The following is a 115,343-nucleotide window of genomic DNA, read 5'->3' on the forward strand; positions in this document are numbered from 1 at the left end:
ACCGTCACGGTTGCTCACACCCTGGATGAACTTAGAACTTTCGTCTGTGCCGACACTTGGTGTGGTGTCAATTTCAGATGAACGCAGGTATACCACTTCCGCCACGCTGTCGACCAAAATACCAATCACCTGGCGCTCTGATTCAATCACAATGATACGGGTGTTATCTGTCGTCTCACCTTGCATCAAACCAAATCGGGAGCGAGTATCGATAACGGTGACAACATTACCACGCAGGTTGATGATACCCAGCACGTAATCCGGCGCACCGGGAAACCGGCGCAATTTCGGTATAGCGCAGGACTTCACGCACCTGCATTACGTTGATGCCATAGGTTTCTTCTTCTAGCTGGAACGTCACCCACTGCAGCACTTCGTCGTTAGAGTGTTCTTTTCGCACTTCAACTTCGTTAGTTTGAGACATACCTTTTCCTCTTATAGTCGTTCCCGACAAATATGTATTATTTATCCAGTGCTTTTACATCAAGACCAGCGTTTAGCATAGCGATCAATGCTTCAACATGGATCAAGGCGCACATTTTTTCTTTAACCATTCCGGCAAGCCAGGGGCGTTTACCCACCTGTTCCCGCCAGCGAACTTTGTCACTGTTAAGCAATTCCGTGCCTAATAGTTTAGTACATGCTAATCCCCAGTGGCTCTCACCAAGCATCACAATGTACTGATAATGTTCTTTATGACTGTCATCTCGCAGTTTTTCTGCCATGACCCACTTGGCCGTATCAACCACATCCAGCTGAGTATCACGGTTAGTCTGTAATCCCAGATACCAGACCGGTCGTCCGATCAAGTGGTTCAGACTGCCTTTCTGATGAATGCCGCCCAGTTCATCGAGCGGAACCGCAAAGGTCACACCATTGACATCAAAATAGAGCACCTGAAAATTTTCATTACGTACCGGGCTGTCCCAGTGCCCAAGACGTCCGCCACCCGCTTGAGTTACGGGCTCTGGCGTCGCATCTGCTATCACTTCAGCCTGTGGCTGTGCAACTTCTTCGATGGGCTCAGTAACACTGATTTCCGGCTCTGCTAAATCTTGTACATCTTGCAAAACAAGGCTATCTGGCTGCTCAGCTTCGCTGTGAAGTTCCGGTTCAGGATCCCATTCCTGAATCTCGTCTACATCAGACGGTGTTGCCACCACCTCATGCACAGCGATATCAAGCGTGTTCTGTTCCATGACCTGTTCGAGGTCGAGTTCAGCGACCGGATTGCTGTTTTCCAGCTGACTGAGCAAACGCTGAACATCATCCAGGTTGGGTAACTCGATTTCGTCCAGCTCTTGCTCAAAAAAATTCTGCTGCGCCACCGCCGCCATCTGCGGTGCAGGTTTTAACTCTGGTGCTCGCTCTGGCTCTGGCTCTGGCTCTGGCTCTGGCTCTGGCAATAACTCTTCATCACCCAGCTCCTCATCAAGCAAAGCGTTGAAATAATCATCTAAAGCCTGTTCACTCGACAGCAAAGGATTACTCATCGATGGCGAGCCTCTCTAAGAACAACAGTAACTGCTTATAGGCAAATACTCCGCGACTGCCTTCGGCAAAGTGCGAAGCGGGCAAACGTTTCAGGCTGGCATCACGAAACTTGGTATCAATCGGTACTGCTGACGTCCAGACCTGATCCGGGTAGTCTTTTTTCAACTGGTTAAGGGTCTGTAATGATGCCCGGGTGCGCTTGTCATACATGGTCGGAACTATGGTGACTTTAAACGAACGACTGCGCGACTTTTGCATGATCGCCAGTGTGCGCACCATCCGCTCCAGCCCTTTCATCGCCAGAAACTCGGTCTGCACCGGGATCAGAATACGATCGCTGGCTGCCAAAGCGTTAACCATCATGACCCCCAGAATAGGAGGACAGTCAATCAGCACATAATCGTAGCGCTGACGAAGAGCCAGTAGCGCCCGTTTCAGAATCAAGCCCATGCCGCTGCGGTTGCCCATGACCCGGTCCAATGTAGCCAGAGACATATGAGCCGGAATAATATCTATCCCTTCCACATCGGTTTTCAGGATCAGTGGTTCGACGCTCTGTTCGGTATACTCACGCAACTGAAACAGGTCAAACAGGCTGGCTGGCACACCATCGGAATCATAACCAAGATACGTGGTCAGGGACGCGTGCGGATCGGTATCCACCAGTAACACGCGCTTGCCCTGTTTACTTAACAAACCCGCCAGAGTAATGGTCGTGGTGGTTTTCCCTACCCCGCCTTTTTGGTTTGCTACACTCCAAACGATCATGGGCAATCCTCAGGCCAGACCAACTTCGACCAGCATTCGCTCAGCGATACGGTCTAACGGTAAATCTTCGGATGAAATACCGGCTTTAGCGACCGCTTGCGGCATACCGTAGACAACACAGCTGTCTTCGTCCTGGGCCCAGATGGTCGCGCCTGCGTTTTTAAGCATGCGAGCGCCTTCACGGCCATCGGCACCCATACCGGTCAACACCATCGACAACACTTTGTCGCTGAAAACTTTCGATGCCGAGCCAAAGGTAACGTCAACACAAGGCTTGTAATTCATCCGGTCACCGCCATCAAGAATACGCAGTTTGGCCGCACCGGGACGTCCTTCCACCATCATCTGTTTACCGCCCGGCGCGAGATAAGCCACTCCAGGACGCAGTACATCGCCGTCTTCCGCTTCTTTTACCTGAATTTTACACAGAGAATTGAGGCGGCTGGCAAAAGCAGCGGTGAAGGTTGCCGGCATATGCTGAATCAAAACTATCGGGTGCGGATAATTGGCAGGCAATTTGGTCAAAATCTTCTGCAGTGCAACCGGACCACCGGTTGAGGTACCAATCGCGGTCAGCTGATATTTTTTACCCGTTGCCTTAAAGCGTGCCGATACAGACACAGGGCGACTGTGACTCAGGCTGCCTGTCGACAGGCTGCTGCGCTGCAGTGGCGATGCCGTCGGACTGGTCGTCGGCGTCACCGGCTCAGTTTCGGGCAACCACCGGACGGCGCATAAATGCCTTTTTGCTCGCAATCTGCAGTACCCGTTGCTGCAATAATGTCACCGCTTCATCACGGTTACGGGCTATGTCCTCAAACTTTTTCGGTAAGAAATCCAGCGCGCCGGAATCCAGCGCATCCAGGGTCGCCTTAGCGCCATCATGCGTCAGCGATGAAAACATCAGAATCGGGGTCGGTGTACTGGCCATGATCTCACGCACAGCCGTGATGCCATCCATCACCGGCATCTCGACATCCATGGTGATTACATCCGGTTTAAGGCGCTGGGTTTTCTCCACCGCCTCACGCCCGTTTGTCGCTACATCAATCACTTCCAAGCGCGGCTCAGAGTTGATGATTTCACTGACACGACGTCTGAAAAAACTCGAATCATCAACAACTAATACTCTAATCGCCATAGTTATCCTTATTGTTGAAGGTCAATCAGATTCGTGATGCAGCCGCGTACTGCTTCAACAAATCCGGCACATCAAGAATCAGTGCGATATGGCCATCACTGGTGATCGTCGCGCCAGCCATGCCCGGTGTGCCCTGCAGCAGTTTATCCAGTGGCTTAATCACCACCTCTTCCTGGCCAATCAGAGTATCAACCACAAAACCGACACGCTGATTGCCTAACTGGACAATCACCACATGGCCATGACCTTTGCGGGCTTCGACTCTGCCGGCTTGCGGAGCCAACCAGTTTTGCAGGTAAAACAGCGGGATAGACTTATCACGGACGATAATGGTCAATTGACCATCAACCACGTTAGTACGACTTAAATCGAGGTGGAAAATTTCACTGACGCTTGCCAGTGGTAATGCAAACGGATAACCGGCCACACCCACCATCAGGGTTGGCAGAATAGCCAACGTCAGAGGCACTTTAATGGTGATCTTGGTCCCTTTACCCATTTCCGAATCGATATCAATCATACCGTTCAGGGTATTGATAGCGGTTTTCACCACGTCCATCCCGACACCACGTCCCGAAATATCGGAAATCTTCTCTTTACTGGAAAAGCCAGGCATGAAAATCAGGTTAAAACACTCTTTACTGGTGAGACGCGAAGCGGCATCCTCATCCATCATGCCGCGTTTAACGGCAATACTACGCAGTTTATTAGGGTCCATACCGCCACCGTCGTCGACGATAGCCAGTTCAATATGGTCGCCTTCCTGCGATGCAGACAGAATCACTTTACCGGTGCGCGGCTTACCCGCTTTTACCCGGTCTTCAGGCATTTCAATCCCGTGGTCAACTGAGTTACGCACCAAGTGGATCAGCGGATCCGCCAATGCCTCAACCAGGTTTTTATCCAGATCGGTCTCTTCACCACGCATTTCCAGCACGATGTCTTTTTTCAGGCTGCGAGCCAAATCACGTACCACGCGCGGGAAACGACCGAACACTTTCTTGATCGGCTGCATGCGCGTTTTCATCACCGCACCCTGCAGATCGGCGGTCACCACATCCAGGTTAGAAACGGCTTTCGACAAATCTTCATCATTACTGTTCAGGCCCAGGCTAAGCAGACGGTTACGAACAAGAACCAGTTCGCCGACCATGTTCATGATGGTATCCAGTGTCGAAGTATCAACACGAACGGTGGCTTCTGCCTGCGTTTTCTTAGCAGCGCCACCCGCAGCCACTTCACGTTTCTCTCCAGGTTCTTCAATGACTTTAGGCGCTGGCGCGGCGGCAGCCGGCGCCGCCTTAGGGGTTTGAGCTTGCGAAGCTTTTGCAGCTAGTGCAGCGGCTGGCTTAGCCGTTGGCGCTTTCGCTGCCGGCTGCAGGTTTTCACTCGCCGGGCGCGTCGCCATGTCGAGCTCTTCGATAGACGGGCCTTTACCTGCTCCATGCAGTTCATCAAGCAGCTTTTCGAACTCTTCGTCCGTCATCAGGTCGCTGTCAGAAGATGAAGCCGAAGAGGCCGGCGCTTTCGCCACAGGCGCAGCCGGTGCAGCAGACTGACTCTCTTTGCCAGGCGCGCCACCTTTACCATGCAGTTCATCGAGAAGACGTTCGAACTCGTCATCTGTGATATCACCGTCCGCTTGGCTGTTGGTCGCCGCTGCCGTCGGGGCAGGATTTGCGGCGGCAGGCGCAGCCGCTTTAGCGCCGGGAGCAGCACCTTTACCGTGCAGCTCATCCAGCAATTTTTCAAATTCGTCCTGAGTAATTTCATCGATCGAATCAGCCGCTACCGCACTGCTGGCAGCAGGCTCGGCCGCAACATCGTCAATAACAGGCTCATCTTCTGCAACCGGCTCTTCTTCAACACTGACTTCTGCCACTTCAGCTTGCGCTGCAATGTCTTCGTCCTGCGATTCCGGTTTGCATAAATGATGGAGCTCTTCCAGCAGCTCAGGGTCAGCAGCTACCAGTGGTTCACGATCCTGTACCGCTCGAAACTGTTCATTTACGGTATCCAGTGCACGAAGCATAGTATCCATCAGGCCGGAGGTCACAGAGCGCTGTCCGTTACGTAAAATATCGAACACGTTTTCTGCGCCGTGGCAGGTCTCAACTAGTTCAGTCAGCGCTAAGAAACCCGCACCACCTTTGACGGTATGAAAACCGCGGAAAATTGCGTTTAAAAGATCGCGGTCTTCCGGATTATTCTCAAGTTCAACTAACTGTTCGGACAGCAAATCGAGAATTTCGCCTGCCTCAACCAGAAAGTCCTGAAGAATATCTTCGTCTAAATCGTAGCTCATACGTTACCCCTAAAATCCAAGACTCGATAGCAGGTCATCTACTTCGTCTTGAGATGAAACCGCGTCACTGCGTTCATGAGGGTTCATAATCGGCCCCTCAGGCTCAGTTAATGCTTTCTTACTTTTCTCTTGTTGTTCTATTTGTTCACTGCCGAACACAGTCAGAATCTCAACCAGACGCTGCTCTACCTCATTGACGAGAGTAATCACACGGCGAATGATCTGCCCGGTCAGATCCTGGAAATCCTGAGCCATAAGTATTTCAGTAAGTTGCCCGCGCAACTCGCTGCTGTCACCTTCTACCTGGGACAGCAAACCGTCAATTCGATGACACAGCGCTTTGAACTCACTCAGCTCGATTTTACCGTGCATCAGTTCGTTCCATCGCGGACGAACCTGAAGCAGGCTTTCATGCAGGCTGTCTGCAATCGGCATACAGCGATCCACGGCATCCATGGTTTTGTTGGCGGCCACTTCGGTTTTTTCGATCACGTAATGCAGGCGATCGCGTGCATCAGGAATCTCATCATGGGCAATTTCACTCATCCGTTCATCGACGTGAAACTGCTTGAGAGAATCGTGAAGATCACGTGTTAAGGCGCCAATCTCCTTGAACATTGGGTTGCTTTCTGACTCATAAATACGCTTAAGCAGAAGGTTAGCCTGATCTTGCTGACCTTCTTCAAGTAAATGAACGAGTTCTCTGGCTTGTTCTAATGAAATCATTGTGTCGTTAGCCTTCCACGCGTTGAATAGAGCAAACTTTTGTCTATGCGACAGTTTTTATAGACGCTCGAAGATTTTTTCTAATTTTTCTTTCAAAGTTGCAGCGGTGAAAGGCTTCACGATGTAGCCGTTAACGCCTGCCTGAGCCGCTTCGATGATCTGCTCACGTTTCGCTTCAGCAGTGATCATCAGAACAGGAAGATGCTTCAGTTCGGCATCGGCACGAATGTTTCTGAGCAGGTCGATACCTTGCATACCCGGCATGTTCCAGTCAGTTACCACGAAATCAAAATCACCTTTTTTAAGCATAGGCAATGCCGTCAGTCCGTCATCCGCTTCCTGAGTATTGTTGAAACCCAGGTCACGAAGCAGGTTCTTTACGATACGGCGCATTGTTGAAAAGTCATCAACAATAAGGATTTTCATGTTTTTATTCAAAATTGCCTCCACTGAGTTCGAAATCAGTGATAGTTAGTCGTTCTGTGTCCATGAACTCAATTTGGTTCGCAGACGTTGCATTGATTGGCTTAGTATCTGACTTACTCGGGACTCACTCACCCCCAGTACCTCACCAATTTCTTTCAAGTTTAGCTCTTCATCATAATAGAGCGAAAGTACTAAAGCTTCACGCTCGGGCAGCGATTTTATCGATGCGATCAGGGCTTCCCGGAATGCATCATCAGCCACTCCTTTGAACGGAGTATTGTCTTCTGCATCATCGACCGGTGAGATGGCGTCATCAGTCACACCCAAGTCTTCAATTCCGACGATTCTGGAACAGTTTATATCGGTTAGCGCACTATGGTATTGATCTAAAGACATTCCCATGTATTTAGCAACTTCTGAATCTGTTGGGTCGCGATTGAGCTCCCCTTCCAACACCGCAATCGCCTGGCTGATTTCCCGATTGTGTTTATGTACTGAGCGTGGCACCCAGTCCCCACGCCGGATATCGTCGAGCATCGCACCCCGAATCCGTATCCCGGCATAGGTTTCAAAACTTGCACCCTTGCTTCCGTCGTAGTTTCTTTTGCGCTTCAAGCAGGCCGACCATGCCGGCCTGGATTAAATCTTCAATAAGTACACTGGGAGGCAGGCGCCCGATTAAGTGATGAGCTATACGCTTAACCAGTACGGAATACTTTTCCAGAAACAGAGTCTGGCTGTTCACGGCTCCGAACTGATTATAAGTAAGCGCTTTATTCACCAAATGATTCCCCTACAATTTCGGTCCGGTTGAGCAATCTTTCCACAAAGAATTCCAGATGCCCGCTTGGCGTTTTCGGAATCGGCCATGTTAACGCCTTATTGGCCAAAGAGCTAATCGCCAATGCGGCAGGTGAACGCGGAAACGCATCCACTACGATTTTCTGCCGTTTCACCGCCTGACGGACATTATCGTCCAGAGGAATACAGGCGACGAGTTCCATACTGACATTTAAGAAACGCTCTGTGACCAAAGTCAACTTGGCGAACAATTCCCTGCCTTCACGATAGCTTCTAACCATGTTGGCGACAATCTTAAATCGCTGAACCTGGTGTTCACGACTCAAAAGTTTGATCAGTGCATAAGCATCGGTGATAGAAGTCGGTTCGTCGCATACCACAACAACCACATCTTGCGCCGCACGGGAAAAGCTCACCACCATGTCAGAAATACCGGCTGCGGTATCCACCAGCAGGATGTCCATTTCATCTTCCAGCGAGCCGAATGCGCGAATCAGGCCTACGTGCTGAGCATGCGAGAGCTCCGTCATTGACTGTGTGCCCGATGTAGCCGGAATGATCTTGATGCCATGCGGACCTTCCACGATCGCATCTTTCAGCTCACATTCACCCGCCAGTACATGACCGAGGTTTCGTTTCGGACGAATCCCCAGCATGACATCAATATTCGCCAGTCCCAGGTCAGCATCCAGCACCATGACTTTTTTACCCTGACGCGCCATACAAATGGCCATGCCCAGAGTCACGTTTGATTTGCCCACACCACCTTTGCCGCCAGTCACCGCAATGACTTTGGTTACGGAAGGTTGGGTTAAGCGACGTAAGCCGCTTGCTTGGTCATATATCATTTTGTTTGTCATATCTGTCTGCCGCCTAGAATCTCTCTGCATCACTGTTCCAGTAGTGAGGTTCATTCTCTGTCGACTTTTCTAGTAACTCATTCGCCTTCGCCACCATGTATTTTGGCTGGGCAATCACTATGTCTTCGGGTACACGCTGACCATTGGCGATATAAGCCACTGGCAGCGAATTCTGAACAACAACACTGACAAATTCACCTAAGCTCAAACATTCATCAAGCTTAGTCATAATGCACCCCGAAAGAGGAATTCTTCTAAAGTGCTCAATGGTTTCCTGCAACACTTTGCGTTGTGCAGTTGCGGGTAATACCAGGTAACTGTGGATGACTTCGCCACTCTCCTGCATCAGGGTGTCGAGTTGCTCCGACAAACGTACATCACGCTGTCCCATACCCGCGGTATCAACCAGAATCAGACGACGATTACGCAGTTGGTATATTACATCGGCTAACTCTTTGGAATCTTTAGCGACTCTTACCGGACAACCCATAATTCGTCCGTAAATAGACAATTGTTCGTGGGCACCGATACGGTAAGTGTCAGTGGTGACCAGGGCGACATTGTCGGAGCCGAACTCCATCGCAGCCCGGGCCGCCAGCTTTGCGACAGTGGTGGTTTTACCGACCCCGGTCGGTCCGAGCAGGGCAACCACACCACCGCGTTTCAGAATATCTTGCTTAACCACCGGCACCTGATCCGACACCAGACCCAGCAGCGCTTTCCACGCCTTCTGAGGCTGGGTTTCTTCCGGAATGTAGCACGCCAGTTGATCCGCCAAATCCAGTGACACGCCCATCCGTTCCAGACGCTTTATCAGCATGGCGCGCAGCGGTTCACGTCGCTCCACTTCCTGCCACATCAGACCTGAAACCTGATGCTCAAGCAGACGACGGATCGAGTTCATCTCTTCACGCATGCCTTCCAGCTCCTCGGCGCTCAGTGAGCTCTCTTTCTGGCGCTCCCGTTCATAACGGGAAGGATCGAGGCGCGGACGGGAAGCTGGCTCAGCACGCTCTTCCCCCAGTAGTCTGGCAAGCGGTGAGTCGCTTTTGATCTGAGCACTGCCTTCGGAGCCTCGTGAGCCAGACTGACGCTTAAGTAACGCTGACAGCGAATCTTCGTTTTCAGCACGATACGCGGGTTTCTTCATCCTGAACCTCGCCGCCCTGGCTGTACTGTCTGAGCATATTGGCAAAGCGCTTGGTCATTGAGCTGTCTGTGCCCGGGCCTTTTTTCAGGCTGACACGGTCTTCTTCCAGCTCACGGCGTGATGTTGCCTGTTGCAGCTTAGGCGAGGCCTGAGTGCCGATATGTCTTGGCTGAGAGCCGTACGATTTGGCCGCCGCTGGAGCTGCAGCAGACGCTGTTTCCCCATCTACAGCCGCGACGATTTCGACGCCTCCTGCGACTTTTTTGTTCGACATGATCACTGCGTCTGCGCCAAGTTCTTCTTTCACTTGCAGCAGAGCAGTCCTCATGTCTTTGGCAAAAAATCGTTTAATTTTCAAAGCGGCTATCCATTATCAATGTGGTACGTCTGCAACCTGTAAGCAAACATCCGCTCCGGATGGAGGGAATGACTGAACTTAGTTACCGACCGCCTGCACAATTCGAATTTGTTTCTCGTCAGGAATTTCCTGATACGACAGCACTCTCAGGTTCGGAATCGTATTCTTCACAAACTTGGCCAGCGTAGAACGCAGCACACCTGAGGTCAGCAGTACCGCCGGCTCTCCTTTAAGCTCTTGCTCCTGAGTCGCCTGACTCAGAGACATCTGCAGGCGTTCTGCCAGACCCGGTTCAATACCGGCGGACTCACCACCTGCAGCCTGCATAGTTTGATGCAATATTTGTTCCAGCTCAGGTATAAGAGTGATAACGGGCAACTCTGGTTCTATACCATTGATTTCCTGAACGATTAGTCGTTTCAGAGCGATGCGGACAGCCGCGGTCAGGATGTCGGGTTCTTGACTCTTACTGGAGTATTCGGACAGCGTCTGGACTATGGTGCGGATATCACGAATCGGAATCGCTTCATGCAGCAGATTCTGCAACACCTTGACCACAACACCGAGACTGATTTGATCCGGGACAAAACCTTCCACCAGACGCGGTGCGGTGCGACCCAGCATTTCCAGCAGGTTCTGCACTTCTTCATGTCCGATAAGCTGCGCGGCGTTATTGGTCAGTAGCTGGCTGAGATGAGTGGCCAGCACGGTAGAGGAATCGACAACAGTGTAACCCAAAGCCTGAGCATGCTCGCGCTGATCTTCGCGGATCCATACCGCTTCCAGGCCAAAGGCCGGGTCGTAAGTCTGTTCACCGTCAATCATGCCATACACCTGGCCTGGGTTGATGGCCAGCTCCTGATCCGGACGAATTTCCGCCTCACCAACTGCAACGCCCATCAGAGTAATACGGTAGCTGTTTGGCGTCAGTTCGAGGTTATCGCGGATATGCACCGGCGGAATCAGGAAGCCAAAGTCCTGCGACAGTTTCTTGCGTACCCCTTTCACCCGCTCCAGCAACTCTCCGCCCTGATCACGGTCAACCAGCGGAATCAGACGGTAGCCGACTTCAAGGCCGATAATATCAACTGGCTGAACATCATCCCAGGAGAGCTCTTTCGGCGGCGCCACTTCACCTTCAATTTTGGCCGGTAACTTGGCTTCATCCGATGCTTGTTTCTGCTTACGCTGGATAAGATAAGCACCACCACCAGCCAGACTTGCCAGCAACAGAAAAGCGAAATGAGGCATGCCGGGCACAATCCCCATCACGCCCAGTATCGCAGCGGTGATCATCAGAGCTTTCGGGTTATCGAACAGCTGGAATACCACCTGTTGTCCCATGTCCTCATCGGTATTTTGACGCGTTACCATGATCGCGGCACCGATCGACAGCAGCAGCGACGGGATCTGTGCGACCAGACCGTCACCAATCGTCAGCAGGGTATAAATCTGAATCGCATCACCAAAACCAAGGTCATACTGAATCATACCAATCGACAGACCACCGATGATGTTTATGAACAGAATCAGGATACCGGCGATAGCGTCACCTTTCACGAACTTGGACGCACCATCCATTGAGCCATAAAAGTCCGCTTCTTTGGTCACTTCAAAACGGCGCACACGTGCCTGTTCCTGATCAATCAGGCCGGCGTTCAGGTCCGCGTCAATCGCCATCTGCTTACCTGGCAATGCATCCAGGGTAAAGCGGGCACTGACTTCCGAAATACGGCCAGCACCTTTGGTCACCACCATAAAGTTGATGATCATCAGAATCAGGAACACCACCAGACCTACAGCATAGTTACCGCCAATCACGACGTTACCGAACGCCTCAATCACGTTACCGGCCGCATCACCCCCTTCATGACCATACAGCAACACCACCCGGGTCGATGCCACGTTCAGAGCGAGACGCAACAGCGTCGCGATCAGAAGTACAGTCGGAAAGGCGGCGAAATCGAGCGGTCTGCGGGTATATACGGTGACCAGCAGCACCACCATCGACAAGGCAATGTTGAAGGTAAAAAACAAGTCGAGCAGAAACGCCGGTATCGGTAATACCACCATCGCCAGTGTAGCCAGCACCATGACAGGCGCGCCAATCGCCGGCATGCTGCGTTGGGGGATATTGGGTAATTTGTCCGCAAATGGCAGAGTAAACTTCATAGGCCTGTAAGCATTTAGTAATTGAGTCAATCGGCGCGGCTGCGCGTCGCCAAAATGGCGCTGATTTGGCTGGAGGATGCAAGTTTTAGTCCAGCCATTACTGTCAAAAACTTGGCAACGAGTCGGGGGAGGGTGAGATTCGGGGTCGGTGACGGGATCTTGTCAGTCAGCTCAGCGGCATAATGAGGGCGGCTTGCGAAACGTTGGCAAAAACAAACATCAAAAAGAGATGAAAAAAGCCGCTTGCTGCAGCTTTTTTCAGTGGGCATACCTAGCAGTATCGCCGTCGATGTTGCTTCTAAGCGGCTGGCACTTTCTTAGCGCTTGAAACCAAATTAAGGATGTACGTTCCACACCACTTTACCCTGACGGGTGTGCGGATCAAAATCGATACACATCATTCCCGACGTCGGGAACATTGGCGGCACCATATCAGCGACAAATTCTGCTGCCAGATAACCGACCAAAGGCAGGTGGGAAACCAACAGCAGGCTCTCTATCGACTCGACATCAACCAGAGCGGAAATATACTCAAATACATCGCTGGCCTGACCGTAGGGAGTAATATCGTCACAAATCTCAATTTGTCGTGCAGCAAAGTAACGCGAGACTTCCTGCCAGGTTTGCTGAGCACGTAAATAAGGGCTGACCAGCACCTTATCCAGGTGACCCATTTGCTGTTGCTCGAGACAGACCCGCGCAACCGCGACAGACTCACTGCGACCTCGGTCCGTCAGGGCTCGCTCTGCATCACTGGCTGCGTAATGATGAGCTTCGCCGTGACGCATGATAAAAATCTTCATTGTGTATAACCTAATTTGCTCAAAGACACACGGCAGTCATTGCTGCTCGCCGCCGATTATAACAGCACGCTGTGTAAAGACTTAGACCGCGGTAACAGTCTATTAAAAACGCTGTATTGGGACTACAATGACATTCTGCTAAAAAAAAACACTGGCTTGCATTTGCGCCGCCGTGTTTCAACGCCATAATTACACAAAGTCCCAGCGGAGAATATCTGTGCACATAAGCCCAAATGATTCAAATAGCTACCGACACCTGACTCTTTCCAACGCGTTGCGTGTGCTGTTGATCCACGATGGAAGTGCCCAGAAGTCCGCTGCCGCATTAGCCGTTAAAGTCGGCCACTTTGACGACCCGGCCGATCGCCAGGGTCTGGCTCATTATTTAGAGCACATGCTGTTTTTGGGCACGCGAAAATACCCTAAAGTGGGCGAGTTTCAAAGTGTTATTAGCCAGCACGGCGGCAGCAATAACGCCTGGACCGGAACAGAACATACGTGTTTCTTCTTTGATATTGCACCCAATGTATTTGAAAAAGCGCTGGATCGTTTCAGTCAGTTTTTCACCGCGCCTCTGTTTAACGCTGAAGCACTCGACAAAGAGCGCCACGCGGTTGACTCAGAATATAAACTCAAACTGAGCGATGATTCCCGGCGCTTATACCAGGTGCAGAAAGAAACTATCAATCAGGCTCATCCGTTTGCCAAATTTTCAGTAGGTAACCTGGATACACTCGGTGACCGTGCAGGCAGCTCCATCCGTGATGAGATCATTGCCTTTCATCAGCAACACTATTCGGCCGATTTAATGACTCTGGTGGTGATTGGGCCGCATACGCTTGACGAGCAGGAAGAGTGGGTCCGCGACAAGTTCAGCGCTATTGTGAATAACAATCTGGCTCACAAGCAGGTCGATGCACCTTTCGTTACCCGCGAGCAAACCGGTCTGCTGATTCAGGTCGAGCCGATGAAGGAAATCCGCAAGTTACTGCTCAGTTTCCCGATGCCAAGTACCGATGCGTATTATCAGCGCAAACCACTATCCTACTTCGCCCATCTGATTGGCTATGAAGGTGAAGGCAGTTTATTGCTGGCTTTGAAAGACAAAGGCTGGGTCACCTCACTCTCTGCAGGCGGCGGCGCCAGCGGCAGTAATTATCGTGAATTTTCCGTTAGTTGCACCCTTACGCCACTTGGCCTTGACCATGTCGACGATATCATCCGGGCACTGTTCACCACGATAGCCCAGATCCGGGACCACGGGCTGGATGAGTGGCGTTATATGGAAAAGCGTGCCGTACTGGAATCGGCATTCCGTTTTCAGGAAAACTCGCGTCCGCTCGATATTGCCAGCCACCTGGTCATCAACATGCAGCACTACCAGGCAGAAGACACCATCTATGGCGACTATATGATGCAGGCGTACGATGAAGCACTGTTGCAGCAACTGTTGCAGTACCTTGTGCCAGACAATTTACGCGCCACCCTGATTGCTCAGGACGGGAAATTCGATAAGCAGGCCGAATGGTATTTTACCCCGTACAGTGTCCGCCCGTTCAGTGATGTTGAACTGAGCAGTTTTGCCAGCCCGGCTACTGAATTTGCGCTGCGCCTGCCGGGCAAAAATCCGTTTATATGTGAACAGTTGGATCCCAAACCGCTGCTTGGCGACCGCCACCTGCCCCATATCCTGCAGGACTTACCCGGTTTTCGTCTCTGGCACCTGCAGGATCCTGAGTTCCGCGTTCCTAAAGGGGTGATTTATATTGCCATCGACAGCCCCCACTCCGTGGCGACCACGCGCAATATCGTTATTACACGCCTGTGTGTGGAGATGTTCCTCGATACGCTGGCCAAAGAGACCTATCAGGCGGAAATTGCAGGTATGGGCTACAACATGTATGCCCATCAGGGCGGCGTAACTCTGACCTTGTCCGGCTTCAGCCAGAAACAACCTGAGCTGATGAAAATGATCCTCGACAAATTTGCCCGGCGCGAATTCAGCCAGCCCCGTTTTGCGACCGTCAAACAGCAGTTATTGCGTAACTGGCGTAACGCCGCGCATGACCGTCCGCTGTCGCAACTGTTCAATGCCATGACCGGTCTGCTGCAACCCAACAATCCGCCTTATCAGCAGTTGGTCGAGGCTCTGGAAACCATTGAAGTGGGTGAACTGGCTAAGTTTGTCGAAAACATCCTGGCCGAACTGCACATTGAGATGTTTGTTTACGGCGACTGGCAGGAACAAGATGCCCACAGCATGGCCGAAGTGCTGAAAAATGCGCTGCGGATGCAGAATCAAAGCTACGAAGAATCGCTGCGGCCTCTGGTGATGCTGGGCCGTAACGGAACCTTCCAGCGAGAAGTGATTTGTGATCAGGACGATTCCGCTGTGGCGGTTTATTATCAGTCCCGTGATACCGAGCCACGCAGTATTGCCCTCTATTCACTGGCCAATCATCTGATGTCGGCGACTTTCTTCCACGAAATTCGCACCAAACAGCAACTGGGTTACATGGTCGGCACCGGCAACATGCCACTTAACCGCCATCCGGGGATGGTGTTGTATGTCCAGTCCCCCAACGCCGCTCCGGCCGATTTGATCAGCTCAGTGGATGAATTTCTCAACGCGTTTCTATTTGGTACTGCTTGAACTAAGCGATTACCAGTGGCACAGCAGTAAACGCGGATTATGGAATCAAATCGCCACTCCAGATCAAACACTGCGCACCCGCGCGCAGCGTTTATGGGTAGCGATAGGCAACAAAGACTGGACCTTTAATCAGCGTGAACAGGTACTGGAGGAGCTCAAAAAACTGACGCGCTCAGACATGATCCGCTTTGTGGTCAATGAGCTCAAACCGCGTACCGCTAACCGGCTTATCATGCATACCCAGGGTAATGCTCACCATGACGCAGAACCCCTGAAGCAAGGTAAAGAAATAGGCTCGTTTGAAGAGTTCCAGCTGCGGCCTAAAGCGTACGATCTCGGTTAAATCAGCATACACTGCGTGGATTCGGCGTCTGTTCGGATTCGACAATCGTTTTCAGGGTGTGGGGGTGCAGTTTGATACACACTCCCTGCCACTTAAACGCCACGGTCGGATTATTGAGCCTTTCCCCTTCGCCTTTTGGGCTGGAGAGTTTAATTTTTACCCCTTGCTCCGCTAGTCCATCCCAACCCGCGGCCAGTGCCGGAAACTGTTGCTGGACATCCGCCAAAAACGCCTCGGCGCAGACCGCCTGTGACGGCACAACAAACTCCACATGTTCCCAGCTTTGCTCTGGATAGACTTTGCCTGGCGCCGGATACGGCAATTCCAGACACTCAATATGCCATGGGCCAGCGGCCAGCGGCTGGTCAAATTCCAGCACAATAATCGCCCGGCCGTTGATCTCGGCCGAGGAGATTTGCCGTCCGCTTTTAAGCCACTCTTGGTGAGCGGCTTGCGCTAACTGCGAATCATTAATTCGCAGTGCAATATGATCCAGAGTATGACCAGATAAATCCATATGCAAAAGAGCAGATAACTGCTGAATTTTCTGGATAAAATCGTCAAGTTTGTCTTTCATTTGAACAGGATGAAGGCCTGATTCCATTAGTGCTTGAAGCATTTTTACTTTCCCAAACCATCTTTTATCGGCGATGGTACCAAGATTACGCTGAAAAGTAGAAAATTTCGTAATTTTGTCCCTATAAGCCCGGTAATAAAATTGCTATGATGTGCGCCAATTTATGAACAAGATCAAGATATGCATTCACTTCTGCCGAGTGAGCTGATGCATACCGAAACAATTCCCAGAATTGAAGGACACGCAAGTGAATATCCAAGCACTGATTAATGACAAAGTATCTCAGGCTCTTGAAGCCGCTGGCGCACCTGCAGGCAGCCCTGCAGCAGTTCGCCAATCCGCAAAACCACAGTTTGGTGATTACCAGGCCAACGGCGTTATGGGCGTGGCGAAGAAATTGGGTACAAATCCGCGCGAATTCGCGCAGAAAGTCTTGGATGTTCTGGAACTGGATGGCATCGCCAGCAAAACTGAAATTGCCGGTCCTGGCTTTATCAACATCTTCCTGAGCGAAGAGTTCCTGGCAAAACAAGCTGATGCCGCTCTGGCAGATGAGCGTCTGGGTGTCGCGATCGAAGAGCAACAAACCATTGTTGCCGACTACTCAGCACCAAACGTGGCAAAAGAAATGCACGTCGGCCACCTGCGTTCAACCATCATCGGTGATGCGGTAGTTCGTACGCTGGAATTCCTCGGCCATAAAGTGATTCGTGCTAACCACATTGGTGACTGGGGTACTCAGTTCGGTATGCTGATTGCTAACCTGGAGCGCGTACAACAAGAGTCTGGTGAAGTGTCAATGGAACTGGCAGACCTGGAAAGCTTCTACCGTGAATCGAAAAAGCTGTACGACGAAGATGCAGAATTTGCTGAGCGTGCACGTAACTACGTAGTGAAACTGCAAGGTGGCGATCAGTTCTGTCTTGATATGTGGAAAAAACTGGTCGATGTCACCATGATCCAGAACCAGCGTAACTACGACCGCCTTAACGTGTCTTTGACGCGTGATGATGTCATGGGTGAAAGCATGTATAACGACATGCTGCCAACCATAGTGGCTGATCTGAAACAGAAAGGTCTGGCGCAGGAAGATGACGGTGCCCAAGTCGTTTACCTGGACGAATACAAAAACAAAGAAGGCGAGCCGATGGGTGTTATCATCCAGAAGCGTGACGGTGGTTACTTGTACACCACAACGGACATCGCGTGTGCGAAGTACCGTTACGAAACCCTGGGTGCCAACCGCGTCCTGTACTTCATCGACTCGCGTCAGCATCAGCACCTGATGCAAGCGTGGACCATCGTGCGCAAAGCAGGCTATGTACCGGAAGATGTGAGTCTGGAGCACCATGCGTTCGGTATGATGCTGGGTAAAGACGGCCGTCCGTTTAAAACCCGTGCCGGCGGTACTGTGCGTCTGGCTGATCTGCTGGATGAAGCAGAAGAGCGCGCTAAAGCACTGATTGAGTCTAAAAACGCCGAACTGAGCGCAGAAGAGAAAGCCGACATTGCCAGCACTGTAGCAATGGCAGCCGTAAAATACGCTGACCTTTCTAAGCACCGCACTACAGATTACGTGTTCGACTGGGATAACATGCTGGCATTTGAAGGTAACACAGCGCCTTACATGCAATACGCATACACCCGCGTGGCGTCTATCTTTGCTAAAGCTGGCGTTACTCAGGACAACATCGAAGGTGATATCCAAATCACTGATGAAAAAGAGAAAGCTCTGATTGCCAAACTGCTGCAATTTGAAGAAGCCGTGCAAATGGTATCGCGTGAAGGTCAGCCACACATTCTGTGTAGCTACCTGTTTGAACTGGCGGGTCAGTTTCTCCAGCTTCTACGAAGCGTGTCCAATCCTGATCGCAGAGGATGCAGCCGTGAAGCAAAGCCGCCTTAAACTGGCTGCACTGACCGCAAAAACCATCAAACAAGGTTTGTCACTGCTGGGTATCAATACGCTGGAACGCATGTAATCATGCAACCTGTGTAGGCTTTGCTGTCGCAAGCTTGTTGCACAGAAAAGCGCTGAGAAGGCTGGCCTGAGGTCAGCCTTTTTATTTGTCTGCTGTTTTTACAGATAAACAGTATTGAACGCCACCACCAACTCAGGTGTTTAGCTGCTGCGTCCGAACTCGGCTTGGGGTTATAATGCTGTCACTGTGGTTGCGGTGTGTTGCCTTTCAAACACACAGGCAGTGATCGCTTCATTACTGACCCGGCTTCCGGTTCTGCAACTGTCCTCTACCACCAACACGTTTGTACGGATAACTATCATGAGCTTTGAACTTCATCCTCAACTGGCCAAAGATACCGATGTTATCGGCCACTTTCCTCTTTGCGTTGCTCTGCTGCATAAAGATTCTGCCGTGCCCTGGGTTATTCTGGTGCCGAAAAAAGCCCATCTGAAAGAACTGCATCATCTGCCAATGCACGAACAGCAGCAGTTCCTGTTGGAATCTCAAGCTATTAATCAGGCGCTGGAAGCCCTGTTCCAGCCCGATAAGCTTAATCTGGGCGCACTGGGCAACATGGTACCTCAGCTGCACATTCACCACATTGCCCGCTTTAAAGATGACATTGCCTGGCCGGGGCCTGTATGGGGAAACACTCAGGGTGAGACACGCAGCGAAGCTGAGCAAGACACTATGCTGAACAAACTGCGCAGCGTATTGTCACTGAGTACCCTGTTTGTTGCTGTATAAAAAGACTATCGCGAGATAAACCGCTATTGGTCACGCTTATTCTCTTGCAGAGCTGATCCTTAGTCAGACAAACGCAAAAGCCGCTTGTTAAACAAGCGGCTTTTGTTTATCGCAGCACTCAATATCCCATTCTACATCGTCACGGTCACAGACAACCCTTGCGCCGGATTAAGCGCATAGCGCACCCGGGTCACATGGTGAACGGAATTAGTGTCAATCAAGCGCGAAATCACACCTTTGCGTATCCAGACGCTGAGCATAGCATCGACACCATCCTCACTCAGTGCAAAACGACGGGCTAACTCTTTACGCGACATGGTTCCGTGTTCGGAAATCTCCTGTTTCAACTGATTAAGTATCATGCGATGGTCACCTCGAAATGTTGTTGCCGGCGCCCCGTGCGTTTTAGTAACCAGAATACCAGCAGCGTAAAACCAAGCACTGCGACAATCCATAAACTGCTGCTGAGCGGACTCTCTGCAAGATGCGCAGCCTGATTGAACAGTGTCGCCCCAGCATAGGCCAGCCCCATGGTCCACACGGCAATAAAGCGCGCGAAGCGGCCACCAAACTCTCGCACATAGGCGCCCATCGCTGCCACACAAGGTGTATAGAGCAGAATAAAAATCAGATAGGAAAACGCCGCATAACTAGAGCTGAAATGGCTGTGCAGATTCCCAAACAATGAGGCATCCACCTGCTGATCAGCGGCTGCCGACGCACTATCGGTTAAGTCACCCACTTCGATCCCCAGCGGGTCACTGAAATTCAGCCCCGTCAGGTTATCGGCGATGGACCCGACCGCCTGTTGTAAACTGGCCAGCAAATCATAGTCGGTACTGTCTGATTGGGATGAGGTATAGAGATTATTAAGGGTACCAACCACCGCCTCTTTGGCAAAAATGCCGGTAATAATACCCACGGTCGCCTGCCAGTTGTCCGCTTCAATTCCTATCGGCGCAAACAGCGGAGTCACCATCTGGGCGGCTCTGGACAGGACCGAATTACCGCTGTCCTGATTGCCAAATGAACCATCCGGTCCGACCGAATTGAGGAAACTAAGGATGGCAACCACCAGAACGATGGTTTTACCCGCGCCGAGTACAAAACGTTTGAGCTTCTGCCAGGTTTTAATCGCCACGTTGCGTAGTGTCGGTAACTCGTAGTCCGGCATTTCCATTACAAAGCTGTCACTGGCCCCCGGGTAAAGGGTTTTCTTCAGCACCCAGCCGGTGAACACCGCAGCCACAATGCCCAGAAACGTACAAACCAAATACGATGTTTTGGCCGTGATCCGGAAAGAATGCAGCTGCAAACAACGCATATACCGGCAGGCGCGCCCCACAGGACATGAAAGGGGCCATTGATGCGGCCAGTTTACGTTCCCGCTCCTGATCCAGAGTCCGGGTTGCCATAATGGCCGGCACATTACAGCCAAATCCGAGCACCAGCGGCACAAACGCTTTACCCGGCAGACCGATTTTCTGCATCACCTTATCAAGCACAAAGGCAGCACGTGACATATAACCTGAGCTTTCCAGCAGGGCCAGAAACAAGTACAGACAGGCAATGACCGGGATAAAGGTCGCGACCGTCTGTACGCCACCGCCAATACCATCCGCCAGCAAGGTCACCAGCCACACCGGCAGATGGTCGTCCAGCAAATAATGGCCGCCATCCACCAATAATGCTCCGACTCCAATATCAAAGAAGTCGATAAAAGCACTCCCGATGTTAATGGAAAACATGAACATCAGGTACATCACTACAAAGAAGAACGGAACCCCGACCCATTTGTTCAGTATCACTCGGTCGGCTTTGTCGGTAAAACTGTGGCTGAGCTTACCTTCACTGCGGCGTACCTGCTGGCACAATTGGTGTAAATAGGTGTATTTGCAGTCGGCAACGTGCAGATCAATATCCATTTCACAGCGCTGCTGCTCAAGCACCAACTGTTCTCGCTGTGCCTGCTGCAGCATGTTAACCACCAGCAAATCGTTTTCCAGCGCACGAATCGCGAGGGCCCGGGCAGAGACCTGCTGCTCAGTGAAACCAGGTTGCAAAGCCGCAACCGCTGATTCAAAACGCTGACCATAATCGAGTTGCAACGGCTCAAGCGCCATCCTCTGCACCAAAAGTTGATGCAGCTTATCTTTGAAGCGGGCAACCTGCTGTTTGTTGTGGGCGGACAAAGTAAACACCGGACAGGCCAGCGCCTGTTGCAGCTTTTTGACATCAATAGTCTGGCGTTCGCGTTTCAGCGCATCCATTTTATTGAGTACCACCACCATAGGGCGACCCAACTCACGCAACTGCAAGGTCATATATAGGCTGCGTTCGAGACAAGTCACATCCACCACATTAATGATGACGTCTGCCGGGTGAGTCAGTACCGCTCTGGATGCTATCGACTCATCAAGGCTGTTGGCATCATTACCACTGTCCAGAGCATAAATACCCGGCAGGTCGGTTAGCAGCAACTCATCACCGGCATGCAGGTAGCGGCCGGTTTTCTTCTCAACCGTGACGCCGGCCCAGTTACCGACTTGCTGCCGGGCTCCGGTCAAACCGTTAAATAAAGTCGTTTTACCGCTGTTTGGATTGCCTACCGTCAGAATCTGATATTTCATTGCCCGCACTCCACCTCTATTGCCGCCGCAATGCTCTCACGCACCGCAATCGAAACGCCTCGCACCTCGATTTGCAATGGATCGCCCATCGGAGCACGACGAATCACAGTTACTCTGGTCGCAGGCAGCACCCCCATGACCATTAGTTTTTTTCTGACTTCCACAGACAGTCCATTCAATGCGACGACCTGACCTGATTGGCCTGGTTTTAAATCGGATAATTTCATTGCCACAGCCCGTAACTCCGCCTTAACCACAAAGCACCATTGTTAATGAGAAGGATTTTCATTACTGATGACCGCAATAATAACGCTATCCCAGTGGCTGAGGCTTGCGCAAAATCAAAGATTCCAGATTCAAGGTCGCCAGATGTTCAAGCGCCCGAACGGCCATTACTGTGTGGGAATAAACGGGAACAAAAAACCTAAAAACACCAAAATAACACGCGGATTTATATCAAAATATATGACTGGCGCTTTCCTCACAGCGGTTGGCGCAAATCTGCTACAGGTAGCGTTATTCCGACTGATAAAGTCAGTGACATCAACCGGTTCGACAGTCCCAAAGAAACAGAGAATATCGCCGGTTGTCATTCCTCAGTCACCAGACACCAAGCGCCGTTGGCGCCGTGACACACAAAGCCAGGCCTTGTGTGTCACGCTTTTTTCTCTCACTCGTTCAATTCCATATATACCGCGTACGAGTATCCTGCCAGGATAATCACCCCGACATGAAACATCTTAAAAGCAGATAATTATGGATAGTTACAGCTGATTACCGTTGGCAATATATTGACTAGGAGACAGACCGTAATACTGTTTGAAACGTTGACTAAAATAAGACGGGTCATTAAAGCCACATTCGAATGCGACATGGGATACTCTGATACCACTACGCAGCTGTAAGCAGGCTTGTTTCAGTCGGTAACGGGTCAGATACTCAATGAACGTTTGGTTGGTAAGCTGCTTAAAACGGCGCTGCAAACTGCGTTCAGACAAGAATAATAAACGGGCCGCCTGCGCGGTAGAAAAGTCTGGGTCAGCAAAATGCTCACTCACCAGCCCTTCAAGTTTTGCCAACCAGTCGTGTTGAGGCGAGGTCACCTCTTGTGCCGGATCGCCACTTCCAGAATCACTCTGGATCACATCCTGAACCGCCAATGGCCACGACAACTCAACCAGATTATAGTGCGCCGAGCTAAAAATACTCAGCTCACCGCCGGTATTTCGGGTCAGATCTGACAAAGATAATTCACTACCGTCACCACTCATAACCCGCACGCCATGCAGATAAGCACACGATAGACCGTAGTCGGCAAACCGGATAACACCCCGTCCTTCTTCAGCCTTGCACTCAATGAACAGACTCTGACCTACCGACAGCCTTTGCAAAGCGTGCGCAAAAACAGCATTCAAGATCACATCCGATCCCCACTGACGTAACTCAATCATCTCATCCGATAGGTGAATGTTGCGTTCAATACAAATCCCATAGTGCTGTAGTTCATCCTGCCAGCAAGCTCTGACACTGATAATAATATCGATCATCCGGTATCGGGCATAGGATACACCCAGCGTGTTTCCCTGCCTTGCAGGCGAGCGACTTAACAATGCAAGCTGGCTGTGAATGTTGGAAACGACATCAATACCGTGGGCACGGTTGTGAACGTCGGCCAACTGCGTCAGCGTTGGTCTCAGATTATCCAGCAGGTTTTCCTGCCATACCTGACGTACTTCGATTTGCTTGATGAGCTGCTGATTATGATTAAGCAGGTTTCTGTTGTCCTGACGCAGACGAGCGATTTGACTGACCATTGCCTGCAGATGCGCTTTGCAGCCACGGTGGACCCACCACCCTATCATCATGACGCCGCCCAGCAGAAACGTTATGATGGCTAGTTTCATTATCATCTCCTACGCCGAGAACAATCACTATGCCGGGTATTCGAGCGCCGGCAAGTTTAACTTTAATTAGAGTATTTCATCTAATTTTCTGCCCAACTTTATTTAAAGCGTACAAAATGCGCTAAATAACGACTTCACCATTCGCATCACATATTCAGAAACAAAAAAAGCCAGCGGATGCTGGCTTTCGAATCAGAGCACTAAATAATTACTGCACTAAACATTGATAGAAGCTATCACTAAGCAGATGCAGGAACGTGAAATAGCTGCCCTGCTCAATCTTCACTTCAGTCCCCAGAGGGTCAAGAAACACCAATTTTCGCTTTACTGCCTCTGACAACCGTATCAATCACCGCAGGCTGAAACTGTGGTTCTGCAAACACACACTTTGCCTGATTATCAGCCAGAGACTGGCGGATACGGATCAGGGTTTTTGCGCCAGGCTTACGATCAGGACTGACCGTAAAGTGGCCCATGTTATTCAGGCCATAACGGTGTTCGAAGTAACTATAACCCTCATGGAACACATAATAAGGTACGGATTGCACTGCGTAGAGCTGAGAGCGGATTTCGCTGTCAGTCTCATCAGCCTGCTTGATAAAGCGCGCCAGGTTTTTGCGGTACAGGTCCGTGTGTTGCGGGTCCGTCTCCTCCAGGCGCTGAGCGATAACTCCGGCCGCTTGTTTAGCCTGCTCGACATTCAGCCAGAAGTGCGGATCATGAGAACCGTGCTCATGATGATGTCCTTCATGTTCTTCATGTTCTTCATCGTCGTGGTCATCATGATGGGCAACGTGCTCATCGTGATGGTCATGATCAGCATGATCGCCGTCGTTATGGTCATCGTTGTTCGCATGGTCGCCATGTTCTTCATGGTCGTCATGCTCTTCCCCTTCTCCGTATGCTCGCAGGACCAGTTGAGGTGATTTTTCCAGTGTCAGCACGTTACTATGACTGGCCAGAGCGCGATCAAGGAAGGGTTCCAGGTCTTCTCCGAACCAGATAATCAGGTCGGCACTATGAATCCGCTTTACATCTGAGGGACGAAGCGCATAATCGTGCGGTGAAGCATTCGCTGGTAACAACACATCAGGTTCAGCCACACCGGCTGTCAGCTCATGGGTAATCATCTGAATCGGTTTAATACTGGTCAGTATATTGGCCGCCAAAGCAGAATTTGAAGCAGCCGCAAGCGCGGTTAGTAAGGCAATTCTGGGTAGCATGAGGATGTTGTCTCCGAGCGATAGCGTTATTAGTTCATGAATGTTACATTATAACATCACCACTTTGCAAATGAGTTCCTCTTCCATGTCACCGCTTATTGAATTACAAGACATTCGCGTTGCTTTTAACCAACGCCAGGTCCTGGATAATGTCAGCCTCGCCCTTACCCGCGGTAAGATCACTACGCTGATTGGTCCCAACGGTGCAGGCAAGTCGACCCTGGTGCGTGTGCTGCTCGGTCTGCATGCGCCGGATTCAGGCCAGATCAAGCGCGCCAAAAACCTGCGTATCGGTTACGTGCCGCAAAAACTGAAACTCAACGATACCCTGCCGTTAACCGTAAAGCGTTTTCTGCAACTGGCGGGGAAATACAGTAAACAAGAACTGATTGAGGCTTTGCGTCTGGTTGGCGCCGAGCATTTGCTGCTCAATGATATGCACAAGCTGTCCGGCGGTGAAAGCCAGCGCATTCTGATTGCACGAGCTCTGCTGCGTCGTCCGGATCTGCTGGTCCTGGATGAACCGGCGCAAGGGGTTGATGTGCAGGGACAGATAGATCTGTATGATCTGATTGACACCATTCGCCAGCGTTTTGGCTGTAGTGTGTTTATGGTTTCCCATGATTTGCATCTGGTAATGGCTAAAACCGATAACGTTATCTGTCTGCATCATCACATCTGTTGCTCAGGCACTCCGGCTGCAATTACCCAGCATCCGAATTACATTGCCTTATTCGGACAACCAAGCCGCGAAGCGCTGGCGTTTTACCATCACGATCACGAGCACCATCATCATGATTTAGCCGGGCAGCCAGTAAAAGGCGATGCCCAGGATTGTTCTCATCATTCACATGGTCACCATCAACATGATTGAATTTCTGTTACCTTCGATTATCGCCGGGATTGGTATTGCCCTGATCGCCGGCCCGCTTGGCTCTTTTATCGTCTGGCGCCGTATGGCTTATTTTGGCGACACGCTGGCTCACTCTTCCCTGCTGGGACTGGCGCTGGGCTTTCTGCTCGATATCAACCTTTACCTCGCGCTACTGGTGTGCTGTCTTGGCCTAGCGGTGATTCTTGTGGCGATGCAAAAGCAAAAGCTGATTGCCACCGATACCCTGCTCGGCATCCTCGCGCATAGTGCGTTATCGCTCGGTCTGATTGCCGTCAGCTTCCTCGACAATGTCCGCATCGATTTGATGAGCTATCTGTTTGGTGACCTGCTCTCCGTCAGCCCGTCCGATCTGATCTTTATCTGGAGTGGTGTGATTGCCGTGGGTATTGCGGTATTTCTGTTCTGGCGCCCGCTGCTGTCGAGCAGTATCAACGAAGAAACTGGCATCGGTGGAAGGGACCAATACCGACTTGATGCAACTGATTCTGATGCTGCTGATTGGTCTGGTGATTGCGGTCGGTATGAAGTTTGTCGGCGCACTGATCATGACGTCATTGATGATTATTCCGGCGGCCACCGCGCGCCGCATTGCCAAAACACCGGAACAGATGGCGGCCATGGCATCGGCTATTGGTATGATTTGCGTGTTATCCGGTTTGTCACTGTCATGGCATTTCGATACGCCGGCTGGCCCTTCTGTCGTGGTCAGCGCGACCACCATGTTCATTCTGAGCCATTTTTTCAAGCGTACCTGATAGGTTGGATGAATTCCGAAACTCGCTGAGTTATTCGTCATTCGTCAGGTAATGCGGACAGGCTTAAACAACAAGTCTCCGCATTCAACACGGTCTGCCCTTCCTACTGGCAGCGGATAAAAACTGGCAGCGATAAAAAAACCCGGGAAATCCCGGGTTTTCTCTATTCGCACAGCGAATTACCAGCCAGTCACTTCACGCAGTGCTGAACCGATATCTGCCAGGCTTTTCACTGTTTTCACGCCTGCTGATTCCAGTGCCGCAAACTTCTCGTCTGCCGTACCTTTACCACCAGAGATGATTGCACCGGCGTGGCCCATGCGCTTGCCCGGAGGAGCAGTCACACCCGCAATGTAAGAAACAACCGGTTTGGTTACGTTCTCTTTGATGAACGCCGCCGCTTCTTCTTCCGCAGTACCACCGATTTCACCGATCATAACGATCGCTTCAGTTTCCGGATCTTCCTGGAATAGTTTCAGGATATCGATGAAGTTAGAACCCGGAATCGGGTCGCCACCGATACCAACACAGCTTGATTGACCAAAGCCTTCATCAGTGGTCTGTTTTACTGCTTCATAAGTCAGTGTACCTGAACGAGAGACGATGCCGACTTTACCTTTACGGTGAATGTGGCCAGGCATGATACCAATCTTACACTCATCCGGAGTGATAACACCCGGACAGTTAGGACCGATCATACGTACGCCGGTTTCTTCCAGTTTCACTTTCACGTCAATCATATCCGTTGTCGGGATACCTTCAGTGATAGTGACGATAAGCTGGATGCCCGCATCAATCGCTTCCAGAATCGCATCTTTACAGAAAGGTGCTGGTACGTAGATAACGGTTGCAGTTGCACCTGTTGCTTCTACTGCTTCACGAACGGTGTTGAACACTGGCAGACCCAGATGTGTTTGACCGCCTTTACCCGGAGAAACACCGCCGACCATTTGCGTGCCGTAAGCGATCGCCTGTTCTGAGTGGAAGGTACCCTGTCCGCCGGTAAAACCCTGACAGATTACTTTGGTGTCTTTGTTAATTAATACAGACATTATTTGCCCTCCGCTGCAGCAACAACTTTCTGCGCTGCGTCAGTAAGCGACTCAGCTGCAATGATATCCAGACCTGACTTAGCCAGTACTTCGCGGCCCAGGTCCGCGTTAGTGCCTTCAAGGCGAACGACAACAGGTACAGTTACGCCGACCTCTTTAACAGCACCGATGATGCCTTCTGCGATCATGTCACAACGTACGATACCGCCGAAGATGTTAACCAGTACGGCTTTTACATTGTCATCAGACAGGATAATCTTGAACGCTTCTGCAACGCGTTCTTTAGTTGCGCCGCCGCCGACATCCAGGAAGTTCGCTGGTTTGCCGCCGTGCAGGTTGACGATGTCCATGGTACCCATTGCCAGACCGGCACCGTTTACCATACAACCTACGTTACCATCCAGAGCAACATAGTTCAGTTCCCATTGCGCTGCGTGCGCTTCACGGGCATCTTCTTGTGAAGGATCGTGCATTTCACGCAGTTTTGGCTGACGGTACAGTGCGTTGGAGTCGATGTTGATCTTACCATCCAGACACAGCAGGTTACCTTCACCGGTCAGAACCAGAGGGTTGATCTCCAGCAGAGCCAGGTCGTACTGAGCGAACATCTGGCCCAAGCCCATGAAAATTTTAACGAACTGTTTGATCTGATCGCCTTGCAGGCCCAGTTTGAATGCCAGTTCGCGGCCTTGGTATGCCTGAGGGCCAACCAATGGGTCAATCGCTGCTTTGTGAATCAGTTCCGGAGTCTCTTCCGCAACTTTCTCGATTTCCACACCACCTTCAGTTGATGCCATGAAAACGATACGACGGGTCGAACGGTCAACAACAGCACCGAGGTACAGTTCGTTGGCAATGTTTGACGCTTCTTCTACCAGGATCTTAGTCACTGGCTGACCATTCGCATCTGTCTGGTAAGTGACCAGGTTTTTACCCAGCCATTTCTGTGCAAATTCTTTGACACCTTCTTTGGTGTCGTGCAGTTCTACACCGCCCGCTTTACCGCGGCCACCAGCGTGAACCTGACATTTAACAACTTTTTTTGCCGTCGAAATACGGCCAGCCGCTTCAAAAGCTTCCTGTGGCGTATCACATGCATAGCCTTCTGGCACAGGCAAACCGAATTCTGCAAACAGCTGTTTGGCTTGGTATTCATGCAAATTCATTGTTCTATTCCGTTTGTTCTTCCCTTAAGGGACTTATAATTTCCATGACGCGTTCACAGTGACTGTCGCGCGTCTGTAGGGTCTTCTCAAATAAACTGCGCAAGACAGTTCATATGAAGGCCGGACGTTGAGCAGTCTAGCCTTAGCCGCAATCAAACGTCTAGCTATCTGCGATAACTAGACGTTTCAGCGATATTAAACGTCTAACAGGAGACGTGTTGGGTCTTCCAGCAACTCTTTGATGGTTACCAGGAAACCAACCGACTCACGACCGTCGATTAAACGGTGGTCGTAAGACAGCGCCAGATACATCATTGGCAGGATTTCAATCTTGCCGTCAACAACCATGGCACGGTCCTGGATTTTGTGCATACCCAGAATAGCCGCTTGTGGCGGGTTGATGATTGGCGTTGACATCAGGGAACCAAACACACCACCGTTGGTGATAGTGAAGTTACCGCCAGTCAGTTCGTCAACCGTCAGTTTGCCGTCACGACCTTTCACTGCCAACTCTTTGATGCCTTTTTCGATCTGAGCCATACCCAGTGTATCTGAGTCTTTCAGTACCGGAGTCACCAAGCCACGTGGCGTAGAAACCGCGATGCTGATATCGAAGAAATTGTGGTAAACAATCTCGTCGCCGTCGATTGACGCATTTACTTCAGGGAAACGTTTCAGCGCTTCGGTCACCGCTTTGACGTAGAAAGACATGAAGCCCAGACGGATGCCGTGTTTCTTCTCAAACACATCCTGGTACTGCTTACGCAGATCCATGATAGGTTTCATGTTGACTTCGTTAAACGTTGTCAGCATAGCAGTGCTGTTCTTCGCTTCCAGCAGACGCTCAGCCACACGCTTACGCAGACGGGTCATAGGAACGCGTTTCTCACTGCGTGCTGCAACCGGAGCCTGTACAGGTGCTTCTTGTGCTGCCTGAGGCGCTTTCTTATCAGCCGCCAGGAAGGCTTCGATGTCTTCGCGAGTGATGCGACCACCAACACCGGTGCCTTTCACCTGAGACGCTTCCAGGTTGTGTTCAGCCAGCAGACGGCGAACCGCCGGGCTCAGTGCATCATTGCTCTCTTCAGTCAGTGTCGCTTTATGGCGTTTGTCTGGTGAAGATTCGCTTGCACTGGTGGTGTCTTTAGTCGGCTCACCGGCAACCGCGCCTTTTTTGATGCGAGCCAGCAGCTGCTTAGACAGTACGGTCGAGCCTTCATCTTCCAGAATCGCTTCCAGCACGCCATCTTCAGGAGCCGGAACTTCCAGTACTACTTTGTCGGTTTCAATTTCTACAATCACTTCATCGCGTGCAACGACATCACCTGGTTGTTTGTGCCATGTCGCAACGGTCGCGTCTGCTACTGATTCAGGTAAATCTGGAACCAGAATTTCAACTGTCATATCTGTGTCTTCCTTTTAGTTCTAGTTCTTAAGCTAGGGTCAGAGCGTCTTCAACCAACGCTTTCTGTTGTTTCAAGTGTACCGACATGTAACCTACTGCTGGTGAGGCAGAAGCAGGACGGCCTGCATATTTCAGATCCGCACCAGCTGGGATGGCTGCGCGGAAGTTGTGCTGGCTAGAGTACCAGGCGCCTTGGTTTTGCGGCTCTTCCTGACACCAAACATAGTCCACCACATTGGTGTACTGGGCGATAGCAGCCTGTACTTCTTCAATCGGGAATGGGTACAGCTGTTCGATACGTACAATCGCAACGTCTTCCTGCTCGTTGCTGCGGCGCTGTTCCAACAGGTCGTAGTAAACCTTACCTGAACAGAACACCACGCGTTTCACCTTGGCAGGATCCAGGGTGTCGATTTCCGGAATCGCGGCCTGGAATGCTCCTTCAGCCAGATCTTCCATGCTGGAAATACACAGCGGATGACGCAGCAGCGATTTCGGTGACATCACGATCAGCGGACGACGCATCTTACGCACCACCTGACGACGCAGCATGTGGTAAACCTGAGCCGGAGTCGACGGTACAACAACCTGCATGTTCTGCTCAGCACACAACTGCAAGTAACGCTCCAGACGAGCTGACGAGTGCTCTGGGCCCTGACCTTCATAACCGTGTGGCAGCAGCATAGTCAGGCCGCACAAACGTCCCCACTTCTGCTCGCCGGAAGAGATGAACTGGTCAACAACCACCTGAGCTCCGTTGGCAAAGTCACCAAACTGCGCTTCCCAGATAGTCAGGCCGCCTGGTTCTGCTGTGGCATAACCATATTCGAACGCCAGTACGGCTTCTTCTGACAGAAACCGAGTCGATCACTTCGAACGGACCCTGGTTGTCGTGAATGTTGCTCAGCGGGATGTAAGTGCTGGCATCACCCTGGTTGTGCAGAACTGAATGACGGTGGAAGAAGGTACCACGACCTGAATCCTGACCGGAGATACGGATACGTTTGCCGTGATCCACCAGAGTAGCGTACGCCAGTGTTTCCGCCATACCCCAGTCGAGCATTTTCTCACCGGAAAGCATCGCGCGACGGTCGTTGTAGATTTTATCGACCCGGCTTTGCAGCTTGTGGCTTTCAGGATACTGACAAACGCGCTGACCCAGTTCTTGCAGACGATCAAGCGGGTATTGGTTGTCCCACTCTTCATTCCACTCATGGCCCAGGTATGGTGACCAGTCAACCGAATGCATCGTCATCGGACGCCACTCTTTCACCACAACTTCGCCACGGTCCAGAGCATCACGATATTCATTCACCAACTGAGTCGCGGTTTCGATATCGCTTTCTTTACGGTCGATCAGCACATCCGCGTACAGCTTACGTGGTGTCGGATGCTTTTTGATTTTCTGATACATCAGAGGCTGAGTCGCATTTGGCTCATCCGCTTCGTTGTGACCATGACGGCGGTAACATACCAGGTCAATCACTACGTCGCGTTTGAACTCATTACGATAATCCAGCGCCAGACGGGTGACGAAAGCAACCGCTTCCGGATCATCCGAGTTAACGTGGAAAATCGGCGCCTGAACCATCTTCGCAATGTCCGTACAGTACATGGTCGAGCGAGTATCACGAGGGTTGGAGGTAGTAAAGCCGACCTGGTTATTCACCACGATGCGAACCGTACCGCCCACGCAGTAACCGCGCGCCAGAGACATGTTGAAGGTTTCAGCCACGACACCCTGACCGGCAACAGCAGAGTCACCGTGGATGGTAATTGGCAGAACTTTGCTGCCGTCATCGTCGCCGAGACGATCTTGGCGAGCTCGTACCGAGCCCATAACCACAGGGTTGACGATTTCCAGGTGTGACGGGTTGAATGCCAGTGCTAAATGCACATCACCACCAGGCGTTGCAAAGTCAGCCGAGAAACCCTGGTGATATTTCACATCACCTGTACCCCAGGTTTCGTCATGCTTACCCGCAAACTCATCAAACAGGTCCTGCGGTTTCTTACCCAGAAACGTTGACCAGCATATTCAGACGGCCACGGTGCGCCATACCGATGACCACTTCACGCATACCGGTTTTACCCGCATGACGAATCAGTTCTTTGGTCATTGGAATCATCGCGTCGCCACCTTCCAGAGAGAAACGCTTCGCACCTGGGAATTTTGCACCCAGATAGCGTTCCAGACCTTCAGCTGCGGTCAATTCTTCAAGGAAAGTTTGCTTTTCATCCAGAGTGAACGACGGCTGTCCGACTACAGGCTCAAGACGTTGCTGAATCCAACGTTTTTGCTCTGTGTCCGTCATGTGCATGTATTCTGCACCAACCGAGCCACAATAGATGTTGTTGAGAGATTGATAGATGTCTTTCAGACGCATGGTTTCTTTGCCGACTGCAAATGAACCTACGTTGAAAGTTTCTTCCATATCTTCGGCAGTCAAGCTGTGGAAAGAAGGGTCTAATTCCGCCACAGGTGGGCGTTTCCACAATCCGAGAGGGTCCAATTGTGCTGCTTCGTGTCCGCGGAAGCGGTACGCATTAATCAGCTGCAGGACTTTTACTTGTTTTGCATCGACTTCAGGATCACTGACTTGGACACTGTAATGCTTTGTTTCTTGAGCGAGTCGTCTGAAGTAGTCACGGACACGTGAATGCGGTTGTTCTACCACACTGTCGGGTTGCGCAGGCAGCCCTTCAAAAACACGTTTCCACTCCTCACTTACCAGATCGGGATCACTTAGATACAGTTCGTAGAGGTCCTCTACGTAAGTTGCATTGGCGCCAGCCAAGTGTGAAGACTCGAGCCATGCCTTCATCACGCCGTTGTGCATTATTTTCCCTTAACCAGTAGTTTTCACGTTTGCTCCGGTCTACGCCGAGCTAATAAACGCAGGCCCGAAGGCCTGCAATTTTTATCTAAACCGAACGGTTTACCAGCATCGACTTGATGTGGCCGATTGCTTTCGTCGGATTCAATCCTTTAGGACAAACACTTACACAGTTCATGATGCCGTGACAACGGAAAACGCTGAATGCATCATCAAGATCGGATAAACGTTCGTCTGTCGCGGTGTCGCGGCTGTCGATCAACCAACGGTAAGCGGCAAGTAAGCCCGCAGGACCGATAAATTTGTCCGGATTCCACCAGAATGATGGGCAGGAAGTTGTACAACATGCACACATGATACATTCATACAAGCCATCAAGATGTGCGCGATCTTCAGGAGATTGAAGATTCTCACGCGATGGTGGTAATGCGTCGTCTGCAATCAGGAATGGTTTCACTTTGGCATAGTTATCGTAGAACTGAGTCATATCAACGATCAGGTCACGAATTACCGGCAAGCCTGGCAGCGGACGAATCACGATTTTGTCGCCTTTCAACGCCGACAACGGAGTGATACACGCCAGACCATTTTTACCATTCATGTTAAGACCGTCCGAACCACACACACCCTCACGGCATGAGCGACGGAACGCAATCGACGGATCTTGCTCTTTCAGCAGAATTAACGCATCCAGAACCATCATATCCGAGCCTTCTTCCACTTCAAGCACATAGTCTTTCATGTAAGGCTTTTTGTCGACATCCGGGTTGTAGCGGTACAGAGAGAAGTTCATTTTCATCAGTCAGTCCTCCTCTTAGTAAGTACGTACTTTTGGCGGGAAACGCTTCGCGGTGAACCGGCGTCATGTTGACATCACGCTTGTTCATCTGCTCGGTTTCCGGATTGTAAATCGAGTGGCACAGCCAGTTTGCATCGTCACGATCAGGGAAGTCGAAACGAGCGTGGGCACCGCGGCTTTCGGTACGGTAGTTCGCTGCAACCGCAGTCGAGAACGCGGTTTCCATCAGGTTATCCAGCTCCAGACACTCAACGCGCTGGGTGTTGAATTCCTGTGACTTGTCCGCCAGATGCGCATCTTTCAGACGTTCACGAATCACTTTCAGCTCTTCCAGGCCGTTGGCCATTGCATCGCCTTCACGGAATACCGAGAAGCTGTTTTGCATGCAACGTTGCAGGTCTTTGCGGATTTGCACCGGATCTTCGCCGCCTTTGCTGTTTTCCCAACGCATGGTACGCGCCAGTGAAGCTTCAATGTCTGACTCAGTTGCCGGACGAGCTTCAGCCTGAGCAGCCAGAGTTTCACCCAGGTGCAGGCCGGTTGCACGACCAAATACCACCAGGTCAAGCAGCGAGTTGCCACCCAGACGGTTAGCACCGTGAACCGATACAGAAGCGATTTCACCACAGGCAAACAGACCCTGAACTTCAACGTCCTGGCCAGCTGCCGTTTGTTTGATAGCCTGACCGGAAACCTGTGTTGGAACACCACCCATCATGTAGTGACAGGTCGGGATAACCGGGATCGGTTCTTTAACCGGATCAACGTGAGCAAAGGTACGCGACAATTCACAGATACCAGGCAGACGAGACTCAAGCACATCTTTACCCAGGTGATCCAGTTTCAGCTTGATGTGCGGGCCCCACGGACCATCGCAACCGCGACCTTCACGGATCTCAATCATCATTGAACGCGCCACCACGTCACGACCAGCCAGGTCTTTGGCGTTTGGTGCGTAACGCTCCATGAAACGTTCGCCGTCTTTATTAAGCAGGTAACCACCTTCACCACGACAGCCTTCGGTCACCAGCACGCCGGCGCCGGCAATGCCGGTTGGGTGGAATTGCCACATTTCCATATCCTGCATAGGTACGCCAGCACGCAGAGCCATACCAACACCATCACCAGTGTTAATGTGTGCGTTAGTGGTCGATGCGTAGATACGGCCTGCACCACCCGTTGCCAGAACGGTTGCCTTCGCTTTGAAGTAACAAATCTCGCCGGTTTCCATGCACAGTGCGGTACAACCCATCACAGCACCATCCTGGTTTTTGACCAGATCCAGTGCGTACCATTCTGAGAAAATGGTGGTTTTATGTTTAATGTTTTGTTGATAAAGAGTATGTAGCAGGGCGTGACCAGTACGGTCAGCCGCGGCTGCAGTACGTGCTGCCTGCTCGCCACCAAACTCTTTAGACTGGCCACCAAACGGACGCTGGTAGATAGAGCCGTTTTCGAAACGAGAGAATGGCAGACCCATTTTCTCCAGCTCAATTACCGATTCCGGGCCATTTTTACACATGTATTCGATAGCGTTTCTGGTCACCGATGTAGTCAGAACCTTTTACGGTGTCATACATGTGCCATTGCCAGTTATCTTTGTGCGAGTTGCCCAGTGCCACTGTGATACCGCCTTGCGCCGATACAGTGTGAGAACGAGTTGGAAACACTTTTGACAACAGAGCACAAGTCAAACCTTGCTCTGAAATTTGCAGTGCTGCACGCATGCCAGCACCACCTGCGCCGATTACTACGGCATCAAACTCACGAACTGGAATAGTCACTTACGCACCCCACAATACAAATAGGCCAGAGAAAAAGTATCCGAACAACACGGCAATAACCACAAGCTGCAAACCGCCACGCAGTTTAGCGCACTTGACGTAGTCGGTCAGAACCTGCCACAAGCCTATCCAGCCGTGGATAAGGATGCATACCAAGGCCAGCATAGTGAACACTTTGGTAAACGTGCCGCCGAAGAACTCGGTCCAGGAAACGTAAGAGATATCAGTAAATGCACAAAAGGCAACGATATAGATGGTGTACAGTGTCATGATGATTGCGCTGGCGCGAATCAACAGAAAATCATGAACCCCGTTACGACCAAATGAGGAAACGTGTTTTACCATACCAAAACCCCCGCCAACAGAGATAGAACCACAGTAGCGCCGAACGCCACTTTCGCGCTCTGCGCACCGGACTCAAGCTCTTCAAAATAGCCAAGGTCCATGAGTAAATGACGAACACCACCAGCGATGTGGTATGCCAATGCGGTCAGAATGCCCCACAGAACAAATTTCACGAAGAAACCGCCAACGATATCGCTCGCTTCGATGAACCCTTCTGGAGAGGATAATGAAATGGATAATAACCAAAGCAGAATTCCGATTGCTACAAACGTAATAACCCCCGCCACGCGGTGAAGGATAGAAGCGATTGCTGTGATCGGAAAGCTGATGGTCTGCAGATCTAAATTAACAGGTCTAGACTTTCTTTCTTTCACGGGCTTGCTCACTCAGCTCCATTGAGCATTTATAGTTATGGATGAAATTTGGTGGCAAACCCACAAAAGTTAACATTTATTTAACCTTTACCCGCTTCAACACCGGAACAAAGTTGTAAAATATTTGTTAACACAAGAGAGAAGCTATCACCTCACCGTTATAGCTAACCCTTATTTTATAAGGTTTCCACCAAAATTTGCCACGCCAATATACGGCTAGCAACATTCTACAACAATTGATGTAACAATTTTTGCTACACAGAACAGATTTTTAACTTTATATGTATAAAAAATCAAAGTAAGTGCACACATCGGGTGAGATTAATTGACTTTAACCAAGATCAGACGTACAAGAATGGCACACAAACATCCTGGACGGATTAAATAATAAACAAAGGAGATTGTTATGGCAGATAAGAAAGCGACCCTTCATATCGAAGGCAAAGCGCCAATCGAACTGCCGATTATGGATGGCTCACTGGGCCCTCAGGTAATCGACGTTCGTAAATTAGGTTCAAATGGTTACTTCACTTTTGACCCTGGTTTTCTTGCCACTGCATCTTGTGAATCTCAAATCACTTATATCGATGGCGCCAAAGGTGTTCTGCTACACCGCGGTTTCCCTATCGACCAGTTAGCCAATAACGCTGATTACCTGGAAGTGTGTTATATTCTGCTTTACGGTGAAGCCCCTAATCGCGATCAGTACGAAGAATTCAAACGTACCGTTACTCGTCACACTATGGTCCATGAGCAAATCGCAAGCTTTTTCCACGGCTTCCGTCGTGATGCTCACCCAATGGCAGTAATGTGTGGCGTGGTGGGTGCCCTGGCGGCCTTCTACCATGATTCACTGGACATCAACAACGACTCGCACCGTGAAATCGCTGCGTACCGTCTGCTGTCTAAAATGCCGACACTGGCAGCAATGTGTTATAAATACTCAACAGGTCAACCGTTTATCTACCCACGTAATGACCTGGGTTACGCTGAAAACTTCCTGCACATGATGTTCGCAACACCATGTGAAGAGTATGAAGTGAACCCGGTTGTCGCTCGTGCGATGGACAAGATCTTTACTCTGCACGCAGACCATGAACAAAACGCCTCGACTTCAACAGTTCGTCTGGCTGGTTCTTCTGGTGCTAACCCATTCGCATGTATTGCCGCAGGTATCGCATCGCTATGGGGGCCGGCTCACGGTGGCGCGAACGAAGCGTGCCTGCGTATGCTGGAAGAGATCGGTTCAGTTGATCAGATCCCTGAGTATGTTGAACGTGCGAAAGACAAAAATGACCCATTCCGTCTGATGGGCTTCGGTCACCGTGTGTACAAAAACTACGATCCACGTGCAACTGTAATGCGCGAAGCGTGTCACGAAGTGCTGAAAGAGCTCAGCATCAAGGATCCACTGCTGGATGTAGCGATGGAACTTGAGCGTATCGCGCTGTCTGATGAATACTTCATCGAGAAGAAACTCTACCCGAACGTAGACTTCTATTCAGGTATCATTCTGAAAGCGATCGGTATTCCGGTATCTATGTTCACCGTAATCTTTGCGATGTCGCGTACTATCGGCTGGATTGCTCACTGGAATGAAATGCACAGCGACCCGGGCAGCCGTATCGGTCGTCCACGTCAGCTGTACACTGGTCAGGGTCTGCGTGACTTCGTGCCACTGCACGAACGCGAATAATAGCCAGATGTTTGTTGTGTAATAATAAAGAGCGAGGCCTGGCCTCGCTCTTTTCATTGCTATCAAGCTTTACGTTCACACCATCCGTTAGACCGGATTATCGATATCGACAAATTCAACCTCAAATCCGTGCTCGTCCGCCAGCCATTCTCCCAGCGCCTTCACCCCATAGCGTTCTGTTGCGTGATGACCCGCAGAGAAATAGTGAATGTTGAGCTCACGAGCGCTGTATGTAGTGCGTTCTGATATTTCACCGGAGATAAACGCATCCATGCCCTGCGCTGCCGCCAGTTCAATATAATCCTGACCACCACCGGTACACCAGGCGACTTTTCTAATCGGTTTGTCTGCCATCTCCGGGGCAATGTGCAGCGGCGCCCGGTTGAGTACCTGGCTGATGCGTTGTGCCAATTGCTCTCCGCTCAGCTCCTCCGCCAATGAGCCATACATCGCCACCGATTGCGGATGTCCTTCCAATCCGCCTTCAACCGTAATACCAAGTCGCTTCGCCAGTTGCGCGTTATTACCCAGCTCAGGATGGATATCAAGCGGTAAATGGTAGGCCAGCAGGTTGATATCATGCTTAATTAACTGACGGATGCGCGTACCTTTCATACCGCGAATCGCCTCATTTTCACCTTTCCAGAAGTAGCCATGATGGACCAGCAAAGCATCAGCCTTAAGCTCTATCGCTTTATCTATCAGCGCCTTAGAGGCCGTCACACCGGTAACAATTTTTTTTACTTCCGATTTACCCTCAACCTGCAAACCGTTCGGGCAATAATCTTTAATCAGCTGTGGCGACAGTGTGTCGTTGAGCAACGTTTCAAGTTGTAAATTATTCATCATTGGTCCCATTGCCTGATATTTATGGCGTGGTTATAACATTTTCATTTTAAAACTGACAATTTCCCGCTTACGCTACCAATTTCGCGCTAAAATGTCGAAAAGAACGCTGACGGAACGAGACAACTATGGATCTGGAACAACTCACTCACTGGGTAGCCACTACCCCATCACTGTTTGAATCTTCCCCGCCGATTGCCGGTACACCACCATTTCGTAAGCCCATACCGCAGAAATGGGCTGAATATCAGGGCAACCGTCGTCTGGGCTTTCTTTATCAGCATTTGTGTTTACAACTTTTCTCTGCCACACCGCGTTACCACTCTGTATCTGAAGAAATTCAGCTCAATCAACAAGGCCGTACGCTGGGCTCCATCGATTTTATCGTTAAAAACAGCAAAACCGATCAGTATGAGCACTGGGAAGTCGCGGTAAAATTTTATCTGCTCCAGAATGGGCTGTGGTACGGCCCGAAACGCCCAGGACCGGCTGGATCTCAAACTGACTCATATGCTCAACCATCAGTTGCCGATGTCAACCAACGATGCGTTCATCACAACCTATCCTTTATGGGCCAATGCACAACCCAATTTGCTGATGCAGGGGCGTCTGTACGTCAATCCGTTCGAGCCGGAAACCGTGCCCGAAGACTGTCTGGGTTTTCGCCTCAATCAGTCACAGGTCAGCGGATACTGGTGTTACGATCATCAGTTCGCTCAGATAGAAGAACCACTTTACCTGCTGGACAAGTCACAATGGCTGACCGGGCGCGGCCCGGATGGCGAGCATTTCCGTGGCGACGCCGACGGTTTTGTTCACTGCCAGAGTGAATCCGGTCAATTCTGGTTTGTGGTTCCGCGCGACTGGCCGAACAATATCGGCAAGTAATCTGAACGCCTCTGACAAACACGCTGTACGCAGGCAGATAAATCGCAAACTGCAGACATAAAAAAGAGGCGCTAATTGCGCCTCTTTGCATTGTGGTCTTCAACCGTCTTACTCAGCCAATCATAGTCCGGCGTCTTTAAACACCTGGTTAACGATATCCTGAGCTTCTTGCTCAATTTGCTGCAGATGTGCTTCGCCTTTGAAACTCTCGCAGTAAATCTTGTAGATATCTTCAGTGCCGGAAGGACGCGCCGCAAACCAGCCAAAGTCACTGGTCACTTTCAGGCCGCCGATCGCTGCACCATTACCCGGCGCATGGGTCAGGCGCGCAGTAATCGCATCACCAGCCAGAGTCTGGGCTGAAACCATCTCAGGTGACAGCTTTTTCAGTACCTCTTTTTGCGGGCCGTTCGCAACAGCCTGAATACGGTTATAGTGTGAATCACCATGTTTAGCCGCCAGCTCGTCATAGTACTGCTGCGGCGTTTTACCGGTTACAGCCGTAATTTCTGCGGCCAGTAAACACAGAATGATGCCGTCTTTATCGGTTGACCAAGGCGTACCATCTTTACGCAGGAACGAAGCGCCAGCGCTCTCTTCGCCACCAAAACCAAAACTGCCGTTATACAGCCCGTCCACAAACCATTTAAAGCCGACCGGCACTTCGCACAATTCACGGCCCAGATCCGCGACCACTTTATCAATCATGGCGCTGGAAACCAGAGTTTTGCCTACAGCAACGTCCTGCCCCCAACCTTCACGATGGCGGTACAGGTAATCAATACACACGGCAAGGAAGTGGTTCGGGTTCATCAGCCCTTTCGGCGTCACGATGCCATGACGGTCGTAATCCGGGTCATTACCAAACGCCAGATCATACTCATCTTTCAATGCCAGCAGACCGGCCATCGCATACGGCGACGAACAGTCCATACGAATGACACCGTCTTTATCCAGTGACATGAACTGGAAGCTCGGATCAATCGCTTCGCTGACCAGAGTCAGGTTCAGGTTGTAGGCCTTGCCGATCTGGCGCCAGTAATCAATACCACTGCCGCCGAGCGGGTCCACTCCCAGTTTCAGGTTAGCTTTTTGAATCGCTGCCATATCAACCACATTCACCAGGTCGTCAATATAAGGCTTAACCAAATCGACCTGCTTGAACAGCTCAGACTGTTTCGCCTCGCCAATCGACAGGCGTTTTACCCCCTTCATCCCCTCGGCAATCAGCTGGTTAGCACGGTTTTCAATCGCCTGGGTCAGCTCACCTTCCGCCGGACCACCATGGGTCGGGTTATATTTGATGCCACCGTCTTGGGGCGGGTTATGTGACGGGGTAATGACGATACCATCCGCTTTTTCGGCGTGGTCACGATTGTAGGTCAAAATGGCATGGGAAATACCCGGCGTCGGCGTATATCCGTTGTCCTGCTGGACAATGACTTCAACGCCGTTGGCGATCAGTACTTCAATCACGCTGCTGAAGGCAGGCTCGGACAAAGCATGGGTATCTTTGCCCACGAACAGCGGACCTGAGGTCTTCTGCTCTGCACGGACTTCAACGATCGCCTGGGCAATCGCCAGAATATGGTTTTCGTTAAATGTAGATTTGTCCGCAGTACCGCGATGCCCTGAAGTGCCAAATTCCACTTTGTGTTGCGGATTGCTCGGATCAGGTTGCAACAGATAGTAGTTAGCAACAAGCGCGGGAATGTTATGCAGGTCTTGCTGTTGGGCTTTTTGTCCTGCACGTGGGTGCATTGGCATAGGAGACATCCTTTCAGAAATAACGACAAATAAAAAACCCCATAATACGCAGTTTAGATTGCATATTATGAGGTTTTAGTCAGACTTTTAGGGCTTGATCAATATAATCAAATAGATTGAGTGACCTTTTCGATAATCTCAGCCGGGAAGTTCATACGCAGCATGACTTGCTCAATCATTTGCTGTTTACGGCTGGTATTATTATTGGTGATCACCCAGAAACGGGGTATTCGGAATCGCCTTAGGCTTCGTCGTTTGACCGTTGGCCAGCAGGGTCTGCTCATTGTCCGCAAAGTAAACACGTTTACGGCCTTTCACTAACGTGGCGTCAGAAAAGCTGGCAGGATCGATGCGATGAAGAGTGGAAAGCACCAGCATAAAACGATCAACCGCTTTTTTCAGACCAGCAAATTCGTCTGAAATCAGCAGAGCGCGCATCTCTTTCACGCCATCCAGTTTCGTTTCTTGCCCAGCATCTTTACTCACAACTATACCTTTCGGCTCCACCGACAACTTAGGAGCAACAGGAGTGCTTTGGCCATCCGCTTTCAACAGGCGGCGCAGAATGTCCGACGCGCTCTCGCCGATGTGCTGGGTCTGGCTTGCAATGTAACGGTATAGATCCTCATCTACCTCAATTGTTTTCATTCGCTTTTCACAATCTCAATGTTTAAACTCTGGGGGATTATAGCGAGATCTTTGCCGAGACTCTACGTTAAACCCATTACTAATAAGATAAAATGTCAGCACTTCTGAATTACAAACTTGAAGGTGAGGGTCACACCGTTGTCTTGATCCATGGCCTGTTCGGTAATCTGGACAACCTGGGCCTGCTGGCCCGCGACCTGAAAACCGATCATCAGGTCCTGAGTGTCGATCTGCGTAACCATGGCTTGTCACTGCATAGTGAACAGCACAATTACGCCCTGCTCGCTCAGGATATCAAACAGTTACTCGAGCATCTTGATATTGGTGATGCCATCGTGATCGGCCATTCCATGGGCGGCAAAACAGCAATGAAACTGGCCGATATCGCCGCCGATCGTATGCGCCAACTGGTGGTGATGGACATTGCTCCTTACGCTTACCGCGAACATCGCCACCAGCAGGTTTTTTCCGGTCTGAGCGCAGTTGAAGAACAAAAGCCGACTTCGCGCAGTGCCGCAATGGCGATTCTTGCCGAGCACATCGAGCTCGATGGCGTACGTCAGTTCCTGGGTAAGTCCATGTATAACCGCGACGGCATCATGGCCTGGCGCTTTAACGTTGCCGCCCTTAAAGCGAACTACGCGTTTATTATGGGGTGGGAACCGATTGCCTGTTGCACTATTCCGACCTTATTTATTAAGGGTGGTGACTCCGATTATCTGACCGCCGAGCATCAGAGCCAGGTTCAGGCCCAATTCAGCCAGGCCAAGGCGCACGTCATCGCCAATACCGGGCACTGGCTACACGCAGAAAAGCCGGTCGAAGTGCTGCGTGCGATACGCAAATTCATCGCATGAGATAACGCACCGGATTTGTCGGCTGATCGCGGTTTTTCTCATCCGCCAAGTGTGAAATCGATTCTCATCCGCGCATTAACTTTGCCCGACAACAATGGTATAGTGCGCGCAAGCAAATTGGCATAAAGGACTACCATGCTGTACGACTACATGAACATGCTTGAGTCTGTCGGACTCGATCTGCTGTTTGCGTCTATATTCTTTCTGATCGGAATGGCAATAAAAGACGTTTTAAAACAAGGTAATGTTCCGCCTTTTGGCCGTCGTATCGTGTGGCTGGTTCTATTTTTAGGTTGTGCCGGCTTTATCGCCAAAGGCATTATCCAACTGAGTTGGGAAGGAACCGGACTTGGCTGATGCCCACGCGTTCAACCAGCGCCAACCCATAACAATTTAAAGGTAAAGACTCTATGGCAAGTGTAGGTATCTTTTTTGGTAGCGATACAGGTAACACCGAAGCTATTGCAAAGATGATTCAGAAACAACTGGGTAAAAAACTGGTTCACGTTCAAGATATTGCTAAAAGCAGCAAAGAAGACATCGATAATTTCGATCTGTTGCTGCTTGGTATCCCTACCTGGTATTACGGTGAAGCTCAATGTGACTGGGATGATTTCTTCCCTGAATTAGAAGCCATTGATTTTTCTACCAAGCTCGTCGCTGTATTTGGTTGTGGTGACCAGGAAGACTACGCTGAGTACTTCTGTGACGCGATGGGCACCGTGCGTGACATCGTTGAAGCAAAAGGCGCAACCATCGTGGGTCACTGGCCAACCGAGGGTTACGAGTTTCGAAGCGTCGAAAGCGCTGGTTGATGAAAACCACTTCATCGGTCTGTGCATTGATGAAGACCGTCAGCCAGAACTGACTGAAGAACGTGTGACCAAATGGGTAACCCAGGTCTACGAAGAGATGTGTCTGGCTGAGCTGGAAGACTAAGCTTGTCGCACTGATTCAAAAAACCCTGCCTGGCAGGGTTTTTTATATCCGCTTACACTTACCACATCACCTGACCGATAAACGGTGCCACCAGCACGGTGATAATTCCCGCGATCATCATCGCTACGCTCGATACCACGCCTTCGGAATGACCAAGCTGATAAGCTTTAGCAGTACCAGCGCCGTGGGCAGAAGCTCCCAGGCTGGCCCCACGCCCAAGTCGCGAGCGAATCGACAACAAGGTAAAAATTACCTCGCCGACCAGCATACCTATCACCCCCGTCAGCACCACAAACAGCGCAGTGAGATCGGTTTGTCCGCCGACTGACTTAGTGGCCTCGACCGCAAAAGGTGTCGTGATTGAACGCATCGCCAGGCTGCGTTGCAGCAATTCCGGCAACTCCAGCCAACGGGCCAGAAATACCGTAGAGCTGACCGCAACCACCACAGAAACCACCACGCCGGCTGATAAAGAGAGCCAGTGGCGCGCGATCAAATGCCGGTTATCATAGACAGGAACCGCAAACGCTACCGTTGCAGGACCAAGCATCCACACCAGCCAGTGCGACTCGGCCATATAATCCTGGTAAGAAATATGCAACCCCACTACCACCAGAATAAGTAACACAGGTACCAGCAGCAACGGCATCAGCAAAATAGTCTGCTTACGGCGATAGAGCGCCTTACTGGCAAAATAGAGCACTAATGTCATTAACAGACAAACTGCCCCCAACAGCGAAGTTCCGGCAGCCATCATGATGCTTCCTGCCCTAACTGACTGCGCCGCCGCGCCATTTTGAGCTCATACCGATACAGCTTATCAACGACCCAAGCCGTACAGGCGATCACTATGATGGTACTCAAAACCAGCACCAGCAGAATACGCAGCCCTTGCTGGGCGAGCATGTCCTGATAATTGATCACTGCTACCACCGCCGGAATAAAAAACAGCAACATCTCGGCCAGCAACCAGCTGGCACCACGCCGGAACCAGTCCACTTTGACCACCCGGCACATTACCAGGGCCAGCAGCATCAGCATACCGGTTAAATTGGCCGGCAATGGCAGATGAAAGTGTGCCACCAGCTCATCAGCGATGAACCAGATCAGGGTCAATGCTGCGATCTGACCCAGAGTCATCACCGCGTTCATCAGTTTTGTCATTGCTCACTTGCCTGTTTTGAGAAATCCATCACAGTATAGGCAGAGAAAAAACCATCATAAAATGAATTTTTATTATTCAATTCATGCCAAAATGGAATGCTTAGCAACCGGAGTGAACGACATGGACATCAAAGCGCTGCGTTATTTTATTGAAGTGGTCAACGAACAGAGTTTTACCCGGGCATCAGAGAAGTTGTTTGTCACTCAACCGACCATCAGCAAGATGATTCGCAGTCTGGAGCAGGAAGTCGAACAGCCATTGCTGCACAGGGAAGGACGCCGTTTCTGGCTCACCGATGCCGGTGAAGTGGTTTACCAGCGCGCCGAACAGATTCTGGCCCAGTTCAACCAGCTCAATGCGGAGCTGCTCGACCTCAACCAGTTGCAACGCGGTCACCTGCGCCTCGGGATACCGCCCATGGTCGGCCACATGTACGCCGGACTGATTCGCCAGTATCGCCAAGCTTTTCCTAATGTCGAAATGACGATTGTTGAGTACGGCGGGCGTAAAATTGAGCAAGCCGTGTATAACGGTGACCTTGACGTCGCCGTCACCATGCTCTCGCCCAGCGCCGCCGATACACTCAATATTCTCGAGCTCGACAGTTACCCGATTTGCGCCGTGCTGCCGGATGTCGCGCCCTGGAATCAGATGGACAGTGTGCACTGGCAGGATATTCAGCACGAGCCGTTTTACCTGTATACCGATGATTTTACTCTCAGCGAATACATCGCAACGCTGTGTCAGCAACAGGCGATCAAACCTTCTGTCGCGGCACGCAGCAGCCAATGGGACTTTCTGGTCGCCCTGGTCAAAAGCGGCGTAGGCGTCGCTTTTTTACCTGAGCCTTTGTGTCATCGTATTCAGGGGGAAGGTGTGGTGATAAAAGCCATGTCCCCTTCGATCGAGTGGCGCTTGGGCGCTATCTGGCACGCCGAGCGCTACGTGCCACGCACGGCGGAAGCGTGGATTGATGTATGCCGGGCTTATCGCAACCGCATACGCTAGCACTGCTGCCGGTAACGCCGCTCGGCACGCTCGTCCTGGGTCGTAATCCGGCTGGTCGACGGTGCCGGCGCTATCAACTCTGCCGGCGTTATCAATTCTGCCGAGCTTAGTGACTCGGCCAGAGCCGCATTTTCCGAACGCACAGTTGTTTGTGATGCCATCGCCTCTGAGGGCTCCACATCGCGGTATTTGGGCTTCTTACGCACGTACAGCTGACGGTGCACTTCCGACACCACTTCACCATGTGCGTTTTTGACATGGATGATGAATTCGGGAAAACACTTATCACCACATGCAGTTGCAGCCAGAATATCATCCAGTTGCTGTTGTGAGATCAAAAAGTCCGCATACAAATCGGTATGGCCGGGTTTTATAAAATTGATACTCGCCTGCTTGTCCCAGACATAATACTGATCGCCGAGGATCCCCATCAGCATCAGAGCATAAACCGGGTCGGTTAAAGAAAAGATACTGCCGCCATATTGCGAGCGATTGGCATTTTTGTTCCACCAGCGCAGTTTTAACTGCAGACGCGCTTCACGAAAATCATTACTGATAGTTACAATTTTAATCCCTGAGCCCCAAAATGGCGGCCAGCAGTTCAATGCCCATTTAACCACATTAGGACGATAGAGTTTTGCGAGGGTTGTATGCATTATGTTAATACCTCTGACGCAATCTAAATACCCAGTCAGCGCAAAATCAGGTAGTTAACCGCTCAACTACCCAAAGGCTTACCGCTGCCAAATGTTAATAAAGTGTAACTGGTCGGATTACCTATATCAGTGATGTATCCCCGCTTTATAATAATTAGTAGTAACCCTTTGAAGTTCGTGGTTTATTGTTCGCGGCGACTAACCTATAATGTTGGACAACATTGACTTCTGTTAATTACTGCAGATCATCAACGGGAAAGTATATGTCAGACAATAACCAAGCGCTAAAGGATGCTGGTCTTAAAGTAACCCTTCCACGGCTCAAGATTTTAGAAGTATTACAGCAGCCTGAGTGCCAACATATTAGTGCTGAGGAGCTGTACAAGAAGCTGATTGATCTCGGTGAAGAGATTGGCCTTGCCACAGTTTATCGGGTACTAAACCAATTTGATGATGCAGGCATCGTGACCCGTCACCACTTTGAAGGCGGTAAATCGGTATTTGAACTGTCAACACAGCACCACCATGACCACCTGGTCTGCCTGGACTGTGGTGAAGTAATTGAATTTTCTGACGACATGATTGAACAGCGTCAGAAAGAGATTGCGTCACAGTACAATGTACAACTGACCAACCACAGCCTGTATCTTTACGGCAAATGCGCAGACGGAAGTTGTAAAGACAACCCTGACGCTCACAAGCCGAAGAAATAAAAAAAACCACCGTTTACGGTGGTTTTTTACATCAGACGACTGACTTAACTCAGAAATAATCCCGAATCAGCACCTCAGCAATCTGCACTGCATTGGTGGCCGCACCTTTACGTACGTTGTCAGCCACAACCCACAGGTTAATGCCGCTATGGTGACTGATGTCATTGCGGATACGTCCTACCATCACATGATCTTTACCACCGGCATCACGCACCTGGGTCGGAAAGTCTTCGCCCTTGAACACTTCCACACCTTCAGTGTGCTCCAGCAGATCAATCACCTGCTCGGCATCAATCGGCGAGCTGGTTTCGATATGCAAAGCTTCAGCGTGACCATAGAAAACCGGCACACGCACACAGGTCGGGTTCACCGTAATCGCCGCATCATTAAAGATTTTCTGCGTTTCCCACACCATTTTCATCTCTTCTTTGGTGTAGCCGTTTTCCATAAACTGATCAATTTTCGGAATACAGTTGAACGCAATTTGCTGACGAAACTCTTTGTTTTCAGCCGGAATACCGTTCAGTAGCTTAGCCGTCTGCCCGGCTAACTCATCAATTCCCGCTTTACCGGCACCGGATACCGACTGATAAGTCGTGACGTTAATACGTTCAATACCGACTGCGTCATAAATCGGCTTCAATGCCACCAGCATCTGAATCGTCGAACAGTTCGGGTTGGCAATGATGTTACGGTTACGGAAATCCGCTACCGCTTGCGGGTTCACTTCCGGCACAACTAACGGGATGTCGTAGTCGTAGCGGAACTGTGAGGTGTTATCAATCACCACCACACCGGCATCCGCAGCAATCGGCGCATACTGAGCCGATAGTTCACCACCAGCAGAGAACAGAGCAATATGGACTTGCGTCCAGTCGAAGTTTTCGACGTTTCTCTACCCGGACACTCTTGCCGTTGAAACGATAGGTTTTACCCTCACTGCGCTCACTGGCCAGCAGATACAGATTGCCGACCGGGAACTTACGCTCCTGCAGCACTTCCAACATCGTTTCACCGACGGCGCCTGTTGCACCGAAGATTGCAACGTTAAATTCTTGGCTCATTCGTTACCTCAATTTTAAAACCTAATTTCGCCAGTGGCTCCAGATTACATCCGGCATCACCAACGAGTGTGACCGCGCTATACTCACGTCTGTCCCAATAGTGTTTACGCATTTGGTCAAACGCGCCAGGTTTGTGTATTTCGCGACGGAACAGTGCGTCATCCCTACGCACATCATAAATCAGTTGAGTTAAAGTCAGCAGTGTGGCTTCATCCCAGGCCCGATCCAGCGTTACCTCAGGTACCGGTGCAATCGGCAGCAGACTGGATGGATTAGCACAGTGGGCTTCGCCCAGGAACTCACAGTAGCTGTTGAAAATCATCGTAGTGCCGCGCGCCTTGCCTTCCAGGCCATAACCGGCAACGTGTGGCGTAGCAAACGCCAGCAGAGGCAGCAGCGTCATATCGACTTGCGGCTCAAATTCGAATACATCCAGTGCAGCAGTGAAACCATCACGCTCCAGCAGACGCGCTTTGAGCGCTTCGTTGTCGACAATCGGACCACGGGCGGCGTTAATCAGGATCTGGTCACTGCGCAGATTCGCCAGCACATCGGCGTTGATCAGGTGATGAGTCGGCCATGCACCGTCTTTGGTGATCGGCGTATGCACAGTAATCACATCCGCTTCACTGAGCAGAGTCTCAAGCGGCGTGAAGTTACGGGAATCACCTTGCGCCTGTTTCGGTGGATCATTGAGCAGAACTTTGATTCCCATGCCGCTCAAGCATTCGGCCAGATAACTGCCCACCTGGCCTGCACCAATGATACCGACCGTCTTATCAAACACAGAAAAACCCTGTTGTTGTGACAACACCATCAACACACTGACCACATACTCCGCCACACCCACTTTGTTACAGCCTGGTGCCGCGGTAAAGAAGATACCGCGCTCTTGCAGCAACGCCTGGTCTACGTGGTCCATTCCCGCCGTCGCCGTACCGACAAACTTAAGCTTATTGGCCTTACTGATCAGTTCCTGGTTAACTTTGGTCACCGAACGAATCATCAGCGCATCGACATCAATCAGATCATCGGCGGTCAGAGTGCGGCCTGGTTTCAAAATCACCTCACCCAACTGGCTGAACAGCTCAGCTGCATAAGGCATGTTTTCGTCGATCACAATTTTCATACAGAGTTCACATTATTTTTATTGACTGGGGTTGCGTTGCTAGTGTGCTTGGCAGGTTAACAACGCATTGTGCAGAAAAGCGTTGCCAGTGTCGAGGATTAAACACCAGCCATAAAAATGCCCGGCACCAAAGATGGCCGCCGGGCAATAACCAGAACAAAAGGATCCTGTCCCGCTCTCCATGGGACAGAGTCTGCGTCTGTTCGATCAGCTTAACTGATCGGTTCTGGAAACGGATTGGTCAGAGGCGCTTAGCCTTGGTATTTCTTAATTACCAGAGTTGCGTTAGTGCCACCAAAACCAAAACTGTTTGACATCACAGTGGTCAGATCCTGTTCACGAGCTTCAGTCACGATATCCAGACCTTGCGCCGCTTCATCCAGGTTTTCAATGTTGATGCTTGGCGCAACAAAACCGTGATGCAGCATCAGGGTTGAGTAGATCGCTTCGTGTACACCAGCCGCACCCAGAGCGTGACCTGTCATCGCTTTGGTTGCTGAAATAGCCGGGCTCTTACCGCCGAAGACCTGTTGAATCGCACCCAGTTCTTTCACGTCACCAACCGGTGTTGAAGTACCGTGAGTGTTCACGTAGTCCACGCCGTCCACGTTTTGCATCGCCATCTGCATACAACGCACTGCGCCTTCACCTGACGGAGCAACCATGTCGTAACCGTCTGAAGTCGCACCGTAGCCGACGATTTCACCGTAGATTTTCGCACCACGTGCCAGAGCATGTTCCAGCTCTTCGATAACCAGCATACCGCCGCCACCAGAGATAACGAAACCGTCGCGGTCTGCATCGTAGGTACGAGACGCTTTAGACGGATCATCGTTGTACTTGGTTGACAGTGCACCCATCGCATCGAACATCATGGTCAGTGACCAGTCCAGTTTCTTCACCGCCACCGGCGAATACGATGTCCTGTTTACCCAGTTGGATAAGTTCCATTGCGTTACCGATACAGTGTGCAGATGTCGCACAAGCTGAGCTGATCGAGTAGTTTACGCCACGGATTTTAAATGGAGTTGCCAGACAAGCCGAAACCGTTGAAGACATAGTACGCGGTACCATGTAAGGACCAACGCGCTTCACGCCCTTCTCACGCAGAATATCGACCGCATTCACCTGGTTCAGTGAAGACGCACCGCCAGAACCAGCGATGATTCCAGTACGATCATTCGATACCTGCTCAGGAGTCAGACCTGCATCAGCAATCGCCTGTTCCATCGACAGGTAAGCGTATGCTGCTGCATCGCCCATAAAACGCATTTGTTTACGGTCAATATGTTCAGCAGGGTTGATTTTCAGGTCGCCCCAAACTTGAGAACGTAGACCTTTCTCTTTGAATTGCTCAGAAGCATTGATGCCTGACTTACCTGCTTTAAGAGACGCTAAAACTTCTTCGACGTTGTTACCGATACTTGAAACAATACCCATACCGGTGATTACGACTCGTTTCATGTGACATTCCTATAATTCAAAATTCTGATAAATGATAACGAAGAAGGATAACAAAAGTGGTCAGCTTTCCCATAAATCCGTACAATCCCGGCCCATAATTACGTCAAATATCATAGAATTCGCCCATTATGACTTCAATCACTCATGCACAACTCGGCTGGAACGAGGCCGGAACCCCGGTTTCTGACCAATTTGACGACGTCTATTTCTCTAACGTTAATGGGTTAGAAGAGACCCGTTACGTATTTCTGACCCAAAATCACCTTCCTCAGCGCTGGCACGAACACGATCAGCGCCGTTTCGTCATTGCCGAAACCGGATTCGGTACCGGACTTAACTTTCTTGCCGCTTGGCAATGGTTTGACAAGTTTAGACAGCAAAACCCACAAGCGACACTACAGCAGTTACATTTCATTAGTTTTGAAAAGTTTCCGCTCAGTCGCACAGATTTAGTCCAGGCTCATCAGGCATGGCCGGAACTGGCTGATTATGCCAGAAAATTACATCAGCATTATCCGCCTGCTGTGCCGGAATGTCACCGTATTGTGCTGGCCGATGGCGCAATCACGCTGGATTTATGGTTTGGTGACATTAAAGATTGCATGCCGGACGTTCCAGTCCCGGACAAAGGCCTGGTCGATGCCTGGTTTCCTGGACGGTTTTGCTCCGAGCAAAAACCCTGAAATGTGGAATCAGAACCTGTTTAACGGCATGGCAATGATGGCGAAACAAGACTGTACCTGCGCCACTTTTACGGCTGCGGGTTTTGTGCGTCGCGGCCTGATTGAAGCCGGCTTTGGCATGAAGAAAGTCAAAGGCTTTGGCACCAAACGAGAAATGATTGCCGGTGCCATGGGCGACAAACAGCCTGCCAGCAATATTAAACCCTGGTATCACATCGAGGCCCTGAGCGACGTCAAAGATGTGGCCATTATAGGGGGTGGGATCGCCAGTGCCGCTCTGGCTAAAGCACTGAGCGAGCGTGGTGTAGGCATCACACTGTATTGTCAGGACAGTGAAGCGGCTCAGGGCGCGTCCGGCAACCGCCAGGGCGCCGTCTATCCGCTGCTCAATGGTGAACACAGCGGCGTGTCTCGCGTGTTTGCCCCGGCCTTTTTGTACGCCCGCCAGTTCTTTGAGCAGATGGCAGAAAACATCGAATTCGATCACGACTGGTGTGGTGTGACTCAGTTGCTGTGGGATGAAAAATCAGCCAAAAAACTCAATAAAATGATCGCCGGTGACTTCAGTCACGATTTGGTCACCAAACTCAGCCCCGAGCAGAGCGCGCAAGCGGTCGGCTTACCGGTTGATGTGGAAAGTGTCCACTACCCGCTGGGCGGCTGGCTGTGCCCGGCTCAGTTCACCACCGGACTGCTGAACCATTTAACCCGACAAGGCAAACTGACTGCCCGTTATGATCATGAGCTGACTAAATTAGAATGGTTGGCAGACAGCCAGCGATGGCAGCTCTCTTTTGCCGGCACATCGCCCCAACAGCAGACGAGACATCACCAGTGTGTGATTATGGCCAATGGTCATCAGTTTGACGCCATAGAGCAAACCAAGCTGCAGCCGCTGGGTAAAGTCAAAGGTCAGGTCAGTCATGTACCAAGCAATGACACCCTGCAGTCACTGCGTTCGGTGTTGTGTTACGACGGTTACATGACTCCGGCCAATCCACACACCGCCACCCATTGCATCGGGGCGAGTTATGACCGCGAACACATTGACCGTGAGTTTGACGCGCAGGCACAAACCGAAAATGGCGCACGTCTGGCCAAATGTGTCAGTACACAAAGCTGGCCAGCCCAGGTCGACACGTCAGGTAACGACTCCCGTCAGGCTATCCGCTGCGTCAGCCGCGATCACCTGCCTTTTGTCGGCGGTATCGGTCAGATGGCGGAGATTCTCGAGCAGTACCAACAATTGGTGCACATGGCACAAGATGAAGCACCACGTGTGGCTCAGTATCCGCAACTGTATGGCTTGCTTGGTCTCGGTTCGCGTGGCCTGAGTTCGGCACCGCTTCTGGCCGAAGTCCTGGCATCCATCATCTGTGGCGATCCGCTGCCGCTGCCGGTCGATGTAATGGAAAGCCTGCATCCAAGCCGGATGTGGGTGCGCCGCCTGCGTAAAGGTAAAGCCATCAGTGAACAATAATTGCGCCGGGTAGATGGCAACCGTATTAAGTAAATAACAACCGTACTCAGTAGATAATAACCATACTGAGTCGCTAATAACCGCGCTGAGTGAACCAACCTTCGGTAAATCCGCCAACAAGATGGAAAAACCGTTCCGTCCGTAACAGCACAAAACAAAACGCCTCGCAATTTTGCGAGGCGTTTTTAAATTCATTGGCAGACAAAAGTCAGCCTTGACCTGTTGTCAGCTCATTAAGCCAGTTTAGCAACCGCTTCTTTCAGCTGAGCATTGACAGCGTCGTCTTTCACCTGACCCGCTTCCAGATCAAACACATCGTAGAAGTTTGGTACAGACAGTGACGCTTTCACGTTACCAGCAAAGAAAGGTGCAGAACCAACAGCAGCAGCCAGAACAGATTGCGCGCCGCCAGGGCCTGGTGATGTAGACAGGTAAACCGCTGGTTTGTTCTTAAACACTTCGCGATCGATACGAGTCGCCCAGTCAAACAGGTTTTTATATGCAGCCGGGTAATGGCCGTTATGCTCTGCGTACGAAATCACTAAAGCGTCAGCATCAGCCAAATCACGCAGGAAACGCTTGCGCACCTTCAGCCTGACCGATCTCTTTTTCCAGATCTTCGCTGAACATAGGCACGTTGTAGTCGCTGATGTTCAGAACTTTAACGTCTGCGCCATCTACAAGACCAGCGGTGTAAGTAGCCAATGCTTTGTTAATTGATGTTGAGCTAGTGCTAGCTCCGAATGCGATAACTTTCATGTCGGTAATCCTATGTGTTCGGTTGATGATGATAGAGTAATCATTCGACCGCTCAACAACAACTATAAAACTTTTATGGATTCATTCGAATAATTTGAACGATCGTGAGTCCTGCTATCAGGCCTGAGCAGCCAATTCCTGCCAAAGATCGGCAACAATGATGCGATCAGCTGGTGTCAGCTCTGAACGTGCCTGTTCCAGGCTATTCTCGATACGGTTTTTAAACTCGTTCAGATCATTAATGCCTTCTTCTTCACACGCTGCCGCGGATAACGAAATATGACCACGCAGATAACCACCGGCAAACAGCTCATCGTCCGACGCTGTCGCGATACGGGTATCAATCAGCTCAAGGAGTTTTTCTTCAAATTCAATAATCATAGTTATCTCGTTACTTCACAATAAATTGGTCTGGACTGAGCGGCGGCGTTTGGTAAAACGCGCGCAACGCTTGCGACAGCATATTCACTCGGGTTGGCAATCCGCTGGCCAGAATCGACAGTACTTCTTGTTGCACTTTGTGCATAAAAGCCAGCCGGTCCGGCTCAAAATCGCCGTTAAGGTTGTCACAACTGACCGTAAAAGGAAAGCCTGCACTCAGCGACAAAATCCACTCATACGCCTGGGGACGCACCTCTACCTGCTCAAACCGGGCCTGAACCGCTTCAGTTCGTCCGTCTGGTTCGTACCAGTAGCCAAAATCCTCCAGCAGACGGCGCTCGGGACCGGCGACGCACCAGTGGGATATTTCATGTAACGCCGAGGCATAAAAACCACGTGCAAAAATGATCCTGTGGTAAGGCGTGCTGTTATCCGCAGGCAGATAAACCGGCTCGTCATCACCGCGCACCAGACGGGTGTTGAAATCAGCAAAAAAGGTTTGATCGAAAATAGCGATCAAATCGGAATATTGGTGGGACATAAGATTAAGGTTAACAGTCATCGACAGCGCGCATTTTGGCGATTTTTTCGCGGCGGGTAAAGTGCAATCGGCCAGCGTGTGACAACCCGGGCTATGCACCAACAAAAACGCCCTCATGTGAGGGCGTTTTTTGGGAAAAGCTTGGCTTATCAGATAACCGGCGTTTCAGTGGTAACACCAAAATTCTGCCCGCGATGACGCAGCAGATGGTCAAGGACCACAATCGCCAGCATCGCTTCAGCAATCGGCACCGCACGGATACCGACACAAGGATCGTGACGACCTTTGGTGATAAGCTGAGTCGGCTCACCGGTACGGGTAATGGTATCGCCCGGAACGGTAATGCTCGACGTCGGTTTGAGCGCAATATTCGCCACTAAGTCCTGACCAGTTGAGATACCGCCCAGAATACCACCGGCATGGTTAGAGCTGAAACCCTGCGGAGTCAGTGGATCACGATGCTCACTGCCCTTTTGCTGTACTACATCAAAACCATCGCCGATTTCCACCCCTTTGACCGCATTGATGCTCATCAGTGCATGCGCAATGTCTGCATCCAGACGGTCAAATACCGGCTCACCGAGACCAACCGGTACGTTGGTGGCAACAACCTGAATTTTGGCACCAATCGAATCGCCTTCTTTTTTCAGATCGCGAATAAGTTGGTCAAAAGCCTCAACTTTATCGACATCCGGACAGAAGAACGCATTGTTATCAATTTCGTTCCAGTCCACTTTATCGATCGCAACATCGCCCATCTGTGCCAGGTAAGCACGGATCTCGATGCCAAATTCCTGTTTAAGGTATTTCTTGGCAATACCACCTGCGGCAACACGCATCGCGGTTTCGCGTGCCGATGAACGGCCACCACCACGATAATCACGCACACCATATTTCTGATGGTAGGTGTAGTCAGCGTGTCCCGGACGGAACTTATCTTTAATGTCGGAATAATCTTTGGAACGTTGATCGGTATTTTCAATCAGCAGACCAATCGAAGTGCCGGTCGTTTTACCTTCAAACACACCCGACAAAATCTTTACTTCATCGGCTTCGCGGCGCTGCGTGGTATAACGCGATGTGCCAGGACGACGACGATCTAAGTCGACCTGCAGATCTGCTTCACTGATTTCTAACCCCGGAGGGCAACCGTCTACGATACATCCCAGTGCGATACCGTGACTTTCTCCGAATGTCGTTACCCGGAAATGTTGTCCGATACTGTTTCCTGCCATTATGTCCTCAAATTAGCTTGCTGCGTACGTTGAACGCGACGCCCACAGCACTCATTACTATTCTTCGTGGAATCATAGTCGCTTTATTACGATTTGATGTAAAGCCTAAGCTTGCACTATTTGTGCAATCTTTCTCCCTAAAATGGGCATTACCTTTCCAACCCGCTGATTTAGATACTATCAGCCATTAAAAAGATAAAAAAACACCGGCTGCAAAGCCGGTGTTTGAGAAAACTGTCTTGCCTGTGTACACAGCTCAGTGCTGGTTAATCCAGATAGAGTGAAAACTCATCGGCACACGCCAGCAGTTGATCGCGGGTCAGCATGAATACACCGTGACCACCGTTTTCAAACTCGATCCAGGTGAATGGGATCTCCGGGTACTGCTCCATCATGTGGATCATCGAGTTACCCACTTCACAGATCAAAATACCTTTTTCCGTCAGGTAATTAGGTGCATTCGCCAGAATACGGCGTACCAGCTTCAGACCATCGGTTCCGGCCGCCAGACCCAGTTCAGGCTCGTGACGGAACTCATCCGGCAGACTGTTCATGTCTTCTTCATCCACATAAGGTGGGTTGGTGACAATCACATCGTACTGCTCTTTTGGCAGATCACGGAACAGGTCAGAACGAATCGGGTACACTTGCTGTTCCAGTCCGTGGTCCTGGATATTTTGCTCAGCGACTTCCAGCGCTGCGGCTGAAATATCAATTGCATCCACTTCTGCATCAGGGAATGCGTGCGCACAGGCAATCGCGATACAACCGCTACCGGTACACATATCCATGATACGTTGTGGCTCTTCCACCAGCCAAGGTTCAAACTGAGCCTGGATCAGCTCACCAATCGGTGAACGTGGCACCAGCACTCGCTCATCAACAAAAAATTCCAGCCCGCAGAACCAGGCTTTATTGGTCAGGTAAGCTACCGGGGTGCGATCTTTAATCCGCATCACCACACGCTCAACCACACGCAAACGCTCGCTGGTCGTCAGGCGTGAGTTCAACACATGTGGAGGCACATCAATCGGTAAATAAAGGGTTGGCAGGATCAGCTGAACCGCTTCATCCCACGCATTATCGGTACCGTGACCATAAAATAAGTTCGCAGCGTTAAAGCGACTCACCGTCCAACGAATCATATCTTGAAGCGTATGCAGCTCTGAAACCGCCTCTTCTACAAAAATCTTATCCAAACTTGCCTCCGAAAAGCGCTACAATACTGCCAATTTCGATTTATAACAGATTATCTAATCCCTAATGAGCAAAAAAGAGACCGAATTCAACGACAACTATGAAGTCGACACCGATGACGATTTCGCTTTATTTCAGGATGCAGTAAAGGGCGTTAAAAAGTTGGCGCAGGATACCATAATCCAGGAGCCAAACAGAAATCCTAAACAAAAAGAAACCCGTCGTAACGATCGCGAAGCCCGCGACAACGATTTCTACTTTTCCGATGAGTTCGTGCCCCTGCTCAGTGAAGAGGGCCCGACTCGTTATGCGCGCAGCGATGTGTCCAAATACGAAGTGAAACGCCTGCGACGCGGAGTCTATGTACCGGATGTTTTCCTCGACATGCATGGCATGACGCAACAGGAAGCCAAACGTGAACTCGGCGCGATGATTGCCTATTGCATCAAAGAAGGTACCCACTGTGCTTGCGTACAACACGGCATTGGTAAACACATTCTCAAACAGAAAGTCCCGCTGTGGCTGGCCCAGCATCCGGATGTAATGGCCTTCCACCAGGCACCGCTCGAATTCGGTGGTGCCGGCGCGCTACTGGTTTCTGCTGTCAGTCCCGGAAAAATAGTCAGTCGGCGAGAAATAACGGTAAGCAGCTATGACTTAATCTCTGAGTCATAGCCCTTTAGTACCTCATCTCATCCGGTATCGGCATATTCTCTTCTTTCAGTTTAGGTCGTTCGCCACCTTTACGCCGATATTGTTTCAGCTGGAACACATAAGCCAGAACCTGGGCCACAGCCACAAACAATCCGTCAGGAATTTCCTGTTCCAGTTCAGTGGTATGATACAGAGCCCGGGCCAGAGGCGGAGCCGGCACGATCATGATGTCATGCTCTCGCGCCACTTCCCGAATTTTCAGGGCGATGTGATCAACCCCTTTCGCGATCACCACCGGCGCCCTGTCGCGGTTTTGTTTATAACGCAGCGCAACAGAGAAGTGATCCGGGTTGGTAATAATGACATCAGCCTGTGGCACATCAGCCATCATACGCCGCTGCGCAGCCTCGCGTTGCAGCATCCGAATCCGCCCTTTCACCTCAGGCTTACCTTCGGTGTCTTTGTATTCGTCTTTAACTTCCTGCTTAGTCATTTTCAGCTGATTGGCGTGTTGCCAGATCTGAAACGGGATATCGATCGCCACTACTACCAACAGTGAACAGCTGATCAGTAAGACAAAATTAAGCAGAATATCCAGGGCATGAAAAATATTTTGCGGGAACACATCCAGACTGAGCTGAAACAGATCCTGTTTTGACGCTTCAATCAGATAAAACGCCATACCGGCAACCAGCAGGACTTTGAGAATCGATTTGATCAGCTCTACCCAGCTCTGCATGCCAAACATACGCTTGATACCACTGAGCGGATTCATCTTGGACAATTTTGGCATCGCCGCTTCCGCTGAGAAACTGATCCCGCCGACCCCGGCGGCACCGATCAACGCCGCAATAAATAACGTCACCAGAATAAGCAGCAGTGGCATCAGCAGCTGCACCAGCACACCGGAAATGATGTCGAACAGTTTGTTGACGTCAAAAATCTCTTCACGGCTGAGGTTAAAAAGCCGCCCCATCGCAGTCAGCAAACCGCCGGCCATCGACTTTCCGAACCACATCAGAGATAACGCGCCGACCACCAGTACCGACACAGACGCCAGCTCCTTCGACCGTGCAACCTGGCCTTTTTCTCGCGCCTGTTGCAACCGTCGGGGGGTAGCGTCTTCGGTCCTTTCTTGTCCGTCTGATTCTGCCAATTCAGCCTCCTGACACGCCGTGAATTAACATGTTAACCGGATCAGGCTGCACACCTGCTGTTCGCCCTGATTCCAGTACAGATCATAATGAGTATAGAGACCGCTGATGATATACCAGCACAGCAGTAAGCCGACCATCAGCGCAAAGGCAAAACCGAGTGAAAAGATATTCAGCTGCGGCGCAGCACGGGTCATCACCCCGAAGGATAAGTTGACTGTCAGCAGAGCGATGATGCCTGACAGTGACATACTGAGGGCCACTTTAAACATGGTCCCGAGCCACAACGCCAGCTCGCGGAAATCAACCGCGGTGAGCGAGCCACTGCCAATCGGCAGACTCTTAAAACTCATCACCAGCAATTGGATCATTTTCAGATGCCCATCGGTGGCAAGAAAAAACAGGGTAACCAGAAACATAAACAGCTGACCAAGCAGCGGCGTATTCTGACCGTTTCGCAGGATCGACCATGGAAGCAAAACCCAAACTCGCCTGCATGCCGAGGATTTGGCCCAGCATAACAAAGGTCTGCGCCATAAACTGGGTCACCATGCCCATCGCCACTCCGATGATCAACTGCTCCAGCGTGGTCATAAACCCCTGAAAAGAGAGCAATTGCAGATCAGCGGGCACCGCCGGAATCGCGGGCATCACCGCAAAGGTAATTGCCAGGCCAAGGTAGAGGCGAATACGGGTGGAAACAAATCTCGCGCCGGTGACACTCATCACCATCAACATCGCTGAGATGCGGGTATAGGGCCAGAAATAGTTGGCAATAAAGTCGAGGACGACGCTGGCTGGATATTCCATAAACCGGCCTAGTACAGCACCTGGGGCAGACGCTCAACGATGGAATAAAAGTATTCCATCAGCATTTGCGTCATCCAGTGAGCAAACGCCATCAGCGCCAGCAAAGTGACGATAAGACGCGGCAAAAAGCTCAGGGTCTGTTCGTTAATGGAAGTTGCGGCCTGAAATATCGCGACCACCAGACCAATCAGCAGGCTCGGCACTATGATGGCACAGACCATAATCAGGACCATCCACAGCGCATCACGAAACAGCTCGACGAAGACTTCTGGTGTCATTCAATGCTCCTGCTATAAGGCAAAACTGCCCGCCAGCGTCGACAGAATCAGATTCCATCCATCCACCAGCACAAACAGCATCAGTTTAAACGGTAACGAAACAATCATTGGCGACAGCATCATCATACCCATTGCCATCAACACAGAAGCAACGACTAAGTCTATGATCAAGAAAGGCAAAAACAGCATAAAGCCGATTTGGAATGCCGTTTTGAGCTCAGAGGTAATGAAAGCCGGGATCAGCACCGCCATTGAAACATCTTCCGGATTCTGCGCTTCCGAGCCGGAGATGTTGACGAAGGTCTCCAGATCTTTAACCCGGGTCTGCTTGAGCATAAAATCTTTCATCGGCTCCTGAGCCAAATCAAAAGCCTGCCGGGCGGTGATCTGTTCGTTGAGATAAGGCTGTACAGCCTGGTCATTAATACGGTTGAGGACCGGCGACATGATAAAAAAGGTCAGAAACACAGCAATACCGATAATCACCTGGTTGGACGGCGTCTGCTGCAGCCCCATCGCCTGACGCAGAATCGACATCACCACGACAATACGGGTAAACGAGGTCATCAGAATGACCATCGCCGGCAAGAAGCCGAGCATGGTCATCAGGGCCAGGATCTGCAGATTGACCGAGTATTCCTCTCCGCCATCGGCGGTTGTCGTCATGGTAAAGGCCGGAATGCCCCCGCCACCACTGCTTGAGCCCAGCGCCATCGTCCGGGCCGAACCCTGCTCACGTTCCATCGCAGAAACCGTCACATTTTCAGCGCCGGCGGCTGTGGCAGGGATGGGTGTTTCCAGTTTCCTGCTGTGCACTGGCCAACGGCGCAAACAGCAGTGCAGACATCCACATGAGCACAGCTATCCAGGACAGCCGGTCGGGCAAGCGCTTAAACAGAAGGTTTATTGTCATGTTTTTTCAGTAGCTGGGTCAGTTGATTAGTAAAAGAAGCCGCTTCAGTCTCCTGTAGCTGGAGTGGCTTATCCAGTTTTGAGATCAGTTGAACAGATTGTGCGGTTACCCCTATCAGGAACTGCTCTTCCCCCGCCTGTACTATCATCACCCGCTCTTTAGTTCCGACGGCCAGTTGCCTGACCACACTCAGTCCTTTCTGCTGACCAAAGGCCGGCACCCGCATGCGCTTGAGCATCCAGGCCATGGCTAGAATCAGCGCGATGACGAAAATCAAAGAACCCAGCGTGGTCGCCAGGTCCAGTTGATTATTCTCCACCGCCAGGGCCGGGGCCGAAAACATAGCCAGGCTTATGAGCTTTTTCATAAGCTATCTCAGTTTCTTGATGCGTTCAGTCTGACTGATCACATCGGTCAGACGGATACCAAACTTATCGTTCACTACAACTACTTCGCCATGGGCTATCAGAGTGCCGTTCACCATCACATCCAGCGATTCACCTGCGATGCGATCCAGCTCGACCACCGAGCCCTGATTAAGTTGCAGCAGGTTACGGATACTGATTTTAGAGCGCCCTACTTCCATCGAAATGGTGACCGGGATATCCATAATGGTATCCAGCTTGCGCCGCTCATCATCTGAAATAGGCTGAGAACTATCTTTCAGCTCATCCAGTGGCGCCGCCAGAATCTCATCGACATCAACCTCTGGCGCATTCGGGTCTTCCCCCAGTGCCGCAGCCCACTCGTCTGCAAGCTTTTGATCTTCTGATTTTGACATCTTTATTACCTATTCTAATCTGCGAATTTCAACATCGTTCTCGTCATCTTCCAGTTCGGCAATAATGTCCTTACCAAAGAAAGCGAGATCGGTCTTTACCACATCCGGGCGTTTAATTTTTTCCGATACCTGCACCGCCAGTTTATCGCCCGAGCGTCCCATCTTAACCCGGAAGGTCGGTAACTCTTCGACAAACATGGTGGCATGTTTGGGCATATTGATCGGGATAATATCGCCGACCTGCAGCTCCATCAGGTCACGCAGCGCCAGATCCTGCTCCAGCAGGTTAACGCGGAAATTGACCGGTACATCCATAATTTCTTCACGCAATGCCGAGCTCCAGCGGACATCAGTTTCCATCTTGTCTGACTGCACACCGGCATCCAGCAATTCGCGAATCGGCTCCACCATGGAGTAGGGCATCACTATGTGAAAATCACCGCCGCCGCCGTCCACCTCAACATGAAATGAACTGACGACAATGACTTCGGTCGGGCTGACGATGTTGGCCATACTCGGGTTCACTTCCGAATCGAGATACTCGAATTCCACCCCCATCACCGGCGCCCAGGCATCTTTGTAATCAGCAAATACAATTTTAAGCAGCAGTTGGATAACACGGCGTTCGGTCGGAGTAAATTCACGCCCTTCAATCCGCGCGTGGTAGCGGCCGTCGCCACCAAAGAAGTTTTCCACCAGGATAAACACCAGGCGAGCCTCCATGGTGACCAGAGCGGTACCTTTCAGAGGACGGAAGCGCACCATATTCAGGCTGGTCGGAACGTACAGGGTGTTCTGATACTCACCGAACTTCATCATCTGTACGCCGTTAATCGACACTTCTGCGGTCTTGCGCAGCATATTGAACAGGCTGATACGCAGATGACGGGCAAAGCGCTCGTTGATCAGCTCCAGGGTCGGCATACGACCACGCACAATCCTATCCTGTGAGGAGAAATCGAAAGATACCGCATTTGTGTCGGTATTATCTAACTCTTCTTCAACATCATCGACACCGTCCACACCGTGGAGCAGCGCATCGATTTCGTCCTGGCTTAATAAATCAGTCACACGTCACCTACTGCATTACAAAGTCAGTGAACAGGACCCGCTCAATCACAGGTTTACCGACGACTTTGGTCATGGCTGCTTTGATATCGTCTGTCGCCTGGTCACGCAGCTCAATACGGCCGGTAGCACTGCGCAACTGTTCCACCGTTGCCGCAGCAAAGGTACTTAATAACGTACTTTCGACCAGCGGCGAATGATAACGGGCCTGCTGTTCATTTTCTGCACCACGCACCATGAGCTGCACTTTAATCTGCACCATACGGTCACGCGCATCACCGCTGACATTGAACACAAACGGCTGGGCAATGTTGACGTAAGAGACCGGGTCAGCGACAGTTTCAACTTTCTCAGTGCTGGCTTCCTCTGCCTGCTCGCTGCTATCTGAGCCCATCAGGAAGAAAGCAGCACCACCGCCGCCCAGTAGCAATACGACAGCAGCAATGATGATGATCATCAGTTTCTTTTTACTTTTCGGGGCACCATCAGGTAGTTCTTCAACAGCCATAACTTACTCTATGTCGTTATTTTGTATTTAGTTTAAGCGTAATAACTGATTCCATCACGCTTTGCAGCCACATTCAAATCAAGTTTGACGTCTGTATCAAGGTTTTCTTCACCAGCAAAACGCTCGTTGCCTGAGGATTGACCGGATTGACCGCCACCACCTGCCGCATAACGCTGTTGCTGGCCTGAACTTTGTTGTTGCACCGAGGTATCTCCAAGCTGAACACCTTGTTGAGACAACATTTCTCTCAGGCGCGGCATAGAGTGTTCCAGCGCATCACGCGCCTGGTTGCTGGCAACGGTGAACTGTACGTTGGCTCCGTCACCATGCATGTTCATGCGGATGTGGAGACGACCCAGCTCAGGCGGATCGAGACGAATATCGATCTGCTTGAGGTTTTTAGACATCATCATCTGGACCCGTTGTGCCATATCATCCACATCCATTTCCTTACTCAGATGCAACGGCATCTGCGGCTGAGCCTGAGTTTGTTCTGCACGCAGGTTGGACGAAGTGGTATTCATGCCCTGCTGACCAGCAGCCGCTGCCACTTGGTTAGCAAAAGCGGAGTCCTGACCAGGCTGACCTGTTTTACTGTTAGTCAGCTTGCCTATCCCGCTACCGGCGAGTGCGGCCTTTAATCCGGCCGGGCTGAGACTCTCGGTTTGTGCCAGCATTGCCGGGTTAAGCGCCGGATTTACGCCAGCCGGATTGGCAGCGTTGGTTGTGACAGTCGCGCCATTAGTGGCATCCTGGACCGGTACGTTATGAGTTGACGCGCCGGCTTGCTGAGCCGGTTGTTGCTGCGCTGCGCTGGCCGGGTTATGGTGCCCCGGCTTAATTTTGTCTGCTTGCTCAGAGGAGAGCAGTGTGGTCTGAGCGCTGGCAGGATCCGAACCCGCAGCAGCTGCAACACCTTGTGCCACAGCGGTTAACTGCAGCGCATTGTCAGCAGAAACCTGACTATCTGACCGCTGGATCGGGAGTGGTGATGAATCAGCCGTCACTGGCACAACGCCAGGCGCGGCGTTACCTTTACCTTGCACAAGCTGCGCTAAGCTCTGGCTATCGGCAGCAGATTGAATCTGAACGTCTCCCGACTGGTTGGCAGCGCTGAGTGCATGATCCGCAGACGAAGACTGAGCCGACTCAGCGCTCAAAGCTGCAAGAATCGCCGCAGCCTGCTGCGGTGTCAGCTGTTGCAGTTTCCTCTGAGCTCATCTGGTCATCTAATCCCAGTCTGGTTAACTCCTCGGCCAGTAACTGAGTGACCTCTGAACCCTGCTCAGGATTGAGCGGAGTAACGGGCGCGGTTAGCAGAGCGTTGTCCGTTATAGTACTGCTCAGCATAGCCTTTGCGCTCATCGGGCTCACAGCCTGACCGGATTCCGACGCAACGCGCAATAACCCTTCATCTTCAGTATTAGTTCTGCTTGCAGTCTGCCCGGGTAACGGAGGCAAAGTTTTGCCGTTACTGGCAGCCAGTGCCTGATTAGCCTCTTTTAAACGGCCTATCAGCGCATCGCCGTCACTCATGACTTGCTGGGTTGTGGCATGCAGCGCTTGCTTGCCGTCACTTTCGTCAACAATAAAGCGTTGTAAATTCTTAGGAATATCTGGCTGCGCATCCGTTGCCTGCCCTTTGGCTGACGGAGCCTGCTCATCACCGCTTGCCGCGGCATGCGCACTGCCCTGAGTATTTTGACCAGGCAAAGCATCACCGTCGCCTTGTTCGAGCAGCGCTGCAGCCTGCTTGTCTTGCGCAGACAGCTTATCTTGCGTAGACAACTTATCTTGTACAGACAGCACCGCAGCTTGTGACTGCCCGGCCGTTTTTTTTGCATCACTTGATTCGCTCTGTTCAGAGGCGCCAAACAGCAGAGCCGATAATTTGCTCAAAAAGCCGGAGTTTTCCCCGCTTTCATCCTGCTGAACCAGTTGTCCAGCAGACTTAGCCACACTGGTGGCTTTGCTATTATCAGCAGCAGATGAGGTTGAGTTGACGTTCATAATTACTTAGCTCGTATATCAGGCTGCACACCTTAAAGGCAGCGAATCCACTGTCACGCACACAACTGCAGCGAACAGCACTTTGTATTTAGTCTGCAGAGATGAGACTCACGGATAACTTTGCCTCATCTGAAAATTAATTCTCTACAAATTACTACTCTACAAATTTAAACTCTGCAAAATTTACGCCAAGCACGTCAATGGCCTAATAAACTCAGCTCAAACTGGAACCGGAACGACGTCGGTTAAAGCTAAGTGTCGAAAACTCATCCATCAGCTTCTGCTCGCGCTTATTTTCTGCACGCTGCTTTTCAGTCTGCTTCTTGTCGATCAGCCATTCGTAAGACCGGCGCTGTTTATGCACCGCCATCCAATGCTGCTCGCAATTGACCACCTGATTTTTAAAGTGGTGTTCCGCATCTCGCTGCTTAGCCAGCGTTTCATCCAACTGAGTCAGAAAGCGGTTAAGATGACCATATTGACTGGCAGTCAGCCCGGATTGACCACGCTCAACCAGTTGCTGGCAGTATTCCAGACGATACTGCTCAATCTGACGAATTTGCTGATAATAACCTTCCAGCTCAGTGCGCGCCTTGTTGAGCGCCAGGACAGCTTTATCTTCGTTATCTTTGGCCTGTTCCAGCAAAAACTGTAGTGCGTTATCCATAACGTTACTCCATGCTCAGCACATTTTTCAGCATGCTGACACACATCTCGTAAGGGACGGATTCTTTCATCGCTTGCTGCAGATAGATATCCAGGCGCGGCTTGAGAGTAAAGGCGCTATCGATCGCCTTGTCAGTACCCGGCTTATAGGCACCAATCGACACCAGATCCTGATTTTTACGGCAAATAGACAATACCTGACGTACCGCCTTAGACATCAGCACGTGCTCATCTGTGGTAATTTGTGGCATCACCCGGCTGACGGATTTCTCTACGTCGATCGCCGGATAATGACCGGCATCGGCCATTTCCCGTGACAGCACGATATGGCCATCCAGAATGGCCCGTGACGCATCAGCGATCGGGTCCTGCAAATCGTCACCTTCGGTTAAAACGGTAAAGAATGCAGTAATCGATCCTTGCTGCGGACCGCCATTACCAGCCCGTTCCACCAGCGCGGGCAGTTTGGCAAACACCGATGGCGGATAACCCTTGGTCGCCGGAGGTTCGCCAACCGAGAGAGCGATTTCCCGCTGCGCCTGGGCAAATCGGGTCAGTGAGTCCATCAGCAGCAGGACATCCAGGCCCTGATCACGAAAGTATTCAGCAATAGTGAGCGCCGTCTGACATCCCTTGAGTCGCATCAGCGGAGAAGAGTCCGCTGGCGCGGCCACCACGACTGAGCGCTGGCGTCCGTCCACCCCGAGGATCTCTTCAATAAATTCTTTAACCTCGCGGCCCCGTTCACCAATCAGACCGACTACGACCACCTGAGCTGTCGTGCCCCGGGTCATCATGCCCAGCGTGACCGATTTACCGACACCAGAACCGGCAAAAAGACCGATACGCTGTCCTTTCCCGACCGTGAGCAGGCCATTAATGGCCTTGATGCCGACATCGAGCGGTTCACTGATCGGTTTGCGTGCCAGCGGGTTTATCGGCTGAGCATTGAAAGAGGCGCGTTGGTCGGTATAAATAGGTCCAAGCCCGTCGAGCGGATTGCCCACACCGTCAATCACCCGGCCAAGCAGTTCCATGCCGACCGCAAGCCCGGTCTCTTCCGTCAATGGGGTCACCTTGGCCCCCGGTAACACCCCGGTGATCTGCTCACTTGGCATCAAAAACAGACTGTCGCCGGAAAAACCAACCACTTCAGCTTCCATCTCACCGGACATGGTCTCGACCCGGCACAAGCTGCCAATCGGCGCGCGGCATCCGGTCGCTTCGAGGGTGAGTCCGACCACACGCACCAGTTTACCGGAGGCGATCGGGCGGCTGGTCAACCCCTGGGTTTTATACTGTGCGAGACGTTCTGCCAAAGCTAACATTATTCATTACCCTGCTGATGACGGTTGGTACCACAAAAGCTCTGCAATACGGAGCGGATACGCTCTTCCATCCGATAGTTGACGCTCGATTCGCCGGCTTCAATCTGCACATCACCGCGATTGAGGGCCGGTTCACTGACCAGCGTCCAGTTACGTAATTGCAACTGCTGTTCACCATAAGCCTGTTCGATAATCTCGCAGTCTTGCGGGTTGAGTTTCAGCGTAATAGCGTGACCGGAAACCGGCAGAGCCTCCACTGAACCTTTGACTGCATCCAGTATCACTTGCGGGTTGGTCTGCGCTTCTACGTGCACCACTTCTTTGACCAGAGTGAGCACCATATCCACCAGCTGCTTCTCAACCTGGGCGTTCATCAGCTCCAGCGGTTGGGCAAACTGGTTGGCCAGACCAATAAAGGTATTCACATGTTCTTCTATCACCGCCTGTCCGGCTGCAATGCCCTCGGCCTGCCCCGCAACTAAACCTTCTTCATGGCCGGCCTGATAGCCCGCTTCTTTGCCTTGCTCGAAACCTTGCTGATAGCCTTCTGCTTTACCCTGTTCAAGACCTTCCTGATAAGCAGCCTGCTTAATCAGCTCAATATCCTGTTCGGTCAGTTGCACCGGTTCTTCTTCTTCCGGTTCATCAAAATTCGGCATCCAGCTCGGGTCGTAGTTCATCGCCGTTTCCCGAGCCGTTTTATGCTGTTCGGCACTGTAATCAGGCAGACCCCATTTTTTTGGCGGTTCGGCGGCCACTTCTGATTCTGAGCCTAAACGAATAAAGCCGCGTTTTCTTTCTCCAGACATACCATCCCTACCCAAGATAAAAAAGGGCCCGCTGAATCAGCCGGCCCGGGTCTGCTGCTGTTATCAGGTCAACAGCCCCTGACAAATAGATTGTGTTACAGGAACTCGTCTGCGCCACCGGACAACATCAGTTCACCGTTATCCGCCATGCGACGGGCAATGGCCAGAATCTCTTTCTGGGCCGCTTCGACATCCGACACTTTGATCGGCGGCATCGCTTCCAGATCATCACGCATCAGTTCAGCAGCACGCTTCGACATGTTCTTGAAGATCTTGTCACGCAATGCGTCATCGGCACCTTTAAGCGCACGTTGCAGCACATCCTGCGGAACATCGCGCAATAGTTTCTGAATTCCCTGATCGTCGACTTCGACCAGATTCTCGAACACAAACATCAAATCCTGAATCTGAGTAGCCAGATCTTCGTCCTGGTCGCGCATCTGATCCATCAGCGCTCCCTCGATGTTGTTGTCGAGGTAGTTCATGATGTCGGCCGCGGCTTTCAGGCCGCCAATTTTGGCCGCTTGCGCACCGGCCTGACCGGCAAACTGTTTCTCCATGATCTCGTTCAGCTCCGCCAGTGCGGATGGCTGAACTTCTTCCAGGTTAGCTATTCGCATCATCAAATCGAGACGGTCACGTTCAGAGAACTGGGCCAGTATCTCCGCCGACTGATCCGGCTCAAGATAAGACAAAACGATGGTCTGGATCTGCGGGTGCTCGTTCACAATAATGCTGGCAACCTGACGCGGATCCATCCATTTGAGCGAATCGAGACCTTTCGAACCGGTACCGAGCAGAATCTGGTCAACCAGGTTATTGGCTTTGTCTGCCCCCAGTGCGGCCACCAGAGCATTGCGCATAAAGTCTTCGCTGCCCATACCGATATTGGTGTATTTCTGAATGTCTTCCAGAAATGCACGGTGCACCGCACTGACTTTATCCTGGCTCAGATCTTTAGCCCGCGCCATCGCACTACCGACCCGCTGAACTTGCTTGGGTTCCAGATGGCGGATAATCCCGGCCGCGTCTTCTTCATTCAGGCTCAGCAACAGGATTGCTGCGCGTTCATCACCCGGTATTGAGGCAATATCAATTTTGGTTTCAGCCACTTCACCGCCGGCATTACGTGGTACGATTTCGTCAGGCATTTTGCATCCAGTTCTTCACTACTTGAGCCGCCAGTTCCGGCTCGTTGGCCACCAGAGCACGTACGGCTTTTAGCACGTCCTCATCCTTATGCAGATTCGGTAAGTCGATACCCGAACCGAATTCAAACAGCTCTCCGCCTTCAATGTCGCCGCCAATCAGGCTGGTTTCACCATCCACTCCGATAGGCAGGCCATCCGGGCCATACAGTTGTTCGTCGTCTTCTGCTGCAGGGTTGAGCAGCTTTTTCATCGCCGGGCGAACCAGCACCAGTACCACAACAATGATAACCAGCGCACTCGCCAGCCAGCGAATCCAGTCACTGAAATTCGGGTTCTCCCAAATGGGCACATCAGCCAGCGGCTCTACTTCAGGCTCGGCAAACTGCATACTCAATACATTGAGCAGGTCACCGCGATTTTCACTGTAACCCACAGCACCAATCAGAATCTGTCGGATAGAGTTTAGCTCACTTTCACTCAGCGGAGTGTAGGTCACTTCTCCGGTCTCCGGATTAACACTGGCGCGGTTTTTCACCGCAACCGCCACGGTTTGACGATTAATTACGCCAGTCTGCTTACGCTCATGGCTGATGGTGGTATCAAGTTCAAAGTTGCGGGTAGCTTCTTTGTGCACCGAGCCCTGTCCCATCAGCGAGCCGTCTTTCATTTGCGCGACATCCTGCGGAATCGAGGCATCCGCCGGCGGCTGGTTACTCAGAGCTCCGGGAACTCCTGCGACCGTATCACTGTTGTTGTAATCTTCCAGGGTGTATTCACTGCGGGTCGATGGCGTGTTCGGGTCAAAGCTTTTGCGCGTTTGTTCAATGGCGCTGAAATCCAGTTCCACATCCACCTGAGCGGTGTAGTTACCCAGGCCAAGTATCGGGATCAGCACTGAGTCAATTTTCTCACGCAGGTTGTCTTCCTGCTTGCGTTCCTGCTCCTGCTCTTTGCGGCGTGCCGCAGAAACCGGATCCTGTGAACCGGAGCTGAGCAGCCGGCCATGTTGATCCGTGACCGTGACCCGGGTTGGTTTCATTCCCGGTACTGCACTGGCGACCATATCGACAATCGAATCCACTTCTTCCTGTTTCAGATTAGAACCGGTGCGCAGGGTCAAAAATACGGAGGCGGACGCTTCCTGGTTATGGCGTACGAACACGCTCTGTTTCGGCAGTGCCAGCAGAAACACGCGCTTTATTCACCTGGCGCATCTCTTCAATCGCTTTGGCCAGCTGACGCTCACGGCTCAGTTTCAAACGCTCCTGCTCGAGACGCTGGGAAACACCAAACCCCATGTCCTGCAACAGGATATCGTCGCCGGCTTCACGAGACTGATTGAGCCCGGCACGCACCATATTCAGTTTAAGGCTGTTGTAGTCACTGTTCGGCACCAAAATGGTGTTGCCGTCCAGTTTGTAATCTTGCTTTTGCTGATCCAGGTAATCCAGCACCGGAATCAACTCTTCCGTTTCATAGGCACCGAGCGGGCGCATTTCCGGCTCTTTGACCCAGAAAAACAGCATCACGATCAAAGCAACACAAATCGAAATGGACAGAACCAGCACGATCTGACGCAGCAGATCCAGATCACCCATAGCAAAATCCATCTTGGATGAGCTTTTCTCATCCAGATCCGGATTCTGCGCCGCGCCGTCAAGATCCGCGCCGGCAAGCAGGGCCTGATCTCCGCCAGAGCCGGACAGTGCCAAATCAGTTGTTTGCTTATCTTCAGCCACAGTTCAAATCCTACAATTACACTGGCATGTTCATCAGTTCTTTGTACGCTTCAACCAGCTTATTGCGTACCTGGATTGTGGCATCAAACGCCACACTCGATTTGTTGCGGGCAATCATCACATCAGACAGAGAAACGCCCTCGTCACCACGGTCAAAACGGGTTTGTAAATTACTCGATGATTGCTGCAGAGCGTTCACATTATTGATGGCCTGAGTGAGCATATCGCCAAAATCAGCGCCAACTTTTTGTCCTGTTGCTGCAGGGCGGCTATTACCCGCTTCGATCATCATCGCCTGCATTTCGCTTTGTAAGCCGTCTAATCTCATTATTACCTCAGATGCCAATTGTTTGACTCATGTCCGTTGTGAATCACCTTTTAGTCAGATCCAGCAAGTTATGTGCCATGCTCCGCAATGCTCATTCAACCCGGAATATCGATTCCGGCATCGCGCATTTTGGCCAGTTTGTAGCGCAAAGTGCGCGGACTGATACCAAGCTTCTCGGCCATCTCTTTACGTCGCCCTTCACATTCCACCAGGGTATCCATGATGATGGCGTACTCCTGATCGCGCAGTTTCGCCGCCTAAACCGCTGCTCGCGCTGATTGATTTGGCAAAGTCGACTTCGGCAACCGGCTTAATCTCTACCGCGGCGACATCTCCGCTTTCCACCACACTCTGCAGGCTGCTTGCATCCTGCCAGTCGAGGCCTTCCAACAAAATATGTTGCTGATCAATGTTATCCTGATCACTCAGAATCAGAGCGCGCTGAATCACGTTATCCAGTTCGCGCACATTACCCGGCCAGTTGTAGCTCAGCAACTTATTGATCGCACTGTCAGAGACGTCCGGAACCGCCAGGCCCAGCTTTTTACAATGACGCTCAACCAGATGGATGGCCAGCGGTTCAATATCCCCTTTCCGTTCACACAGCGCCGGCCAGGCGATTGGGAAAACATTGAGACGATAATAAAGGTCTTCGCGGAATTTTTTCTCTTGCACGTAAGCTTTAAGATCACGGTTACTGGTTGCCAGTACACGCACATCGAGTTTGATGCTCTTACGGCTGCCCAGGCGTTCTACTTCACGCTCCTGCAGCACACGCAGCAGTTTGGCCTGCAGGTTAAGATCCATTTCGCTGATCTCATCGAGCAGAATAGTACCGCCCTGAGCCTGCTCAAATTTGCCCGGACAAGCCTGAACCGCACCGGTAAACGCGCCTTTCTCGTAACCAAACAGCGTTGCTTCCAGCATGTTATCCGGAATCGCAGCACAGTTAATCGCAACAAACGGGCCGGCTTTACGCGGTGACGCATTATGGATATAACGGGACATCACTTCTTTACCGGAACCACTTGGTCCGAGTACCATGACATTCGCGTCGGTTTTCGCTACTTTTTCCGCCAGGCTCAGCAGCTTCAGGCTTTTTTCGTCCGCGACCACAGCGTCACCGTTGTCATCCGATTTCACCGGAGCGTAACGGCTGACCATGTTCAGTAACACCTCAGGTGCAAAGGGTTTGGCCATATAATCAATCGCGCCTTCCTTCATCGCTGACACTGCATCTTCAATATTGGCATACGCGGTCATCAGCAGCACCGGCAGATTCGGCCAATGTTGTTTGATGTTACGTAGCAGGGCCAAGCCGCCCATTCCTGCCATTTGCACGTCAGAGACCACGATATCAACCGGATAGGTTTTCAGTTTCAACAACGCATCCTCGGCACAATCGGCTTCAAGCCATTCGTAGCCCGCTAATGCCAGAGTGTCTACCAATGCTTCGCGTAGACCTTCATCATCTTCAACGATTAAGACTTTACTTTGAGCCATCATCATTCTCCCGAGTCTGAGTGAGAAGTGTGTGGTTGACGCTCCAGAGGCAAACACATGGTAAAACAGGCACCATCCCCCGGTTCAGAAATCAACTCAAGTTGGCCGTCGTGTGCACGACACACCATTTGTACAACCGCAAGACCAAGGCCGGTGCCTTGTGAGCGGGTGGTGAAGAAACGGCTCCATAATTTTTTGTTGCAGCTCTTTCGCCACGCCCGGACCATTGTCCTGCACGGAAATTTTTAACACGCCATTCACCGGCCGGAAAAAGACATCGATTTGAGCGCCTTTACCGACGATTTGAATCGCATTCATTACCAGGTTACTTAACGCAGAAGCAATCGCATTAACGTTGCCCATCAGTTGGGTCTCTTCCTGCTCTACTTCCTGGCCGTAATCAATCTGATTATTTTTTACGGCGGTTTCGATCATCGGCAAAAATTCATTCACCAGATCGGCCACCGTAAAAGGCTGAATCACTTTGTTATCGCCGCCTTTGGCGAACAGCAGCATGTCGTTGACCTGTTTTTCCAGGTCATGCAAGCGATCCACCAATTTGCTTTGGAAACGCTCGCGGGTGGGCTGAGGCAGATTAGGCGCAGACAGGTTGGAGGCATACAGCATCGCGCTCGACAACGGCGTTCTGACCTGATGCGCCAAGGACGCCACCATACGGCCAAGCGATGACAAACGTTGCAGATCGCTGACCCGAGACTGCAATAGTCGGGTTTCCGTCAGATCCGTGATAAGTATCAGTTGTCCGGTCGCCGATGCTGAGATAGCCAAACGCACCTTACGTCCGTTCCGCAACGAGATTTCGTGGCCGTCGTCTTCGCGCGGTGCAAAAGCGGCCTGAATAATGGTATACCAGCGCTCCCCCAGCAGCGGCACTTCAAGCAGACGCTGAGCTTCAGGGTTGGCTTCACGCACTATGCCCTGAGTATCGAGCAAAATCACTCCGGCTGGCATGACATCCAGTACTTGTTTGTAGCGCTCCACCTGATGCTCAAGGGAGTCTAAATGAGAATGCTGTTCTTGCGCTGCCTGGTCCATCGTCGGAAATCTGCCTCTAAATACAACAATAGCCTGTAACGCAAGATGCGTGCCAGGCTATTTACATTATTTTTCAGCAGGTTAATGCTATGACAATAAATTGACTCAGCAAAAATCAGCGCTGCATGTTGTATTTCCGCATTTTCTCAACCAAGGTTGTGCGGCGCATACCCAACATATCAGCGGCACGAGCCACAACACCACCCTGAGCATCCAGAGCCTGATTAATGAGGTTCACTTCCAGATCGGCCAGCAACTCTTTCAGATTCACACCTTCCGGGGGCAGTGATTGTGGGGCATCGAGCTGCTCATCAAGGTCTTCATCCTGACCAAAACTGAAGTCTTCCGAGAAAATATCCGCCAGTACATCGCGCTCCTGCTCTTCAACTGAGCTGAAACGACTTGGCTCAGGCTGGAATTCAGGAATATCACTGTAACGGTATTTGGTCGGCAGATGGTTAACATCCACCAGACTGTTCGGATACAGGATGACCATGCGCTCGACCAGATTAGCCAACTCGCGCACATTACCCGGCCAGTCGTGCTCCATCAGAGAATTGATCGCACGCGGTGTGAAACAGATAGGCAGGCCGCCTTCCGCTTCCAGGCGGGTCATCAGCTCCTGCAGCAGTAGCGGAATATCTTCTTTGCGCTCTTTCAGCGCCGGCATTTCAATCGGGAACACATTGAGGCGATAGTAAAGATCTTCACGGAAACGCTGATCATCGATCATCGTTTCCAGATTGCGGTGCGTTGCCGCAATCACGCGAACATTGGCTTTAATCGTACTGTTACCGCCAACGCGCTCAAAACAGCGCTCTTGCAGCACTCGCAGCAACTTCACCTGCATGCTCATCGGCATATCGCCGATTTCATCCAGGAACAGTGTACCGCCGTCAGCCAGTTCAAAACGCCCTTTACGCGAGGTAATCGCGCCGGTGAAGGCGCCTTTTTCATGACCAAACAGTTCACTTTCCAGCAGATCGGCCGGAATAGCACCACAGTTAATCGGCACGAAAGGTCCGCCACGGCGTGACGAATGGTAATGGATGTTACGTGCCACCACTTCTTTACCTGTCCCGGACTCCCCCAGGATAAGTACATTGGCTTCGGTGCCCGCGACTTGTTCAATTAGGTGACGAACTTCCTGAATACCATGACTTTGCCCGACCAGGCTGCGAAACAGCGTGTTTTTACGCGCACTAGCCATGACCTGAATGCCTTTACGCCCCAGGAAACTCTTTGCAGTGTCTCAGTGCATCACTAAGCTGCGGATAATTGAGTGGAAAATCCAGCTCACCAACAAAATGGGGAAACTCTTCCAGCGAGTACGGCTGCTTATTCGCGACCAGCAGCGGGATGTGGTTAGCTTTTGCAAGAGAATTCGACAGCAACTCAGGTAAGCACTGCGTTCCGAGGGAGCCCAAGATGCATCCAGCCCAAACAGCCGACCAATCAATCTGATCCAACTGAGAAGACTCAATCACCTCACATTGCTCTCCAACAAATTCTAATATGGTACTGAGACTCAGACGAATAGATGGATCGTCTTCAATCACAAGTAGTTTTGCTAAACCTTGCATAGGTGAGATTATTTGCCTTAATTCTGGAATGTTGTTGTCGCGCTGCTGCATGTCATCATCAGGCCCGACAATTTATAATATCTATCTGTCTAAACGATAGACAATTTGTGGCATTCAGCAACAAAAAAGCCACTGGCTAGTTAGTGGCTTCTATTCTATTTCATTATAAAAATAAGGCAACCTGGCAATTAACCGATGTGATATCAGTTAAAAGTTTCAAAAATTCCTTAGATTCCCACTTCTGAGGCAGTCAGATTGTGGTATTCAGCCGGAATTTGATCCCAGGCAGACTTGATTTCACGCAAAATATCAATAACGTCATCAATAGGCTGAGGGTCATTCTCATAGTTTGCCGTCGTGATCTGGGTGATCATAAATTCATACAACTGATCGAGATTCTGGGCGATTTCGCCGCCATCATTCATCGACAGACAGCTGCGCAGGCTGATGACAATTTCTAACGCCTTACCAAGACGTTCGCCTTTCACCGGAATATGGCCCTGCAGCATCGCCGCCTTACCCTGAATAAGGCGTTCAATTGCGCCACCCATCAGCATCTGAACGATTTTATGCGGTGAGGCCGCACTTAGCTGGCTATCCACTGATACTTTTTTGTACGCCTGTAAAGAACCACGCATAGTCTTCCTCTTTATAAAAACTTTTTGTATTGCTGAACCGATTTGTTGCCATAGCGATACTTATGCAACAATCGACCTATCGCAGTCGTTTGTGACTGCATCTGTTCAACAAGCTGTTGTGTTTGCAAAATTGCCTTGCGCCAAACCTCAGAATGGGCAAATTCCGGATTGTCGGCTGCATAGAGTAACAATCCTTGCAATAACCGTTCTCTCTTATCGACCAAGTGTACAATTTCTTCAGTGTTAATGTCTTGTACTGAAAGACTCTGCTTTAATTGGTGATCTAGATCACATAAAGCTTGCAGTTCGTCATCCATGTTACTGACCTAACATGCTCATCATGCTCGATAGCTGGGACTGCATGTTACTGGTTGCATCCTGCATGGCAGAGAAGCGCGCATGAGTGCGCTGCTGTAAATTATCCATGCGGCGATCTAATGCCGCCTGGTCATCCGTCAGGCGTCTGTCCTGCTCACCGAGGCTACGTTCACGAGTGCGAATCGAACCGGTCACACCGGTCATACTCTGAATCGCATCTTCTACTTTGCGTGCGAAGCCCTGGTTGCCGCCAAAAAACTCGCCCAGACGAGTGAAGTTATTGTTCAGCTGGCGATCGAGCATGTCATGATTGATCTCCAGTGTTCCCTGCCGTGTCGTCGTGATACCAAACTCAGTCAGACTGCGGATATCTTGCGGGGCCCCTTCTACCGGCGATGAAAACACCGAACGTAAGCGCGAATGCGCGCTGCGCACCACACTGTCACCGGCCAGAGGGCCAGCCTGCCCAGTAGTGGGGTCAACACTGCTCAGATCCTGGCTGACGGCAAAAAACTGGTTATACGCTGCGACAAATTGTTCAATATCCTGACGCACACTGTCGCGGTCATATTCAATATCGATTTCAGCAGGCCTATCACCCGGATTGGTTTTACCACTCAGAGTCAAATCAACTCCGTCAATGGCATTTTCAATCACGTTGTTTTCACTCGACAACTTAGCGACACCGTCCAGCATCACCATGGAATCCTGCCCGGCCTGAACCTGAATCATTCCGGAATAACCATCAAATGAATCTTGTGCCGCTTTCAGTTTCCTGCTGCGCCTGTTCAAGTTGCTCGAGACGTTCGCGCTCTGCTTCGGGCAGTTTAGCGCGTTCAGCTTGCTTAGCTTCTTCCGGCGTCATATTGCCGCTTTGCACGGCGGCGTCAATGGCAGCCTGTTCACGGGCCAATTGGGCATCGAGACGAGCCTGAGCCTCTTGCGGCGTAACATAGGAATCAGTGAGCGTACCGGAGGCAGTATTGCTCCAGCCCGGCACTTGCGACGATTTTTCCTGCGCCGCATTGTCTAACTCAGCTTCCGGCTCTGAGTAGGAATCGAGTAAGGTGCCCGAAGCCGTTTCAGTCCAGCCCGGGATTCGGTCTTGTGGTCTCAGATAACGGTTTGCATCCGTGCCTGCTTGCGCCGCGGCACGTACTGCATCATCGGAAAGATCGGCCGAATCAGAACTTTGATCGGTGCTTTGTGCAGCAGAATTAACGTGATCAGACATGGCCTGATCGACATTTCGTGCCGCCTCGCCAATCCGGTCGGCAACTTTAGCGGCAACTTCTTGCTGCTCGGGTGTCAACGGGGCAATCAACTGCTGTGCTTTAGCACGTGCTGATTCCAGATCTTTAACCCGATCTTCTAACGTTTTGTATTCCAGGCGATGCAATGCATCCCCGGCTGGGGCATCGGCACGAATACTAATGCGGTGATTCGCACCGGATAAATTTGAAGCGACGATCAAACGCGGCCCGTCAACATCATTGATGACCGAAGCTCGAACCCCCGGGTTACGGTCTTCGTCGTTAATGCCGCGAAACTACATCAATCAAGCGGGATCGCCCGCGCACATCGACACTGAACGATTGATCACCAAGAGAAATCTGCAGCTTGCCCGGGCCAAATCTGGCATCTTCCGGTAATACCGCTGATGCCAGTTTATGACTTTGGGCAAGCTGCAGCACATCGACTGCGTATCTGCCTGCGATTGCGTCTGTGGATGCTGTCGCAGATACCACTTTTTCGTCAGTTGTATCGACTTTACGTACGGCAAAAGCCTCCTGCTGACGAAAATTCGTCATCAGGTTACGCATGGTATCCAGCGACTCTCTGAGTCTGCCATAGGCACTGATACTGGTATCAATTTCACTGCGCTTGTTGTCAATGCTTTGCTGCTTGGGGGCACGCTCTGCATTCACAATTCCGCTGACCACTGAATTAATATCAAAGCCAGTGTTCATTCCCATTGGGCCTAAACTCATTATTTCACCTCAAAAAAACGATTACACCTTGGTCAGTAACAGACCCGATGTCGGGCTCTGTCCCTGCGCCAGGCGTCGTAAAACCTCAAGCATTTCTTCATCTGGAATCTGACGTATTATGTCGCCGGTTGAGGCCTCATAAATCGTCACAACATCCCGACCTGATTCTTCATCCACCCTGAATGCCAGTCCCTTATTGAACGAATCAACAAAATCATTCATCTGTTCAACCATCTTAGCACGTTGCTCCTCGCTGACCCGCTGTTGTTCACGGGACTGCTCAACGGCGCTTGCCAATGCCTGGTCCTGGCCTCGTTGTGTCTGCTGTGCCATACGTACAGTATTATCGGCACGCTGAACCATACGGTAGTCATCTTTCGAATCAGAAACGCCTTTCACGCTATCATTTTCTGAAGCAAATTTAATGCCACTCTGCGAGCCGTAAGGCTGGACGTTCGATGTATAGGATGGTCCGTCCATAACAATCTCCCTCCACCTTATCAGCCGTCGTTAAGATAACGACGGCCTAAAGCTCCCAACCACCAGGATTAACCCAGCAGGCTAAGAGCTGCAGATGGTGCCTGTCTCGCCTGCGCCAGTACCGAAGTACTCGCTTGTTGCAGGATCTGTGACTTGGTCATCGCCGTCGTTTCACGAGCATAGTCAGTGTCTTTGATACGGCTACGAGACGCGTTCACGTTCTCGTTGATGTTATCAAGGTTGCTGATTGCATGGTTGAAACGGTTTTGGAATGCACCCAGAGATGCACGTTGACTGTCTACCGATTTCAATGCGCCATCCAGTAGCGCAACCGCTTCTTGCGAGCCCGCAACACTGGTCACATCGATATCTTTTACTGTCACATCCTGAGCGGCTGCAAAGCCAATCTCGGAGCCAAGATCACCGCCGATGGTGACATCACCGCTTACTTTCTGAGTCGCAGCAAACAGTTGCAGTTTACCATCTTCGCCGACAGACGCTTTTACATCATCATTCTGACCGTTAATGTAAGTCGCTACTTCTTCTAAATCATCGCCCTGTTTGGCGTTGATGGTCACATTGCGCGATTCACCCTGACGATCGGTATAGCTCAGAGTCAGTTCAGTGGCATCGCCAACCGTCCAGTCCGCTGCTTTACCTTCTGCCGCGCGGTAAGATTTACCGCCCATTGCCATGGTGTCAGAACGCATGTTACCCATGCTCAGATTAACCGCTTCACCGGAATCTGCGCCAATCTGGAATGATTTATTACCAAAAGTACCGTTCAGTAGTTTGTTACCACCAAATGAGGTGGTTTCCGCAATACGGTTCAGCTCATCATTCAGCGCCGACACTTCTTCTTGAATTGCCTGACGCTCAGAAACCTGAGTTAGAGCCGTTTGAGGATTGCAATGCCAGGTCACGCATACGTTGCAGAATGTTGGTGCTCTCGTTCATCGCACCTTCAGCGGTTTGCGCGATTGAGATACCATCATTTGCGTTACGTACAGCCATATCCAAACCACGACTTTGTGAAGTCAGTCGGTTTGAGATCTGCAGCCCCGCCGCGTCGTCTTTAGCACTGTTGATACGGTAGCCGGAAGACAGACGTTCCATCGACTTCTGGGCACCGTCAGCTGCACCGTTCAGATAACGCTGGGCGGTCATCGCCGAGACGTTGGTACTTACATTAATTGCCATATTGTGATCTCCTAAGGCGGAATAGTTGGCGCGTTTTCGAGTCTCTCACCTCTCGTCCACGCACCTCATTTCTCTCGTATCCTTTAACGGCGACCACTGAACATCCTTTAGGCCAAACTGCGACCTTTTTTCCAACAAATGTCCATTTATGAATAAAATGTGACCAAGCACACAAATTTCAGGCATAAAAAATCCAGCCGGAGCTGGATTTTTTGTTCCTGGAGGCGATTAGCCCAGCAGACTTAGTGCCGCTTGCGGAGTCTGTTTGGCTTGAGCCAGAATTGAGCTTGAAGCCTGAGACAGAATCTGTGCCTTGGTCATTGCAGTCGATTCTTTCGCGAAATCGGTGTCTTTGATACGGCTCTTAGACGCATTCACGTTTTCGTTAATGTTGTCCAGGTTGTTGATAGCGTGACCGAAACGGTTCTGGAATGCACCCAGCTCTGCGCGGTGGCTGTCAACATATTTCAGTGCAGCATCAACGATGGCAACCGATTCCTGAGCTCCACCTACGCTGGTTACGTCGATGTTGTCAACTGTCACTTGCTGACCGTCACCCATGCCCAGTTCACCAGCCAGACCGCCGCCAAAAGAAACAGGGCCAGACACTTTGTTGTTGTCAGTGAACACTTGCAGCTGACCATCTTCGTTGACTGACGCTTTGACCATGTCAGTCTGACCATTGATGTAGGTCGCCAGCTCTTCGATGTCATCACCCGCTTTCGCGCTGATGTTGATGGTCTGTTCTGTACCTTGCGCATCGTTCAGCGTGATGCTCAGATCGTTTGAACCATCAGCCACTGTCCAGTCCTGGTCTTTAGCATTTGCTGCCTGGTAGCTGGTACCACCCATCATACGGTTATCACTGCGCATATCTTTCAGGGTCAGCATCACGGCTTCACCGTTATCCGCACCAATCTGGAATGCTTTGGTTTCGAATGTGCCGTTCAGCAGTTTGTTACCACCGAAAGACGTGGTTTCTGCGATACGGTTCAGTTCGTCATTCAGTGCTGTTACTTCTTCCTGAATCGCGACACGGTCTGATTTAGAGTTCGAGCCGTTAGCTGATTGCAGAGACAGGTCACGCATACGTTGCAGGATATTGGTGGTTTCGTTCATCGCACCTTCTGCAGTCTGCGCCATCGAAATACCATCGTTGGCGTTACGTACCGCGACATCCAGACCGCGGCTTTGTACATTCAGACGGTTTGAAATTTGCAGACCAGCAGCATCATCTTTAGCGCTGTTGATGCGTGAACCAGAAGACAGACGCTCCATAGAGGTTTGCTGAGCACTGGTTGCACTGTTCAGGTAACGTTGCGCGGTCATCGCTGATACGTTGGTATTTACATTTACTGCCATAGTGGTATCTCCAATTGATTTTCCGATATTTCCGGTTTCCGACGTCTCGGAAAACCAAGTAGTTCTCTCAAAGTTACTTTCTTTAACGGCGTGGGGCTGAAAAGCTTTAGGTCGATTTTAAGATTTTTTTGAAAAAAGTTGCTTTAGCGGATTAAAAGTGACGAAACTACAAAAAGAGCTAAAAAATTCCGTTTTTCACTAAAGCTTTTCAAGCGCTTGTCGATACCGCTTGGTTCTGCTTACCAATAAGACTTATTCGCTGTAACAAGACCTGTTCGTTATCACAAAATCTATCAGTGAGCAGAAGCGATGATGAGCATCAGGTCAGAACAAACCTTTTCCTGACCTTTTCCTAAATAACAGTGAACGGAATGCTAGTTACCCAGCAGGGTCAGGGCGATATTGGGCTGATTGCGTGCCTGAGCCAGAATCGTAGTACTGACCTGCTGCAGGATCTGCTGCTTAACCATTTGAGTGGTTTCTTTGGCGTAGTCGGTATCTTTAATCCGACTGTTGGATGATGCAAGATTCTCATGCACATTATCCAGATTGTTAATGGCATGACCAAAACGGTTTTGCATCGCCCCCAATTCCGAGCGATGGCTGTCGACATACTGCATAGCGGTATCCAGTACTGACACAGCACGCTGCGCACCGCCAACCGAAGTAATATCGAGATTATCAACCGCTTCATAACCTTGCAGGTTCATCTGCAGCTCATCGGCCAGACTGCCGCTGAAAGATAAAGTGCCCGCCGTTTCTTTACCGGCCATGAAAATCTGTAACTGTCCTTTATCATTAACCGATGCTGAGACCTTATCGGTCTGACCATTAATGTAGGTAGCCAGCTGTTCAATGTCATCGCCATTACGGGCCTGGATGGTGATCTGCTCTTGCTGACCACGCGCATTAAGGTAAGAGATGTTCAGCTCATTTCGGCCATTACCGGTCCGCCAGTCTTTATCTGCCATTCCGGCGGCAACATAACTGAAACCACCCATATTGATATCATCAGAGCGCATGCTTTTCAGTGATAGCTGCACAGCCTCGCCGGATGAGGCACCAATCTGGAAAGACGCCTGACCGAAAGAACCATTGAGCAATTTTTGCCCACCAAAAGAGGTAGTTTCAGCGATTCGGTTCAGTTCATCATTCAAAGCGCCCATTTCTTCCTGTAAAGCGACGCTATCCTGCTTACTGTTTGACCCGTTCGCCGATTGCAAAGACAAATCCCGCATTCGCTGGAGAAGATTGGTGGTTTCCTGCATCGCGCCTTCAGCAGTTTGCATGATTGAAATGCCGTCATTGGCATTACGTACCGCTACATCCAGCCCACTCATCTGCGCTTTGAGTCGATTAGAGATCTGCAAACCTGCCGCATCATCTTTAGCGCTGTTGATTCTGTTTCCAGAAGACAACCGCTCCATTGACTGATTGAGCATATCGGTCGCGCTGGTCAAATGCCGCTGGGCTATAAGCGCTGAGATATTGGTGTTGACCGTAATCGCCATGCAGTGAAGGCACCCTGTGCTGAGTATCGTGTATGCAAGCTGTATCGGCAGACCGGCACTAAACTTTAGTACCGGATAGAATTTACCTGAAGTGCCCGTCGGCCGGCATCATATATCAGCCTCCGAGTAAACTGACAGCCAGGCCAGATTGACTTTTCGCTTGTGCCAGTACTGATGTTCCGGCCTGCTGCAACATTTGCTGCTTGACCATTTTGGCAGCTTCTTTAGCATAATCGGTATCTTTAATTCTTCGGTTAGAATCGGATATATTTTTATTAACATTGTTCAGATTACTGATGGTGTGTCCTAACCGATTTTGCCAGGCTCCCAGCTCGGCACGATGGTTATCTACATACTCAAGAGCGGTATCCAGTACCGCAACAGAGCGCTGTGCTCCCCCCACCGATGTGATATCAAGATCATTGACTGATTCGTATCCGCTGAAGCTCATTTGCAGTGCGTCGGCCAGGCCACCACTGAAAGACAGAGTGCCCGAAGTCTCTTTACCGGCCATGTAGATCTGCAACTGACCTTTTTCATTCACCGAAGCCGATACTTTATCCGTTTGGCCATTAATGTAAGTCGCTACTTGCTCAATATCATCGTCCGGTTTGGCCTCAATATCGATGCTTTCCTGCCTTCCGTCTTTATTAAGGAACGAAATGCTGAATTGATTACGGCCAGGTTTCTACTCGCCAATGACTGTCTGCCATCTCCTGAGATTTGTAACTTAATCCCCCCATTGCCATGGTGTCTGAGCGCATACTTTTCAGTCCGATCTGCATCGCCTGTCCGGATTCCGTATCCAGTTGAAAGGACGTTTTACCAAAGGTTCCGTTGATCAGCTTTTTTCCGGCAAATGAGGTAGTTTCGGCAACCCGATTTAACTCATCGTTTAACGCACCCATCTCTTCCTGTAAGGCCTGACGATCCCCCTGACTGTTTACCCCATTCGCAGCCTGTAAGGATAAATCACGCATTCTTTGCAGAATACTCGTCGTTTCCTGCATCGCTCCTTCAGCCGTCTGCATAACAGAAATACCATGATTGGCATTATCTGTAGACACTTCCAACCCTGTCATTTGAGATTCCAGGCGATTGGAAATTTGCAGACCTGCGGCGTCATCACCGGCGCTGTTAATCCGGTTACCGGACGACATTTTTTCAACGGACAGGTTCAGCAACTTAGTCGACTCGTTCAAATGCCGCTGAGCAGCCAGAGTCGAAAAACTACTATTAATTGTTATGGTCATTCGATGCTTCACCTCACCACACATTGCATGAATAGTGTGATATCGACCCAAAAAATTAAACTTGAGGTGAAATAAACAAAAAACTCAACAAAAACAGAAACAAATCAAGCTGATTACCTAAAACAGGTCATCATTTATACAGGAGCGATGCACGGAGAACAGAAAGTGGCAGTTCGCGACCACCACTATCTGTAAAAATGAAGGGAGATATTTAGGACGTTGCAGTTAAACCTTTAGCGTCAGTTGCTGCAACATGACTTCAGACGGCGCAAAGAAATAGGCACCCGTGACTGCCTGAGTAAAGCGTAACAGCTGATCGGTTTTGCCGTCGGTTACACCATACATGCTGTCGAGCATAGTCTTAATATTGTGCAGTGTGTTGCAGTAAGCAATAAACAGCAGACCATGCTCACTGCTGGCGCTGCCATAAGGCAGGCTGTGGCGCACAATTTTCAGCCCTTTCCCCTGCTCTTTAATATCAACCCGGCCGACATGGGAAGCGGCAGGCACATTATCCAGCTCGACCGAATCAACTTTGGTACGACCGATGACCTTTTCCTGCGCGGACACATTAAGGCGATTCCAGGCTGGCAGGTTGTGAACAAAACGCTGCACCATCACATAGCTGCCCCCGGTAAATTCACCATCCGGTATGATGGCGACTTCACGGCGCTGCTCCTGCTTCGGGTTTTCTGTGCCGTCGATAAAGCCGGTCATGTCACGGGCATCAAGGTAGCGGAACCCATAGGTTTCATCGACAACCTCAACATCCTCTGCCACTTGCTCCAAATATTTACGCATCACATAAAACAGCAGGTCGTGACGCAGGCTGTGACAGTGAATCAGCACATCTACATCGGTTGCCGGTGCCTGAGTTGCGCCTTCTCCCAGCGGAGAAAAATCAATTAATTCTTCCGGCATCGGCGTTTCCAGCTGCTGCCAGAAACGCCTTACTGAATGCGATGGACAGGCTCAATTCCGCGCCTGGCTGCGTTGCGTTCAGCTCCTCCACCAGCGCAGGTAAGGCCTGCAACTGCTCAAGAACCTGAGCGTAGTTTTGCTTAATTTTCAAAAGACTATACAGTGCGAAGGGTTTCGCTTCCGGCAAAATAGCCGACTGTGGCGTTGACATATTAAGTCCTCACTTTTGTTTTTGCTCAGTGTATCCAATCAACAGACAAGCCAACCCTGTGCTGCACGCCAATCCAGGCGCCGGTCGGCTCATCGACAAATAAATGCTGTTTTGTACGTATCCGGCGCTGTTATCGATTAGCGCCCATCGGGTCGCTAAAACAATCTTTTACTCTGCGACTACGCAGCAGATACAAAACTAACCATAACAGAATCAACAGGGTCAGTGCATTCGCCCAGTGAAAGCTGCCGTGTTGTAAATAGCTATGATAGCCGGCCTGAGCAGATTGCAGCAGCAGCGTCAGTAAGGTAATCCAGCGTCCGCTGCCGGCCAGCGTATTAATAATAGGCCGCTGCGGGTCACGCAGCCCAATCAGCCACATCAGAACCAACCCGGGCAAACCGGACAACAAACCAAGATATAAACTGGCAGTACTCGGATAGACCCAGGCCAGAATGTCAGCGCCGCTGGTACGGCTGACGCCTGCCACCACAAAGACAACCCAGGCTCGCGCCAGAAATGCCCACCCAAGCCACAACCAGATCGGCGCCTTCAGATAACCATGTTTATCATATTGTTCAATCGCGTAACGCACGGTACTTCACCTGATTTATTATTGCCTTCCACTTTAGCGCAATGAATTCAAATAGCTATATGCAAACGCTACTTTTGGTGCCCATCACGCTTCATGTTACCCTTGGCTAAAACTGACAGGACGGCTGAAATGAAAAACAAAATCGTCGCGTCGCCGCAAACCCAAGACGACGCCAATAAAATTGCCAGAGCAACGCAAAAGCCCGGCCAGACTAAAGAGCAGACCAAGCTGATTGCACAAGGGATTGAGAAAGGCATTGCCCTGTATAAAAAAGAGCAAAAAGAGAAGCAGCGCCAAGCCGACCGGGCACGTAAAAAAGCCCTGAAAAGCAAACAGGCGACTTCGAGCCATGACGATGCCTCACAACCATCCGGCTCAGAAACACAAGCCGCTTCGCCATGGCCGATCCGACTGCCCTGGATACTGCTGGTAGTGAGTTGGCTCGGTTTTGCGCTCTACACATTTGGTTAATATGCGCCGGGAGAAGCCGCCCCGGTTTCTCCCGCTGCTTGATATTTTTTTGTAAACGATACCAACCAATTCGCGACTCTGCGTTAAATTAGCCATTCCATTCCTCCTTGATGCAATCCGTTTACTGGCCATCTTCCATCACCATTCACGAAATTGTTCTTTACTACCCTTTATTAGCACAGCTTTTATGGTGATTTTATCTTCTCATAACCTCTTTATCAAAATGTGATTAAGCTAGCATCCATAGATGGTGGAAACGTTTACAGTGTCGACGTGAAACATAATTATCATTAGGAACAAAAAATGTCCCATATACAAAATGGTCTGAGCTTTATAGACATCTTGGTTTTTGCCATCTACGTTGCCATCATCATTGCAGTCGGTCTCTGGGTATCACGCGATAAAAAAGGCGTGGCCAAAAGTACCGAAGATTACTTCCTGGCCGGTAAATCACTGCCTTGGTGGGCCGTGGGTGCCTCGCTGATCGCAGCCAACATCTCTGCAGAACAATTTATTGGTATGTCCGGTTCCGGATTTTCCATCGGTCTGGCGATTGCCTCTTACGAATGGATGGCCGCGTTAACCCTTATCATCGTTGGTAAATACTTCCTGCCTATTTTTATCGATAAAGGCATTTACACCATCCCGGAATTTGTTGAGCAACGCTTTAATAAAAACCTTAAAACCATTCTGGCGGTGTTCTGGATTGCCCTGTACGTCTTTGTCAACCTGACCTCAGTGCTTTATCTGGGTGGCCTGGCGCTGGAAACCATTCTTGGTATTCCGCTGATGTACTCCATCCTTGGTCTGGCACTGTTTGCTCTGGTCTACTCTATCTATGGCGGTCTGTCAGCCGTGGTCTGGACCGATGTAATTCAGGTGTTCTTCCTGGTACTGGGTGGCTTGCTGACGACTTACATGGCGGTCGGTTTTATCGGCGGTGAAAACGGCTGGTTCAGCGGTCTGTCGACCATGATTGACGCCGCACCGGGTCACTTTGAAATGGTCCTCGACCAAAGCAATCCGCAGTACATGAACCTGCCGGGCATTGCCGTACTGATCGGTGGTCTGTGGGTAGCGAACCTGTATTACTGGGGCTTTAACCAGTATATTATCCAGCGCACGCTGGCCGCTAAATCAGTACCGGAAGCGCAAAAAGGGATTCTGTTCGCCGCTTTTCTGAAACTGATTGTGCCATTTTTAGTGGTAATTCCGGGCATTGCCGCCTACGTGATTACCAGCTCACCTGAGCTGATGGCGAGCATGGGCGAGATGGCGACCAACAATATGCCAAGTGCCGCGCACGCGGATAAAGCCTACCCATGGCTGACCCAGTTCCTGCCGGTGGGTCTGAAAGGTGTCGTATTTGCAGCACTGGCAGCCGCTATCGTGTCATCACTGGCTTCGATGCTGAACTCAACCGCCACCATCTTCACGATGGACATCTACAAAGCGTACATAGCCCCGCAAACCGGCGACCACAAACTGGTTAATGTGGGTCGTATCACTGCGGTAGTCGCTTTGGTTATTGCTTGTATGGTCGCGCCTATGCTGGGCGGTATTGGTCAGGCATTTCAGTATATCCAGGAGTACACTGGTCTGGTCAGCCCGGGCATTCTGGCTGTGTTCCTGCTGGGTCTGTTCTGGAAAAAGACCACCAGCAAAGGCGCAATCACAGGTGTGGTACTTTCCATTCCGTTTGCTCTGTTCCTGAAATTCATGCCTCTTAACATGCCATTCATGGACCAGATGCTGTACACCCTGCTGTTCACTATCGTGGTGATCGCATTTACCAGCCTGAGTACCTCAGCCAATGATGACGATCCGAAAGGCATCACACTGACATCATCGATGTTTGCCACCGGCAAAAACTTCAATATTGCCGCGTATGCCATCATGATTGCTCTGGCTGTGCTGTACACCATTTTCTGGTAAATCCTGTCAGACATAACCTAAAGTTATGATATCAAGCCCTGCCTGACGGCGGGGCTTCATCCGTTTTATTAATCCGCACTCAGTGAGCCAGATATGCATCAAGAGTTACTGCCGAATATCGTTACTTTTCTGCAATCCATGTCACCATTCGATCAGCTCAAAACTGAAACCGTCAATCAGATAGCGCATTCGGTCGAAATCCTTTATCTCGGGCAGAATGAATACCTTGATTCGCACCAATCGGCGCAGCAACAATTCCTGTACCTGATCCGGGCTGGCGTGATTGAACAACGTTATCAGGATGGCAGCCTGCGTTCCCGTCTTGGCAGTGATGACATCTTTGGCTTAAGCCAAAACCACCACCAACCGGAATACCGCGTTGTGGCACTGGAAAATACGCTGCTGTACCGGATTAATTATGCATCTTTGCTGGAAAAAGTGGCGGACTACCCGCAAGTTATAGCTCAGCTTGCGCCTAATATCCCCACCCGTCTGGCCCACTCAACCCATCGGCCGGTCACCGAGAGCGCTGACACTATTTTTCTGCAACCGGTCAGTCAATTGCTCAACTCAAAGATTGCGATTGTTTCACCGGATACCACGATTCAGCAGGTTGCACACCGGATGCGGAACGAACTGCGCAGTTCATGTGCGGCGATTGTCGATGAGCAACAAAAACTGATTGGCCTGGTGACAGATAAAGACATGACCAAACGGGTCGTGGCCCAGGGCTGGGATGTCCAACAACCGATATCTTCCATCATGACCACGCACCTTCACACGGTAAACCGCCGCGATCTGGTCTTGAATGCCACTGAGTTGATGATGCAGCATCACATCCAGAATATTCCGGTCGTCGACGATAACTTTGCCATTGTGGGCATCATTACCCCACAGCAACTGATCCAAAAACACAGTATTCAGGCGGTGTTTCTCAACGAAAAAATTCGCCAGGCCGATTCGGTTGTAGCTCTGAGCGAACTAGGCACGGAACGCAATGCGCTGTTTTGTGCCTTGGTGGAAAGCGGTGTTTCCAGTGACATCATCAGCCAGGTCATGACACGGATTTACGATGCGTTTACCTGCCGCCTGCTGGAGCTGGCTGAGCAACACCTCGGCACGGCGCCGTGCGCATTCAGCTGGATTGCAGCCGGCTCCCATGCCCGACATGAAGTCCATCTTGGTTCAGATCAGGATAATGCCCTGATCCTTGCTGATTATGTAACAGAGAGCGACAAAGCCTATTTCAGCCATCTGGCGATGTACTTGTGTAAAGGGCTGGATCAGTGTGGCTATGCATTATGTAACGGTCGCTTTATGGCCGTGACCCGGCAATGGTGTCAGCCGCTGCACATCTGGCAGGAGTACTACCGCAAGTGGTCACGGGCGCCGGAATATGACCAGTTACTCAATCTGAACGTGTTTATTGAAATTCGTCATATCGCCGGTGATCAGAGCCTGTTTGCCGCCCTTGACAGCCAGCGCCAACAGCAGATCAGTGCCAATCCGAAACTGATGGCTGCGCTGGTAACCAACACACTGCGCACCCGTCCGCCGCTTGGTATCTTCAACAATCTGGTCCTTAAAAAAGATGGCCTCAGCGGAGAAAAAACACTCGATATCAAACACGCGGCTCTGAGCTGCCTGGTTGACATGGCGCGTATTTACGCGCTCAGTGCCGGCGGTCAGATGCAGGACACCCTGTCTCGCCTGCAATTTGCCGAGCAACATTCGCTGCTCAGCCACTCCTCTTATCAGGACTGCCTGGGGATTTATCACTTTGTCACCGACCTGCGTAACCAGCATCAGGTTGATGCGCTGCGCAGCGGTCGTCCAGTCAATAATTTGCTGCAGCCGGATCGGTTTGGAAGCTTTGAACGCCAGCATCTCAAAGACGCATTCCGGATCATCTCCGGCTTACAAGATGCAATGCGGGTCAAGTTCGGACAATAAGATGTTAAGCAGAATCGCAACATCATCGTTGCTGCGCCAACTGGAACAGCAACGTCAGCAGATACTCAATGAGAGCACGCACCTGCCGCCATACCTGCAATCCTGGTTACGCCACCCGCTGCCCCAGGCCGATTATGATGTACGCCAGCAACCGATACTGGCGCTGGATATTGAGACCACAGGTCTGGATGCCAGCAGCGACCAGATTGTCAGTATTGGCTGGGTACCTGTCATCAACAACATTATCCGTTTGTCGGGCGCGCAGTACTTTTTAGTGAAACCGTTATCACAAAATCATCACCAACAGGCCCGGATTCACCATATCCTGCCGCAAATGCAACAGCAGGGGATACCACTGCCGCAAGCAATTGAGGTACTATTTACTGAGTTAAAAGGTAAAGTGTTACTCGCACACGGTAGCGTGATTGAACGGCAATTTATCCGGCAATTCACTCAGTTACAAGGCTGGCCCGAGTTACCATTAATCTGGCTGGACACACTGAAAATCGAACAAACTTACCGTCAATTCGCTTCCCACACTGCGCCTCACCGGGCGATTAATGACTGGCGACTGAGTGCAATGCGCCAGCGTTATAATCTGCCCGATTATCAGGCGCATCATGCACTGTCGGACGCCATTTCGACCGCAGAACTCTATCTGGCCCAACAAAAACGTCTGTATGCCAAAGAGTATGTTCCATTAGAAACAGTGTTGAAAGCGTCCGGGTAATACCGATGTACGAACCGCGCCCTGCCCGGCTCCCACAACAGCTAACAAGAAAGGTTTACAGCCCATGGCAACCATCAAAGACGTAGCAAAGGCCGCCGGCGTATCCGTCGCCACCGTATCGCGCGTGATCAATAAATCACCGAAGGCGAGTAAGGCGTCGATTGACGCAGTCACTAAAGCAATGAGTGAGCTTGGCTATCGCCCCAATGCCGCCGCGCGGGCTCTGGTCAGTCAGAGTACCCAGACTATGGGAGTGCTGGTATCGGATGTGTCTGACCCGTTTTTCGGCACCCTGGTCAAAGCCGTGGATACCGTGGCACGCCAGCACGGAAAACATCTGCTGGTTGGTAATGGTTACCATAATCCCGAAGATGAGCGCCGTTTCTATCGAACTGCTGATCAACAACCGTTGTGATGCGCTGGTGATCCACGCTAAAGCGCTGAGTGATGCCGAACTGATTGCCTTTGCGCAGGAAGCGCCGGGCATGGTGATCATCAACCGCTTTATTCCCGAACTGGCCGAGCGCTGCATCTATCTCGACAACCACAAAGGTGCGCATCTGGCGACGGATTTTCTCATTCGCCAGGGGCATAGCAAAATCGCTTTTATCGCTTCCAGCCATCAGATCACCGATGTGGACGAACGGCTGAGCGGTTATCATGATGCGCTGCAGGAGCATGGCTTAGCCCAGCCTGACAGCTATGTTGAATATGGCGATCCGAGCAGTGAAGGTGGTGAGCAGGCGATGCTCAATCTGCTCAGTAAAGGACTTGATATCAGTGCTATCGTCGCTTACAACGACAATATGGCCGCCGGCGCCCTGTCAGTGATGGAGGAAAACGGCATTGCGGTTCCGCAGCAGATCTCGATTGTCGGCTTTGATGACGGACTGATTGCGCGCTACGTCAAACCGCGCCTGACCACAGTGCGTTATCCGATTCAGATGATGGCGGAAAACGCCGCCCAGCTCGCCCTGTATCTGGCTAAACAGCCGACGGAAGCGGACACCAGTCCGAAACGCTATTCTCCGACCATGGTCAAGCGTGATTCCGTCGCCGTGGCGTTGGCAGATTAAGCGACCGGCGACATCCGCGCCCAGCCAAGAAAACACCCTGCCAAAACGCTCACTGACAAAGTGAGCTTTTTTGTTCTGGCAGGCAGGCCACGTACCGATTGTGCGCGCAACAGCACCTGATGAATCATAAAAAAACCCATGATCAACAACCTTGCCACACGCACTGCTTTCTCCCCCCGAAAAGGCAGTTCGCGCGCCGCGCCACTCCCTACAAGTAAACGCGACTATGCTCAAGATGTTGCCATGGGTAACTGGCTATGAAAAACCGAAAATCATCGCCGGGGCATTAGCACCGGCAGCTTATCAACACTCGACCAGGCCGGCCCCTGCTTTGGCTTGGCAGACATAAATACTCTCTTTCAGTCCGGTCGCGGCCTGGTATTGCTGCGCGACGGCGACGTTAACGGCGTCCACCAGCGCAGGTGGAACCAGCGCAACCACACAACCGCCAAAACCACCACCGGTCATACGCACGCCGCCCTGTGTACCGATCACCTGTTTTACAATGTCGACCAGCGTATCAATTTCACTCACGGTGATTTCAAAATCATCACGCATTGAAGCATGGGACTCGGCCATCAGTTTCCCCAACTCCACCATGTCTGCATTACGCAGCGCCTGCGCCGCCTGCAGAGTCCGGGCATTTTCGCTGATCACATGACGGGCGCGCTTGGCCACCATTTCATCGAGCCCGGCACCGCGGGCATTAAACTGCTCCATACTGACATCACGCAGAGCTTTAACACCGAACCACTGCGCGGCCTGCTCACACTGCTGACGACGGGTGTTATATTCGCTGTCGACCAGCCCGCGCTGCTTGTTGGAGTTAATGATCACAACGGCCATATCCTGCGGCATTGAAACCGCCTCGGTTTCCAGGCTGCGGCAATCAATCAGCAGAGCATGATTATCCTCGCCCTGAGCGGAAATCAGCTGGTCCATAATGCCGCAGTTACAGCCGACAAATTCGTTTTCTGCCTGCTGACCATTAAGCGCAATCTCAGCTTGTGACAGCGGCAACTGATACAGCTCTTTAAAGGTCTGACCGATCACCACTTCCAGTGCCGCTGAGGAACTCAGCCCTGCCCCCTGTGGAACGTTGCCGCTGACCGCCAGATCAATCCCGCGGAAAATCTGACCGCGCTCGCGCAGGCAAAGCACAACACCACGGATGTAGTTGGCCCACATTTTGTCATCCACAAAACGGATATCACCGTCGAGGGTAAATTCGTCCATCTGGTTGTCGTAGTCACAGGCAACGACACGTACTACATTGTCATCGCGTTTTTTCGCCGCCACGACAGTCTGATAGTCGATGGCGCACGGCAGTACAAAGCCGTCATTGTAATCGGTATGTTCACCGATCAGGTTGACCCGCCCCGGAGCTTGAATAATATGGCTTGGCTGACAGCCGAAACGCGGCGTGAAAAGACGCGCTTACCGTGTGTTTAAGATCAGACATCATTAAATTCTCTTTGGTTAAAGACGGCGCTTGAAAGCACGCCGTACCGACTAATCAGGCTTGTTCTTTATAGTGGATGTCCGCGACATCACGCAGACGCTGCGCCGCCTGTTCCGCGGTCAGATCACGCTGAGTTTCAGCCAGCATTTCATAACCGACCATGAACTTACGCACTGTGGCGCTGCGCAGCAGAGGCGGATAGAACAGTGCATGTAACTGCCAGTGTTCGATATCGGTTCCGGCGCTGAAAAACGGCGCATAATGCCAGCCCATCGAATACGGGAAAGAGCACTGGAACAGGTTATCGTAACGACTGGTCAGTTTTTTAATTGCCAGCGCCAGATCATCACGTTGCTCATCGCTCAGTTCATTCATGCGCCGAACATGGGTCTTGGGCAGCAGCATGGTTTCAAACGGCCAGGCAGCCCAGTAAGGCACCAGTGCCACCCAGTGCTCTGTTTCCACCACGATGCGTGAACCGTCAGCCAGCTCTGCCTGAACATAATCCACCAGCAGGTTAGTACCGTGTTGCTGGTAATAGGCTTTGAGGTTGGCTTCTTTACGCTCAATTTCATTGGGTAAGAAGCTGTTGGCCCAAATCTGGCCATGCGGGTGTGGCTGCGAACACCCCATGGTTTCACCCTTGTTCTCAAACGCCTGCACCCAGAGGTACTCTTTACCCAGCTCTTCAATCTGCTCATTCCAGGTATCAATCACGGCGCGAATTCCGGCAACCGGAAGCTCCGGCAGGGTTTTGCTGTGATCCGGAGAAAAGCAAATTACCCGGCTCAAACCGGTCACACCCTGAATTTTAAACAGCGGACTGTCCGACTGCGGAGCTTGCGGTGAATCCGTCATTAACGCCGCAAAATCATTATTGAACACATAAGTCCCCGAATAATCCGGGTTCACATCGCCCGAAATCCGGGCGTTGGTCGGACAGAGAAAACAGTGCTGATCATAGCTCGGTAACAGGGCGGTAGACGGTGTTTCGTCCTGACCGCTCCACGGGCGCTTGGCACGATGGGGAGAGACCAATACCCATTGTCCGGTCAGAGGGTTATAGCGACGGTGCGGATGATCCACCGGATTAAATTCAATATTTGTCATCTGTGATTACCTAAACAATGTATGGGCCGTTAGTCCTGATAACCTTGCGGGTTTTGTGACTGCCAGCGCCAGGTATCTCTGGTCATTTCAGCCACACTGCGTGTTGCCTGCCAGCCCAGTTGCTGAAGGGCTTTGTCGGTACTGGCCCAGCATTCGGCAATATCACCGGGACGACGCGGGCAGATCTCATAAGGTACCGGCTGACCACATGCATCGCTGAACGCCTTGACCATATCCAGCACACTAGACCCTTTACCAGTACCGAGGTTAAAAATATGCAACCCGGCCTCAGAGCCGACTTTATCCAGTGCCGCAATATGGCCATCGGCCAGATCCATCACATGGATATAGTCACGCACACCGGTACCGTCAGGCGTGGCATAGTCATCACCGAACACCGCCAGTTTGTCACGGCGCCCGACGGCAACCTGGGCAATAAATGGCATCAGGTTGTTGGGAATGCCTTGCGGGTCTTCGCCCATGCTGCCAGACGGGTGAGCACCGACCGGATTGAAATAACGCAGCAGAGTGATACTCCAGTCCGGCTCAGCGGCAAACAGATCCGTCAGACACTGTTCCACCATGTATTTGCTGCGTCCGTACGGATTGGTGGTGGCACCGGTCGGAGACGATTCAGTGATCGGCACTTGTTGCGGGTCGCCGTATACTGTCGCAGATGAACTGAAGACCAGGCTTTTCACTCCGGCTTTGCGCATACTGCGCAGCAGAAACCAGCGTGCCGTTAACATTATTGTCGTAATACTCAATCGGTTTGCTGACCGATTCCCCGACCGCTTTCAGACCAGCAAAATGGACTACCGCCTTGACTGACGTCTGGGCAAACACCGAATCCAAAAACTCTTCATCGCGAACATCGCCGACAAAGAAACGCGGGCGCACGCCGGTCAACGCTTCTATCCGGTTAAGTACTTCTGCCTTGGCATTACACAGATTATCGACAATCACCGGCGTCATACCGGCCGCTATCATCTGTACACATGTGTGGCTGCCGATGTATCCCATACCACCTGTAATAAGAACGTTCACCTGTCACCTCTTGTTCGTTGTCTGTTGACTATGGGTTGCAGTTTATCCTCAATCTAAGCGCACTTTCTGTGACTCTGCTCTCAAGGTGTAAACGTTTCCACAAATTTGGCAATAAATGGCTTAAGGAAAAACTGGGAGTGTTAAAACAAGGGGTCAGGAAAAGAGATAGCGTTTTCACCACCATACTTATCAGAGTCGTTAAACAGGCTTTACTCAGCGTCTCGGGGCAGAGTCCGGGCGCTCTTATCTGCGAAGAAACGACTAGCAGGACGGACACCCTAAAACCCCCTAAAGGGGACACACACCATAAACACGGCAACGGCGGAAATGAAAAAAATGCGCCGTCCTGGCGGACGACGCATCTTGGTCGGGTCGGACTAGCGACCGTGTTCAGGCACTGAAACCCAGACTGGCAGCGATAGCCGTTTTGCGATCCAGTACCCACTGACTGTCGAACGGCCCCCAATCAGACAGCTGGTAATAGCCATCGTTATGACGTCGGCCATCCTGAATGAACATCAATTCAATACCGATCCCCGGCAGTGCTTTGATCACATCCTGGATAGTACGCCGCGGCCAACCGGTCTTCTCAATCAGTTTGGGAACATTCGGTCGCTCAAGACTCTCCACCAGCAAGGCTAAATACAGGCGCCTTGCAAATACAGGACTCAATTCCATTGATAACCTCCTAATTATGCTAAGCACATTATTTCTGTTTTGCAGCTCAAGGTGTTGAGTTCGATCAATAACTCGCTAATCGCCACCGCCCAGTGAATAATTTTTCAATTCACGAAAATAGTTTCATCACACTTTTGTCAGAAGGAAGCCTTCCTGTTACGATTTGGCAAACATCATAATAAGCAGTATTCAAAGGATTCCTATGACCATCACTATGTACGGTATTCCCAATTGCGACACGATTAAAAAAGCACGCAAATGGCTCGAAGCACAAGGTGTGGATTATCAGTTTCACGACTATCGTAAAGATGGCGTCAACGCTGATCTGGTGAGCGAATTTTGTCAGGCTCTCGGCTGGGAAAATGTGCTCAACAAACGTGGCACTACCTATCGTCAACTGACACAAGAACAGAAAGATAGTCTTAATCAGGACAACGCTATCCCTTTGCTGGTTGAACAACCAGCGATGATCAAGCGCCCGGTTCTGCGTGTCGATGGTCAGCTCCATATCGGTTTTAAAGCCGAACAATACGCTTCTCTTTTCTCTTAAATACAAGGATTTCAAGGATGACAGACAGCCCAGTTTCTGGCTCTCGCAAAAGATTTAATCAGCCGCCAGTCTGTGACCCCGCTCGATGCGGGTTGTCAGGACGTGATGATCGAACGTCTTAAAGCACTCGGTTTTGAGATTGAGATGATGGTGTTTGAAGACACCACCAATTTCTGGGCGCGCCGCGGCAGCGAAGCGCCGCTGTTTGCTTTTGCCGGTCACACTGACGTCGTACCTGCCGGACCGCTGGCGCAATGGCATACGCCTCCGTTCGAACCGACCGTTATCGACGGCCACCTGCATGGCCGTGGCGCAGCAGATATGAAAGGCTCACTGGCCTGTATGGTGGTAGCCGTGGAGCGCTTCATCGCTGAAAATCCGGATCACAAAGGCTCAATCGCCTTCCTGATCACCTCTGACGAAGAGGGCCCGTTTATCAACGGTACCACGCGTGTGGTCGATACCCTGATGGCGCGTGACGAGAAAATCGACATGTGCATCGTCGGCGAGCCATCCAGCACGCTGCACGTCGGTGACGTGGTGAAAAACGGTCGTCGCGGATCTATCACCGGCGATCTGACGGTCAAAGGAACCCAGGGCCACGTCGCCTACCCGCACCTGGCCAATAACCCGGTTCATCAGGCACTGCCTGCCCTGGCAGAACTGGCCGCGACCACCTGGGATGAGGGCAATGAATACTTCCCGCCAACCAGCTTCCAGATCCCGAATCTGCATGCCGGTACCGGCGCCTCAAACGTGATTCCAGGCGAGTTTAATGTTCAGTTTAACTTCCGTTTCAGTACCGAACTGACCGATGAAGAGATCAAACGTCGCGTACACTCAACTCTGGATGCGCACGGTCTTGAGTACGATCTGAAATGGACACTGAGCGGTCATCCGTTTCCTGACCGATACTGGTGCTCTGCGCGATGCGGTTGTTAAAGCGGTCAGTGAAGTCAATCATCAGCAGCCGCAACTGCTGACCACAGGCGGAACTTCAGACGGCCGTTTTATCGCCCGCATGGGAGCGCAGGTCGTGGAGCTGGGTCCGGTTAACGCCACTATCCACAAAGTAAACGAGTGCGTGAACATCGCGGATCTAGAAAAACTGACCGACATGTATCAGAAAACTCTCGAGAACCTTCTCGCGCAATGATGACTGCGGAGCAGCTGACCGGGCAAACCGAGTCACACCTGACCGAAGTCGTGGTGGGCCAGAAAGCCTTTCTGGTCCACCCACAGGTCAGCGCCGATTTACTGGCGTTGAAACAAGCTGCCGATGCGGCCGGCTTTAATTTCAATATTGCCAGCGGTTTTCGCTCGTTTGAACGTCAGCTCGCGATCTGGAACCGTAAGATGAACGGCGAAGCGGTGATCCGCGATGCCGATAATCAGCCGTTAGATACGGCGCGGTTATCGCAAGGTGAAAAGGCGCAGGCTATCCTGCGCTGGTCCGCCCTGCCCGGCGGCAGCCGTCATCATTGGGGCAGTGATTTTGACGTTTTTGATCGTCATGCCCTGCCCGAGGGACAAACGCTGCAACTTGAGCCCTGGGAGTACTTAGAAGCCCATCAGCGGCCTTTTTATCAATGGCTGCAACGCAACCTGCACCGCTTCGGCTTCTTTTTCCCCTACCAGCAACATGGCTCCGGAGTGGCATTTGAACCCTGGCATATCAGCCACCGTACGACCGCACGTGAATGTCTGAGTGCTCTCACGCCGCAGATGCTGGATCAGCAGTTAGAACAGGCGCCCATTTTGGCGAAACAGTGGGTGCGCGAACACCTCAATCAGATCTACACTCAATATATTATCCATATTTGCGATAGTGACTGAGATGATAGACTTCTTACTCAATCCCTGGGTTATCACCCTGCTGGTGATCTTTGTGTTCGTGGGCAATATTGCCGCATTGAAACAGACGGCCAATACGGTCAAGTTCGGTGAAAAGCGGCCAAAAAGCGAGCTCGACAAGCTCAATGAACTGGATAAAGCGCGCCACGGAGAACCAGCAGCGCAGCCCGGCTCAGCACAAGACCAGGCCAGTGAGGATAAACGCTCACACCGTGATAAAGTGCAGTAATAAAGTGCAATGACAGTAAAAAGGGACGCGTCAGCGTCCCTTTTGTTTTTAATCACGATGTCACGCTCATAAAGGCTTTATTGCGCTTTACTACGCTCTGAAATCGCCGCCAGCACCGGCATCATCTCTTTCAACAGCGCTTCTTCAACCGGTTTACCCGCTGAATCTGTCACGTTGATTGACGTGCGGTTACCCAAATCACCAAACAGGAAGGTGTAAGTACCAGCCTTAAGATTCATTGGTTTCACACCGATTTGCTGCCAGAAACTCATCATCCGGCGCGGCATATTTAGCCTTGATCGTACCTTGCGACTGGTTACGTTCTTCCAGAGTAAAGCCCATTCGAGGCAGCAACTCCGGCAGTCGAGGCCACAAAACATTATAAGGAGAGCGAGCAATAATGACCGGGAAGCCACTGCGGTCAGCACCCATAGAGATCGGGATCTGTTTCACCAGCTCCTGAGCTTTACGCTCCGCTTCCGCACGCACTTCCTGATCGTAACGAGCGGTCACCAGGTTGGTCATCAACACGCTATAACGTTCTTTATTAGTCATAGAGACCGCCTGACGTTCACCAGCCTGTTGCCAGTCGACCAGGGCAACCGAGAAACCGTAACGGTTATTCGCTTCAACCCGGCTCAGCTCGTAACGGCTGCCGATTTCGGCATCTTCATCTTCCGAGACCCAGTTCACCCAGTCGGTTTCAACTTGGGTGTCTGATTGCTGACGCGCTTTGATTTTATGCTCACGCATCATCATCAGCGCAGTCTGCCACACTTGATCGGCTTCATCTTTACGGATCATCCACAAAGTGACTTTGCCATTCTGGCTTTCGGCTCTGGCGCCCGGAATCAGTTCCAGCACCTGTTGCGGAGGACGAATATCGACCACAGTGCCGACACCACCTTTGAAATCACCTTGAGGAATATCGTAATCGGGATAAAACTGCGGCGTTGCCCCTTCCGGCAATGCCCACTGTTTAAAATCTTTGGTCTCTAGATAGGCAAAATCATCTTTGGCCTGGCGGCGTTGCGTTGGGCTGCTTGAACAGGCACTCAACACCAAAACAGCCAGTGACCCAACCACCAGCTGACGCGATAACTTCATTGAAACTCCTAAAATGTACCGGGGTATGAAAACCCCGGCATTGTACTGGATAGTGCCTTAGAAAATACAGGCTTCTGTCATTGCTTGGGCAACAAGTGGACGAGCTTGTTCAGAGAGTTCCGTTAAAGGTAGACGCAGATCACCTTCTGCAATCAGACCCATTTTGTGAGCCGCCCATTTAACCGGAATCGGACTGGACTCAACAAACAGACCTTTGTGCAGCGCCATCAGACGCTGGTTAATCACTTCAGCTTCTTCAAACTTACCTTCCAGCGCCAGACGCATCATTTTTGCCATGTCTGCAGCTGCAACGTTGTTGGTCACCGAAATGACCCCCTGACCACCCAGTTTTACAAACTCGAGGCCGGTCGCGTCGTCACCACTGAGCAGATCGAAATCTTTACCACACAGTTCACGGTGCAGGGCAACACGGCTCAAATCACCTGTTGCATCTTTGAGTGCGACAATGTTTTTTAGTTCCGCAACACGAGCCACTGTTTCTGGTTTCATGTCAACCGCTGTACGGCCAGGTACGTTGTAAAGGATAACCGGAACGTCGGTTTCCTGAGAAATCACTTTGTAATGCTGATACAAACCTTCCTGAGTCGGCTTGTTGTAGTACGGCGTCACACTCAGGTAACCTGAGATGCCGGTATTATTCAGTAGTCGGCTGAACGTCACTGATTCATGGGTTGCATTCGCACCAGTGCCCGCAATGACCGGAATACGCCCGTCGGAAAACTCAACGGTTTTCTCCACAACTTTGACATGCTCTTCGATCGAGAGGGTGGCTGATTCACCGGTTGTTCCCACAGAAACAATTCCGTCAGTGCCAGCATCGATATGGTAATCGACCAGCTTTTTCAGGCTACGATAATCGACCTCACCGTCTGAATTAAAAGGTGTAATTAACGCGACGATACTTCCTGAAAACATGTCTATCTCCCTAGATTGATAACTCTTGCATGGTACTGCATGGCGCTTGAAAAACACAAGGGGGGCAAACCGCTTAAATAGCCCTTATGAGTGAATATTTATCAGATGTCAGACTTTAGACTAATTCTATTCTGTACTGTGCTTTATACACAGTACAAATCACCGGATGTCAAACGGTGGTCATTTGTGCCCAAAGACAACCCTTTCTGCGCTCGATGCGAACCGCAACTTGGTAAAGGCTCTATGCCTGCTTTCCCGACTGTATCATGAAATCACAGCATGCAAAGGATAATTGTCGCGTTATAGAGGGTTTATTTTTATCACTTTCGGCTATGTTAAAATAACGCTTTGTCACCGCACAGAAAAAGACGTTTTGGTGCGCTTTCTCTATACTTTAACTGTGTTAACATGCCGGAAAAATTCAGCGAAGTGATGCTATGACTCAACATTTAGTAATTACCGCAGTAGGAAGCGACCGACCAGGTATCTGTAATCAGGTGATCAAACTGGTGACTCAGGCCGGATGCAATATCATCGACAGTCGTATTGCCTTGTTCGGAAACGAATTTACCCTGATTATGTTAGTGTCGGGCAATGCCAACAGTGTCACTCGGGTGGAAACCTTGCTGCCGTTACTCGGGCAGGAGCAGGAGCTGATCACCATGATGAAACGCACCTCACCTCATGTGAGCCAAAACAACGCTTACATCGTAGACATTTACGTTGAGTCCGATGACAAGCCCGGGCTGACTGAAAAGTTCACCCAGTTTTTTGCCGAACGTAATATCGGTATGGCCTCACTCAGTGCCCAGACCATCGATAAGCAAAAACTTGAAAGTGAACACGACCAGTTCCAGCTCGCGATCACCGCTCATGTGGACGGTAATTGTAATCTGATGCAACTGCAGGAAGATTTTGATGCGGTATGCGATCAATTACAGGTCAAAGGCTCACTGAACTTTATTAAAAACAGTCTCTGAAAAGCAATAAAAGGAAGGATGATGAATACACTAACCGCAGGCTCACCAGCGCCGGCTTTTGCGCTTCCCGATCAGGATGGTAATACGGTCTCTTTGTCTGACTTTGCCGGTAAAAAAGTGCTGTTCTACTTTTACCCGAAAGCCATGACTCCGGGCTGTACCGTCCAGGCCCAGGGAATGCGTGATGTCAAAGCAGACCTGGATGCGCACAATGTGGTCGTTCTGGGTGTCAGCATTGATCCGGTCAAACGTCTGGGCAAATTCATTGAACGCGACAACCTCAACTTCACGCTGCTGTCAGATGAAGACCATGCCGTAGCTGAACAGTTTGGCGTATGGGGCGAGAAAAAATTCATGGGCAAGGTGTACGATGGCCTGCACCGTATCAGTTTTCTGATTGATGAAAACGGCACAATTGAACATGTATTTAATAAGTTCAAAACCAAAGATCATCACGAGGTAGTACTTAATTACCTCAATGAGAAAAATGCATAAATAGTCAAAGGGCCAGTCACAAGACTGGCCCTTTTTTGTATGAAGCTTTACACGATTCAGACAATAAACTTGTTCAGAATGGCGTCTTGCTCACGCACATTTTCTGTCTGGGCCTGCATCGAAATACTCGCCTCTTGCGCAGATTCCGATACCTGAGTCGACAGGTCTTTAATTTTCACCGTATTGCTGTTGATCTCTTCCGCAACCAGGCTCTGCTCTTCCGCCGCAGAAGCAATTTGCATATTCATATCACTGATCTGCTGAATTGACGCGCGGATACGCTGCAGCGCTTCATCCGCCAGCTGCGCTTTTTCCACGGCATCTTCTGCGGTCGACTTGCTCTCTTTCATCGCCACAGAAACGGAACCTGCGCCCGCCTGCAACTGTTCAATCATGCTGCGGATTTCCGTCGTCGATTGCTGAGTACGTTGCGCCAGAGTGCGAACTTCATCGGCAACCACAGCAAAACCTCGGCCAGACTCACCGGCACGGGCCGCTTCAATCGCCGCGTTCAGCGCCAGCAAATTGGTCTGATCGGCAATATCGTTGATCACTTTCAAGATGGTTTCGATATTGGATGTCGCCGATTCCAGACCGCGCACCTCTTCCACCGCCATCTCAATATGAGCGGACAAACGGTCAATCGACTGGGCGGTATCACTCACCACACGTGAACCTTCCACGGTCGCATCGTCGGCTTCTTTCGCCGCTGAAGCGGCCCCTTGGGCGTTATTGGCCACTTCCGTTGCTGTCACCGCCATCTCGTGCATCGCGGTTGCCAACTGCTCAAGCTCCTGCAGTTGATCGCGCATCGCCGCCGCAGAGCCCTGCACTGTTCCCATGGTTTGCTCAGCACCATGCATGATTTCTACGCCAATCGCTTTGGACTGCTGAATCTGCTTTTGCAGTGCTTCGGTAAAGGTATTGAAGCCCTGTGCCAGCTCAGCAAACTCTTTATCGGTGTCCGTACTGAGACGTTTGGTTAAATCACCCTGACCGGACGCGACATCTTTAATCGCTTCATTGAGCGTACCCAGCGGACGCATCAGGAACTTAATCAGCAAGCTCAGGCCGACGATACTCACCAATACGCCAATCACAGTGTAAATGATGCTATTAGTACGCAGCGTATCCACTGCATCGTAAGCCTTATTTTCATCGACAATCGCACCTATGTACCAGTTTTCACTTGGCACCTTGGTGAAGTTGACCATAAACGGATTACCATCAATCTCAATTTCCTGCGTTTCCCGGAATAATGGTGACCTGTGGCAGATAGCTGCTCAGCTTCTCGCCGTTGTTCGCCGTGGTCGGGTGCGCGATAGTGGTGCCATCGGCGGTAACGATGAACAGGTAACCGGCATCGAACAGATTAATGGAGTTGATAAGATCTGCCAGCTTAGTCAGCTCCAGATCGTAGAACATGCCACCGACAAACTGACCGTTGTCAAACACCGGCGTACCGATAGACATAATGGTTTTCTTGGTGGAAACATCAACATACGGCGCAGTCAGCGTTAGCTTACGCTCTTGCTTGGCGGCGATAAACCAAGGGCGTTTACGCGGATCATAATCGCCGCTTGGCTCCCAGCCATCGTCATTTTCAACCACGCTGCCGTCGGCTTGATAGCCAAGACCGACCGCCAGGAAACTGCCTTTCAGTGCCGGTTTTTCCAACACGTTTTTAACGTAAGTGCGGTTCTGCGGATCCAGTTCCAGAACTTCGGTGGTGGACTGAGCCAGCGCCTTTTTACTGGTCATCTGTGCGATAATCGTGTTATTTACCCCGGCAACCATCTCCTTCAGGCTGCTGTTAACCAAAGACTCGACTTCTGTGCGCACTGTGCTCAGCTGCTGAATCGATAACAGCAATATAATCAGTAACAGTAGCGCCGATGAAGCGGCCACAATTTTTTGGCTAAATCTCATATCTTCCCTCAACTCATAAGCTTGTAGCGATTAACTGCAATCAATAAAAAGTCATTTATTATTATTTGATCCATCATTGTGTATATATCGACTAGCCATAACAAAACTTAAGGCCTAACTTAACCGTTAGTTATAATTCAATCAATAATACTTTATTTACATTTTATTCACCGGATAAATTAACGCCCCATCCTACAATGACAGGGCGCCGCAAAATTTAGTGCTGCAATCAGCTCAGTTGCTCCGGTGGATCTTCTTCGGTACTCGGCAGGGCATTCCAGACCGCTTTCACCAGAGTCGCCAGCGGGATAGCAAAGAACACTCCCCAGAAACCCCATAATCCACCAAACACCAGCACAGAGACGATGATGGCAACCGGGTGCAGGTTGACCGCTTCAGAAAACAGCACCGGAACCAGTACATTCCCATCCAGTGCCTGTATAATGCCATAAGCAATCAGCAGGTAGTAAAACTGCGGCGTCATTCCCCATTGGAACAAACCGACCACTGCCACCGGAACCGTCACTGCGGCAGCACCGATATACGGGATCAACACCGACAGTCCGACCGCGACCGCGAGCAGCACCGAATAACGCAGGTCAAGAATAGCAAAAGTGACATAGCTGACACTGCCCACAATCAATATTTCCAATACTTTACCGCGAATATAGTTGGAAATTTGCTGATTCATTTCATGCCAGACTTTGTTGGCCAGCTTACGGTTGCGTGGCAGAAACGCCGCGCACCATACCCAACATTTCCTGCTTGTCTTTGAGCAGGAAGAAGACCAGCAAAGGCACCAGAATCAGGTAAACCGCTAAGGTCGCAATACTGACCAGGGAAGCCAGAGAGCCTTTCACCACGGATTCGCCCATGCCCAACGCTTTATTTTTGGCATTGGTTACAATCGATTCAACGATTTGCAGATTGGCCAGTTCCGGATAGCGCTCTGGAATCATGGCGATGAATTTTTGCAGCCCGTTGTACATATTGGGAATATCGTTAATCAGGTTAACGATCTGCTGCCAGATGGTCGGTACCAGGCCAAACACCGCCAGCAACATCAGACCGGTAAACAGCAGTATAACTAATATCACCGCCAGAGTGCGCGGGATTTTCATTCGGCACAATTGGATCACCGGCCATTCCAGCAGATAAGCCAGTACAATAGCGACCAGCAGAGGGGCAATTAGATGACCAAAGAAATAGATGGTAATAAAACCAAAGAACAGTATCGCCACCAGGCTGACAGCGTGTGGATCGGAGAAACGTCGCTTATACCAACGACTCACCAGTTCAAACATTGGATCCTCTCTCCTTAACTATGTATAGCGAAAAATAACCATCCGCATAGTCACTCTGGCAGGTAAACGGTTGCCGGAGCAAGTAGGCTTCAATATCGCGTTTTGAGTTTGGATCAGACAGCAAAATGGTGGTCGATTCACCAGCATCCAGCTGCACAGTGTGACGTTTGGCAAGTAATAACGCCATAGGGCAGCGCTGCTGACGTAAATCGAGAATATTCGGTTCCATTCTGCGGCTCAATCCTTAATATAGGTGAGATATTGTATAGTCTTTTGCGCGGCGTGCCAGTTTTTCTCTCGGAGAAAAAATCGTTACCTTTCATTACCAAGCAATAGCGAATCGGCAAACCCGCGCAAGATTGACTAATGGTCAAAGGTGCAGCGCTGCTGCCATGCCGGCGCACCTTGTCAGCGTATCAGTCCCGGCCGCCCGCAGGGAAACCATTCCGATGAGACAGTGTCTTAGTGAGAGATGATTTTGGAGTATTACCTGTAGCTATGATAGTCAAACGTACTCGTTCACTGTTATGTCTCTGCCTCGCAGCGGCCCTGGCCGCTCCGGGGCCGAGTTATGCCGACAGCATTGAATTGCCCGACATCGGCACCGTCGCCGGCTCAACCCTGACCATAGATCAGGAACTGATCTATGGTGACGCATACATGCGCATGCTGCGCAATAACCAACCGGTTATCGATGACCCGGTCCTGAACGAATACATCGATGCGCTCGGTCACCGCCTGGTCGCCAACAGCGATGATGTCAAAACGCCGTTCACCTTTTTTATGATTCGCGATCGTAACATTAACGCGTTTGCGTTTTTCGGCGGTTATGTCGCCCTGCATTCCGGCCTGTTCCTGCATGCCCAGTCTGAGAGTGAACTGGCATCGGTGATGGCGCATGAAATCGCCCATGTCACCCAACGTCACCTGGCACGCAGTATGGAAGATCAGGCCCAGCGAACGCCGGCCACCATTGCCGCCCTGGCTGGCTCACTGCTGCTGGCTATCGCAGCCCCGCAAGCGGGTATTGCGGCCATTACCGCCACGACCGCCGGTAATATTCAGAGTCAGATCAACTACACCCGTGCCAATGAAAAAGAAGCCGACCGGTTTGGTATCAGCACGCTGGCCAAAGCCGGTTTTGACGTCAATGCCATGCCACGCTTTTTTGGCCGCCTGGCCGATGAATATCGCTATGCCAGCACACCACCGCCTATGTTGCTGACTCACCCGCTGCCGGCTGATCGTATCACTGACAGCCGAGTGCGTGCCCAGCAGTTCAGCCCGGTTCAGCTCCCGCCGTCGCTGCATTACCATCTGGCGCGCGCTCGTGTGGTTGCCCGTTATGCCGGGATTGACTCAGATGCCGCGCTGGATTGGTTTGAACGCACACAGAAAAAAGCCGCTCCCGAGCTCAAACCGGCCTTTGACTATGGCAAAGCACTGGTGTATCTCGACAGCCGTCGTTTTGATGAGGCAGAACCCCTGCTCAATTCGCTGCTCAAAAGCGATGCCAACAATAATTTCTATCTCGATGCCGTGACCGACCTGTATCTGGCCACGGACCGCGCGACACAGGCAGTCGAACGCCTCAGCAGCGCGCTGAAGCAGAAGCCGAATAACCCGGTACTGGTCATTAACTATGCCAACGCATTGATCAAAGCGGAGCAGTATCCGCAGGCAATACGTACCCTGCAGCGCTACACCCATGACAACCCCAACGATCCCAATGGCTGGCACCTGTTATCCGAGTCCAGTTTCCCTGGGGGGGAACGGTGCCGAAGAACTGGCGGCACGGGCAGAAATCCTCGCGCTGCGAGCCAACTGGAACAAAGCAATTCAGTTTTATACTCAGGCCAGCCAGCTGGCTAAACTGGGCAGTTTGGAACAGGCGCGCTACGACGCACGTATCGACCAGTTGATGGTGCAACGAGAGCGCTTCTTGACGCTGCAATAACCTACTTAAGAGGAAGTTTTTATGTCTGTCGTGATTTATCACAACCCGAGATGCTCCAAAAGCCGTGAAACGCTGGTGCTGTTGCAAACCAACAACATCGACCCACAAGTGGTCAAATACCTCGATGAACCACTCAGCGTAGCCCAGCTGAAAGAGCTGTACGCCCAGTTAGGCCTGAGCCAGGTCCGCGGGATGATGCGTACCAAAGAAGAACTTTATAAAGAACTCAACCTGGCTGACAGCTCACTGTCGGATGATGCTCTGTTTGCCGCCATGGCAGAACACCCTAAGCTGATTGAACGCCCAATCGTGGTTGCCAACGGAAAAGCCCGCCACGGCCGTCCACCGGAGCAGGTACTGGACATTCTATGAGAGTAAAACAGATATGAGCCTGAAACTGGTGGTGCTGTATTACAGCCGCCATGGCAGCACCCGTGCGCTGGCGCGTCAGGTCGCACGTGGTATTGAGTCGGTTGCCGGCTGTGAGGCGGTTCTGCGCACTGTGCCGGAGCTCAGCCCGCAGCAGGGCGAGAGTGAAGATCCGCATCTGACACTCAATGAGCTCAGGCAGTGCGATGGGCTGGCAATGGGCAGCCCGGTCTGGTTTGGCAATATGGCCGCGCCCCTGAAACACTTCTGGGACCAGACTACTCCGCTCTGGCTGAGCGGCGATCTCATCGACAAGCCGGCCTGCGTGTTCACTTCCTCGTCAACTTTGCATGGCGGCCAGGAAACCACACAGCAAAGCATGCAATTGCCCCTGCTCCATCACGGCATGCTGATCCTCGGCATCCCCTATTCCGAGCCGGCGCTGCACACCACCCACTCCGGTGGCACGCCTTATGGCGCCAGTCATGTGTCGGGGCATCAGGACAAACTGAGCGCAGAGGAAAACCAGCTGGCACAACGATTAGGACAACGTCTTGCGCGCATCGCAATCCAACTGAAGGAAAATTCATGAGTGTCGATATGTCTCCCCGCACTGCACTGTTCCGCTGGCTGGCACTGGGCGGAAATTTGGCGTTGCTGGCATGGATAGCACTGTGGCAACTGTCGCTGTCGCCTCATCCGCACATTAATGCGCTGACCCTGGCCATCGCCTGGGTGATCCCTTTGCTGCTGCCACTGCCGGGGATCCTGGCCGGCAAACCGTACACGCATGCCTGGGCCAACTTCATTTTGATGTTCTACTTTTTACATGCCCTGACTCTGCTGTACGTTGATAACGGTGAACGTTTGCTGGCTGTGGTCGAACTGGTGCTGACCTTTGTCGCTTTTATCGGCAATATCCTCTACGCCCGTCACCGTGGCAAAGAGCTGGGCCTGAAACTGACCCGCTTATCAGAGGTGGAAAAACAGGAAAGGGCCAGATTTGATCAGCCACGTAAATAATAAGACAGCACCGCAAATGGCGCAGATGAAGACGCGCAGCTGCTCGTGAAGCTCATGATAGTTACGCTGACGATATACCCTTTCTACTTGAAGCTGCAGCGGTGTTGGCTGCATTTGTTCACCCCAATCACAGTGTCTCTATGCTCATGGGGATTCACTCATTTGCCGCCTACCTGCAACTCCAAGTTGTTTGGGTATAAAAACAGAAGGATGATAAAAACAGAAGACAGTAAAAAAGCGCCAATAGGCGCTTTTTTCTGATGACGAATAGTTACCGACTGCGGCTGACATAACTTGCCACTGTTCGGGCTGCCAGTTTTTATTGCCGCCGACTGTTATTGTTGCCAGCTAAAGTACAACACTGGCAGTGCAGGCAGCAGCGGCTCAGCGATTGGCGCTTGCGCCACAGCCGGTTCAGCCAATACCGGAGCAATCTCTGTTGGGGTTATCGGATCGGCGCTGCTATCCTGCGCCGGAACCGCAACGCCATCAATCTCTGACCCATCAATCACAGATGCGTCATCGGCCAGTGGCTGTGGCGTCACCTCAGGTACAGGCACAACAAGTGGTGCCGGTGGCGCTTCACGCTTACCGACCGCGCCGATACGCAGCGCTTCCTGTTCAAACTCCGCTTCACTGGTCAGTAGATTCACCTTAAAGGTGACTTCATCGCCCTGGATTTTCACTATATCCAGTGACGCTACCGAACTCAGACGCTGTAAATGCTCTTCCAGAGTAAAGAAAGCAATCGCACCACCAATCGGTTTGAAAGCCGCCAGTACCGCTTGTGATGATTCGCCATTCACCACAACCGCACTCTGTTTGGCATAGTAATCGCTCAATTCATCCACCATTTGAGTGGCAGCATCGGCACCGGAAGCTTGTCCGTTGAGCGGTGCTTTGGGTGCAGCCACCATGCGGTCGGCTTGCTGATCATACAAAGTCCAGCGTAAATCTGTGCCCTGGGCGCGCACCACTAAAACCGCATCGGTCGCATAACGCTGGCTGGCCTGGCTGATAGGCCGGGTAAAACCGCCCCACAAATCTGAAATCTGCACACCGGTAATGTCATCAAAATCACCGACCGGCACTGTCAGCGGCAAACCACGTTGCGACGCTGCCGATCTGAGCTGTTGCAGCAGCGCAGAATCACTGTGCTCCCAGGTGATGCTGCGGTCATAGTCTGACTCTTCCACCAGCCACACCAGCAGATTGGCACGCTCCTGCGGCCAGAAACGGCAATTGTGCCTGGGTCAATAAAGAGCGGACATTGGGCGCACTAAAGCCCATGCGCACAACTTTGTCATCACCTTGCTGGGCATAACTGATTTGGTTGAGATATTGTGACGTACGGCCGAGGGCTTTTTGCACCACACTATTATTGGCCGCATCTTTATTGCCGCTGGCGCGGACGATCACTTGCTGCAGTCCGGCAGCACGGGCGGCTTCATCGGCGTTATCCTGTTGCTGATCCAGCACCACTTCCGTTTGATACAAGTTGACTTTTGTCAGGGCAAATGCGGGCAGACTCATCAACCCAATCATCAACCAAGCTAAATAACGCATACTGTTCCTACCTTCCACATCGTGAAGCCTGATGATAAGCAACTCTCCCGCTTCGGGCAAGGCGCGCCCATGGTATGAGGATAAATTTGCTTCCCCCGCCACACCCGGCTTTCGCCGCCTTAGTGATAAAAACCACAAAAACTTTGATCCAGTTTGCATGGCAATCGTTTGCAAAAGTGATAGAATCGCGCGAATTTTGTTTCAGCATCAGGGAAAAAACGATGAAAAATGCCATTCAAGGCGCACAAATGCTATTTGTTGCATTTGGTGCTCTGGTTCTTGTACCGCTTCTGACCGGTCTGGATCCTAACGTTGCACTATTCGGGGCTGGTGTCGGCACCCTTCTTTTCCAAATCATTACCCGCCGCTCCGTTCCTATCTTCCTTGCCTCTTCGTTCGCTTTTATTGCTCCTATTATGTACGGTATCCAGAGTTGGGGTATTGCGGCGACCATGGGTGGCCTGATGGCCGCTGGTGTGGTGTACATTATCCTGGGCGCAGTCATTAAAGTGCGCGGTGTTGGCATCATCCACAAGCTGCTGCCACCGGTTGTGGTTGGCCCGGTGATCATGGTCATCGGCCTGGGCCTGGCACCGGCAGCCGTCAACATGGCACTGGGTAAAACCGGCGACGGTTCAGTCCAACTGGTCAACGGCGATGCTGCATTGTGGATTTCCTGTGTTTCGCTGCTGGTGACTGTGGTCATCAGTGTTTTTGCCAAAGGCTTCTTTAAACTGCTGCCGATTTGTGGCGGTATTGCGGCCGGTTACGCGCTGTCACTTTACTTTGGTGTGGTCAGCTTTGCGCCAGTGCAGCAAGCAGCGTGGTTTGCACTGCCAAACTTCACGTTCCCTGAATTCAATATCAACGCGATCCTGTTTATGATTCCGGTGGCCATTGCTCCGGCGGTCGAGCACGTCGGTGATATGCTGGCCATTTCGAACGTGACCGGTAAAGACTACATCAAAAAACCGGGTCTGCACCGCACCATCGCAGGTGACGGGGTGGCAACCATCGCAGCGACTTTCCTGGGTGCGCCGCCAAACACCACCTACAGTGAAGTAACCGGTGCCGTGATGCTGACCAAAGCATTCAACCCGGTCATCATGACCTGGGCTGCCGTGACGGCTATCATTCTGGCTCTGGTCGGTAAATTGGGCGCGCTGCTGCAAACGATTCCGGTTCCGGTGATGGGCGGTATCATGATTCTGCTGTTTGGTTCAATCGCTACTGTCGGCCTTAACACCCTGATCAAAAATCATGTTGACCTGCACAAATCACGTAACCTGGTGATTGTGGCGATTACTCTGGTCTTTGGTATCGGAGGCATGGCATTCGGCATCGGCGAGTTCAGCCTGCAGGGTGTCAGCTTATGCGGTATTGTGGCGATTATTCTTAACCTGGTTCTGCCACAGGACCTGGGTGAAAACCATGTGGTCGATAATGCCCAAATGGAAGAAGACAACTAATTCGCGTGTATGAACACCGCACGGATTCAGTAAGAATTCACCACAAAACGGCCTCTGCAGAGGCCGTTTTTTATTGGATGCGTATCCGGCTCAGCCCTCGGGCTGACACAACTCCGCGAAGTTGGCCCGGGTCAACAGAGCTAAGTCCTGCGGAGCCAGCTCAATTTCCAGGCCGCGCTTTCCGGCACTGACGCACAAAGTCGGCAGGCGCTCAGCACTGAGATGAATAAAGGTTGGTAAGGCTTTTTTCTGGCCAAGCGGACTGATCCCCCCGACCACATAGCCGGTGGTTTTCTGGGCGATATCCGGGTCAGCCATATCTGCTTTCTTGGCACCTGCCGCTTTAGCCGCCAGCTTGAGATTGAGCTTTTGATCAACCGGGATGATAGCCACGGCCAGATTCTTGGCTTCACCGTTGAGACAGAAACAGCAGGGTTTTAAATACGGTTTTCGGATCCTGACCTAATGCCTGTGCCGCTTCCAGTCCGTAACTGCTGTGGTTGGGATCATGCTCATACTGGTGAATGGTGTGGGCAATTTTCTTCTTCTTGGCAAGATTAATGGCAGGAGTCATGCGAAATAGGTCCTTATCCCCGATAACAAACACAAAAACAGGTGGACTCAATGCCGCCTGCCTGTCCATAAAAGCGGCTCAATTCTGGCAAATTCTGGAAATTGCGCCGCCCAGCGGTTAGTAAAAGGGATTGCACGCATAACGTCAATCTCTGCGGTCAAACTGTCAGGAATATTCCTCGACGGCTGACAGACAAACCTTACTTATAAATGATCTCTCCGGATGGTGCATAGAGATTAACGTCAATCGGACTCATCGCCTGCAGGTAATCTTTCAAAACCTCGGCATCAACAAAGCCGGTGTTTACAAAGCCGGGATGCTGAGTAATATCCGGATAACCGTCGCCCCCTGCCGCGTTATAACTCGGAATGCTGAAGCGATAATGTCCGTCCAGACGCAGCTGTTTACCACTGATAAACACATTCGATACCTGATTGTCAGCAATCGTCATCGAAATACCGGCAAATTGAGCAAACCCACCGCTGTCGACCCGTTTGGTTGCCACCACATTCAGATACTCAAGTAACTCCTCACCACCCATCTCGACATAGCTGAGTGTGTTACCAAACGGCTGAACCTGAAGTACATCTTTATAGGTCACTTCGCCGGCGGCGATCGAATCGCGCACACCGCCCGAATTCATGATGGCAAAATCGGCTTTTGCCCGCTGCATATGCGCAGTGGCAATCAGATGCCCCAGATTGGTCTGCTTAAAACGCACCACATCACGGTCACCTTCCAGCTTGCCATTGGTCTCGGCAATTTTGACATTCAGCTGTGCCTGGCCCTGCTCCTGATACGGACGCAGAAAAGCTTCCAGCGCCGGATCCGGCTCGATGGATTGGGTGGCGATAACCCGGCGGCTCTCGCCGTTAACGCTGACTTGCTTGGTCAGGTTAACCGGGATCAACTGATAACTGACCCGATTAAGTTCACCGTTGCGGAACTGATAATCAGCACGGCCGACATATTTGCCCCACTCGTACGCCTGCAGGATATCGGTCCCATTCTGCTGATCAGGCTGACAGGCATCGCCGGGAGCAAAGTTCTGCACCATCACATTCGGGCCTTCCATGCACACCGGCTCCTGCGAGTGACCGCCGATAATCATATCCAGCGCGCCATGCGGCAGAGCACGGGCCAGGGAGACATCCCCCGGCGCATTGCTGCCGTGCTGCGCATTTTGATAGTGCCCCATATGAGTCACGGCAATGACTACGTCCGGCTGTTCACTGCGCTGCAATTCGGCCACCAGCTGTTTAGCTTCGGCCTTCGGATCGCGAAATTCCAGCCCGTCGACATACTGCGGATTACCGATCAGTGCGGTATCTTCCGTAGTGAGCCCAATCACGGCAATTTTAATCCCCTGCTTATTGATGATCTGATACGGCTGGAACAGACGCTGTCCGGTCGCTTTATCATAAATATTGGCGGACAACAGCGGGAAATTAGCCCATTGCTGCTGCTTAAACAGCACATCCAGCGGATTATCAAATTCGTGGTTACCAATCGCCATCGCATCGTAACCGAGCACACTCATGCCTTTAAAATCCGGCTCCGCATCCAGCAGGTCCGATTCCGGCACACCGGTATTGATATCTCCGCCGGAGAGCAGCAGCACACTGCCGCCCTGAGCGGTCACCTCGGTTCGGATCTGATCGACCAGTGTCTTACGTGCAGCCAGGCCATATTCGCCATATGGATTGGGCCAGAAGCGGCCATGATGATCGTTGGTATGTAAGATGGTCAGGGTGTAGGTTTTATCTTCCTGCCAGGCATGCTGAGGTGAACTGGCACAGCCTGCCAGCAAAGCAGCCAGCACGCTCCCCAGCGCGGATTTTACGAGTAAGCCTTGTTTCATGATAATGCGTTCCACTGATACGGTTCCACTGCGGTGATACACTTCAGCGGCAAACATGTTACGCCGGTGCAAATCTGTTGCTTGCTGAGCGTCCCCACTGAAGGCATCTGCTTTATCAGCCAAGTATGTGCAACAAATTGCGCTCAAGCCAGTTTTGCCGTTTGCGTTCGGGATGTGCCGCGCATAAAAAAACCGCCCAACGGCGGTTTTTTTAAATTTGCAGCGCAAAGCAATCAGCGGATATCAATGTGCTCGAAACTCTTAATCATATCATCCAGCGCTTTCA

At 51.2% G+C, this 115,343-nt stretch carries 74 protein-coding genes and 38 pseudogenes (2 of these 112 only partly in view); 30 read left to right on the forward strand and 82 right to left on the reverse strand.

Translation table 11 applies throughout. The features are described from left to right. The 12 genes and pseudogenes from ABDK09_19110 to sixA form a co-directional block, all read right to left on the reverse strand. A pseudogene (locus tag ABDK09_19110) lies at positions 1-424 on the reverse strand (chemotaxis protein CheW) (it extends 72 nt beyond the left edge of the window). Positions 425-461: 37 nt separating this feature from the next. Continuing rightward, positions 462-1,493, reverse strand: a complete 1,032-nt coding sequence (locus ABDK09_19115) for a chemotaxis protein CheW (GenBank protein ID XAW89037.1) — start codon at positions 1,491-1,493, stop codon at positions 462-464. Continuing rightward, positions 1,486-2,262, reverse strand: coding sequence for a ParA family protein (locus ABDK09_19120; GenBank protein ID XAW89038.1), 777 nt, complete (start codon positions 2,260-2,262; stop codon positions 1,486-1,488). The genes ABDK09_19115 and ABDK09_19120 overlap by 8 nt, the downstream gene beginning before the upstream one ends. 9 nt (positions 2,263-2,271) lie before the next feature. Continuing rightward, positions 2,272-3,403 (reverse strand): annotated as a pseudogene (locus ABDK09_19125) (chemotaxis response regulator protein-glutamate methylesterase). A 25-nt stretch (positions 3,404-3,428) separates the two neighbouring features. Then, positions 3,429-5,708, reverse strand: a complete 2,280-nt coding sequence (locus ABDK09_19130; GenBank protein ID XAW89039.1) for a chemotaxis protein CheA — start codon at positions 5,706-5,708, stop codon at positions 3,429-3,431. Between the two features lie 9 nt (positions 5,709-5,717). Beyond that, the gene (locus tag ABDK09_19135; GenBank protein XAW89040.1) at positions 5,718-6,434 is read right to left on the reverse strand and encodes a protein phosphatase CheZ; all 717 of its coding nucleotides are present in this window, start codon (positions 6,432-6,434) and stop codon (positions 5,718-5,720) included. A gap of 57 nt (positions 6,435-6,491) precedes the next feature. Further along, positions 6,492-6,860, reverse strand: coding sequence for a chemotaxis response regulator CheY (gene cheY / locus ABDK09_19140; protein ID XAW90782.1), 369 nt, complete (start codon positions 6,858-6,860; stop codon positions 6,492-6,494). Positions 6,861-6,905: 45 nt separating this feature from the next. After that, a pseudogene (locus ABDK09_19145) lies at positions 6,906-7,641 on the reverse strand (RNA polymerase sigma factor FliA). Then, positions 7,634-8,521, reverse strand: coding sequence for a MinD/ParA family protein (locus tag ABDK09_19150; protein ID XAW89041.1), 888 nt, complete (start codon positions 8,519-8,521; stop codon positions 7,634-7,636). The pseudogene ABDK09_19145 and the gene ABDK09_19150 overlap by 8 nt, the downstream one beginning before the upstream one ends. Before the next feature lie 13 nt (positions 8,522-8,534). After that, positions 8,535-10,029: pseudogene (gene flhF, locus ABDK09_19155) on the reverse strand (flagellar biosynthesis protein FlhF). A gap of 78 nt (positions 10,030-10,107) precedes the next feature. Next, positions 10,108-12,201 carry a flagellar biosynthesis protein FlhA gene (gene flhA / locus ABDK09_19160; GenBank protein XAW89042.1) on the reverse strand — a complete coding sequence of 698 codons (2,094 nt, stop codon included), beginning with the start codon at positions 12,199-12,201 and terminating at the stop codon, positions 10,108-10,110. 335 nt (positions 12,202-12,536) lie between these two features. After that, the gene (sixA, locus tag ABDK09_19165) at positions 12,537-13,004 is read right to left on the reverse strand and encodes a phosphohistidine phosphatase SixA (GenBank protein XAW89043.1); all 468 of its coding nucleotides are present in this window, start codon (positions 13,002-13,004) and stop codon (positions 12,537-12,539) included. Positions 13,005-13,221: 217 nt separating this feature from the next. Between sixA and ABDK09_19170 the strand changes: the two are divergent. Then, a pseudogene (locus ABDK09_19170) lies at positions 13,222-16,000 on the forward strand (insulinase family protein). 1 nt (position 16,001) lies between these two features. Here ABDK09_19170 and ABDK09_19175 read toward each other — a convergent pair. Further along, positions 16,002-16,619 carry a VOC family protein gene (locus ABDK09_19175; protein ID XAW89044.1) on the reverse strand — a complete coding sequence of 206 codons (618 nt, stop codon included), beginning with the start codon at positions 16,617-16,619 and terminating at the stop codon, positions 16,002-16,004. Positions 16,620-16,824: 205 nt separating this feature from the next. On the opposite strand from ABDK09_19175, the pseudogene argS reads away from it, so the two are divergent. Both argS and ABDK09_19185 read left to right on the forward strand, forming a co-directional pair. Then, positions 16,825-18,559: pseudogene (gene argS / locus ABDK09_19180) on the forward strand (arginine--tRNA ligase). Between the two features lie 300 nt (positions 18,560-18,859). Next, on the forward strand, positions 18,860-19,288 hold the full coding sequence (locus ABDK09_19185; GenBank protein XAW89045.1) for an HIT domain-containing protein: 429 nt from the start codon (positions 18,860-18,862) through the stop codon (positions 19,286-19,288). A 131-nt stretch (positions 19,289-19,419) separates the two neighbouring features. On the opposite strand, the gene ABDK09_19190 is transcribed toward ABDK09_19185, so the two are convergent. The 5 genes and pseudogenes from ABDK09_19190 to znuA form a co-directional block, all read right to left on the reverse strand. Continuing rightward, positions 19,420-19,650: a FeoC-like transcriptional regulator gene (locus tag ABDK09_19190; protein XAW89046.1), complete on the reverse strand. Its 231-nt coding sequence runs from the start codon at positions 19,648-19,650 to the stop codon at positions 19,420-19,422. Next, a pseudogene (gene feoB, locus ABDK09_19195) lies at positions 19,647-21,918 on the reverse strand (Fe(2+) transporter permease subunit FeoB). The gene ABDK09_19190 and the pseudogene feoB overlap by 4 nt, the downstream one beginning before the upstream one ends. Then, entirely contained in the window at positions 21,915-22,145 is a 231-nt protein-coding gene (locus ABDK09_19200; GenBank protein XAW90783.1) for a FeoA family protein, read from the reverse strand. Before ABDK09_19200 ends, feoB begins: the two are co-directional and overlap by 4 nt. 537 nt (positions 22,146-22,682) lie before the next feature. Next, a complete protein-coding gene (locus ABDK09_19205) occupies positions 22,683-23,822 on the reverse strand; it encodes a helix-turn-helix transcriptional regulator (GenBank protein ID XAW89047.1) in 1,140 nt (379 codons plus the stop codon). Positions 23,823-24,124: 302 nt separating this feature from the next. Continuing rightward, complete coding sequence (gene znuA, locus ABDK09_19210; protein XAW89048.1) at positions 24,125-25,045, reverse strand: zinc ABC transporter substrate-binding protein ZnuA; 921 nt, start codon at positions 25,043-25,045, stop codon at positions 24,125-24,127. Between the two features lie 85 nt (positions 25,046-25,130). On the opposite strand from znuA, the gene znuC reads away from it, so the two are divergent. Then, positions 25,131-25,919, forward strand: a complete 789-nt coding sequence (gene znuC, locus ABDK09_19215) for a zinc ABC transporter ATP-binding protein ZnuC (protein ID XAW89049.1) — start codon at positions 25,131-25,133, stop codon at positions 25,917-25,919. Continuing rightward, positions 25,912-26,695 (forward strand): annotated as a pseudogene (gene znuB / locus ABDK09_19220) (zinc ABC transporter permease subunit ZnuB). The gene znuC and the pseudogene znuB overlap by 8 nt, the downstream one beginning before the upstream one ends. Positions 26,696-26,874: 179 nt before the next feature. Here znuB and sucD read toward each other — a convergent pair. The 8 genes and pseudogenes from sucD to sdhC form a co-directional block, all read right to left on the reverse strand. Next, entirely contained in the window at positions 26,875-27,747 is an 873-nt protein-coding gene (sucD, locus tag ABDK09_19225) for a succinate--CoA ligase subunit alpha (GenBank protein XAW89050.1), read from the reverse strand. Next, entirely contained in the window at positions 27,747-28,913 is a 1,167-nt protein-coding gene (gene sucC / locus ABDK09_19230; GenBank protein XAW89051.1) for an ADP-forming succinate--CoA ligase subunit beta, read from the reverse strand. The genes sucD and sucC overlap by 1 nt, the downstream gene beginning before the upstream one ends. Before the next feature lie 195 nt (positions 28,914-29,108). Further along, on the reverse strand, positions 29,109-30,317 hold the full coding sequence (odhB, locus tag ABDK09_19235) for a 2-oxoglutarate dehydrogenase complex dihydrolipoyllysine-residue succinyltransferase (GenBank protein XAW89052.1): 1,209 nt from the start codon (positions 30,315-30,317) through the stop codon (positions 29,109-29,111). A gap of 28 nt (positions 30,318-30,345) precedes the next feature. Continuing rightward, positions 30,346-33,158 (reverse strand): annotated as a pseudogene (gene sucA / locus ABDK09_19240) (2-oxoglutarate dehydrogenase E1 component). Between the two features lie 85 nt (positions 33,159-33,243). After that, positions 33,244-33,954 (reverse strand): succinate dehydrogenase iron-sulfur subunit, encoded by a 711-nt coding sequence (locus ABDK09_19245; protein ID XAW89053.1) that lies wholly within the window; start codon positions 33,952-33,954, stop codon positions 33,244-33,246. A gap of 22 nt (positions 33,955-33,976) precedes the next feature. Next, positions 33,977-35,738 (reverse strand): annotated as a pseudogene (gene sdhA / locus ABDK09_19250) (succinate dehydrogenase flavoprotein subunit). Next, positions 35,739-36,083, reverse strand: coding sequence for a succinate dehydrogenase, hydrophobic membrane anchor protein (gene sdhD, locus ABDK09_19255; protein XAW89054.1), 345 nt, complete (start codon positions 36,081-36,083; stop codon positions 35,739-35,741). Next, positions 36,077-36,469: a succinate dehydrogenase cytochrome b556 subunit gene (gene sdhC / locus ABDK09_19260; protein ID XAW89055.1), complete on the reverse strand. Its 393-nt coding sequence runs from the start codon at positions 36,467-36,469 to the stop codon at positions 36,077-36,079. Before sdhC ends, sdhD begins: the two co-directional genes overlap by 7 nt. 394 nt (positions 36,470-36,863) lie before the next feature. Here sdhC and ABDK09_19265 point away from each other — a divergent pair, with 394 nt between their 5' ends. Further along, the gene (locus ABDK09_19265) at positions 36,864-38,153 is read left to right on the forward strand and encodes a citrate synthase (protein XAW89056.1); all 1,290 of its coding nucleotides are present in this window, start codon (positions 36,864-36,866) and stop codon (positions 38,151-38,153) included. Positions 38,154-38,240: 87 nt separating this feature from the next. On the opposite strand, the gene ABDK09_19270 is transcribed toward ABDK09_19265, so the two are convergent. Continuing rightward, positions 38,241-38,999, reverse strand: a complete 759-nt coding sequence (locus ABDK09_19270) for a Nif3-like dinuclear metal center hexameric protein (GenBank protein ID XAW90784.1) — start codon at positions 38,997-38,999, stop codon at positions 38,241-38,243. Positions 39,000-39,127: 128 nt separating this feature from the next. On the opposite strand from ABDK09_19270, the pseudogene ABDK09_19275 reads away from it, so the two are divergent. Continuing rightward, positions 39,128-39,887: pseudogene (locus ABDK09_19275) on the forward strand (DUF1853 family protein). Positions 39,888-40,007: 120 nt separating this feature from the next. Here ABDK09_19275 and pgm read toward each other — a convergent pair. After that, positions 40,008-41,654, reverse strand: a complete 1,647-nt coding sequence (gene pgm / locus ABDK09_19280) for a phosphoglucomutase (alpha-D-glucose-1,6-bisphosphate-dependent) (GenBank protein ID XAW89057.1) — start codon at positions 41,652-41,654, stop codon at positions 40,008-40,010. A 107-nt stretch (positions 41,655-41,761) separates the two neighbouring features. Next, positions 41,762-42,302, reverse strand: a pseudogene (seqA, locus tag ABDK09_19285) (replication initiation negative regulator SeqA). Positions 42,303-42,394: 92 nt separating this feature from the next. Between seqA and ABDK09_19290 the strand changes: the two are divergent. From ABDK09_19290 to fldA, 3 genes and pseudogenes are all read left to right on the forward strand, one after another. Beyond that, complete coding sequence (locus ABDK09_19290; GenBank protein XAW89058.1) at positions 42,395-43,159, forward strand: alpha/beta fold hydrolase; 765 nt, start codon at positions 42,395-42,397, stop codon at positions 43,157-43,159. A 135-nt stretch (positions 43,160-43,294) separates the two neighbouring features. After that, positions 43,295-43,516, forward strand: coding sequence for a DUF2788 domain-containing protein (locus ABDK09_19295; GenBank protein XAW89059.1), 222 nt, complete (start codon positions 43,295-43,297; stop codon positions 43,514-43,516). 53 nt (positions 43,517-43,569) lie between these two features. After that, positions 43,570-44,098: pseudogene (gene fldA, locus ABDK09_19300) on the forward strand (flavodoxin FldA). Between the two features lie 58 nt (positions 44,099-44,156). On the opposite strand, the gene ABDK09_19305 reads toward fldA, so the two are convergent. Both ABDK09_19305 and ABDK09_19310 read right to left on the reverse strand, forming a co-directional pair. Continuing rightward, positions 44,157-44,855, reverse strand: a complete 699-nt coding sequence (locus ABDK09_19305; GenBank protein XAW89060.1) for an LrgB family protein — start codon at positions 44,853-44,855, stop codon at positions 44,157-44,159. Next, positions 44,852-45,262 carry a CidA/LrgA family protein gene (locus tag ABDK09_19310; GenBank protein XAW89061.1) on the reverse strand — a complete coding sequence of 137 codons (411 nt, stop codon included), beginning with the start codon at positions 45,260-45,262 and terminating at the stop codon, positions 44,852-44,854. Before ABDK09_19310 ends, ABDK09_19305 begins: the two co-directional genes overlap by 4 nt. A gap of 121 nt (positions 45,263-45,383) precedes the next feature. On the opposite strand from ABDK09_19310, the gene ABDK09_19315 reads away from it, so the two are divergent. After that, entirely contained in the window at positions 45,384-46,271 is an 888-nt protein-coding gene (locus ABDK09_19315) for a LysR family transcriptional regulator (GenBank protein ID XAW90785.1), read from the forward strand. Positions 46,272-46,450: 179 nt separating this feature from the next. On the opposite strand, the pseudogene ABDK09_19320 reads toward ABDK09_19315, so the two are convergent. Beyond that, positions 46,451-46,927: pseudogene (locus ABDK09_19320) on the reverse strand (DUF4442 domain-containing protein). Positions 46,928-47,190: 263 nt separating this feature from the next. On the opposite strand from ABDK09_19320, the gene fcrX reads away from it, so the two are divergent. Beyond that, positions 47,191-47,640 carry a ferric iron uptake transcriptional regulator FcrX gene (gene fcrX, locus ABDK09_19325; GenBank protein ID XAW89062.1) on the forward strand — a complete coding sequence of 150 codons (450 nt, stop codon included), beginning with the start codon at positions 47,191-47,193 and terminating at the stop codon, positions 47,638-47,640. Positions 47,641-47,689: 49 nt separating this feature from the next. On the opposite strand, the pseudogene ABDK09_19330 reads toward fcrX, so the two are convergent. The 3 genes and pseudogenes from ABDK09_19330 to fabB all read right to left on the reverse strand — a co-directional run bounded on the left by ABDK09_19330 (position 47,690) and on the right by fabB (position 51,297). Next, positions 47,690-48,704: pseudogene (locus tag ABDK09_19330) on the reverse strand (aspartate-semialdehyde dehydrogenase). Next, positions 48,688-49,833, reverse strand: a complete 1,146-nt coding sequence (locus tag ABDK09_19335; GenBank protein ID XAW89063.1) for a 4-phosphoerythronate dehydrogenase — start codon at positions 49,831-49,833, stop codon at positions 48,688-48,690. The pseudogene ABDK09_19330 and the gene ABDK09_19335 overlap by 17 nt, the downstream one beginning before the upstream one ends. A gap of 251 nt (positions 49,834-50,084) precedes the next feature. Next, positions 50,085-51,297: pseudogene (gene fabB / locus ABDK09_19340) on the reverse strand (beta-ketoacyl-ACP synthase I). A 128-nt stretch (positions 51,298-51,425) separates the two neighbouring features. On the opposite strand from fabB, the pseudogene mnmC reads away from it, so the two are divergent. Then, positions 51,426-53,460: pseudogene (gene mnmC, locus ABDK09_19345) on the forward strand (bifunctional tRNA (5-methylaminomethyl-2-thiouridine)(34)-methyltransferase MnmD/FAD-dependent 5-carboxymethylaminomethyl-2-thiouridine(34) oxidoreductase MnmC). A 233-nt stretch (positions 53,461-53,693) separates the two neighbouring features. On the opposite strand, the pseudogene ABDK09_19350 reads toward mnmC, so the two are convergent. From ABDK09_19350 to prmB, 5 genes and pseudogenes are all read right to left on the reverse strand, one after another. After that, a pseudogene (locus ABDK09_19350) lies at positions 53,694-54,219 on the reverse strand (NADPH-dependent FMN reductase). A 117-nt stretch (positions 54,220-54,336) separates the two neighbouring features. Further along, positions 54,337-54,600: a YfcL family protein gene (locus ABDK09_19355; GenBank protein XAW89064.1), complete on the reverse strand. Its 264-nt coding sequence runs from the start codon at positions 54,598-54,600 to the stop codon at positions 54,337-54,339. A 10-nt stretch (positions 54,601-54,610) separates the two neighbouring features. Beyond that, a complete protein-coding gene (locus tag ABDK09_19360; protein ID XAW90786.1) occupies positions 54,611-55,141 on the reverse strand; it encodes an elongation factor P hydroxylase in 531 nt (176 codons plus the stop codon). Positions 55,142-55,290: 149 nt separating this feature from the next. Beyond that, entirely contained in the window at positions 55,291-56,376 is a 1,086-nt protein-coding gene (gene aroC / locus ABDK09_19365; protein ID XAW89065.1) for a chorismate synthase, read from the reverse strand. Positions 56,377-56,642: 266 nt separating this feature from the next. Beyond that, the gene (gene prmB / locus ABDK09_19370) at positions 56,643-57,575 is read right to left on the reverse strand and encodes a 50S ribosomal protein L3 N(5)-glutamine methyltransferase (GenBank protein XAW89066.1); all 933 of its coding nucleotides are present in this window, start codon (positions 57,573-57,575) and stop codon (positions 56,643-56,645) included. 64 nt (positions 57,576-57,639) lie between these two features. On the opposite strand from prmB, the gene smrB reads away from it, so the two are divergent. After that, positions 57,640-58,248, forward strand: a complete 609-nt coding sequence (gene smrB, locus ABDK09_19375; GenBank protein ID XAW89067.1) for an endonuclease SmrB — start codon at positions 57,640-57,642, stop codon at positions 58,246-58,248. 4 nt (positions 58,249-58,252) lie between these two features. On the opposite strand, the gene flhB is transcribed toward smrB, so the two are convergent. The 29 genes and pseudogenes from flhB to ABDK09_19520 all read right to left on the reverse strand — a co-directional run bounded on the left by flhB (position 58,253) and on the right by ABDK09_19520 (position 86,392). After that, positions 58,253-59,383 carry a flagellar biosynthesis protein FlhB gene (gene flhB, locus ABDK09_19380; protein ID XAW89068.1) on the reverse strand — a complete coding sequence of 377 codons (1,131 nt, stop codon included), beginning with the start codon at positions 59,381-59,383 and terminating at the stop codon, positions 58,253-58,255. A 24-nt stretch (positions 59,384-59,407) separates the two neighbouring features. Continuing rightward, positions 59,408-60,191: pseudogene (fliR, locus tag ABDK09_19385) on the reverse strand (flagellar biosynthetic protein FliR). Positions 60,192-60,199: 8 nt separating this feature from the next. Continuing rightward, the gene (fliQ, locus tag ABDK09_19390) at positions 60,200-60,469 is read right to left on the reverse strand and encodes a flagellar biosynthesis protein FliQ (GenBank protein ID XAW89069.1); all 270 of its coding nucleotides are present in this window, start codon (positions 60,467-60,469) and stop codon (positions 60,200-60,202) included. Positions 60,470-60,481: 12 nt separating this feature from the next. Next, a pseudogene (gene fliP, locus ABDK09_19395) lies at positions 60,482-61,322 on the reverse strand (flagellar type III secretion system pore protein FliP). Positions 61,323-61,359: 37 nt separating this feature from the next. Then, positions 61,360-61,749 (reverse strand): flagellar biosynthetic protein FliO, encoded by a 390-nt coding sequence (fliO, locus tag ABDK09_19400; protein XAW89070.1) that lies wholly within the window; start codon positions 61,747-61,749, stop codon positions 61,360-61,362. 3 nt (positions 61,750-61,752) lie between these two features. After that, positions 61,753-62,163 (reverse strand): flagellar motor switch protein FliN, encoded by a 411-nt coding sequence (gene fliN / locus ABDK09_19405; GenBank protein XAW89071.1) that lies wholly within the window; start codon positions 62,161-62,163, stop codon positions 61,753-61,755. Between the two features lie 9 nt (positions 62,164-62,172). Further along, positions 62,173-63,234 (reverse strand): flagellar motor switch protein FliM, encoded by a 1,062-nt coding sequence (gene fliM, locus ABDK09_19410; GenBank protein ID XAW89072.1) that lies wholly within the window; start codon positions 63,232-63,234, stop codon positions 62,173-62,175. A 7-nt stretch (positions 63,235-63,241) separates the two neighbouring features. Further along, positions 63,242-63,739: a flagellar basal body-associated protein FliL gene (fliL, locus tag ABDK09_19415; GenBank protein ID XAW89073.1), complete on the reverse strand. Its 498-nt coding sequence runs from the start codon at positions 63,737-63,739 to the stop codon at positions 63,242-63,244. A 32-nt stretch (positions 63,740-63,771) separates the two neighbouring features. After that, positions 63,772-64,899: a flagellar hook-length control protein FliK gene (locus tag ABDK09_19420; GenBank protein XAW89074.1), complete on the reverse strand. Its 1,128-nt coding sequence runs from the start codon at positions 64,897-64,899 to the stop codon at positions 63,772-63,774. After that, complete coding sequence (locus ABDK09_19425) at positions 64,889-65,749, reverse strand: hypothetical protein (GenBank protein XAW89075.1); 861 nt, start codon at positions 65,747-65,749, stop codon at positions 64,889-64,891. The genes ABDK09_19420 and ABDK09_19425 overlap by 11 nt, the downstream gene beginning before the upstream one ends. A gap of 214 nt (positions 65,750-65,963) precedes the next feature. Then, a complete protein-coding gene (fliJ, locus tag ABDK09_19430; GenBank protein ID XAW89076.1) occupies positions 65,964-66,416 on the reverse strand; it encodes a flagellar export protein FliJ in 453 nt (150 codons plus the stop codon). 4 nt (positions 66,417-66,420) lie between these two features. Beyond that, positions 66,421-67,743 carry a flagellar protein export ATPase FliI gene (fliI, locus tag ABDK09_19435; GenBank protein ID XAW89077.1) on the reverse strand — a complete coding sequence of 441 codons (1,323 nt, stop codon included), beginning with the start codon at positions 67,741-67,743 and terminating at the stop codon, positions 66,421-66,423. Then, positions 67,743-68,552: a flagellar assembly protein FliH gene (gene fliH / locus ABDK09_19440; protein ID XAW89078.1), complete on the reverse strand. Its 810-nt coding sequence runs from the start codon at positions 68,550-68,552 to the stop codon at positions 67,743-67,745. The genes fliI and fliH overlap by 1 nt, the downstream gene beginning before the upstream one ends. A 95-nt stretch (positions 68,553-68,647) precedes the next feature. Next, positions 68,648-69,703 (reverse strand): flagellar motor switch protein FliG, encoded by a 1,056-nt coding sequence (fliG, locus tag ABDK09_19445; protein ID XAW89079.1) that lies wholly within the window; start codon positions 69,701-69,703, stop codon positions 68,648-68,650. Next, a pseudogene (fliF, locus tag ABDK09_19450) lies at positions 69,696-71,442 on the reverse strand (flagellar basal-body MS-ring/collar protein FliF). Before fliF ends, fliG begins: the two are co-directional and overlap by 8 nt. Before the next feature lie 16 nt (positions 71,443-71,458). Next, positions 71,459-71,770, reverse strand: a complete 312-nt coding sequence (gene fliE / locus ABDK09_19455) for a flagellar hook-basal body complex protein FliE (GenBank protein XAW89080.1) — start codon at positions 71,768-71,770, stop codon at positions 71,459-71,461. A 95-nt stretch (positions 71,771-71,865) separates the two neighbouring features. Next, positions 71,866-73,273 (reverse strand): annotated as a pseudogene (locus ABDK09_19460) (sigma-54 dependent transcriptional regulator). 2 nt (positions 73,274-73,275) lie between these two features. Then, positions 73,276-74,329 (reverse strand): annotated as a pseudogene (locus tag ABDK09_19465) (ATP-binding protein). Between the two features lie 115 nt (positions 74,330-74,444). Next, positions 74,445-75,912, reverse strand: a pseudogene (locus ABDK09_19470) (sigma-54 dependent transcriptional regulator). Positions 75,913-76,139: 227 nt separating this feature from the next. Further along, a complete protein-coding gene (gene fliS, locus ABDK09_19475; protein XAW89081.1) occupies positions 76,140-76,550 on the reverse strand; it encodes a flagellar export chaperone FliS in 411 nt (136 codons plus the stop codon). 11 nt (positions 76,551-76,561) lie between these two features. Next, positions 76,562-76,867, reverse strand: coding sequence for a flagellar protein FliT (locus ABDK09_19480; protein ID XAW89082.1), 306 nt, complete (start codon positions 76,865-76,867; stop codon positions 76,562-76,564). Between the two features lies 1 nt (position 76,868). Next, a pseudogene (gene fliD / locus ABDK09_19485) lies at positions 76,869-78,859 on the reverse strand (flagellar filament capping protein FliD). 21 nt (positions 78,860-78,880) lie between these two features. After that, positions 78,881-79,339, reverse strand: a complete 459-nt coding sequence (gene flaG / locus ABDK09_19490; GenBank protein XAW89083.1) for a flagellar protein FlaG — start codon at positions 79,337-79,339, stop codon at positions 78,881-78,883. A gap of 68 nt (positions 79,340-79,407) precedes the next feature. Next, a pseudogene (locus ABDK09_19495) lies at positions 79,408-80,539 on the reverse strand (flagellin). Positions 80,540-80,767: 228 nt separating this feature from the next. Continuing rightward, entirely contained in the window at positions 80,768-81,901 is a 1,134-nt protein-coding gene (locus tag ABDK09_19500; GenBank protein ID XAW89084.1) for a flagellin, read from the reverse strand. A gap of 374 nt (positions 81,902-82,275) precedes the next feature. Then, the gene (locus ABDK09_19505; protein XAW89085.1) at positions 82,276-83,412 is read right to left on the reverse strand and encodes a flagellin; all 1,137 of its coding nucleotides are present in this window, start codon (positions 83,410-83,412) and stop codon (positions 82,276-82,278) included. A gap of 115 nt (positions 83,413-83,527) precedes the next feature. Then, positions 83,528-84,665 (reverse strand): annotated as a pseudogene (locus ABDK09_19510) (flagellin). A gap of 225 nt (positions 84,666-84,890) precedes the next feature. Then, a pseudogene (locus ABDK09_19515) lies at positions 84,891-85,797 on the reverse strand (Dyp-type peroxidase). 130 nt (positions 85,798-85,927) lie between these two features. Then, on the reverse strand, positions 85,928-86,392 hold the full coding sequence (locus tag ABDK09_19520) for a DUF2919 domain-containing protein (GenBank protein XAW89086.1): 465 nt from the start codon (positions 86,390-86,392) through the stop codon (positions 85,928-85,930). Positions 86,393-86,521: 129 nt separating this feature from the next. Here ABDK09_19520 and ABDK09_19525 point away from each other — a divergent pair, with 129 nt between their 5' ends. The 5 genes and pseudogenes from ABDK09_19525 (at position 86,522) to ABDK09_19545 (ending at position 92,557) form a co-directional block, all read left to right on the forward strand. Beyond that, positions 86,522-86,863 carry a DUF2956 domain-containing protein gene (locus ABDK09_19525; GenBank protein XAW89087.1) on the forward strand — a complete coding sequence of 114 codons (342 nt, stop codon included), beginning with the start codon at positions 86,522-86,524 and terminating at the stop codon, positions 86,861-86,863. A 303-nt stretch (positions 86,864-87,166) separates the two neighbouring features. Continuing rightward, complete coding sequence (locus ABDK09_19530) at positions 87,167-88,798, forward strand: sodium/sugar symporter (GenBank protein ID XAW89088.1); 1,632 nt, start codon at positions 87,167-87,169, stop codon at positions 88,796-88,798. 93 nt (positions 88,799-88,891) lie between these two features. Beyond that, on the forward strand, positions 88,892-90,751 hold the full coding sequence (locus ABDK09_19535; protein XAW89089.1) for a DUF294 nucleotidyltransferase-like domain-containing protein: 1,860 nt from the start codon (positions 88,892-88,894) through the stop codon (positions 90,749-90,751). 1 nt (position 90,752) lies between these two features. Further along, the gene (locus tag ABDK09_19540; protein ID XAW89090.1) at positions 90,753-91,481 is read left to right on the forward strand and encodes a 3'-5' exonuclease; all 729 of its coding nucleotides are present in this window, start codon (positions 90,753-90,755) and stop codon (positions 91,479-91,481) included. Between the two features lie 64 nt (positions 91,482-91,545). Continuing rightward, positions 91,546-92,557, forward strand: a pseudogene (locus tag ABDK09_19545) (substrate-binding domain-containing protein). 303 nt (positions 92,558-92,860) lie between these two features. Here ABDK09_19545 and galK read toward each other — a convergent pair. The 4 genes and pseudogenes from galK to ABDK09_19565 all read right to left on the reverse strand — a co-directional run bounded on the left by galK (position 92,861) and on the right by ABDK09_19565 (position 96,854). After that, positions 92,861-93,958 (reverse strand): annotated as a pseudogene (galK, locus tag ABDK09_19550) (galactokinase). 115 nt (positions 93,959-94,073) lie between these two features. Further along, the gene (locus tag ABDK09_19555) at positions 94,074-95,129 is read right to left on the reverse strand and encodes a UDP-glucose--hexose-1-phosphate uridylyltransferase (GenBank protein ID XAW89091.1); all 1,056 of its coding nucleotides are present in this window, start codon (positions 95,127-95,129) and stop codon (positions 94,074-94,076) included. A gap of 29 nt (positions 95,130-95,158) precedes the next feature. Beyond that, a pseudogene (galE, locus tag ABDK09_19560) lies at positions 95,159-96,176 on the reverse strand (UDP-glucose 4-epimerase GalE). 390 nt (positions 96,177-96,566) lie between these two features. Beyond that, positions 96,567-96,854: a helix-turn-helix domain-containing protein gene (locus ABDK09_19565; GenBank protein ID XAW89092.1), complete on the reverse strand. Its 288-nt coding sequence runs from the start codon at positions 96,852-96,854 to the stop codon at positions 96,567-96,569. 202 nt (positions 96,855-97,056) lie between these two features. On the opposite strand from ABDK09_19565, the gene ABDK09_19570 reads away from it, so the two are divergent. The 4 genes and pseudogenes from ABDK09_19570 to ABDK09_19585 all read left to right on the forward strand — a co-directional run bounded on the left by ABDK09_19570 (position 97,057) and on the right by ABDK09_19585 (position 99,487). Continuing rightward, positions 97,057-97,404 carry an ArsC family reductase gene (locus ABDK09_19570; GenBank protein ID XAW89093.1) on the forward strand — a complete coding sequence of 116 codons (348 nt, stop codon included), beginning with the start codon at positions 97,057-97,059 and terminating at the stop codon, positions 97,402-97,404. Between the two features lie 17 nt (positions 97,405-97,421). Continuing rightward, a pseudogene (gene dapE, locus ABDK09_19575) lies at positions 97,422-98,560 on the forward strand (succinyl-diaminopimelate desuccinylase). After that, positions 98,560-99,240 (forward strand): M15 family metallopeptidase, encoded by a 681-nt coding sequence (locus tag ABDK09_19580; protein ID XAW90787.1) that lies wholly within the window; start codon positions 98,560-98,562, stop codon positions 99,238-99,240. Before dapE ends, ABDK09_19580 begins: the two are co-directional and overlap by 1 nt. Before the next feature lie 4 nt (positions 99,241-99,244). Continuing rightward, positions 99,245-99,487: a DUF2897 family protein gene (locus ABDK09_19585; protein ID XAW90788.1), complete on the forward strand. Its 243-nt coding sequence runs from the start codon at positions 99,245-99,247 to the stop codon at positions 99,485-99,487. Positions 99,488-99,564: 77 nt separating this feature from the next. Here ABDK09_19585 and bamC read toward each other — a convergent pair. Both bamC and dapA read right to left on the reverse strand, forming a co-directional pair. Continuing rightward, positions 99,565-100,594, reverse strand: a pseudogene (bamC, locus tag ABDK09_19590) (outer membrane protein assembly factor BamC). A gap of 57 nt (positions 100,595-100,651) precedes the next feature. Then, on the reverse strand, positions 100,652-101,530 hold the full coding sequence (dapA, locus tag ABDK09_19595) for a 4-hydroxy-tetrahydrodipicolinate synthase (protein XAW89094.1): 879 nt from the start codon (positions 101,528-101,530) through the stop codon (positions 100,652-100,654). A 437-nt stretch (positions 101,531-101,967) separates the two neighbouring features. Between dapA and ABDK09_19600 the strand changes: the two genes are divergently transcribed. Both ABDK09_19600 and bcp read left to right on the forward strand, forming a co-directional pair. Then, positions 101,968-102,510 carry a glycine cleavage system protein R gene (locus ABDK09_19600; GenBank protein XAW89095.1) on the forward strand — a complete coding sequence of 181 codons (543 nt, stop codon included), beginning with the start codon at positions 101,968-101,970 and terminating at the stop codon, positions 102,508-102,510. 21 nt (positions 102,511-102,531) lie between these two features. Further along, a complete protein-coding gene (gene bcp, locus ABDK09_19605; GenBank protein ID XAW90789.1) occupies positions 102,532-103,005 on the forward strand; it encodes a thioredoxin-dependent thiol peroxidase in 474 nt (157 codons plus the stop codon). Positions 103,006-103,061: 56 nt separating this feature from the next. On the opposite strand, the pseudogene ABDK09_19610 reads toward bcp, so the two are convergent. From ABDK09_19610 to ABDK09_19620, 3 genes and pseudogenes are all read right to left on the reverse strand, one after another. Beyond that, positions 103,062-104,934, reverse strand: a pseudogene (locus ABDK09_19610) (methyl-accepting chemotaxis protein). Positions 104,935-105,163: 229 nt separating this feature from the next. After that, a pseudogene (locus ABDK09_19615) lies at positions 105,164-106,238 on the reverse strand (AI-2E family transporter). Then, positions 106,231-106,467, reverse strand: coding sequence for a sulfurtransferase TusA family protein (locus tag ABDK09_19620; GenBank protein ID XAW89096.1), 237 nt, complete (start codon positions 106,465-106,467; stop codon positions 106,231-106,233). Before ABDK09_19620 ends, ABDK09_19615 begins: the two are co-directional and overlap by 8 nt. A 269-nt stretch (positions 106,468-106,736) precedes the next feature. Here ABDK09_19620 and ABDK09_19625 point away from each other — a divergent pair. From ABDK09_19625 to ABDK09_19640, 4 genes and pseudogenes are all read left to right on the forward strand, one after another. After that, positions 106,737-108,195, forward strand: a pseudogene (locus tag ABDK09_19625) (M48 family metallopeptidase). Between the two features lie 21 nt (positions 108,196-108,216). Further along, positions 108,217-108,567, forward strand: a complete 351-nt coding sequence (gene arsC / locus ABDK09_19630) for an arsenate reductase (glutaredoxin) (protein XAW89097.1) — start codon at positions 108,217-108,219, stop codon at positions 108,565-108,567. A gap of 13 nt (positions 108,568-108,580) precedes the next feature. Beyond that, a complete protein-coding gene (gene wrbA, locus ABDK09_19635; protein ID XAW89098.1) occupies positions 108,581-109,156 on the forward strand; it encodes an NAD(P)H:quinone oxidoreductase in 576 nt (191 codons plus the stop codon). Then, entirely contained in the window at positions 109,153-109,587 is a 435-nt protein-coding gene (locus ABDK09_19640; protein XAW89099.1) for a DUF2069 domain-containing protein, read from the forward strand. Before wrbA ends, ABDK09_19640 begins: the two co-directional genes overlap by 4 nt. 335 nt (positions 109,588-109,922) lie before the next feature. On the opposite strand, the pseudogene ABDK09_19645 reads toward ABDK09_19640, so the two are convergent. After that, positions 109,923-111,153 (reverse strand): annotated as a pseudogene (locus tag ABDK09_19645) (DUF2066 domain-containing protein). A gap of 221 nt (positions 111,154-111,374) precedes the next feature. Here ABDK09_19645 and ABDK09_19650 point away from each other — a divergent pair. After that, a complete protein-coding gene (locus ABDK09_19650; GenBank protein XAW89100.1) occupies positions 111,375-112,622 on the forward strand; it encodes a uracil-xanthine permease family protein in 1,248 nt (415 codons plus the stop codon). Positions 112,623-112,712: 90 nt separating this feature from the next. On the opposite strand, the pseudogene ybaK reads toward ABDK09_19650, so the two are convergent. The 3 genes and pseudogenes from ybaK to kdsA all read right to left on the reverse strand — a co-directional run. Beyond that, positions 112,713-113,196: pseudogene (gene ybaK, locus ABDK09_19655) on the reverse strand (Cys-tRNA(Pro) deacylase). A 199-nt stretch (positions 113,197-113,395) separates the two neighbouring features. Continuing rightward, positions 113,396-115,057 (reverse strand): bifunctional UDP-sugar hydrolase/5'-nucleotidase UshA, encoded by a 1,662-nt coding sequence (gene ushA, locus ABDK09_19660; GenBank protein XAW90790.1) that lies wholly within the window; start codon positions 115,055-115,057, stop codon positions 113,396-113,398. Between the two features lie 233 nt (positions 115,058-115,290). After that, positions 115,291-115,343: the 3' portion of a 3-deoxy-8-phosphooctulonate synthase gene (kdsA, locus tag ABDK09_19665; GenBank protein ID XAW89101.1), read on the reverse strand. 799 nt of this gene lie beyond the right edge of the window; 53 of the gene's 852 nt are visible here — the last part of the coding sequence; the start codon falls outside the window, past its right edge; it ends in the stop codon at positions 115,291-115,293.

Source organism: Vibrio sp. CDRSL-10 TSBA, from assembly GCA_039696685.1.
GTDB lineage: Bacteria > Pseudomonadota > Gammaproteobacteria > Enterobacterales > Vibrionaceae > Vibrio.

Coding starts and splice junctions, on each gene's coding strand:
- sdhD (XAW89054.1), bottom strand. CDS start 36,083: ATGGTAAAACACGTTTCCTCATTTGGTCGTAACGGGGTTCATGATTTT.
- ABDK09_19570 (XAW89093.1), top strand. CDS start 97,057: ATGACCATCACTATGTACGGTATTCCCAATTGCGACACGATTAAAAAA.
- ABDK09_19175 (XAW89044.1), bottom strand. CDS start 16,619: ATGCTTCAAGCACTAATGGAATCAGGCCTTCATCCTGTTCAAATGAAA.
- fliE (XAW89080.1), bottom strand. CDS start 71,770: ATGAGATTAGACGGCTTACAAAGCGAAATGCAGGCGATGATGATCGAA.
- ABDK09_19290 (XAW89058.1), top strand. CDS start 42,395: ATGTCAGCACTTCTGAATTACAAACTTGAAGGTGAGGGTCACACCGTT.
- ABDK09_19150 (XAW89041.1), bottom strand. CDS start 8,521: ATGACAAACAAAATGATATATGACCAAGCAAGCGGCTTACGTCGCTTA.
- ABDK09_19640 (XAW89099.1), top strand. CDS start 109,153: ATGAGTGTCGATATGTCTCCCCGCACTGCACTGTTCCGCTGGCTGGCA.
- ABDK09_19135 (XAW89040.1), bottom strand. CDS start 6,434: ATGATTTCATTAGAACAAGCCAGAGAACTCGTTCATTTACTTGAAGAA.
- ABDK09_19270 (XAW90784.1), bottom strand. CDS start 38,999: ATGAATAATTTACAACTTGAAACGTTGCTCAACGACACACTGTCGCCA.
- ABDK09_19530 (XAW89088.1), top strand. CDS start 87,167: ATGTCCCATATACAAAATGGTCTGAGCTTTATAGACATCTTGGTTTTT.
- ABDK09_19335 (XAW89063.1), bottom strand. CDS start 49,833: ATGAAAATTGTGATCGACGAAAACATGCCTTATGCAGCTGAGCTGTTC.
- dapA (XAW89094.1), bottom strand. CDS start 101,530: ATGTTTTCAGGAAGTATCGTCGCGTTAATTACACCTTTTAATTCAGAC.
- arsC (XAW89097.1), top strand. CDS start 108,217: ATGTCTGTCGTGATTTATCACAACCCGAGATGCTCCAAAAGCCGTGAA.
- fliL (XAW89073.1), bottom strand. CDS start 63,739: ATGGCTGTTGAAGAACTACCTGATGGTGCCCCGAAAAGTAAAAAGAAA.
- ABDK09_19540 (XAW89090.1), top strand. CDS start 90,753: ATGTTAAGCAGAATCGCAACATCATCGTTGCTGCGCCAACTGGAACAG.
- pgm (XAW89057.1), bottom strand. CDS start 41,654: ATGCCAATGCACCCACGTGCAGGACAAAAAGCCCAACAGCAAGACCTG.
- fliS (XAW89081.1), bottom strand. CDS start 76,550: ATGCGTGGTTCTTTACAGGCGTACAAAAAAGTATCAGTGGATAGCCAG.
- ABDK09_19295 (XAW89059.1), top strand. CDS start 43,295: ATGCTGTACGACTACATGAACATGCTTGAGTCTGTCGGACTCGATCTG.
- sucC (XAW89051.1), bottom strand. CDS start 28,913: ATGAATTTGCATGAATACCAAGCCAAACAGCTGTTTGCAGAATTCGGT.
- ABDK09_19535 (XAW89089.1), top strand. CDS start 88,892: ATGCATCAAGAGTTACTGCCGAATATCGTTACTTTTCTGCAATCCATG.
- ABDK09_19310 (XAW89061.1), bottom strand. CDS start 45,262: ATGACAAAACTGATGAACGCGGTGATGACTCTGGGTCAGATCGCAGCA.
- ABDK09_19190 (XAW89046.1), bottom strand. CDS start 19,650: ATGATACTTAATCAGTTGAAACAGGAGATTTCCGAACACGGAACCATG.
- fliQ (XAW89069.1), bottom strand. CDS start 60,469: ATGACACCAGAAGTCTTCGTCGAGCTGTTTCGTGATGCGCTGTGGATG.
- ABDK09_19115 (XAW89037.1), bottom strand. CDS start 1,493: ATGAGTAATCCTTTGCTGTCGAGTGAACAGGCTTTAGATGATTATTTC.
- ABDK09_19355 (XAW89064.1), bottom strand. CDS start 54,600: ATGATTATTGAATTTGAAGAAAAACTCCTTGAGCTGATTGATACCCGT.
- odhB (XAW89052.1), bottom strand. CDS start 30,317: ATGACAGTTGAAATTCTGGTTCCAGATTTACCTGAATCAGTAGCAGAC.
- cheY (XAW90782.1), bottom strand. CDS start 6,860: ATGAAAATCCTTATTGTTGATGACTTTTCAACAATGCGCCGTATCGTA.
- ABDK09_19555 (XAW89091.1), bottom strand. CDS start 95,129: ATGACAAATATTGAATTTAATCCGGTGGATCATCCGCACCGTCGCTAT.
- fliG (XAW89079.1), bottom strand. CDS start 69,703: ATGCCTGACGAAATCGTACCACGTAATGCCGGCGGTGAAGTGGCTGAA.
- ABDK09_19245 (XAW89053.1), bottom strand. CDS start 33,954: ATGAAAATGAACTTCTCTCTGTACCGCTACAACCCGGATGTCGACAAA.
- ABDK09_19600 (XAW89095.1), top strand. CDS start 101,968: ATGACTCAACATTTAGTAATTACCGCAGTAGGAAGCGACCGACCAGGT.
- ABDK09_19205 (XAW89047.1), bottom strand. CDS start 23,822: ATGAAACTAGCCATCATAACGTTTCTGCTGGGCGGCGTCATGATGATA.
- sixA (XAW89043.1), bottom strand. CDS start 13,004: ATGAAGATTTTTATCATGCGTCACGGCGAAGCTCATCATTACGCAGCC.
- ushA (XAW90790.1), bottom strand. CDS start 115,057: ATGAAACAAGGCTTACTCGTAAAATCCGCGCTGGGGAGCGTGCTGGCT.
- bcp (XAW90789.1), top strand. CDS start 102,532: ATGAATACACTAACCGCAGGCTCACCAGCGCCGGCTTTTGCGCTTCCC.
- znuC (XAW89049.1), top strand. CDS start 25,131: ATGTCACCGCTTATTGAATTACAAGACATTCGCGTTGCTTTTAACCAA.
- aroC (XAW89065.1), bottom strand. CDS start 56,376: ATGGCAGGAAACAGTATCGGACAACATTTCCGGGTAACGACATTCGGA.
- fliI (XAW89077.1), bottom strand. CDS start 67,743: ATGTTAGCTTTGGCAGAACGTCTCGCACAGTATAAAACCCAGGGGTTG.
- wrbA (XAW89098.1), top strand. CDS start 108,581: ATGAGCCTGAAACTGGTGGTGCTGTATTACAGCCGCCATGGCAGCACC.
- ABDK09_19505 (XAW89085.1), bottom strand. CDS start 83,412: ATGGCGATTACGGTCAACACCAATATCTCAGCGCTTATAGCCCAGCGG.
- ABDK09_19200 (XAW90783.1), bottom strand. CDS start 22,145: ATGAAATTATCCGATTTAAAACCAGGCCAATCAGGTCAGGTCGTCGCA.
- ABDK09_19305 (XAW89060.1), bottom strand. CDS start 44,855: ATGATGGCTGCCGGAACTTCGCTGTTGGGGGCAGTTTGTCTGTTAATG.
- sucD (XAW89050.1), bottom strand. CDS start 27,747: ATGTCTGTATTAATTAACAAAGACACCAAAGTAATCTGTCAGGGTTTT.
- fliH (XAW89078.1), bottom strand. CDS start 68,552: ATGTCTGGAGAAAGAAAACGCGGCTTTATTCGTTTAGGCTCAGAATCA.
- fliN (XAW89071.1), bottom strand. CDS start 62,163: ATGTCAAAATCAGAAGATCAAAAGCTTGCAGACGAGTGGGCTGCGGCA.
- fliJ (XAW89076.1), bottom strand. CDS start 66,416: ATGGATAACGCACTACAGTTTTTGCTGGAACAGGCCAAAGATAACGAA.
- ABDK09_19130 (XAW89039.1), bottom strand. CDS start 5,708: ATGAGCTACGATTTAGACGAAGATATTCTTCAGGACTTTCTGGTTGAG.
- ABDK09_19620 (XAW89096.1), bottom strand. CDS start 106,467: ATGGAACCGAATATTCTCGATTTACGTCAGCAGCGCTGCCCTATGGCG.
- znuA (XAW89048.1), bottom strand. CDS start 25,045: ATGCTACCCAGAATTGCCTTACTAACCGCGCTTGCGGCTGCTTCAAAT.
- ABDK09_19120 (XAW89038.1), bottom strand. CDS start 2,262: ATGATCGTTTGGAGTGTAGCAAACCAAAAAGGCGGGGTAGGGAAAACC.
- ABDK09_19360 (XAW90786.1), bottom strand. CDS start 55,141: ATGTCCCACCAATATTCCGATTTGATCGCTATTTTCGATCAAACCTTT.
- ABDK09_19265 (XAW89056.1), top strand. CDS start 36,864: ATGGCAGATAAGAAAGCGACCCTTCATATCGAAGGCAAAGCGCCAATC.
- flhA (XAW89042.1), bottom strand. CDS start 12,201: ATGAAGTTTACTCTGCCATTTGCGGACAAATTACCCAATATCCCCCAA.
- ABDK09_19500 (XAW89084.1), bottom strand. CDS start 81,901: ATGGCAGTAAATGTAAATACCAACGTATCAGCGATGACCGCGCAACGT.
- ABDK09_19425 (XAW89075.1), bottom strand. CDS start 65,749: ATGAACGTCAACTCAACCTCATCTGCTGCTGATAATAGCAAAGCCACC.
- ABDK09_19525 (XAW89087.1), top strand. CDS start 86,522: ATGAAAAACAAAATCGTCGCGTCGCCGCAAACCCAAGACGACGCCAAT.
- smrB (XAW89067.1), top strand. CDS start 57,640: ATGAGCAAAAAAGAGACCGAATTCAACGACAACTATGAAGTCGACACC.
- flaG (XAW89083.1), bottom strand. CDS start 79,339: ATGGACGGACCATCCTATACATCGAACGTCCAGCCTTACGGCTCGCAG.
- ABDK09_19185 (XAW89045.1), top strand. CDS start 18,860: ATGAGCTTTGAACTTCATCCTCAACTGGCCAAAGATACCGATGTTATC.
- ABDK09_19565 (XAW89092.1), bottom strand. CDS start 96,854: ATGGAATTGAGTCCTGTATTTGCAAGGCGCCTGTATTTAGCCTTGCTG.
- ABDK09_19315 (XAW90785.1), top strand. CDS start 45,384: ATGGACATCAAAGCGCTGCGTTATTTTATTGAAGTGGTCAACGAACAG.
- fliO (XAW89070.1), bottom strand. CDS start 61,749: ATGAAAAAGCTCATAAGCCTGGCTATGTTTTCGGCCCCGGCCCTGGCG.
- ABDK09_19480 (XAW89082.1), bottom strand. CDS start 76,867: ATGGATGACGAACTGCAAGCTTTATGTGATCTAGATCACCAATTAAAG.
- ABDK09_19580 (XAW90787.1), top strand. CDS start 98,560: ATGACTGCGGAGCAGCTGACCGGGCAAACCGAGTCACACCTGACCGAA.
- fcrX (XAW89062.1), top strand. CDS start 47,191: ATGTCAGACAATAACCAAGCGCTAAAGGATGCTGGTCTTAAAGTAACC.
- ABDK09_19650 (XAW89100.1), top strand. CDS start 111,375: ATGAAAAATGCCATTCAAGGCGCACAAATGCTATTTGTTGCATTTGGT.